Annotated in this window: 109 protein-coding genes and 1 riboswitch (2 of these 110 running past the window's edge); of the genes, 81 read left to right on the top strand and 28 right to left on the bottom strand. The window is 70.6% G+C overall.

Annotated features, from left to right (window positions below; translation table 11 throughout):
* Both ACIQAC_RS13535 and ACIQAC_RS13530 read right to left on the bottom strand, forming a co-directional pair.
* Positions 1 to 1,241: the 5' portion of a hypothetical protein gene (locus ACIQAC_RS13535; protein WP_402190130.1), read on the bottom strand. It extends 73 nt beyond the left edge of the window; only the first 1,241 of its 1,314 coding nucleotides appear in the window; it begins with the start codon at positions 1,239 to 1,241; its stop codon lies off the left edge, out of view.
* 12 nt (positions 1,242 to 1,253) lie between these two features.
* Positions 1,254 to 1,652 (bottom strand): hypothetical protein, encoded by a 399-nt coding sequence (locus tag ACIQAC_RS13530; RefSeq protein ID WP_402190128.1) that lies wholly within the window; start codon positions 1,650 to 1,652, stop codon positions 1,254 to 1,256.
* A gap of 183 nt (positions 1,653 to 1,835) precedes the next feature.
* Here ACIQAC_RS13530 and ACIQAC_RS13525 point away from each other — a divergent pair, with 183 nt between their 5' ends.
* From ACIQAC_RS13525 to ACIQAC_RS13365, 33 genes are all read left to right on the top strand, one after another.
* Positions 1,836 to 2,186 carry a DUF4333 domain-containing protein gene (locus tag ACIQAC_RS13525; RefSeq protein ID WP_402190125.1) on the top strand — a complete coding sequence of 117 codons (351 nt, stop codon included), beginning with the start codon at positions 1,836 to 1,838 and terminating at the stop codon, positions 2,184 to 2,186.
* A gap of 452 nt (positions 2,187 to 2,638) precedes the next feature.
* Positions 2,639 to 2,947, top strand: coding sequence for a 30S ribosomal protein S10 (gene rpsJ, locus ACIQAC_RS13520; RefSeq protein WP_003948644.1), 309 nt, complete (start codon positions 2,639 to 2,641; stop codon positions 2,945 to 2,947).
* Positions 2,948 to 2,964: 17 nt separating this feature from the next.
* Complete coding sequence (gene rplC / locus ACIQAC_RS13515) at positions 2,965 to 3,609, top strand: 50S ribosomal protein L3 (RefSeq protein ID WP_402190123.1); 645 nt, start codon at positions 2,965 to 2,967, stop codon at positions 3,607 to 3,609.
* Positions 3,610 to 3,617: 8 nt separating this feature from the next.
* Positions 3,618 to 4,286, top strand: a complete 669-nt coding sequence (gene rplD, locus ACIQAC_RS13510) for a 50S ribosomal protein L4 (RefSeq protein WP_402190120.1) — start codon at positions 3,618 to 3,620, stop codon at positions 4,284 to 4,286.
* Positions 4,286 to 4,705, top strand: a complete 420-nt coding sequence (gene rplW / locus ACIQAC_RS13505; RefSeq protein WP_402190118.1) for a 50S ribosomal protein L23 — start codon at positions 4,286 to 4,288, stop codon at positions 4,703 to 4,705. The genes rplD and rplW overlap by 1 nt, the downstream gene beginning before the upstream one ends.
* 40 nt (positions 4,706 to 4,745) lie before the next feature.
* A complete protein-coding gene (gene rplB / locus ACIQAC_RS13500) occupies positions 4,746 to 5,582 on the top strand; it encodes a 50S ribosomal protein L2 (RefSeq protein ID WP_030400225.1) in 837 nt (278 codons plus the stop codon).
* 12 nt (positions 5,583 to 5,594) lie between these two features.
* Complete coding sequence (gene rpsS, locus ACIQAC_RS13495; protein ID WP_356692142.1) at positions 5,595 to 5,876, top strand: 30S ribosomal protein S19; 282 nt, start codon at positions 5,595 to 5,597, stop codon at positions 5,874 to 5,876.
* Between the two features lie 44 nt (positions 5,877 to 5,920).
* Positions 5,921 to 6,268, top strand: coding sequence for a 50S ribosomal protein L22 (rplV, locus tag ACIQAC_RS13490; protein ID WP_266401786.1), 348 nt, complete (start codon positions 5,921 to 5,923; stop codon positions 6,266 to 6,268).
* Complete coding sequence (gene rpsC / locus ACIQAC_RS13485; protein WP_402190116.1) at positions 6,268 to 7,104, top strand: 30S ribosomal protein S3; 837 nt, start codon at positions 6,268 to 6,270, stop codon at positions 7,102 to 7,104. Before rplV ends, rpsC begins: the two co-directional genes overlap by 1 nt.
* 5 nt (positions 7,105 to 7,109) lie before the next feature.
* Positions 7,110 to 7,529 (top strand): 50S ribosomal protein L16, encoded by a 420-nt coding sequence (rplP, locus tag ACIQAC_RS13480; RefSeq protein WP_004927269.1) that lies wholly within the window; start codon positions 7,110 to 7,112, stop codon positions 7,527 to 7,529.
* Entirely contained in the window at positions 7,529 to 7,753 is a 225-nt protein-coding gene (gene rpmC, locus ACIQAC_RS13475; RefSeq protein WP_003998824.1) for a 50S ribosomal protein L29, read from the top strand. The genes rplP and rpmC overlap by 1 nt, the downstream gene beginning before the upstream one ends.
* Positions 7,753 to 8,040 (top strand): 30S ribosomal protein S17, encoded by a 288-nt coding sequence (rpsQ, locus tag ACIQAC_RS13470; RefSeq protein ID WP_010354232.1) that lies wholly within the window; start codon positions 7,753 to 7,755, stop codon positions 8,038 to 8,040. Before rpmC ends, rpsQ begins: the two co-directional genes overlap by 1 nt.
* Positions 8,041 to 8,164: 124 nt before the next feature.
* The gene (rplN, locus tag ACIQAC_RS13465) at positions 8,165 to 8,533 is read left to right on the top strand and encodes a 50S ribosomal protein L14 (RefSeq protein WP_003998823.1); all 369 of its coding nucleotides are present in this window, start codon (positions 8,165 to 8,167) and stop codon (positions 8,531 to 8,533) included.
* A gap of 2 nt (positions 8,534 to 8,535) precedes the next feature.
* Positions 8,536 to 8,859, top strand: coding sequence for a 50S ribosomal protein L24 (gene rplX, locus ACIQAC_RS13460; protein ID WP_030967306.1), 324 nt, complete (start codon positions 8,536 to 8,538; stop codon positions 8,857 to 8,859).
* Positions 8,859 to 9,416 carry a 50S ribosomal protein L5 gene (gene rplE, locus ACIQAC_RS13455; RefSeq protein ID WP_053753925.1) on the top strand — a complete coding sequence of 186 codons (558 nt, stop codon included), beginning with the start codon at positions 8,859 to 8,861 and terminating at the stop codon, positions 9,414 to 9,416. Before rplX ends, rplE begins: the two co-directional genes overlap by 1 nt.
* 5 nt (positions 9,417 to 9,421) lie before the next feature.
* Positions 9,422 to 9,607, top strand: a complete 186-nt coding sequence (locus ACIQAC_RS13450; protein ID WP_003948630.1) for a type Z 30S ribosomal protein S14 — start codon at positions 9,422 to 9,424, stop codon at positions 9,605 to 9,607.
* A 212-nt stretch (positions 9,608 to 9,819) separates the two neighbouring features.
* Complete coding sequence (rpsH, locus tag ACIQAC_RS13445; RefSeq protein WP_007384075.1) at positions 9,820 to 10,218, top strand: 30S ribosomal protein S8; 399 nt, start codon at positions 9,820 to 9,822, stop codon at positions 10,216 to 10,218.
* A 24-nt stretch (positions 10,219 to 10,242) separates the two neighbouring features.
* Entirely contained in the window at positions 10,243 to 10,782 is a 540-nt protein-coding gene (gene rplF / locus ACIQAC_RS13440) for a 50S ribosomal protein L6 (protein ID WP_402190113.1), read from the top strand.
* A 3-nt stretch (positions 10,783 to 10,785) separates the two neighbouring features.
* Entirely contained in the window at positions 10,786 to 11,169 is a 384-nt protein-coding gene (rplR, locus tag ACIQAC_RS13435) for a 50S ribosomal protein L18 (protein ID WP_402190110.1), read from the top strand.
* 64 nt (positions 11,170 to 11,233) lie between these two features.
* The gene (rpsE, locus tag ACIQAC_RS13430) at positions 11,234 to 11,842 is read left to right on the top strand and encodes a 30S ribosomal protein S5 (protein ID WP_329327209.1); all 609 of its coding nucleotides are present in this window, start codon (positions 11,234 to 11,236) and stop codon (positions 11,840 to 11,842) included.
* On the top strand, positions 11,842 to 12,024 hold the full coding sequence (gene rpmD, locus ACIQAC_RS13425; protein ID WP_402190107.1) for a 50S ribosomal protein L30: 183 nt from the start codon (positions 11,842 to 11,844) through the stop codon (positions 12,022 to 12,024). The genes rpsE and rpmD overlap by 1 nt, the downstream gene beginning before the upstream one ends.
* Positions 12,025 to 12,026: 2 nt before the next feature.
* Positions 12,027 to 12,482, top strand: a complete 456-nt coding sequence (gene rplO, locus ACIQAC_RS13420) for a 50S ribosomal protein L15 (protein ID WP_402190105.1) — start codon at positions 12,027 to 12,029, stop codon at positions 12,480 to 12,482.
* Positions 12,483 to 12,726: 244 nt separating this feature from the next.
* A complete protein-coding gene (gene secY / locus ACIQAC_RS13415) occupies positions 12,727 to 14,040 on the top strand; it encodes a preprotein translocase subunit SecY (protein ID WP_402190103.1) in 1,314 nt (437 codons plus the stop codon).
* Complete coding sequence (locus ACIQAC_RS13410; protein WP_402190100.1) at positions 14,040 to 14,702, top strand: adenylate kinase; 663 nt, start codon at positions 14,040 to 14,042, stop codon at positions 14,700 to 14,702. The genes secY and ACIQAC_RS13410 overlap by 1 nt, the downstream gene beginning before the upstream one ends.
* Before the next feature lie 221 nt (positions 14,703 to 14,923).
* A complete protein-coding gene (gene map, locus ACIQAC_RS13405) occupies positions 14,924 to 15,760 on the top strand; it encodes a type I methionyl aminopeptidase (RefSeq protein WP_402190098.1) in 837 nt (278 codons plus the stop codon).
* Between the two features lie 169 nt (positions 15,761 to 15,929).
* Positions 15,930 to 16,151: a translation initiation factor IF-1 gene (infA, locus tag ACIQAC_RS13400; protein ID WP_003948620.1), complete on the top strand. Its 222-nt coding sequence runs from the start codon at positions 15,930 to 15,932 to the stop codon at positions 16,149 to 16,151.
* Between the two features lie 29 nt (positions 16,152 to 16,180).
* Entirely contained in the window at positions 16,181 to 16,294 is a 114-nt protein-coding gene (rpmJ, locus tag ACIQAC_RS13395) for a 50S ribosomal protein L36 (protein WP_003998809.1), read from the top strand.
* A gap of 197 nt (positions 16,295 to 16,491) precedes the next feature.
* Entirely contained in the window at positions 16,492 to 16,872 is a 381-nt protein-coding gene (gene rpsM / locus ACIQAC_RS13390) for a 30S ribosomal protein S13 (protein WP_402190096.1), read from the top strand.
* A gap of 70 nt (positions 16,873 to 16,942) precedes the next feature.
* Entirely contained in the window at positions 16,943 to 17,347 is a 405-nt protein-coding gene (rpsK, locus tag ACIQAC_RS13385; RefSeq protein ID WP_003956432.1) for a 30S ribosomal protein S11, read from the top strand.
* Positions 17,348 to 17,460: 113 nt separating this feature from the next.
* Positions 17,461 to 18,483, top strand: coding sequence for a DNA-directed RNA polymerase subunit alpha (locus tag ACIQAC_RS13380; protein ID WP_003966937.1), 1,023 nt, complete (start codon positions 17,461 to 17,463; stop codon positions 18,481 to 18,483).
* A gap of 187 nt (positions 18,484 to 18,670) precedes the next feature.
* A complete protein-coding gene (gene rplQ, locus ACIQAC_RS13375; protein ID WP_402190093.1) occupies positions 18,671 to 19,186 on the top strand; it encodes a 50S ribosomal protein L17 in 516 nt (171 codons plus the stop codon).
* Between the two features lie 140 nt (positions 19,187 to 19,326).
* Positions 19,327 to 20,172, top strand: coding sequence for a tRNA pseudouridine(38-40) synthase TruA (gene truA, locus ACIQAC_RS13370; RefSeq protein WP_402190091.1), 846 nt, complete (start codon positions 19,327 to 19,329; stop codon positions 20,170 to 20,172).
* A 100-nt stretch (positions 20,173 to 20,272) separates the two neighbouring features.
* Positions 20,273 to 21,673: a polysaccharide deacetylase family protein gene (locus ACIQAC_RS13365; RefSeq protein WP_402190090.1), complete on the top strand. Its 1,401-nt coding sequence runs from the start codon at positions 20,273 to 20,275 to the stop codon at positions 21,671 to 21,673.
* A gap of 87 nt (positions 21,674 to 21,760) precedes the next feature.
* On the opposite strand, the gene ACIQAC_RS13360 is transcribed toward ACIQAC_RS13365, so the two are convergent.
* Positions 21,761 to 23,725 (bottom strand): glycosyltransferase, encoded by a 1,965-nt coding sequence (locus ACIQAC_RS13360; RefSeq protein ID WP_402190087.1) that lies wholly within the window; start codon positions 23,723 to 23,725, stop codon positions 21,761 to 21,763.
* A complete protein-coding gene (locus ACIQAC_RS13355; protein WP_402190085.1) occupies positions 23,722 to 24,993 on the bottom strand; it encodes a nucleotide sugar dehydrogenase in 1,272 nt (423 codons plus the stop codon). Before ACIQAC_RS13355 ends, ACIQAC_RS13360 begins: the two co-directional genes overlap by 4 nt.
* A 292-nt stretch (positions 24,994 to 25,285) precedes the next feature.
* On the opposite strand from ACIQAC_RS13355, the gene ACIQAC_RS13350 reads away from it, so the two are divergent.
* Positions 25,286 to 26,710, top strand: a complete 1,425-nt coding sequence (locus tag ACIQAC_RS13350; RefSeq protein WP_402190083.1) for a cellulose binding domain-containing protein — start codon at positions 25,286 to 25,288, stop codon at positions 26,708 to 26,710.
* Between the two features lie 64 nt (positions 26,711 to 26,774).
* On the opposite strand, the gene ACIQAC_RS13345 is transcribed toward ACIQAC_RS13350, so the two are convergent.
* Positions 26,775 to 27,656, bottom strand: coding sequence for a hypothetical protein (locus ACIQAC_RS13345; RefSeq protein ID WP_402190081.1), 882 nt, complete (start codon positions 27,654 to 27,656; stop codon positions 26,775 to 26,777).
* A gap of 452 nt (positions 27,657 to 28,108) precedes the next feature.
* On the opposite strand from ACIQAC_RS13345, the gene rplM reads away from it, so the two are divergent.
* The 3 genes from rplM (at position 28,109) to glmM (ending at position 30,700) form a co-directional block, all read left to right on the top strand.
* Positions 28,109 to 28,552 (top strand): 50S ribosomal protein L13, encoded by a 444-nt coding sequence (gene rplM, locus ACIQAC_RS13340; RefSeq protein WP_351933140.1) that lies wholly within the window; start codon positions 28,109 to 28,111, stop codon positions 28,550 to 28,552.
* Between the two features lie 42 nt (positions 28,553 to 28,594).
* The gene (gene rpsI / locus ACIQAC_RS13335) at positions 28,595 to 29,125 is read left to right on the top strand and encodes a 30S ribosomal protein S9 (RefSeq protein ID WP_402190078.1); all 531 of its coding nucleotides are present in this window, start codon (positions 28,595 to 28,597) and stop codon (positions 29,123 to 29,125) included.
* A gap of 216 nt (positions 29,126 to 29,341) precedes the next feature.
* Positions 29,342 to 30,700, top strand: coding sequence for a phosphoglucosamine mutase (gene glmM, locus ACIQAC_RS13330; protein ID WP_402190076.1), 1,359 nt, complete (start codon positions 29,342 to 29,344; stop codon positions 30,698 to 30,700).
* 146 nt (positions 30,701 to 30,846) lie between these two features.
* Here the strand turns inward: glmM and ACIQAC_RS13325 are convergent, their stop codons facing one another.
* Together ACIQAC_RS13325 and coaA are read right to left on the bottom strand one after the other, a co-directional pair.
* Positions 30,847 to 31,785, bottom strand: a complete 939-nt coding sequence (locus tag ACIQAC_RS13325) for a DUF389 domain-containing protein (RefSeq protein ID WP_402190710.1) — start codon at positions 31,783 to 31,785, stop codon at positions 30,847 to 30,849.
* Between the two features lie 26 nt (positions 31,786 to 31,811).
* Positions 31,812 to 32,780, bottom strand: coding sequence for a type I pantothenate kinase (gene coaA / locus ACIQAC_RS13320; RefSeq protein WP_402190707.1), 969 nt, complete (start codon positions 32,778 to 32,780; stop codon positions 31,812 to 31,814).
* 166 nt (positions 32,781 to 32,946) lie between these two features.
* On the opposite strand from coaA, the gene glmS reads away from it, so the two are divergent.
* The 7 genes from glmS (at position 32,947) to ACIQAC_RS13285 (ending at position 40,264) form a co-directional block, all read left to right on the top strand.
* Positions 32,947 to 34,794: a glutamine--fructose-6-phosphate transaminase (isomerizing) gene (gene glmS / locus ACIQAC_RS13315; protein ID WP_402190073.1), complete on the top strand. Its 1,848-nt coding sequence runs from the start codon at positions 32,947 to 32,949 to the stop codon at positions 34,792 to 34,794.
* A gap of 129 nt (positions 34,795 to 34,923) precedes the next feature.
* Complete coding sequence (locus ACIQAC_RS13310) at positions 34,924 to 35,295, top strand: holo-ACP synthase (RefSeq protein WP_402190070.1); 372 nt, start codon at positions 34,924 to 34,926, stop codon at positions 35,293 to 35,295.
* 22 nt (positions 35,296 to 35,317) lie between these two features.
* The gene (locus ACIQAC_RS13305) at positions 35,318 to 36,748 is read left to right on the top strand and encodes an NAD(P)H-hydrate dehydratase (protein ID WP_402190067.1); all 1,431 of its coding nucleotides are present in this window, start codon (positions 35,318 to 35,320) and stop codon (positions 36,746 to 36,748) included.
* A 186-nt stretch (positions 36,749 to 36,934) separates the two neighbouring features.
* Positions 36,935 to 38,110: an alanine racemase gene (gene alr, locus ACIQAC_RS13300; RefSeq protein ID WP_402190065.1), complete on the top strand. Its 1,176-nt coding sequence runs from the start codon at positions 36,935 to 36,937 to the stop codon at positions 38,108 to 38,110.
* An 88-nt stretch (positions 38,111 to 38,198) separates the two neighbouring features.
* Complete coding sequence (locus ACIQAC_RS13295; RefSeq protein WP_402190063.1) at positions 38,199 to 39,419, top strand: alpha/beta fold hydrolase; 1,221 nt, start codon at positions 38,199 to 38,201, stop codon at positions 39,417 to 39,419.
* Positions 39,391 to 39,921, top strand: coding sequence for a tRNA (adenosine(37)-N6)-threonylcarbamoyltransferase complex ATPase subunit type 1 TsaE (tsaE, locus tag ACIQAC_RS13290; protein WP_402190060.1), 531 nt, complete (start codon positions 39,391 to 39,393; stop codon positions 39,919 to 39,921). Before ACIQAC_RS13295 ends, tsaE begins: the two co-directional genes overlap by 29 nt.
* A 145-nt stretch (positions 39,922 to 40,066) precedes the next feature.
* Positions 40,067 to 40,264, top strand: coding sequence for a hypothetical protein (locus ACIQAC_RS13285; protein ID WP_402190058.1), 198 nt, complete (start codon positions 40,067 to 40,069; stop codon positions 40,262 to 40,264).
* 17 nt (positions 40,265 to 40,281) lie between these two features.
* On the opposite strand, the gene ACIQAC_RS13280 is transcribed toward ACIQAC_RS13285, so the two are convergent.
* Positions 40,282 to 40,818 (bottom strand): DUF4232 domain-containing protein, encoded by a 537-nt coding sequence (locus tag ACIQAC_RS13280; RefSeq protein WP_402190056.1) that lies wholly within the window; start codon positions 40,816 to 40,818, stop codon positions 40,282 to 40,284.
* 147 nt (positions 40,819 to 40,965) lie between these two features.
* Entirely contained in the window at positions 40,966 to 41,508 is a 543-nt protein-coding gene (locus ACIQAC_RS13275) for a hypothetical protein (RefSeq protein ID WP_402190054.1), read from the bottom strand.
* Positions 41,509 to 42,005: 497 nt separating this feature from the next.
* Here ACIQAC_RS13275 and tsaB point away from each other — a divergent pair, with 497 nt between their 5' ends.
* The 10 genes from tsaB (at position 42,006) to ACIQAC_RS13225 (ending at position 49,428) form a co-directional block, all read left to right on the top strand.
* Entirely contained in the window at positions 42,006 to 42,659 is a 654-nt protein-coding gene (tsaB, locus tag ACIQAC_RS13270) for a tRNA (adenosine(37)-N6)-threonylcarbamoyltransferase complex dimerization subunit type 1 TsaB (protein ID WP_402190052.1), read from the top strand.
* A 29-nt stretch (positions 42,660 to 42,688) separates the two neighbouring features.
* Positions 42,689 to 43,174 carry a ribosomal protein S18-alanine N-acetyltransferase gene (gene rimI, locus ACIQAC_RS13265; RefSeq protein ID WP_402190704.1) on the top strand — a complete coding sequence of 162 codons (486 nt, stop codon included), beginning with the start codon at positions 42,689 to 42,691 and terminating at the stop codon, positions 43,172 to 43,174.
* Complete coding sequence (gene tsaD / locus ACIQAC_RS13260) at positions 43,167 to 44,276, top strand: tRNA (adenosine(37)-N6)-threonylcarbamoyltransferase complex transferase subunit TsaD (protein WP_402190050.1); 1,110 nt, start codon at positions 43,167 to 43,169, stop codon at positions 44,274 to 44,276. The genes rimI and tsaD overlap by 8 nt, the downstream gene beginning before the upstream one ends.
* Positions 44,273 to 44,551, top strand: coding sequence for a hypothetical protein (locus ACIQAC_RS13255; RefSeq protein ID WP_402190047.1), 279 nt, complete (start codon positions 44,273 to 44,275; stop codon positions 44,549 to 44,551). The genes tsaD and ACIQAC_RS13255 overlap by 4 nt, the downstream gene beginning before the upstream one ends.
* A 2-nt stretch (positions 44,552 to 44,553) precedes the next feature.
* A complete protein-coding gene (locus tag ACIQAC_RS13250; protein ID WP_402190044.1) occupies positions 44,554 to 45,312 on the top strand; it encodes a YqjF family protein in 759 nt (252 codons plus the stop codon).
* Between the two features lie 72 nt (positions 45,313 to 45,384).
* Positions 45,385 to 46,233: a helix-turn-helix domain-containing protein gene (locus ACIQAC_RS13245; RefSeq protein ID WP_402190041.1), complete on the top strand. Its 849-nt coding sequence runs from the start codon at positions 45,385 to 45,387 to the stop codon at positions 46,231 to 46,233.
* Entirely contained in the window at positions 46,230 to 46,466 is a 237-nt protein-coding gene (locus ACIQAC_RS13240; RefSeq protein WP_402190038.1) for a DUF397 domain-containing protein, read from the top strand. The genes ACIQAC_RS13245 and ACIQAC_RS13240 overlap by 4 nt, the downstream gene beginning before the upstream one ends.
* Positions 46,467 to 46,640: 174 nt before the next feature.
* Entirely contained in the window at positions 46,641 to 47,606 is a 966-nt protein-coding gene (locus ACIQAC_RS13235; RefSeq protein WP_402190701.1) for an LCP family protein, read from the top strand.
* A 149-nt stretch (positions 47,607 to 47,755) separates the two neighbouring features.
* Positions 47,756 to 48,109 carry a YciI family protein gene (locus ACIQAC_RS13230; protein WP_402190036.1) on the top strand — a complete coding sequence of 118 codons (354 nt, stop codon included), beginning with the start codon at positions 47,756 to 47,758 and terminating at the stop codon, positions 48,107 to 48,109.
* Positions 48,110 to 48,168: 59 nt separating this feature from the next.
* Positions 48,169 to 49,428: an RNA polymerase sigma factor gene (locus ACIQAC_RS13225; protein ID WP_402190034.1), complete on the top strand. Its 1,260-nt coding sequence runs from the start codon at positions 48,169 to 48,171 to the stop codon at positions 49,426 to 49,428.
* On the opposite strand, the gene ACIQAC_RS13220 is transcribed toward ACIQAC_RS13225, so the two are convergent.
* Entirely contained in the window at positions 49,425 to 50,588 is a 1,164-nt protein-coding gene (locus tag ACIQAC_RS13220; protein ID WP_402190032.1) for a methyltransferase domain-containing protein, read from the bottom strand. The two genes, ACIQAC_RS13225 and ACIQAC_RS13220, sit on opposite strands and share 4 nt — an antisense overlap.
* A 717-nt stretch (positions 50,589 to 51,305) precedes the next feature.
* On the opposite strand from ACIQAC_RS13220, the gene ACIQAC_RS13215 reads away from it, so the two are divergent.
* From ACIQAC_RS13215 to groL, 4 genes are all read left to right on the top strand, one after another.
* On the top strand, positions 51,306 to 52,160 hold the full coding sequence (locus ACIQAC_RS13215; protein WP_402190030.1) for a polysaccharide deacetylase family protein: 855 nt from the start codon (positions 51,306 to 51,308) through the stop codon (positions 52,158 to 52,160).
* The gene (locus ACIQAC_RS13210; RefSeq protein ID WP_402190027.1) at positions 52,157 to 52,963 is read left to right on the top strand and encodes a polysaccharide deacetylase family protein; all 807 of its coding nucleotides are present in this window, start codon (positions 52,157 to 52,159) and stop codon (positions 52,961 to 52,963) included. Before ACIQAC_RS13215 ends, ACIQAC_RS13210 begins: the two co-directional genes overlap by 4 nt.
* Positions 52,964 to 53,259: 296 nt before the next feature.
* The gene (gene groES, locus ACIQAC_RS13205) at positions 53,260 to 53,568 is read left to right on the top strand and encodes a co-chaperone GroES (RefSeq protein WP_003998759.1); all 309 of its coding nucleotides are present in this window, start codon (positions 53,260 to 53,262) and stop codon (positions 53,566 to 53,568) included.
* Positions 53,569 to 53,683: 115 nt separating this feature from the next.
* On the top strand, positions 53,684 to 55,309 hold the full coding sequence (gene groL, locus ACIQAC_RS13200; protein WP_402190024.1) for a chaperonin GroEL: 1,626 nt from the start codon (positions 53,684 to 53,686) through the stop codon (positions 55,307 to 55,309).
* 99 nt (positions 55,310 to 55,408) lie between these two features.
* On the opposite strand, the gene ACIQAC_RS13195 is transcribed toward groL, so the two are convergent.
* Entirely contained in the window at positions 55,409 to 56,182 is a 774-nt protein-coding gene (locus ACIQAC_RS13195) for an SDR family NAD(P)-dependent oxidoreductase (protein ID WP_402190017.1), read from the bottom strand.
* Between the two features lie 88 nt (positions 56,183 to 56,270).
* Complete coding sequence (locus ACIQAC_RS13190; protein ID WP_402190015.1) at positions 56,271 to 56,939, bottom strand: MOSC domain-containing protein; 669 nt, start codon at positions 56,937 to 56,939, stop codon at positions 56,271 to 56,273.
* 80 nt (positions 56,940 to 57,019) lie between these two features.
* Between ACIQAC_RS13190 and ACIQAC_RS13185 the strand changes: the two genes are divergently transcribed.
* Positions 57,020 to 57,916, top strand: coding sequence for a LysR family transcriptional regulator (locus ACIQAC_RS13185; RefSeq protein ID WP_402190013.1), 897 nt, complete (start codon positions 57,020 to 57,022; stop codon positions 57,914 to 57,916).
* A gap of 30 nt (positions 57,917 to 57,946) precedes the next feature.
* Here the strand turns inward: ACIQAC_RS13185 and ACIQAC_RS13180 are convergent, their stop codons facing one another.
* Positions 57,947 to 58,276, bottom strand: coding sequence for a WhiB family transcriptional regulator (locus tag ACIQAC_RS13180; RefSeq protein ID WP_402190011.1), 330 nt, complete (start codon positions 58,274 to 58,276; stop codon positions 57,947 to 57,949).
* A 380-nt stretch (positions 58,277 to 58,656) separates the two neighbouring features.
* Between ACIQAC_RS13180 and ACIQAC_RS13175 the strand changes: the two genes are divergently transcribed.
* The 4 genes from ACIQAC_RS13175 (at position 58,657) to ACIQAC_RS13160 (ending at position 63,332) form a co-directional block, all read left to right on the top strand.
* Positions 58,657 to 59,268 (top strand): response regulator transcription factor, encoded by a 612-nt coding sequence (locus tag ACIQAC_RS13175; protein WP_003948568.1) that lies wholly within the window; start codon positions 58,657 to 58,659, stop codon positions 59,266 to 59,268.
* 575 nt (positions 59,269 to 59,843) lie between these two features.
* Entirely contained in the window at positions 59,844 to 60,431 is a 588-nt protein-coding gene (locus tag ACIQAC_RS13170) for a sigma-70 family RNA polymerase sigma factor (RefSeq protein WP_402190008.1), read from the top strand.
* Between the two features lie 167 nt (positions 60,432 to 60,598).
* Positions 60,599 to 62,101, top strand: a complete 1,503-nt coding sequence (gene guaB / locus ACIQAC_RS13165; RefSeq protein ID WP_402190005.1) for an IMP dehydrogenase — start codon at positions 60,599 to 60,601, stop codon at positions 62,099 to 62,101.
* A 106-nt stretch (positions 62,102 to 62,207) separates the two neighbouring features.
* A complete protein-coding gene (locus ACIQAC_RS13160) occupies positions 62,208 to 63,332 on the top strand; it encodes a GuaB3 family IMP dehydrogenase-related protein (RefSeq protein WP_402190003.1) in 1,125 nt (374 codons plus the stop codon).
* A 63-nt stretch (positions 63,333 to 63,395) separates the two neighbouring features.
* Here ACIQAC_RS13160 and ACIQAC_RS13155 read toward each other — a convergent pair whose 3' ends face one another.
* Positions 63,396 to 64,604, bottom strand: a complete 1,209-nt coding sequence (locus ACIQAC_RS13155; protein WP_402190000.1) for a nucleotide sugar dehydrogenase — start codon at positions 64,602 to 64,604, stop codon at positions 63,396 to 63,398.
* A 341-nt stretch (positions 64,605 to 64,945) separates the two neighbouring features.
* Here ACIQAC_RS13155 and ACIQAC_RS13150 point away from each other — a divergent pair, with 341 nt between their 5' ends.
* The 9 genes from ACIQAC_RS13150 to ACIQAC_RS13110 all read left to right on the top strand — a co-directional run bounded on the left by ACIQAC_RS13150 (position 64,946) and on the right by ACIQAC_RS13110 (position 82,575).
* Positions 64,946 to 66,652, top strand: coding sequence for a glycerol-3-phosphate dehydrogenase/oxidase (locus ACIQAC_RS13150; RefSeq protein ID WP_402189999.1), 1,707 nt, complete (start codon positions 64,946 to 64,948; stop codon positions 66,650 to 66,652).
* 292 nt (positions 66,653 to 66,944) lie between these two features.
* Positions 66,945 to 69,158 (top strand): serine/threonine-protein kinase, encoded by a 2,214-nt coding sequence (locus ACIQAC_RS13145; protein ID WP_402189996.1) that lies wholly within the window; start codon positions 66,945 to 66,947, stop codon positions 69,156 to 69,158.
* A gap of 153 nt (positions 69,159 to 69,311) precedes the next feature.
* On the top strand, positions 69,312 to 72,089 hold the full coding sequence (locus tag ACIQAC_RS13140; RefSeq protein ID WP_402189993.1) for a protein kinase: 2,778 nt from the start codon (positions 69,312 to 69,314) through the stop codon (positions 72,087 to 72,089).
* Between the two features lie 252 nt (positions 72,090 to 72,341).
* The gene (locus ACIQAC_RS13135) at positions 72,342 to 74,009 is read left to right on the top strand and encodes a serine/threonine-protein kinase (protein ID WP_402189990.1); all 1,668 of its coding nucleotides are present in this window, start codon (positions 72,342 to 72,344) and stop codon (positions 74,007 to 74,009) included.
* A 214-nt stretch (positions 74,010 to 74,223) separates the two neighbouring features.
* Positions 74,224 to 75,264: a serine/threonine-protein kinase gene (locus tag ACIQAC_RS13130; RefSeq protein WP_402189987.1), complete on the top strand. Its 1,041-nt coding sequence runs from the start codon at positions 74,224 to 74,226 to the stop codon at positions 75,262 to 75,264.
* 104 nt (positions 75,265 to 75,368) lie between these two features.
* Positions 75,369 to 77,186: a protein kinase gene (locus tag ACIQAC_RS13125; RefSeq protein WP_402189985.1), complete on the top strand. Its 1,818-nt coding sequence runs from the start codon at positions 75,369 to 75,371 to the stop codon at positions 77,184 to 77,186.
* Between the two features lie 58 nt (positions 77,187 to 77,244).
* On the top strand, positions 77,245 to 78,948 hold the full coding sequence (locus tag ACIQAC_RS13120) for a protein kinase (RefSeq protein WP_402189983.1): 1,704 nt from the start codon (positions 77,245 to 77,247) through the stop codon (positions 78,946 to 78,948).
* A 134-nt stretch (positions 78,949 to 79,082) separates the two neighbouring features.
* The gene (locus ACIQAC_RS13115) at positions 79,083 to 80,702 is read left to right on the top strand and encodes a succinic semialdehyde dehydrogenase (RefSeq protein ID WP_402189980.1); all 1,620 of its coding nucleotides are present in this window, start codon (positions 79,083 to 79,085) and stop codon (positions 80,700 to 80,702) included.
* 85 nt (positions 80,703 to 80,787) lie between these two features.
* On the top strand, positions 80,788 to 82,575 hold the full coding sequence (locus tag ACIQAC_RS13110; RefSeq protein ID WP_402189977.1) for a GMC family oxidoreductase N-terminal domain-containing protein: 1,788 nt from the start codon (positions 80,788 to 80,790) through the stop codon (positions 82,573 to 82,575).
* 133 nt (positions 82,576 to 82,708) lie between these two features.
* Here ACIQAC_RS13110 and ACIQAC_RS13105 read toward each other — a convergent pair whose 3' ends face one another.
* Both ACIQAC_RS13105 and ACIQAC_RS13100 read right to left on the bottom strand, forming a co-directional pair.
* Entirely contained in the window at positions 82,709 to 83,755 is a 1,047-nt protein-coding gene (locus tag ACIQAC_RS13105; protein WP_402189975.1) for an LAETG motif-containing sortase-dependent surface protein, read from the bottom strand.
* A gap of 561 nt (positions 83,756 to 84,316) precedes the next feature.
* The gene (locus tag ACIQAC_RS13100; protein ID WP_402189972.1) at positions 84,317 to 84,661 is read right to left on the bottom strand and encodes a chorismate mutase; all 345 of its coding nucleotides are present in this window, start codon (positions 84,659 to 84,661) and stop codon (positions 84,317 to 84,319) included.
* A 295-nt stretch (positions 84,662 to 84,956) separates the two neighbouring features.
* Here ACIQAC_RS13100 and guaA point away from each other — a divergent pair, with 295 nt between their 5' ends.
* Positions 84,957 to 86,528, top strand: a complete 1,572-nt coding sequence (gene guaA, locus ACIQAC_RS13095; RefSeq protein ID WP_402189970.1) for a glutamine-hydrolyzing GMP synthase — start codon at positions 84,957 to 84,959, stop codon at positions 86,526 to 86,528.
* 30 nt (positions 86,529 to 86,558) lie between these two features.
* Here the strand turns inward: guaA and ACIQAC_RS13090 are convergent, their stop codons facing one another.
* Positions 86,559 to 87,122, bottom strand: coding sequence for a pyridoxamine 5'-phosphate oxidase family protein (locus ACIQAC_RS13090; RefSeq protein ID WP_402189967.1), 564 nt, complete (start codon positions 87,120 to 87,122; stop codon positions 86,559 to 86,561).
* Positions 87,123 to 87,261: 139 nt separating this feature from the next.
* Here ACIQAC_RS13090 and ACIQAC_RS13085 point away from each other — a divergent pair, with 139 nt between their 5' ends.
* Entirely contained in the window at positions 87,262 to 88,056 is a 795-nt protein-coding gene (locus ACIQAC_RS13085; RefSeq protein ID WP_402189965.1) for a class II aldolase/adducin family protein, read from the top strand.
* A gap of 18 nt (positions 88,057 to 88,074) precedes the next feature.
* Here the strand turns inward: ACIQAC_RS13085 and ACIQAC_RS13080 are convergent, their stop codons facing one another.
* Positions 88,075 to 89,001, bottom strand: a complete 927-nt coding sequence (locus ACIQAC_RS13080; RefSeq protein WP_402189963.1) for a DUF4429 domain-containing protein — start codon at positions 88,999 to 89,001, stop codon at positions 88,075 to 88,077.
* Positions 89,002 to 89,234: 233 nt separating this feature from the next.
* Between ACIQAC_RS13080 and ACIQAC_RS13075 the strand changes: the two genes are divergently transcribed.
* Positions 89,235 to 90,512 (top strand): hypothetical protein, encoded by a 1,278-nt coding sequence (locus ACIQAC_RS13075; RefSeq protein ID WP_402189960.1) that lies wholly within the window; start codon positions 89,235 to 89,237, stop codon positions 90,510 to 90,512.
* A 192-nt stretch (positions 90,513 to 90,704) separates the two neighbouring features.
* Positions 90,705 to 91,235, top strand: a complete 531-nt coding sequence (locus ACIQAC_RS13070; RefSeq protein WP_402189958.1) for a DoxX family protein — start codon at positions 90,705 to 90,707, stop codon at positions 91,233 to 91,235.
* A 36-nt stretch (positions 91,236 to 91,271) separates the two neighbouring features.
* Here the strand turns inward: ACIQAC_RS13070 and ACIQAC_RS13065 are convergent, their stop codons facing one another.
* Together ACIQAC_RS13065 and ACIQAC_RS13060 are read right to left on the bottom strand one after the other, a co-directional pair.
* Positions 91,272 to 91,514, bottom strand: coding sequence for a hypothetical protein (locus tag ACIQAC_RS13065; protein ID WP_402189955.1), 243 nt, complete (start codon positions 91,512 to 91,514; stop codon positions 91,272 to 91,274).
* A complete protein-coding gene (locus ACIQAC_RS13060; protein ID WP_402189954.1) occupies positions 91,501 to 92,946 on the bottom strand; it encodes a PspC domain-containing protein in 1,446 nt (481 codons plus the stop codon). Before ACIQAC_RS13060 ends, ACIQAC_RS13065 begins: the two co-directional genes overlap by 14 nt.
* A gap of 179 nt (positions 92,947 to 93,125) precedes the next feature.
* Here ACIQAC_RS13060 and ACIQAC_RS13055 point away from each other — a divergent pair, with 179 nt between their 5' ends.
* Positions 93,126 to 94,418 (top strand): PspC domain-containing protein, encoded by a 1,293-nt coding sequence (locus ACIQAC_RS13055; protein ID WP_402189952.1) that lies wholly within the window; start codon positions 93,126 to 93,128, stop codon positions 94,416 to 94,418.
* Positions 94,415 to 95,158, top strand: coding sequence for a LuxR C-terminal-related transcriptional regulator (locus tag ACIQAC_RS13050; RefSeq protein WP_402189950.1), 744 nt, complete (start codon positions 94,415 to 94,417; stop codon positions 95,156 to 95,158). Before ACIQAC_RS13055 ends, ACIQAC_RS13050 begins: the two co-directional genes overlap by 4 nt.
* A gap of 9 nt (positions 95,159 to 95,167) precedes the next feature.
* On the opposite strand, the gene ACIQAC_RS13045 is transcribed toward ACIQAC_RS13050, so the two are convergent.
* From ACIQAC_RS13045 to ACIQAC_RS13035, 3 genes are all read right to left on the bottom strand, one after another.
* The gene (locus ACIQAC_RS13045; RefSeq protein WP_402189948.1) at positions 95,168 to 97,993 is read right to left on the bottom strand and encodes a KGGVGR-motif variant AAA ATPase; all 2,826 of its coding nucleotides are present in this window, start codon (positions 97,991 to 97,993) and stop codon (positions 95,168 to 95,170) included.
* Positions 97,990 to 99,687 carry a DUF4062 domain-containing protein gene (locus ACIQAC_RS13040; RefSeq protein ID WP_402189947.1) on the bottom strand — a complete coding sequence of 566 codons (1,698 nt, stop codon included), beginning with the start codon at positions 99,685 to 99,687 and terminating at the stop codon, positions 97,990 to 97,992. Before ACIQAC_RS13040 ends, ACIQAC_RS13045 begins: the two co-directional genes overlap by 4 nt.
* A 116-nt stretch (positions 99,688 to 99,803) precedes the next feature.
* Positions 99,804 to 100,859: an NlpC/P60 family protein gene (locus tag ACIQAC_RS13035; protein ID WP_402189945.1), complete on the bottom strand. Its 1,056-nt coding sequence runs from the start codon at positions 100,857 to 100,859 to the stop codon at positions 99,804 to 99,806.
* Positions 100,860 to 101,321: 462 nt separating this feature from the next.
* Here ACIQAC_RS13035 and ACIQAC_RS13030 point away from each other — a divergent pair, with 462 nt between their 5' ends.
* A complete protein-coding gene (locus tag ACIQAC_RS13030; protein ID WP_402189942.1) occupies positions 101,322 to 101,675 on the top strand; it encodes a hypothetical protein in 354 nt (117 codons plus the stop codon).
* 50 nt (positions 101,676 to 101,725) lie between these two features.
* Here ACIQAC_RS13030 and ACIQAC_RS13025 read toward each other — a convergent pair whose 3' ends face one another.
* A complete protein-coding gene (locus ACIQAC_RS13025) occupies positions 101,726 to 102,736 on the bottom strand; it encodes a tellurite resistance/C4-dicarboxylate transporter family protein (protein ID WP_402189940.1) in 1,011 nt (336 codons plus the stop codon).
* A gap of 425 nt (positions 102,737 to 103,161) precedes the next feature.
* Complete coding sequence (locus tag ACIQAC_RS13020) at positions 103,162 to 104,337, bottom strand: NlpC/P60 family protein (protein ID WP_402189937.1); 1,176 nt, start codon at positions 104,335 to 104,337, stop codon at positions 103,162 to 103,164.
* 7 nt (positions 104,338 to 104,344) lie between these two features.
* Positions 104,345 to 104,517, bottom strand: a riboswitch (cyclic di-AMP (ydaO/yuaA leader).
* A 414-nt stretch (positions 104,518 to 104,931) separates the two neighbouring features.
* Between ACIQAC_RS13020 and pcrA the strand changes: the two genes are divergently transcribed.
* Positions 104,932 to 107,424, top strand: coding sequence for a DNA helicase PcrA (pcrA, locus tag ACIQAC_RS13015; RefSeq protein ID WP_402189935.1), 2,493 nt, complete (start codon positions 104,932 to 104,934; stop codon positions 107,422 to 107,424).
* Between the two features lie 108 nt (positions 107,425 to 107,532).
* On the opposite strand, the gene ACIQAC_RS13010 is transcribed toward pcrA, so the two are convergent.
* Both ACIQAC_RS13010 and ACIQAC_RS13005 read right to left on the bottom strand, forming a co-directional pair.
* A complete protein-coding gene (locus tag ACIQAC_RS13010; protein WP_402189933.1) occupies positions 107,533 to 109,203 on the bottom strand; it encodes a M23 family metallopeptidase in 1,671 nt (556 codons plus the stop codon).
* A 414-nt stretch (positions 109,204 to 109,617) separates the two neighbouring features.
* Positions 109,618 to 110,490 (bottom strand): esterase/lipase family protein, encoded by an 873-nt coding sequence (locus tag ACIQAC_RS13005; protein WP_402189930.1) that lies wholly within the window; start codon positions 110,488 to 110,490, stop codon positions 109,618 to 109,620.
* Positions 110,491 to 111,178: 688 nt separating this feature from the next.
* Between ACIQAC_RS13005 and ACIQAC_RS13000 the strand changes: the two genes are divergently transcribed.
* Entirely contained in the window at positions 111,179 to 111,601 is a 423-nt protein-coding gene (locus ACIQAC_RS13000; protein ID WP_402189928.1) for a cobalamin B12-binding domain-containing protein, read from the top strand.
* Positions 111,602 to 111,685: 84 nt separating this feature from the next.
* On the opposite strand, the gene ACIQAC_RS12995 is transcribed toward ACIQAC_RS13000, so the two are convergent.
* Positions 111,686 to 113,183, bottom strand: partial view of a DUF5691 domain-containing protein gene (locus tag ACIQAC_RS12995; protein ID WP_402189926.1) — the 3' portion only. 125 nt of this gene lie beyond the right edge of the window; only the last 1,498 of its 1,623 coding nucleotides appear in the window; the start codon falls outside the window, past its right edge; the stop codon is at positions 111,686 to 111,688.

Genomic DNA, 113,183 nt, shown 5'->3' with positions numbered 1-113,183 from the left:
TCCACGGTGAGTTCGAAGCCCAAGCCCCCGCCGAGGAGCGGCGAGACACCCAACGTAGGCCTGAATTCCCATACGCCGTTGCTGTTCCTGCCGGCGTCGAGTCTTGCCTCCGCGCCCGGACCGGCCCATCCCTCGACCGTGGCGCCCGCCGCGATTCCGCCGATGTCCGCGCCGCCAGTGATGCCGCCCTTCGCGCCGACGAAGGCCTCGCCTCCCGCGTGCACGCCATCGACACCCACCCCGGCATTGGCACCCAGCTCAGCGCCGGCCTTGGCCTCGGCCCGTCCGTAGAAGCCGACAGGACCGGCGTCGGCGCGGCCTTTGGCCGAGGCCTCACCTCCTGCCATGGCGCCGGCCTCGCCCTGGACACCCTCGTTGGTGATGCCGCCCGCGAGGGAGCCTTTGGCGCCCGTGTAGGCCTCGGCTCCGCCGGAGAGCTTGAAAGGGCCGTTGGCGAGCGAGCCCTCGGCGGTCGCGCGGCCGAGGTCCGCATGTGCCTCGGCCTCGGCCAGCTTGCCGGCACCGGTGTCGGGCCCGGTGCTGGACGTTCCGGTGCCGGGGCCGGAGGCCGAGCTCTCCCCCTGGGACACCCATCCGTCGGTCTTCGTGCCGGCGTCGGGGTCTGGTGTGCCCGCCTTCGCCAGGTCACCCTCGGCCCGCGCGTGGAAGCCGCCGATCCCGATTCCGTCCGGCGAACCGTCGGTCGTCGCACGGGCCAGCGCGCGCTTCACACTCTGGTCGGCGATATCCACGGCCTTGATCGCCTTGGCGATGCCGTCGGTCCAGGTCTGCGCCTTCTCGCGGGCTTCGGACAGCATCCGCGGGTGGTCGGGATCGAGCCGGAGGGCGCATCTCTCGTGTTCGGGGAGATTGTCGTACCCGACGTAGGTGGCCTTGCCGGAGCTGTCGACCTTGTAGTCCTTCGCCTCGGCCTCGTGGACCAGGTCCCTGACCGCCTTCTGTAGGCCCGTCAGCTCGGTGTACGCATCCGTGAGGAGGCTGGCGACGGCGAGCGCCTCCGACTTGGCCGCCCCGTACTCGGCAGCGGTGGCCGAAGCCTTCTGCTGCTGCGCGCCGTGGGCCAGTCCCTGCCAGTTCCCGTTGCCCAGCGCGCTCCGCACGTGCTTCTCATAGGCGGACTTCAGCTCACCGAAGCGTTCCCCTATCTTCTTCCACACCTCGGACACGTCCGCCAGCGGAGACAGATCCGCCGTCACCACGTCCTGATAGGTCAGGGCCACGGCTGCTCCCCGTCACATCTCGTCGAAACTGCTGCGGGGCCGTGCCGCGGCTGCCTGCGCGCCGATATCGGCGTCCTGGCTCTGGAAGAGGTTCTTTGCGCTGCGCAGTGCGTTCAACTCCTGCTGGAGACGGCCCAGCAGCTTGTTCGCCTGTCCCTGCCAGGCAGCCAGCGCATCGGACACCCCCTGGTCCGAGGCCCAGACCGAGAGCCCCTTCAGCCCGGTGTCCTGCTTGATCAGGGGGCTCGTGGGGGTCGTAGGAACGAGAAGGGGCGGACGCGCCGCCCCGCCGCCGTTCGCCATGCCGGCGGCCGCACGGGTGTCCGGCAGCAGATCCTCTTCGATGAATCTGGCGGCACGTTGCTTGTCGCTCGGCGTGCTTGCCAGCGTCTGCTCGCCACCGCCTCTCACGGGCGTCCCCTGCCGCAGTCGCGTGTGTTCCGTCTCACTCCCACGACCACGTGTCACGGAGCGCGCGCCGCACACTACCGTCTGTCACGGAGCCCGAGTGCTCCGCAGGACGTCAGGGTCGGGAGCCCGGCCCAGTATTGTTCCGGCGTCCGCTTGTCGTGATCCTCAGGCCGGAGCCCCTTCATGACCGTGACCCGGTTGTCCGCCGCATCGACCTCCTGGGCCCTGGCCGCCGGTGTGCTGCTCGTCGGCTGCTCGGGCTCGGTCCAGGTAGGGACGTCCACGCCGAGAATGTCCTCGGACAAGCTGGCCATCCTGCTCGCCGAGAAGCTCGCCGCCACCACGGGACAGCCGAAGCCCGACATCGCCTGTCCCGAGGATCTCGCCGGGAAGGTGGGCACCACCACGCGGTGCAGGCTCACAGCGGCCGACGGCAGCAGTCTGGGCGTCGACGTCAAGGTGATGGCGGTCGACGGAAAGCAGATCAACTTCGACTTCCAGGCCGACGAGACGGCTTCCCCGGCTCCGGGCTGACGCCGGGGTCCGCCGCGGTCGAGTCGACGGCGTCGCGGGTTTGACCTGCGTCACCCCCGGGGTATTCTCTCCGGCTCGATTGGCGTCGGCGATGCCCCATATGGCAGACTGTCCGAGTTGCTCGGTCGAGTGTTGATGCTGCGCGCCTCCCGCCGGGGGGACCGGAAGCGAGTCCCACAGTACTCGTCGTCCTAACTGCCATTACGGCAGCACTGGGGCGGACGTACGGGAATCTTCCGGGAAGTGACAGTGCAACACCGGCCAGGCGCCCGGTGGGCCGTTCGGTCCTCCGACTGCGGTTCCGGAAGGGCCGTGTTGAATCCCGTAGGGATGTTCGAACAAGGGGCATCTGTGTCAGCGGGACAGCGACACGCCCGACCGCGTGGGTCGGAGACGAAAGCGTGGAACGCCGGGTTCCAGAGCGTTAGAAGAGACAGGACTACTGAGTAGCCATGGCGGGACAGAAGATCCGCATCCGGCTCAAGGCCTACGACCACGAGGTCATCGACTCCTCGGCGAAGAAGATCGTCGAGACGGTGACCCGCACTGGTGCGTCGGTCGCGGGCCCGGTGCCGCTCCCCACCGAGAAGAACGTGTACTGCGTCATCAAGTCGCCGCACAAGTACAAGGACTCGCGCGAGCACTTCGAGATGCGCACGCACAAGCGCCTGATCGACATCCTCGACCCCACCCCCAAGACCGTTGACTCTCTGATGCGACTCGACCTCCCGGCCGGTGTCGACATCGAGATCAAGCTCTAGGGGCCGGTGAGCTGAAGATGGCAAAGCAGATCAAGGGCATCCTGGGCGAGAAGCTCGGCATGACGCAGGTGTGGGACGAGAACAACCGTGTTGTTCCGGTCACCGTCGTCAAGGCCGGACCCAACGTCGTGACCCAGGTGCGTACGAACGACGCCGACGGCTACGAGTCCGTCCAGCTCGCCTTCGGCGAGATCGACCCGCGCAAGGTGAACAAGCCCCTCAAGGGTCACTTCGCGAAGGCCGACGTCACCCCCCGACGCCACCTCGTCGAGATCCGGACCGCTGACGCCGCCGAGTACACGCTCGGGCAGGAAGTCACCGCCGAGGTCTTCGAGGCCGGCGTCAAGGTCGACGTGACCGGCAAGAGCAAGGGCAAGGGCTTCGCCGGTGTCATGAAGCGTCACAACTTCAAGGGCCTCGGTGCCGGTCACGGCACCCAGCGCAAGCACCGCTCGCCCGGTTCCATCGGTGGCTGCGCCACCCCGGGCCGCGTGTTCAAGGGCCTCCGCATGGCGGGTCGTATGGGCAACGAGCGTGTCACCACCCAGAACCTGACCGTCCACGCCGTTGACGCGGAGAAGGGTCTGCTGCTCATCAAGGGCGCGGTTCCCGGTCCGAACGGCGGCCTCGTCCTGGTCCGCACAGCGGCCAAGGGGGCCTGAGGTAACCGATGAGCACTGTTGACATCCTTTCGCCTGCCGGCGAGAAGACCGGTAGCGTCGAGCTCCCCGCGGAGATCTTCGCCGTGGAGAAGATCAGCATTCCGCTGCTTCACCAGGTCGTCGTCGCGCAGAACGCCGCTGCCCGTCAGGGCACGCACAAGACCAAGCGCCGTGGCGAGGTGCGGGGTGGCGGTAAGAAGCCTTACCGCCAGAAGGGCACCGGCCGTGCGCGCCAGGGTTCGACCCGCGCGCCGCAGTTCGCCGGCGGTGGCGTCGTCCACGGCCCGCAGCCGCGTGACTACTCGCAGCGGACCCCGAAGAAGATGAAGGCCGCGGCCCTGCGCCACGCCCTCACCGACCGGGCCCGCCACAACCGCATCCACGTCGTCTCCGGCGTCGTCGAGGGTGAGAGCCCGTCGACGAAGTCCGCTCGGACGCTGTTCGGCAAGATCTCGGAGCGCAAGAACCTGCTCCTGGTCGTCGACCGCGCCGACGAGGCCGCGTGGCTGTCCGCCCGCAACCTGCCCCAGGTGCACATCCTGGAGCCGGGCCAGCTGAACACGTACGACGTTCTCGTCTCGGACGACGTGGTCTTCACCCAGGCCGCCTTCGAGTCCTTCGTGTCCGGCACGCCTTCTGCCGCGCGGAACGACGACACCGAAGGGAGCGAGGCCTGATGGCTATCCGTCACCCCGCCATTGCCTCGAAGGCCGCCAAGGCCGCCAAGGCCGCGCGCGTCGCCAAGGCGCGTCGCCACGCCGCCGAAGGCAAGAACACCGTCGAGACCCCGCTGAGCAAGTCGTTCACGGACCACCGTGACGTGCTGCTCAAGCCGGTCGTCTCCGAGAAGAGCTACGCGCTCCTGGACGAGAACAAGTACACGTTCATCGTCGACCCGCGCTCCAACAAGACCCAGATCAAGCAGGCCGTCGAGGCGGTCTTCGAGGTCAAGGTCACCGGGGTCAACACGATCAACCGCGCCGGCAAGCGCAAGCGGACCCGTACCGGGTTCGGCCAGCGTGCCGCCACCAAGCGCGCGATCGTGACCCTCGCCGAGGGCGACCGTATCGACATCTTCGGCGGTCCGACCTCCTGACGGAGGTCCGGATCGTCCGATATCGGACGAGGACTGAGAAATGGGAATCCGCAAGTACAAGCCGACTACGCCGGGCCGTCGTGGCTCCAGCGTCGCCGACTTCGTCGAGGTCACGCGGTCCACGCCGGAGAAGTCGCTGGTCCGCCCGCTGCACAGCAAGGGCGGCCGTAACAACGCCGGTCGTGTGACCGTTCGCCACCAGGGTGGCGGACACAAGCGCGCCTACCGCGTCATCGACTTCCGTCGGCACGACAAGGACGGCGTGCCGGCGAAGGTCGCGCACATCGAGTACGACCCCAACCGCACCGCGCGCATCGCGCTGCTGCACTACGCGGACGGCGAGAAGCGCTACATCCTCGCCCCGCGCAACCTCCAGCAGGGCGACCGCGTCGAGAACGGTCCCGGGGCCGACATCAAGCCGGGCAACAACCTGGCCCTGCGCAACATCCCGGTCGGTACCACGATCCACGCGATCGAGCTCCGTCCCGGTGGTGGAGCCAAGTTCGCCCGCTCCGCCGGTGCCTCCGTGCAGCTGCTCGCGAAGGAGGGCTCCATGGCCCACCTGCGCATGCCGTCCGGAGAGATCCGCCTGGTCGACCAGCGCTGCCGCGCCACGGTCGGCGAGGTCGGCAACGCCGAGCAGTCGAACATCAACTGGGGCAAGGCGGGCCGTAAGCGGTGGCTGGGCGTTCGCCCGACCGTCCGTGGTGTCGTCATGAACCCGGTCGACCACCCGCACGGTGGTGGTGAGGGCCGGACCTCCGGTGGCCGCCACCCCGTGTCCCCGTGGGGCAAGAAGGAAGGCCGTACTCGTTCGCCCAAGAAGGCGTCGAACAAGTACATCGTCCGCCGCCGCAAGACGAACAAGAAGCGCTAAGGACGGGTTGAGATGCCTCGTAGCTTGAAGAAGGGACCCTTCGTCGACGACCACCTGCTCAAGAAGGTGGACGCCCAGAACGAAGCCGGTACCAAGAACGTCATCAAGACCTGGTCCCGTCGCTCCATGATCGTGCCGGCGATGCTCGGACACACGCTCGCGGTGCACAACGGCAAGACCCACATTCCGGTGTTTGTCACCGAGTCGATGGTCGGCCACAAGCTCGGCGAGTTCTCGCCGACCCGCACCTTCCGGGGTCACGTCAAGGACGACCGGAAGTCGAAGCGCCGCTAGTCGGCGGGGTGGAAACGACCATGACAAACATCGAAGGGACGACCATGGAAGCCAGGGCCCAGGCGCGGTACATCCGCGTCACGCCCATGAAGGCCCGCCGCGTGGTGGACCTCATCCGTGGCATGGATGCCACGGAGGCTCAGGCGGTCCTGCGTTTCACCCCGCAGGCCGCGAGCGTGCCGGTGGGCAAGGTGCTCGACAGCGCCATTGCCAACGCCGCGCACAACTACGACCACACCGACGCCGACAGCCTCTTCATTTCCGAGGCCTACGTCGACGAGGGCCCGACCCTGAAGCGGTTCCGTCCGCGTGCCCAGGGCCGTGCCTACCGGATCCGCAAGCGGACCAGCCACATCACCGTGGTCGTCAGCAGCAAGGAAGGAACCCGGTAATGGGCCAGAAGGTAAACCCGCACGGGTTCCGGCTCGGTATCACCACCGACTTCAAGTCGCGTTGGTACGCCGACAAGCTGTACAAGGACTACGTCAAGGAAGACGTCGCCATCCGTCGGATGCTGACGTCCGGCATGGAGCGCGCCGGTATCTCGAAGGTGGAGATCGAGCGCACCCGTGACCGTGTCCGCGTGGACATCCACACCGCGCGTCCGGGCATCGTCATCGGCCGCCGCGGCGCGGAGGCCGACAAGATCCGCGGTCAGCTGGAGAAGCTGACGGGCAAGCAGGTCCAGCTCAACATCCTTGAGGTGAAGAGCCCGGAGACCGACGCTCAGCTGGTGGCCCAGGCCGTCGCCGAGCAGCTGTCCTCCCGCGTCTCCTTCCGTCGCGCCATGCGCAAGAGCATGCAGGGCACGATGAAGGCCGGCGCCAAGGGCATCAAGATCCAGTGCGGTGGCCGCCTCGGTGGCGCCGAGATGTCCCGCTCGGAGTTCTACCGCGAGGGCCGTGTGCCCCTGCACACGCTCCGCGCGAACGTGGACTACGGCTTCTTCGAGGCCAAGACGACCTTCGGCCGTATCGGTGTGAAGGTCTGGATCTACAAGGGCGATGTCAAGAACATCGCCGAGGTCCGCGCCGAGAACGCCGCCGCCCGTGCGGGCAACCGCCCGGCTCGCGGTGGCGGCGGCTCCGACCGTCCGGCCCGTGGTGGCCGTGGCGGTGGCGAGCGGCGCGGTCGCAAGCCGCAGCAGGCCGGCGGTGCCGAGGCCCCCAAGGCCGAGGCCCCCGCCGCCGCCGCTCCGGCTGCTGAGAGCACCGGAACGGAGGCCTGACCGAAATGCTGATCCCCCGTAGGGTCAAGCACCGCAAGCAGCACCACCCGAAGCGCCGTGGTCAGGCCAAGGGCGGTACGACGGTCGCGTTCGGCGAGTACGGCATTCAGGCCCTCACGCCGGCGTACGTGACCAACCGCCAGATCGAGGCGGCCCGTATCGCGATGACCCGCCACATCAAGCGTGGCGGCAAGGTCTGGATCAACATCTACCCGGACCGCCCGCTCACGAAGAAGCCTGCCGAGACCCGCATGGGTTCCGGTAAGGGTTCTCCCGAGTGGTGGATCGCGAACGTGCACCCGGGCCGGGTCATGTTCGAGCTGTCCTACCCCAACGAGAAGATCGCCCGTGAGGCCCTGACTCGCGCAGCCCACAAGCTGCCGATGAAGTGCCGGATCGTCAAGCGCGAGGCAGGTGAAGCGTGATGTCGGCCGGTACCAAGGCGTCCGAGCTGCGCGAACTGGGTGACGAGGAGCTTCTGGCGAAGCTCCGCGAAGCCAAGGAAGAGCTGTTCAACCTCCGCTTCCAGGCGGCGACGGGTCAGCTCGAAAACCACGGTCGGCTCAAGGCCGTCCGCAAGGACATCGCGCGGATCTACACCCTGATGCGTGAGCGCGAGCTGGGCATCGAGACGGTGGAGAGCGCCTGATGAGTGAGAACAACGTGACTGAGCAGACTGCTGAGGCCCGCGGCTTCCGCAAGACCCGCGAGGGTCTCGTCGTCAGCGACAAGATGGACAAGACCGTCGTCGTCGCCGTCGAGGACCGCGTCAAGCACGCGCTGTACGGCAAGGTCATCCGCCGTACCAACAAGCTCAAGGCGCACGACGAGCAGAACGCGGCCGGCGTCGGCGACCGGGTCCTCCTGATGGAGACCCGTCCGCTGTCGGCGACCAAGCGCTGGCGCATCGTCGAGATCCTCGAGAAGGCCAAGTAGGCAGTTCCCGCAAGGGAATTCCAGTAAGTACGCCTGCGGGCAAACCCGCAGGACAGTTCCGCCAGGCTCCGGGGGCCGTTCCTGAACGGCCCCCGGGGAACCGGCAGACACACAGGAGATAGACGTGATCCAGCAGGAGTCGCGACTGCGCGTCGCCGACAACACTGGTGCGAAGGAAATCCTTTGCATCCGTGTGCTCGGTGGTTCCGGTCGCCGCTACGCGGGCATCGGTGACGTCATCGTCGCCACCGTCAAGGACGCGATCCCGGGCGGCAACGTGAAGAAGGGTGACGTCGTCAAGGCGGTCATCGTTCGCACCGTCAAGGAGCGCCGCCGTCCGGACGGCTCGTACATCCGCTTCGACGAGAACGCCGCCGTCATTCTGAAGAACGACGGCGACCCTCGCGGCACCCGCATCTTCGGCCCGGTGGGCCGGGAGCTGCGCGAGAAGAAGTTCATGAAGATCATCTCGCTCGCGCCGGAGGTGCTGTAAGCATGAAGATCAAGAAGGGCGACCTGGTCCAGGTCATCACCGGTAAGGACAAGGGCAAGCAGGGCAAGGTCATCGCGGCCTACCCCCGCGAGGACCGTGTCCTGGTCGAGGGTGTCAACCGGGTCAAGAAGCACACCAAGGCCGGCCCGACCGCTCGCGGTTCGCAGGCCGGCGGCATCGTCACGACCGAGGCGCCCGTCCACGTCTCCAACGTCCAGCTGGTCGTTGAGAAGGACGGCAACAAGGTCGTCACGCGTGTCGGTTACCGCTTCGACGACGAGGGCAACAAGATCCGCGTTGCCAAGCGGACGGGTGAGGACATCTGATGGCTACCACCACCACTCCGCGTCTCAAGACGAAGTACCGCGAGGAGATCGCGGGCAAGCTGCGTGACGAGTTCAAGTACGAGAACGTCATGCAGATCCCCGGCCTCGTCAAGATCGTGGTCAACATGGGTGTCGGCGACGCTGCCCGTGACTCGAAGCTCATGGACGGTGCCGTCCGTGACCTGACCACCATCACCGGTCAGAAGCCGGCCATCACCAAGGCCCGCAAGTCCATCGCGCAGTTCAAGCTGCGTGAGGGTCAGCCGATCGGTGCCCACGTCACGCTTCGTGGCGACCGCATGTGGGAGTTCCTGGACCGCACCCTGTCGCTCGCGCTGCCGCGTATCCGCGACTTCCGTGGTCTGTCCCCCAAGCAGTTCGACGGCCGTGGCAACTACACCTTCGGTCTCACGGAGCAGGTCATGTTCCACGAGATCGACCAGGACAAGATCGACCGCGTCCGGGGTATGGACATCACCGTGGTCACCACGGCGACCAACGACGCTGAGGGCCGCGCGCTCCTTCGTCACCTCGGCTTCCCCTTCAAGGAGGCATGAGCGAGATGGCGAAGAAGGCTCTTATCGCGAAGGCTGCTCGCAAGCCCAAGTTCGGCGTGCGTGGTTACACGCGCTGCCAGCGCTGCGGCCGTCCGCACTCCGTGTACCGCAAGTTCGGCCTGTGCCGCGTCTGCCTTCGTGAGATGGCTCACCGTGGCGAGCTGCCGGGCGTGACCAAGAGCTCCTGGTAGTCCGTACTTCCGGACTCCCGAAGCTCTCGGTAAGCAAAGGGCTCGGTCAGGTGCCCACCCCTTCATGGCTTAGGCTGGGAGGGTTGGGCGCCTGATTGCCGCCCATACGACTTACTACGCCGTAGGTCCACCGCACCGCACCCGCCTCGTCTCGGATCGAGGAGAGGGATGGGCAACTGGAAACCCCGGCGAGAGAGGCCGAAGGCCAATTCATGACCATGACTGATCCGATCGCAGACATGCTTACGCGTCTGCGGAACGCGAACTCGGCATACCACGACTCCGTGACGATGCCGGCATCGAAGATCAAGTCGCACATCGCGGAGATCCTCCAGCAGGAGGGCTTCATCACGGGCTGGAAGGTCGAGGACGCCGAGGTCGGCAAGAACCTCGTCCTGGAGCTGAAGTTCGGCCCCAACCGTGAGCGCTCCATCGCGGGGATCAAGCGGATCTCCAAGCCCGGTCTCCGGGTTTACGCGAAGTCCACCAACCTGCCCAAGGTGCTGGGCGGTCTGGGCGTGGCGATCATCTCCACGTCGCACGGACTCCTCACCGACAAGCAGGCCGGCAAGAAGGGCGTAGGCGGAGAAGTTCTCGCCTACGTCTGGTAGCGGAAGGGAACGGAGGAAACAGCTATGTCGCGCATCGGCAAGCTCCCCATCGCGGTTCCCGCCGGCGTGGATGTCACCATCGACGGCCGCACGGTGAAGGTCAAGGGCCCCAAGGGCGAGCTGACCCACACCGTCGCCGCGCCGATCGAGATCGTCCGGGCTGAGGATGGCGTTCTGAACGTCACCCGTCCCAACGACGAGCGTCAGAACAAGGCCCTGCACGGCCTGTCCCGCACGCTGGTGGCGAACATGATCACCGGCGTGACCCAGGGTTACGTGAAGAAGCTCGAAATCAGCGGTGTCGGTTACCGCGTCGCGGCCAAGGGCTCGAACCTCGAGTTCGCGCTCGGCTACAGCCACTCGATCACCGTCGAGGCGCCCGAGGGCATCTCGTTCAAGGTCGAGAACCCGACGCACTTCTCGGTCGAGGGCATCGACAAGCAGAAGGTCGGCGAGGTTGCGGCCAACATCCGCAAGCTGCGCAAGCCCGATCCGTACAAGGCCAAGGGCGTCAAGTACGAGGGCGAAGTCATCCGCCGCAAGGTCGGAAAGGCGGGTAAGTAAGCCATGGCATACGGACAGAAGATCCTCAAGGGCGACGCCTACAAGCGCGCCGCGATCAAGCGCCGTCACATCCGGATCCGCAAGCGGATCAACGGTACGGCGGAGCGTCCTCGTCTGGTCGTTACCCGCTCCAACCGCCACATCGTGGCCCAGGTGATCGACGACATCAAGGGTCACACCCTGGCGTCGGCGTCCACCCTGGACACCTCGGTGCGCGGTGGCGAGGGCGACAAGTCCACGCAGGCCAAGCAGGTCGGCGCCCTGGTCGCCGAGCGTGCCAAGGCGGCCGGCGTCGAGGCTGTCGTATTCGACCGTGGTGGCAACCAGTACGCCGGGCGCATCGCCGCTCTGGCGGACGCCGCCCGCGAAGCCGGACTCAAGTTCTGAGTCGCCCGTCGCGCAGTGACTTTCAGTGCTGCGTAGCTAGCGGATAAAGAGAGAGGTAATTCCAATGGCTGGACCCCAGCGCCGCGGTGGCGGTGCCGGTGGCGGCGAGCGGCGGGACCGGAAGGGCCGTGACGGCGGCGCAGCTGCCGCCGAGAAGACCGCGTACGTCGAGCGCGTCGTCGCGATCAACCGCGTCGCCAAGGTTGTGAAGGGTGGTCGTCGCTTCAGCTTCACCGCGCTGGTCGTGGTGGGCGACGGTGACGGCACCGTGGGTGTCGGTTACGGCAAGGCCAAGGAGGTGCCGGCCGCCATCGCCAAGGGTGTTGAGGAGGCCAAGAAGCACTTCTTCAAGGTCCCCCGTATCCAGGGCACCATCCCGCACCCGATCACGGGTGAGAAGGCTGCCGGCGTCGTTCTCCTCAAGCCGGCGTCGCCGGGTACCGGTGTTATCGCCGGTGGTCCCGTGCGTGCCGTCCTGGAGTGCGCCGGTATCCACGACGTGCTGTCGAAGTCGCTCGGTTCGTCGAACGCGATCAACATCGTGCACGCGACCGTGGCGGCCCTGAAGGGTCTTCAGCGTCCCGAGGAGATCGCGGCCCGCCGTGGTCTGCCCCTCGAGGACGTCGCTCCCGCGGCTCTGCTGCGGGCGCGTGCCGGGGCTGGTGCTGCGTAATGGCACAGCTCCGGATCACGCAGACGAAGTCGTACATCGGCAGTAAGCAGAACCACCGTGACACCCTGCGTTCCCTTGGTCTCAAGGGGATCAACACGCAGGTCGTCAAGGAGGACCGCCCCGAGTTCCGCGGCATGGTGCGCCATGTCCGTCACCTCGTGACGGTCGAGGAGGTCGACTGATCATGGCGGAAAACAACCCGCTGAAGATCCACAACCTCCGTCCCGCCCCGGGCGCCAAGACCGCCAAGACCCGTGTGGGTCGTGGTGAGGCGTCGAAGGGTAAGACGGCCGGTCGTGGTACCAAGGGCACCAAGGCCCGTTACCAGGTTCCGGAGCGCTTCGAGGGTGGCCAGATGCCCCTCCACATGCGTCTCCCGAAGCTCAAGGGCTTCAAGAACCCGTTCAAGACCGAGTACCAGGTCGTGAACCTCGACAAGCTGGCCGAGCTGTTCCCCGAGGGTGGCGAGGTCACCGTCGAGGGCCTCGTGGCCAAGGGTGCCGTTCGCAAGAACAGCCTCGTCAAGGTCCTCGGCCAGGGTGAGATCTCCGTGGCGCTCCAGGTGACGGTCGACGCCGTCTCCGGTTCCGCCAAGGAGAAGATCACCGCCGCCGGCGGTACCGTCACCGAGCTCGTCTGAACAGCTCAGGCGCCTCGATGACTTGAGCGATCCCGACCGGGGATACCCCACAAATGGGGTATCCCCGGTTGGTCGTTCCTAGGGTGGCAGTCTCGCCGGTAAGGTGGCTTGCGCTGCCCACTTTCACTGGGTGTCGCACCACGGGCACCTTCAGCGGCAGTTGGCCGTTACCTATGTCGTTGTTGTATTGGACCCTCAAGACCGTCACCCTTGACGCAGATGCGCGGGGGTCGCAGGAGGCACCGTGCTCACCGCGTTCGCCCGGGCGTTCAAGACGCCCGACCTGCGCAAGAAGCTGCTGTTCACGCTCGGCATCATTGTGATCTATCGGATCGGGACGCATATCCCGATCCCGGGTGTCGACTACAGGAACGTCCAGACCTGTCTCGACCAGGCCTCCGCAAATCAGGGGCTGTTCGGGCTGGTCAACATGTTCAGCGGCGGTGCGCTGCTGCAGATCACGATCTTCGCGCTCGGCATCATGCCGTACATCACAGCGAGCATCATCCTGCAGCTGCTGACGGTGGTGATCCCCCGTCTTGAGGCCCTCAAGAAGGAGGGTCAGGCCGGTACAGCGAAGATCACGCAGTACACCCGCTACCTGACCGTGGCGCTCGCCGTCCTCCAGGGCACCGGCCTGGTGGCCACCGCCCGCAGCGGCGCGCTCTTCAGCGGCTGCACCGTCGCCGGTCAGATCGTCCCCGACCAGTCCATCTTCGTGACCATCACCATGGTCATCACCATGACGGCCGGTACGGCCGTCGTGATGTGGCTCGGTGAGCTCGTCACCGACCGCGGCATCGGCAACGGCATGTCGATCCTGATGTTCATCTCGATCGCCGCCACCTTCCCGTCCGCGCTGTGGGCCATCAAGCAGCAGGGCTCCCTGGCCGACGGCTGGATCGAGTTCGGCACGGTCATCCTCGTCGGCCTGTTCATGGTCGGCCTGGTGGTCTTCGTCGAGCAGGCCCAGCGCCGTATTCCGGTGCAGTACGCGAAGCGCATGATCGGCCGCCGGTCCTACGGCGGCACCTCGACGTACATCCCCCTCAAGGTGAACCAGGCGGGTGTGATCCCCGTCATCTTCGCCTCGTCGCTGCTCTACATCCCGGCGTTGATCGCGCAGTTCTCCAGCGGAACGTCGGGCTGGAAGAGCTGGATCGAAGCCCACCTCGTCAAGGGTGACCATCCGTACTACATCGCGTCCTACTTCTTGCTGATCGTTTTCTTCGCGTTCTTCTACGTGGCGATCACCTTCAACCCCGAAGAAGTAGCCGACAACATGAAGAAGTATGGTGGCTTCATCCCGGGCATCCGGGCTGGCCGACCGACCGCTGAGTATCTGAGTTACGTGCTCAACCGGATCACCTGGCCGGGTTCGCTGTATCTGGGTCTGATCGCTCTCGTCCCGACAATGGCGTTGGCTGGTTTCGGGGCAAACCAGAACTTCCCCTTCGGCGGCACCAGCATCCTGATCATCGTGGGTGTGGGTCTGGAGACGGTGAAGCAGATCGAGAGCCAGCTCCAGCAGCGCAATTACGAAGGGTTCCTCCGCTGATGCGAATCGTCCTCGTCGGGCCGCCGGGCGCCGGTAAGGGTACGCAGGCCACACGGCTTGCCGAGACGCTGCGTGTTCCGCACATCTCGACCGGTGACCTGTTCCGCGCCAACATCAGCAAGCAGACCGAGCTCGGGAAACTCGCGAAGTCCTACATGGACGCCGGCAACCTCGTCCCCGACGAGGTCACCATCGCGATGGCCAAGGACCGCATGGAGCAGCCGGACGCCGTGAACGGCTTCCTGCTCGACGGATTCCCGCGCAATGTCTCGCAGGCCGAGGCGCTGGACGAGCTGCTCACGACCGAGGGCATCAAGCTGGACGCGGTGCTGGATCTCGAGGCACCGGAGGAGGAGGTCGTGAAGCGGATCGCCGGCCGGCGTATCTGCCGCAACGACTCCTCGCACGTCTTCCACGTGACGTACAACAAGCCCGCCGAGGAAGGCGTCTGTGACGTCTGCGGCGGTGAGCTGTACCAGCGGGACGACGACTCCGAGGAGACCGTACGCAAGCGGCTGGAGGTCTACCACACGCAGACCGAGCCGATCATCGACTACTACAAGACGCAGGGTCTTGTGGTGACGATCGAGGCGATGGGTGCGGTGGGTGAGGTCACCGGGCGGGCGCTTGAGGCGCTGAAGCGCGAGGACGCCGGCCGCTAGTTGTTCGTACGTAGCTTTGGCCGCGGTTCCCTGATGCAGGGGGCCGCGGCCTGCTGTGTGGGGGCGGGGTCTTCCTGGGCGGCGTTCGCCGGTGCCGCTGCGCCCACCCTCCCCCCATCGCCCTGCGGCACGATCGCCCGCAGCTACGCGGCCGGCGGCCGTAGGGGCCACGTATCGTTGAGGTTGTCCGTTTGTTTCGGTGCAGGAGAGGCCGTCGTTCTATGGTGCAGATCAAGAACCCCGAGCAGATCGCCAAGATGCGCGAGGCGGGGCTGGTCGTTGCCGCCATTCACGCGGCCACCCGCGAGGCGGCCGTGCCGGGGTCCACCACCAGGGATCTGGACGAGGTGGCGCGCAAGGTGCTCGCGGAGCACAACGCCAAGTCGAACTTCCTCGGGTACGGCGGTTTCCCCGCGACGATCTGCACGTCCGCGAACGACGTCGTCGTCCACGGCATCCCGTCCGACGAGGTCGTCCTCAAGGACGGCGACATCATCTCCATCGACTGCGGCGCGATCGTCGACGGCTGGCACGGTGACGCGGCCTACACGGCCTTCGTGGGCTCCGGTCACGCTCCGGAGCTCATCGAGCTCTCCCGGGTGACGGAGGAGTCGATGTGGGCCGGCATCGCGGCCATGAAGCAGGGCGCCCGGCTCGTCGACGTCTCCCGCGCGATCGAGACGTACATCCGCCGCCAGCCCAAGCCCGGCGGCGGCCGGTACGGGATCATCGAGGACTACGGCGGCCACGGCATCGGCACCGAGATGCACATGGACCCGCACCTGCTGAACTACGTCGACCGGCGGCGGGGGAAGGGGCCGAAGCTGGTCCCCGGGTTCTGCCTGGCCATCGAGCCGATGGTGTCGCTCGGCACCGCGAAGACGAAGGTCCTGGCGGACGACTGGACGGTCATCACGACCGACGGGACCTGGTCGTCGCACTGGGAGCACTCGGTCGCGCTGACCGAGGAGGGGCCGATCGTGCTGACGGCCCCCGATGGCGGGAAGGCGAAGCTCGCCGAGCACGGGGTCGTGGCCGCGCCGGATCCCCTGGGATGACGCCCCGCGTGGTTAAAGATCTCCTTCTTCGGGCATCCTTCGGCGATTCGTCTTTCCGGGTGTGCTGACGTAGACTGACTCGTCGGCTCTGGTGCACCCGCATGTCTGCATGCGCCCGCAAGGGAATGCGCTGGAGTCGATCAAGGTAGTCGATTCCGAAGGGCGAAGCGTGGCCAAGAAGCAAGGTGCCATCGAGATCGAGGGCACTGTCGTCGAGTCTCTGCCGAACGCCATGTTCAAGGTCGAGCTCCAGAACGGCCACCAGGTCCTGGCACACATCAGCGGCAAGATGCGTATGCACTACATCCGCATCCTCCCTGACGACCGGGTCGTGGTGGAGTTGTCTCCGTACGACCTGACCCGTGGCCGGATCGTCTACCGCTACAAGTAGATCCCTCTGACTCGGAGAACCTCAATCCCATGAAGGTCAAGCCGAGCGTCAAGAAGATCTGCGACAAGTGCAGGGTGATCCGCCGTCACGGTCGGGTCATGGTCATCTGCGAGAACCCGCGCCACAAGCAGCGCCAGGGCTGACGCACGATCGACCGATCCCTCTGCATCGAGATCGCAGAGATTCGCGCGACGCGAGCTGAATAACGTTCATACGCAGAATCCGGGCGAGCGATCGTCCGACACCCCCGGTTCGGAGGCCGGGGACTCAGTTCGTACCTGACACGGCGGCTGGGAATCGGTTCTGTGGAAGACCTCCGACGATCACCAGGAGCCATTGAATGGCACGCGTTTCCGGTGTTGACATCCCGCGCGAAAAGCGCGTGGAGGTCGCCCTCACCTACGTGTTCGGCATCGGCCGAACCCTTTCGCAGCAGACGCTGGCCGCCACCGGCGTCGACCCGAACACCCGCGTTCGCGACCTCTCCGAGGAGCAGCTCGTCGCGATCCGTGAGTTCGTGGACAACAACATCAAGACCGAGGGTGACCTCCGTCGCGAGGTTCAGGCCGACATCCGCCGCAAGGTCGAGATCGGCTGCTACCAGGGTCTGCGCCACCGTCGTGGCCTGCCCGTCCGCGGTCAGCGCACCAGCACGAACGCTCGTACCCGCAAGGGCCCGCGTCGCGCCATCGCCGGCAAGAAGAAGCCGGGCAAGAAGTAGTCCTCAGCGGACAACGCTTCACCAGCGGTCTTCGCTGTAGGACCGACCACCTCCCCGTAGGAGTTTGTAGATGCCCCCCAAGGGACGTCAGGGCGCTGCCAAGAAGGTGCGCCGCAAGGAAAAGAAGAACGTCGCTCACGGCCACGCGCACATCAAGAGCACGTTCAACAACACCATCGTTTCCATCACGGACCCGTCCGGCAACGTGATCTCCTGGGCCTCCGCCGGCCACGTCGGCTTCAAGGGCTCCCGGAAGTCCACGCCGTTCGCCGCGCAGATGGCCGCCGAGTCGGCTGCCCGCCGCGCTCAGGAGCACGGCATGCGCAAGGTCGACGTGTTCGTGAAGGGCCCGGGTTCCGGTCGTGAGACCGCCATCCGTTCGCTCCAGGCGACGGGTCTCGAGGTCGGCTCCATCCAGGACGTCACCCCGACCCCGCACAACGGCTGCCGTCCGCCCAAGCGCCGCCGCGTCTGACGCACGGTTGTCTCAGGTTTCGGGCGGTACGGCACCTCGGTGCGGTGCCGCCCGTACCCTTGCAGTACTCAAGGACATCAAATAGTGGGTGTCCATGACTGAAGGATCGCAACATGCTGATTGCTCAGCGTCCCTCGTTGACCGAAGAGGTCGTCGACGAATTCCGCTCCCGGTTCGTGATCGAGCCGCTGGAGCCGGGCTTCGGCTACACCCTCGGCAACTCCCTCCGTCGTACGCTCCTGTCGTCGATCCCCGGTGCGGCTGTCACCAGCATCCGGATCGACGGTGTCCTGCACGAGTTCACCACCGTGCCGGGCGTCAAGGAGGACGTCACCGACCTGATCCTCAACATCAAGCAGCTGGTCGTCTCCTCGGAGCACGATGAGCCGGTCGTGATGTACCTGCGCAAGCAGGGCCCGGGTCTGGTCACCGCCGCCGACATCGCGCCCCCGGCCGGTGTCGAGGTGCACAACCCCGACCTCGTCCTCGCCACGCTCAACGGCAAGGGCAAGCTGGAGATGGAGCTCACGGTCGAGCGTGGCCGTGGTTACGTCTCCGCCGTGCAGAACAAGCAGGTCGGTCAGGAGATCGGGCGCATCCCGGTCGACTCGATCTACTCGCCGGTTCTCAAGGTCACGTACAAGGTCGAGGCCACGCGTGTCGAGCAGCGCACCGACTTCGACAAGCTGATCGTCGACGTCGAGACCAAGCAGGCGATGCGTCCGCGTGACGCCATGGCCTCCGCCGGTAAGACGCTGGTCGAGCTGTTCGGTCTCGCCCGCGAGCTGAACATCGACGCCGAGGGCATCGACATGGGCCCGTCGCCCACGGACGCCGCCCTCGCCGCTGATCTCGCCCTGCCGATCGAGGAGCTGGAGCTCACCGTTCGGTCGTACAACTGCCTCAAGCGTGAGGGCATCCACTCCGTGGGTGAGCTCGTGGCTCGTTCCGAGGCGGATCTGCTGGACATCCGTAACTTCGGTGCGAAGTCCATTGACGAGGTCAAGGCCAAGCTCGCGGGCATGGGGCTTGCGCTCAAGGACTCGCCTCCCGGGTTCGACCCGACCGCCGCGGCGGATGCCTTCGGGGCGGACGACGACGCGGATGCGGGCTTTGTGGAGACCGAGCAGTACTAAGCGCTCCGCGGGAAGGCCGTACTGCGGCTGCGGGCCGATTGTGGCTGGTCGCGCAGTTCCCCGCGCCCCTGGGGCGCTGCCCTTCCGGGCGTCTGAAAGGGCGCTCGGATCTCCGACAGGCGGCCGCCTGCTCGGATACTGACCCCGGTACCTGATACGGCCGGGGCAGACACACAGGAGAAGAGAAATGCCGAAGCCCACCAAGGGTGCCCGTCTCGGCGGCGGTGCCGCGCACGAGAAGCTGCTTCTCGCGAACCTCGCGAAGTCGCTGTTCGAGCACGGCCGCATCACCACCACCGAGGCGAAGGCCCGTCGTCTGCGGCCCTACGCCGAGCGTCTGGTCACCAAGGCGAAGAAGGGCGACCTTCACAACCGCCGTCAGGTGCTTCAGGTCATCACGGACAAGAGCATCGTGCACACGCTCTTCACCGAGATCGGCCCGCGCTACGAGAACCGTCCCGGTGGTTACACCCGTATCACCAAGATCGGTAACCGTCGTGGCGACAACGCGCCCATGGCCGTCATCGAGCTGGTCGAGGCGCTGACCGTCGCGCAGCAGGCGACGGGTGAGGCCGAGGCCGCCACCAAGCGTGCGGTCAAGGAAGACACCCTGAAGAAGGACGAGGCCGTCGAGGCCAAGTCCGACGAGGTTGTCGAGGACGCCAAGCCGGCCGAGGCCGACGAGGAGTCCAAGGACGCGTAAGCGTTCTGCCGGGGGCTGTGTTCCGGCGGCTGCGGCTTCGTCGTGGTTGCTCGCGCAGTTCCCCGCGCCCCTTCAGGGCGTTGCGGGTCCGCTCCTTTTCAGGGAGCGGGCCCGCTTTCCTGTTGCTGAGAGGATCTCTGGTGAGTGACGACGTACAGCCCGGCTTCGTGCGGGTGCGGCTCGACCTGTCGTACGACGGGACCGAGTTCTCCGGGTGGGCCAAGCAGGCCGGGGGGCGGCGGACCGTGCAGGGGGAGATCGAGGATGCCCTGCGGACCGTGACGCGGTCGGGGGACGTGTCGTACGAGCTGACGGTGGCCGGGCGGACCGATGCCGGGGTGCATGCGCGGGGGCAGGTGGCGCACGTCGATCTGCCGGAGGGGCTGTGGGCCGAGCACCGGGAGAAGCTGCTGAAGCGGCTCGCCGGGCGGCTGTCCCGGGATGTGCGGGTGTGGCGGATCGGTGAGGCGCCGGCGGGGTTCAACGCGCGGTTCGCGGCCCTGTGGCGGCGTTACGTCTACCGGGTCGGCGACCGGCCCGGCGGTGTGGACCCGCTGCTGCGCAACCATGTGCTGTGGCACGACTGGGAGTTGGACGCCGAGGCCATGGACGCGGCCGCCGGGTCGCTGGTCGGAGAGCACGACTTCGCGGCGTACGCGAAGAAGCGTGAGGGGGCCTCGACGGTCCGGGAGATCTTCGACTTCGGGGTGCGGCGGACGGCCGACGGGGTGGTGGAGATCGAGGTGCGTGCCGACGCCTTCTGCCACAACCAGGTGCGGTCCATGGTGGGTGCGCTGCTGTTCGTGGGCGACGGGCACCGGGGCGTGGAGTGGCCGCGGAAGGTGCTGGACGCCGGGGTGCGGGACAGCGCCGTGCATGTGGTGCGGCCGCACGGGCTGACCCTGGAGGAGGTCGCCTACCCGGCCGACGACCAACTCGCGGAGCGGCAGCGGCAGGCCCGGCGGGTGCGGGGCCAAGTGCACTGAGGGGCCCCCGGAATGGGTGGGTTTCCTGCTACTACAGTCGGGTGAACGGCATTTCGACCGAGGAGTCACGTTGGGAAGACGCGCTAAGGATTCCGCCGCGATGGGCAGACGCTCCGCCCTGCGGACCCTCGGTGTGGGGGGACTGGCCACGGCCGGGGTCGGCGGGCTGAGTCTGCTGGCCACCGCGGACGCCGCGCCGGCGGACGGTCTGCTGGCGCCGCCGTACGCCCCTACCGGGGTGCGGCCGCGCTTTCGCCGGGCGACCTGGAGCCAGCAGTTCCAGTCGGGACACGGCTGGTCGGCCGGTGGCGCGGGCACGGCCTCGTCCAACCCGGCCGACACCGAGGTGTTCACGCGGGGCACCAGCTCGGTCCGGGTGACCACCGCGGGCAGCGGTGTCCAGTCGTACGTACGCAAGACCGGTCTGAGCGCGATGGACCTCAGCGGCAAGATGATCCGGCTCGTCTTCCGGGTCACCGATGTCGCCCGGCTCAGCCGGATCGTCTTCTACGTCGGCAAGGGCGGGCTCAAGGACGCGTTCAGCTGGCGGGTGCACACCCACTCCGGCACCGGGACCAACTTCGTCCAGTCCGGGGAGTGGGTCACCGTCCATCTCCAGTGGGCCGACGTCACCTCCGCGTCCGGCGCGTACACGCTCTCCGCGAAGGGTGAGCCGTCGGTGCGGTCGGGGTTCACCGACATGTCGTTCGCGGTGTACGACGATGCCGCGGGCGCGGTCACGTACCACCTCCAGGCTGTCGAGCTGGTGCCCGACACCGCGACCGCCTTCCCCAAGGGCGTGGTCTCGGTCACCTTCGACGACTCGCACAAGTCCGTCCACGACCTGGCGCGTCCGGTCATGGACCCGTACGGGATGCCGGGCACGCTCTACAACATCGCCGACGCGATAGGCACCGGCTCGTTCGTGGGTGTGGGGCAGATGCGGTCCCTCCAGGACTCCTCCGGGTGGGAGATGGCCGGGCACTCGTACGCCAACGCCGTGCACACGGCGAGCTATCCCAAGCTGACCGCGAAGGAGGTCGACGACGACTTCCGCAAGCTCCGGGAGTGGCTTGTCGGGAACGGCTTCACCAGCGAGCACTTCGCCTATCCGCACGGGGCGTTCCAGAAGACCACGGACGGGGTGCCCGTCGATCAGCTCGCGGCGCGTCACTTCACCACGGCGCGGTCGATCGTCTCCGAGACCATCGAGAGTTTTGCGCCGGCCATGCCGTATCGGCTGAAGGCGCTGACCGGTATCACGGACGGGGCGGGTGTCGGGGGGACCGCGCTGTCCAAGGTGGTGGGTGCGGGGGGTGCGCTGGATCGGTGTGCGGGGAGTGGTAGTTGGCTGATTCTGTGTCTGCACAAGGTTGTTGCGGGGACGCCTGCCGCGAGCACCGAGATCAGTCAGGGTGGGTTGCGGACGCTGATGGCGGAGATCGAGAAGCGGGACATCGAGGTGGTCACCGTGCAGGAGGCCATGGGGTACTTCCGGTGACGCCGGGCGGCTGAGTGGGGGCGGGGGCGGGTGCGGGTGCGTGGGGGCTTGTCGCGCAGTTCCCCGCGCCCCTGGGGTGGGCTGGGGCTAGCGGTCTCGGTTGAACCAGTCGTCGGTCTGCTGGACCTGGGCGTAGCTCTCGTCCTCCTGCGTCCACTGCGGCTGCTGCGGGATGTGGGGGATGTACGGCTGCTGCTCCTGGACGTCACCCTGCGCCTGGCCCTGCCACTGCTCGTATGCCTGGGCGGGATGCTGCTGGTAGGGGTCCTGGGGCTGCTGTACGTGTCCGTACCCCTGTGCCGGCTGGCCGTATGCCTGGGTCGCGGGGTCGTAGGTGTGCGCCGCCGGGCCGTACGACTGCTGCTGCTGTCCGTATCCCTGCTGGGGGTACGGGTGCGGCATCTGTTGGCCGGGGTGCGGCATCTGCTGCTGGGCCGGGCCCGGCCGGGTCACGCCGTTCCAGGCCACCGGCTGCTGGGGGGTGTCGCGGCCCATGTCGTGCAGCTCGCCCTGGCTGTGGGTGGCGTAGGCCGGGGTCCGGTCCCTGGCGGCACCCGAGGAGACGTGTGGTGCCGTGCGGGCCAGGGCGATGCCCTCCAGGCGCATCATCTCGATCGTCGAGGAGACCTGCTGGGACGAGTACTCGTCCTCCTCCTCGTAGACCGCCGAGACATCCTGTTCGTGGTCGCCGGCGACCGAGACCTCGACACCGCCCTGCCGGGTGCCCCAGCTGCCCTTGTGCAGGGTGAGCAGGGCGTAGAAGCGCAGCGGCGTCAGCAGGAGCAGCTGGATCACGCCGTAGAGCGGGGCCAGCAGGAACATGCCGAAGCGCTTGATGAAGCCCATGCCGCGGCGCGGGAAGTCGAGGTAGCGGACGTTGCGCAGGTACCCCATGAGGACCATGAAGACCAGGTAGTCGCCGATGTGGTTGACGAACTGCTCCGGGCGCATGATCGGCAGGATGACCATGGAGTAGAACATCGCCGAGCCGAAGATCAGCCACAGCGCGAGTTCCATGCAGGTGAGCCAGAAGGCCGGCCGGTACTTCTTCTGGTGGGTGAAGGCCCAGAGGGACTCACGGAAGAAGGACTTGTTCCAGCGGACCTGCTGGCGCAGGAAGTGCGGCAGCTTCTCGGGGACGGCGGTGTAGCCGACGGCCGTCTCCTGGAAGACGACCTGGCCCTCCATCAGGCAGTAGTTGGTCATCCGGCGGTCGTCGCCGAAGACGGCGGGCTTGCCGAGGAACTTCTGGTTGAGGAAGTCCGGCAGGTACTTGCGCACCAGCGAGCCGCGGTACACGGACAGTGCGCCGCAGCAGCACAGCACCGACTTCAGGCGGGAGTACGCGGCCCGTTCGAAGAGGAACGAGTTGCCGTACCGCAGGTCCTGGAGGCGGGTGAAGATGTTGCTGTCGTGGTTGAGGGCGAGCACCATGCCCGTCGACGCCATGATCTTCGGGTTGGCCATGGGGAGCAGCAGCTCACGGACCGTGTCCCGGGACAGGATGGTGTCGGAGTCCACACACAGGAACAGGTCGGAGTAGGGCGCCGCCTGGAAGCCGAGGGCGAGCGCCTCGCGCTTGCCCTTGTTCACTGGCTGCACGCTCACCGTGTACTTGACGCCCTTGGCCTCGAACTCGCGGCGCAGCTTCTTCGCCGCCTTGATGCCGGAGTCGTTGGCGCTGCAATCGTCGATGATGTGGATCTCGTTGGGGAGCCGGCTCTGCGCGAGGAGGCTGCGCATGCCCTGCTCGAACATCACCGGGTCCTCGTTGTAGATCGGGATGACCGCGGTGACCCAGGACTCGTCGAGGAGCAGCAGCTCTTCGCGGTCGCCCTTGGCCGGGCGGTAGAAGAGCGCCCCGAACATCTTCAGGGCCAGCAGGCCCAGCGCGCCGAACGAGTAGTAGTGGAGCGAGTCCGGGTCCAGCTTGGTGACGATCACGCCCGCGATGACGAGGAAGAAGACGTACGAGACCTTCAGATGCCGTCTGCGGCGGTGACGCCGGCGGCTGTCGCCGTCGACGGCGTCGGGTATGTGGGTGTCGGTCACAGCTTGACCACCTGAGGATGATCCGCCGACTTGCCGCGGGTGTCGAAGAGCAGCCGGCAGTGGTCGGCCAGCCGGTCCAGATCGATCTCGCTGTGCTGCTGGAGAAGGATGGTGAGGTCCGCCTCGGCGGCGCCCGCGAGGTAGTCCTCGGCGCGGGTGACCGCGGTGTCCCCGACGGTCCAGTCCGCGACGCGCGGGTCGTAGTAGGAGAGCTCGGCGCCGCGTTCGAGCAGCAGCTCGGCCACGTCCACGGCCGGGCTCTCGCGCTGGTCGGAGATGTCCGGCTTGTAGGTCACGCCGAGGAGCAGGACGCGTGAGCCGCGGATCGGCCTGCCCTGCTGGTTGAGCAGGTCGGCCGCGCGCGAGACGACATGGGCGGGCATCCGCTGGTTGATCTCCTGGGCCAGCTCCACGAACCGGAACGGGATGCCCAGCGAACGCACCTTGTACGACAGGTAGTTGGGGTCGATCGGAATGCAGTGACCGCCGACTCCGGGCCCCGGGTAGAACGGCGCGAAGCCGAACGGCTTGCTGGAGGCGCAGCGGATCGCGTCCCACAGGTCGACGTCGATCTCCCGGCAGAACATGGCCATCTCGTTGACGAGGGCGATGTTCACATGCCGGTAGGTGTTCTCCAGGAGCTTGGCCATCTCGGCCTCCCGGGTGCCCTTGGCCTCCACCACGGTGCCCACGAACCGCTCGTACAGGGCGCGGGCCGCCTTGGTGCAGTCGGGGGTGGTGCCGCCGACGACCTTGGGGGTGTTCTCCAGGCCGAAGTGCGGGTTGCCCGGGTCGATGCGCTCGGGGGAGAAGGCGAGGAAGAAGTCGGTGCCGGCCTTCAGGCCCGAGGCCTCCAGGCGGGGGCGGACGACCTCGTCCGTGGTGCCGGGGTACGTCGTGGACTCCAGGACGACGAGCGTGCCCGGCCTGAGGTGCGCCGCGATGTCGTCGACGGCGGCGTGGACCGCCTTGAGGTTGGGCGCGCCGTGGTCGGTCAGCGGAGTCGGTACGCAGATGACGACCGCCGCCGCCTCGGCGATGACCTCGGGCGAGTCGACCGCCCGGAAACCCTGGTCCAGCATGGCGCGTACGTCGGCGTCGCTGATGTCGTCGACGTGGGACGAACCCGAGGCCAGCCCCTCGACCACTGCCCGGCTGCGGTCGAGGCCGACGACCTTCAGGCCGGAGGCGCTCGCGGCCCTGGCCAGGGGCAGCCCGACGTAGCCGAGTCCGATGATCACGACGTCGACAGTGCAGTTTCGGTTCACGGCAATGCTTCCCACCCCGACGCCAAACCCCCCAAAGCTCCGATGGCCAGGCGCACAGTCACTATTCGAATACAGGAGCGGGAATCGTAACAACGCTCCCATAGTTCCTCCACGCCTCACCCACAGTCGCGTTTCTCACTTCTTCACTCGTACAACCCTTGGCCGTGACTGTGAGTCGCCCCGTGTGTCGCGGGATTCCGCCTCGTATCCACGGTGGCGTCGGCCGCGACGACGGTTAATCTGTGCCGATCCATCCGCCGGGCACCTGCCCCGTGCCCCTGAAGGAGTTCCCGTGGCGTCCTCTCGCAGACAGCCCCGCCGTCGCGGTGGCGGGGCCCGGGTGTTCAAGGTCCTGCTCGCGGTGGCCGTGGTGGCCGGCGCCGCCCTGGGCGCCGGGCCCGCCTGGCGCCACTTCAACCCGGAGGAGCCGGAGCTCACCGTCCGGTACCGGACGGCCACCGACGCCGACGCCGATGCCGCCCGGCCCTGGCTGGAGGTCTTCAACACCTCCGAGAAGCCGGTGCCGCTGAGCGAGGTCTCGCTGCGCTACTACTTCACGGCCGACGCGGACACGTCGTACGCCTTCAACTGTGTGGAGGCGGCCATGGGGTGCTCGAACCTGACCGGCACGGTCGTCGCCATGGACGACCCCCAGGACGACGCCGACCACTATCTGGAGATCGGGTTCACGGACAAGGCGGGTGTGCTGGAACCCGGCGCGAACAGCCGGGGAGTGGAGCTCCAGCTCTTCCGGACCGACCACAAACGCGTCAGCCAGGACGGCGACTGGTCCTACGACGGCTCCAAGCGCACCTACCAGAAGTCGGACCGGATACCCGCCTACCGGGCCGGCGCCCGGGTGTGGGGCGAGGAGCCCGGCGGCGGCAAGAGCTCCTCCGCGACCCCGGGGGCCGCCAGGGCCGTTCCCGAGCTGCCCGCGGGCGGCTTCTTCGACGACTTCAACTACCGCGGCCCGAAGGACACCGCGCTGTTCAAGCACGGCTGGCTCGTGCGGACCAGCGAGGGCGGGCCCGGCATCGAGGACACCTGGACCGCCGAGGGCGTCTCCTTCCCGGCCGCCGACAAGGGCGAGGACGGGCAGGTCCTCCAGCTGCGCGCCGCCACCGACGGCACCGAGGCCGGCACCGGACAGGCGGCGCTCGGCACGAAGAAGGCGGAGTTCCGCACCGGCACCTACGCGGCCCGGATCCACTTCACCGACGAGCCGACGACCGGCGAGAACGGCGACCACGTCAACCAGACGTTCTTCACCATCGGCGGCTCCGGCGACAAGTACAGCGAGCTGGACAACGAGTACATGCCGAACGGCGGCTGGGGCGCGCCCGGACCCAAGCTGGACACCACGACCTGGCGGAACGCCGACGAGGGCGACCGGGTGACCAGCAAGACGGAGAAGAGCCTGGCGGGCTGGCACACCATGGTGATCACGGTCGAGAAGGACTCGGTCACCTACAGCCTCGACGACAAGGTGCTGTACCGCAGCGGCGCGGACTACGTGCCGCGCGCCGACATGACGGTCAACTTCAACACCTGGTTCGTGGATCTGCCGTTCACCGGCGACCGGGCCTGGGACATGAAGGTCGACTGGATCTACTACCGGTCCGGGAAGTCACTCCCGGCGAAGGACGCCGAGCGGGCCGCCGAGGAGTTCCGGGGCGACGGGGTGGGCTACTTCGACACGATGGCCGGTTCCTGAGCCTGGCCGTTCTCTGAGCGGACACCGGCCGGGTGACGCGGCCGCGGCTGCTCGCGGGCCGCGGCTATTCGCTCGCCGCGGCCGACGCCTGGGCCTCGCCGCGCCTGCGGATCTGGCGGAAGGTGAACTCCGCGAGATCGTCGCCGGTGGAGAAGACGGCCGTGTCCTTGGTCGTGACGTCCTTGCCGTTGGTGAAGCCGGCGACCGTGAAGTAGGCGTAGCGGCCGTAGGAGTTGGTCGTCGAGCGGCAGATCGCGGCGTTGCAGAAGTCCTTGACGCCGCCGCCCTTGAGCGCGCTGACGACGCTCTTCTTGTCCGCCTGGAGCTTGGCCCTGGTCGCCTGTGCCTCGTTGTCGAAGACGGCCACACCGACCGTGACCGAGACGCCGTCCTTGGTGTAGGAGACGCGCAGCAGCCGGGTGCAGTCGTTGTCGTCGAGGACCTTGGGGAGGGTGCCCTGGGCGGCCGAGGCGCACTTGCTGGTGTCGGCCGTCGGACCCTTCTTGTACACGGTCTCGCCCATGGTCAGCTGGGTGCCCGGGAACAGGCCCTCCGCGCTCAGCGGGGCCTTGTCCTTGGCCTTGCTGTCGACGAAGTCCTTCGGGTCGAGCGGCGGCGGCGCGCTGGTCGGCGCGAACGACGGCGCCGGCCCCGATCCGCTGGGGATGTCGGCGGTCGAGGGCAGCTGGGAGTTCGGCTGGTTGGAGGCCTGGCTGTCGCCGTTGGCGGACACCACGGCGACCGCGACGGCGGTGCCGATCGCGACCGTCGCGAGTGCGCCGCCGCCGATGAAGAGCAGCCGACGACGCTTGTTGCGCGCCTCGGAGGCCTCGGCGAGCGCCGCCCAGTCGGGCGTTCCGTCGTTGCCGCTGTTCCAGGACTGCTGCTGCGACTGTGGTTTCCAGGGATCCCACTGGGACTGGGGTCCCCCCTGCCCAAAGCTCATGGGCCGCATCTTAGACGGGGGAAGCGGCGTACTGGTCCGCCTCAACAAGCCCTGCGGACCCTGCGGTTCGCGCGCCGGTGCCGGCTCCGGGGGTGTGCGCGCAGCTCAGGCGGTACGTGAGGTTCCGGGGGCGTACCGTGAAGGAGCCGGGGCATATGACGAGGAGCACTGTCCGGGGCCGCCGGGGTTCGCGCTGTGCGCTCAGGTGCTCACCCAAGGTGTCCGTCGCGAGGGCCGCCGACCCCGTTTTGACCCGGCCGCGGCAGCGCGGGTATTCTGCTCTTTCGTTGTGTATAGGCTTGCTCACTCTCACGGGACGGGCCCTTACACCGGTCCGCCGGGCCGATGACCAGCGACCAGCACGCGGTATGCGTCACCGCAGTGCGGTCAGGGCTGTCGATCGTTTCGGTGACCTGTTCAGGACCATTCACTCGAAGCGAAGGCTACGAACCGTGCGTACGTACAGCCCCAAGCCCGGCGATGTGACGCGCCAGTGGCACGTCATCGACGCTCAGGACATCGTCCTGGGTCGTCTCGCCACCACCGCCGCGTCCCTTCTGCGGGGCAAGCACAAGCCGATCTACGCGCCCCACGTCGACACCGGTGACTTCGTCGTCATCATCAACGCCGACAAGGTGCACCTCTCCGGCAACAAGCGGACCCAGAAGATGGCGTACCGCCACTCCGGCTACCCGGGTGGTCTGCGCTCCGTCCGCTACGACGAGCTGCTGGACAAGAACCCCGAGAAGGCCATCGAGAAGGCCGTCAAGGGCATGCTCCCCAAGAACACCCTGGGCCGTCAGATGCTCTCGAAGCTGAAGGTCTACCGCGGCGAGAACCACCCGCACGCTGCTCAGCAGCCGGTTCCGTTCGAGATCACCCAGGTCGCGCAGTAAGTCCGGCCACCCCCTAAGACCGAAAAGAATCTGAGGAGCATCGTGGCCGAGACCACTGCCGAGCAGCCGATCGAAGAGATCGACAACGACACCGAGATCGACACCGAGAGCTACACCACCGAGTCCGAGGTCCCGGTGGAGGGTGAGTACACCACCGAGTCCCTCGCCTCGCGCTTCGGTGAGCCCCAGCCCGCCGCGGGCCTGGGCCGTCGCAAGAACGCCATCGCCCGCGTCCGGATCGTCCCGGGCACCGGCAAGTGGAAGATCAACGGTCGCACCCTTGAGGACTACTTCCCCAACAAGGTGCACCAGCAGGAAGTCAACGAGCCCTTCAAGGTGCTCGAGCTCGAGGGCCGCTACGACGTCATCGCCCGCATCGCGGGTGGCGGTGTCTCCGGCCAGGCCGGTGCCCTGCGCCTCGGCGTGGCCCGCGCCCTGAACGAGGCCGACGTGGACAACAACCGCGGCGCCCTCAAGAAGGCCGGCTTCCTCCGCCGCGACGACCGTGCGGTCGAGCGCAAGAAGGCCGGTCTCAAGAAGGCCCGCAAGGCCCCGCAGTACAGCAAGCGCTGATCTCCACGGCGTCTGCTCGTACTCCGAACGCCCCGGCGGCACGCCAGTGTGCCGCCGGGGCGTTCGTTTATCACAGACACAGGCGTATAACGGCACAAGACGCTCAGAGTCTTGTGTGATCGGATGGCCAGGCATCCTTGCCTGGGTCGCAGGAGCCAGGCGCGCGGGACCGGACCGGCAGGGCTCCCGAGTAGTGATGCTTCCTCAGGAGGACAAGTGGGACGACTCTTCGGCACGGACGGCGTGCGCGGCGTCGCCAACGCGGATCTGACGGCCGAGATGGTGCTCGGACTGTCCGTCGCGGCGGCCCACGTACTGGCCGAAGCGGGCACCTTCGCGGGCCACCGGCCGACGGCGGTGGTCGGACGGGATCCGCGCGCGTCCGGGGAGTTCCTGGAGGCCGCCGTGGTCGCCGGCCTCGCCAGCGCCGGCGTCGACGTACTGCGCGTCGGTGTGCTGCCGACCCCGGCCGTGGCGTATCTCACGGGCGCGCTGGGGGCCGACCTCGGAGTTATGCTCTCCGCCAGCCACAACGCCATGCCGGACAACGGCATCAAGTTCTTCGCCCGCGGTGGGCACAAACTCCCCGACGACCTTGAGGACCGTATCGAGTCCGTCTACGAGGAGCACCGCACCGGCGCGCCCTGGGACCGCCCGACCGGCGGCGGCGTGGGCCGCGTACGGGAGTACGTCGAGGGGTTCGACCAGTACGTCGCCCATCTCATCGGCGTACTGCCGAACCGCCTCGACGGGCTGAGGATCGTCCTCGACGAGGCGCACGGCGCCGCGGCGCGGGTCTCGCCCGAGGCGTTCTCGCGGGCCGGTGCCGAGGTGATCACCATCGGCGCCGAGCCGGACGGGCTGAACATCAACGACGGCTGCGGCTCGACCCACATGGACCTGCTGAAGGCCGCCGTCGTCGAGCACGGGGCCGACCTCGGTATCGCGCACGACGGTGACGCGGACCGGTGCCTGGCCGTGGACCACGAGGGTACGGAGGTGGACGGCGACCAGATCCTCGCCGTGCTCGCCGTGGCCATGCGGGAGCGGGGGGCGCTGCGGTCCGACACCGTGGTCGCCACCGTGATGTCGAATCTGGGCTTCAAGCTGGCCATGGAGCGCGAGGGCATCCACGTGGTGCAGACCGCGGTCGGTGACCGGTACGTGCTGGAGGAGATGAAGGAGAACGGGTTCGCGCTCGGCGGCGAGCAGTCCGGGCACGTGATCATCCTCGACCACGCGACGACCGGTGACGGCACGCTGACCGGGCTGATGCTGGCCGCGCGTGTGATGGCGAGCGGGGTCGCGCTGCGGGAGCTGGCGGCCGTGATGGAGCGCTTGCCGCAGGTGCTGATCAATGTGCCGGACGTGGACCGGTCGCGGGTGTCGTCGTCCGCGGATCTCGCCGCTGCGGTTGCCGAGGCGGAGCGGGAGTTGGGGGAGACGGGGCGGGTGTTGCTGCGGCCTTCCGGGACCGAGCCGTTGGTCCGGGTGATGGTGGAGGCGGCGGACATTGATCAGGCTCGGTCTGTGGCGGGGCGGTTGGCTGACGCCGTGAAGTCCGCGCTCGGGTAGTTTGCGGTGCCGGGTTCGGGGTGCCGGGTTCTGTTGTCGGCGGGCTGCCGGTGGTTCGTGGCTTGTCGCGCAGTTCCCCGCGCCCCTTCCCGGTGTGGGTGCTTCCGGAGTTGAAGCGTTGCCCCGCGCCCCTGCTCGGCATCGGTCTAACCGGCGTTGGATTTCTGGCGTTGGGTTTTCCAGGCCCACTTTTGCAGGAGGAGGGTCAGGGTGCCGGCTACTACGATTCCTACGAGGTTCAGTAGGAGTTGTTCCGTGGAGCCCCAGGTCTGTTGTGTGTCGCCGTAGCTGAGGGCCACGGCCGCGTTGGCGGCGGCCGGGACCGTGGTGACCGAGATGGCGACGCCGACCAGGGCGCCGGACTTGGCCGAGGTGAGGGAGAGGGTGCCCGCGATGCCGGCCAGGACCGCCACGACGAACGAGAACCAGTCGGGGGCGTAGACGAAGCCCGTCTGCGGTCGCTCGCCCTCCAGTTGGGCCTCGGTGAACAGGCCGACGGCGTCCATGAAGAGGCTGAAGCCCACCGTCACCGCCATCGCCACCGCGAAGCCGGCCAGCAGGGCGATCAGTGAGCGGGCGGCCAGCCGTGGCCGCCGCTGCACCATCGAGGTGGCGATCCCGGCGAGGGGCCCGAACTCCGGGCCGACCGCCATCGCGCCCACGATCAGGATCGCGTTGTCCAGGACCACACCGCAGGCCGCGATCATCGTGGCGAGCGTGATGAACGCGAGATAGGTGACCGAGAGGGTGGACTCCTCGTGGGTGGCGTCGGTGAGGTGCTCCCACAGGACGGCGTCCGCGGCTTCGCCGGGGGCGTCCGCCTCGGCCTTGTCGGCCCGTTTCGACAGGGACAGATCGATGCTCTCGACGGCGATCGAGCCGCTGTCCTCGATGCCCAACTCCTTCAGCCCGCCCAGGAGTTCGTCCCCGGCCTCGCGGGCGACGTCACACATGACGACGTCCCCCACCGGGTTGCGGGCGGCACCCTGCATCACCACCAGGTGCGTGGTGCCGACGGTGTTCTCGATCAGACGGACCGCGTCGTCGGTCTTGTCGGCCGGGGTGATCAGGCGCAGGTGCAGCAGCATGACGCCTTTCTAACAGGCCGCGCTCAGAGCTTCCGCAGGCTCAGCCGCTGCACCTTGTGGTCCGGGCCCTTGCGGATGATGAGGGTGGCGCGGCCGCGGGTGGGGGCCACGTTCTCCATCAGGTTGACCTTGTTGATAGTGCGCCAGGTGGTGCGGGCGTAGTCGAGGGCCTCCTCCTCGGAGACCTGGGTGTACCTGCGGAAGTACGACGACGGGTTCTGGAACGCGGTCGCGCGCAGCTTCTTGAAGCGGTTGAGGTACCAGCGCTCGATGTCCTCGGGGCGCGCGTCGACGTACACACTGAAGTCGAAGTAGTCGGCGAGACCGACGCGGGTGCGGCCGTCCTTGCCGGGCAGGGCGGGCTGGAGGACGTTGAGGCCCTCGACGATCAGGATGTCCGGGCGGCGCACGACGAGCTGCTCGCCGGGGACGATGTCGTAGATGAGGTGGGAGTAGACGGGGGCGCTGACCTCGCCCTTGCCGGCCTTGATGTCGGCGACGAACCGGGTGAGGGCGCGTCGGTCGTACGACTCGGGGAAGCCCTTCCTGGACATCAGACCGCGGTCCTGGAGCTCCTTGGTGGGCAGCAGGAACCCGTCCGTCGTGACCAGCTCCACGCGCGGATGCTCGGGCCAGCGGGAGAGCAGCGCCTGGAGGAGCCGGGCGACGGTCGACTTGCCGACGGCGACGGAGCCGGCGACGCCTATGACGAACGGGGTGCCGGACTGGGAGCCCTGTTCGCCGAGGAAGGTGTTGAGGGCGCCGCGCAGGCCGTCGGTGGCGCCGACGTAGAGATTGAGCAGTCGGGAGAGCGGGAGGTAGATGTCCCGCACCTCGTCGAGGTCGATGACATCGCCCAGACCGCGCAGCTTCTCGACCTCCTCGGCGGTGAGGGGGAGCGGCGTCTTCTCACGCAGCGCACTCCACTCCGAGCGGGTGAGGTCGACGTAGGGAGTCGCCTCCGGCCTGGGCCGGTGGGCGCTCCGGGGCATCGAGGAGACCGGAGAGATCACAGTCCATTGTTACGGCTGTACGAACAACGCGCGGCGTGGGATCCGTCACGGGGATCCCGCGGGGCGTTCGTGCCGTCGTGGGAATTTCCGAAATCGGGCAGGATGTGCGTCTTTGGCCGGGTGCTTGGATCGTAGGCTGCGGGCCATGTGCGGAATCGTGGGATACGTGGGGTCGCAGTCGGCACTTGATGTGGTGATGGCCGGGCTGAAGCGGCTGGAGTACCGGGGTTACGACTCGGCCGGTGTCGCCGTGCTCGCGGACGGCGGGCTGGCGGCGGCCAAGCGGGCCGGGAAGCTGGTCAACCTGGAGAAGGAGCTCGCCGAGCGGCCCCTGCCGGCCGGGGTGACGGCGATCGGGCACACCCGCTGGGCCACCCACGGCGGCCCCACCGACGCCAACGCGCATCCGCATCTCGACAACGCCGGACGTGTCGCCGTCGTGCACAACGGGATCATCGAGAACTTCGCCCGGCTGCGGGCCGAGCTGGCCGGACGCGGGCACGAGCTGGCGTCCGAGACCGACACCGAGGTCGTCGCGCATCTGCTCGCCGAGGAGTTCTCGTCCTGCGCCGATCTCGCCGAGGCGATGCGGCTGGTGTGCCGGCGGCTGGAGGGGGCGTTCACGCTGGTCGCGGTACACGCGGACGAGCCGGACGTGGTGGTGGGGGCCCGCCGGAACTCCCCCCTCGTGGTCGGTGTGGGCGAAGGGGAGGCCTTCCTCGCCTCCGACGTCGCCGCCTTCATCGCGCACACCCGGTCCGCGGTCGAGCTGGGACAGGACCAGGTCGTCGAGCTGCGGCGGGACGGCGTGACGGTGACCGGTTTCGACGGGCGGCCCGCCGAGGTGCGGTCGTACCACGTCGACTGGGACGCCTCCGCCGCCGAGAAGGGCGGCTACGACTACTTCATGCTCAAGGAGATCGCCGAGCAGCCGAAGGCCGTCGCCGACACGCTTCTCGGGCGGATCGACGCCGAGGGTTCGCTGACGCTGGACGAGGTGCGGATCCCGGCGGGCGAACTCCGGGAGATCGACAAGGTCGTCATCGTCGCGTGCGGTACGGCCTTCCACGCCGGGCTCATCGCCAAGTACGCCATCGAGCACTGGACGCGGATCCCCTGCGAGGTCGAGCTGGCGAGCGAGTTCCGCTACCGGGATCCGATCCTCGACTCCCGGTCGCTGGTGATCGCGATCTCGCAGTCCGGCGAGACCATGGACACGCTGATGGCCCTGCGGCACGCGCGCGAGCAGGGCTCCAAGGTGCTCGCCATCTGCAACACCAACGGCTCGACGATTCCGCGCGAGTCCGACGCCGTGCTCTACACCCACGCCGGGCCCGAGGTCGCCGTCGCCTCGACCAAGGCGTTCCTCACCCAGCTCGTCGCCTGCTACCTCGTCGCCCTCTATCTCGGGCAGGTGCGCGGCACCAAGTGGGGCGACGAGATCCGTGACGTGATCCGGGACCTGTCGGAGATCTCCGGCGCGGTCGAGCGGGTGCTGGAGACGATGGAGCCGGTACGGGAACTCGCGCGCACCCTCGCCGCGAAGAACACCGTGCTCTTCCTCGGCCGGCACGTCGGCCACCCCGTCGCCCTCGAAGGCGCCCTCAAGCTCAAGGAACTCGCCTACATGCACGCCGAGGGCTTCGCCGCCGGTGAGCTGAAGCACGGGCCGATCGCCCTGATCGAGGACGACCTGCCGGTGGTCGTGGTGGTGCCCTCGCCGCGCGGGCGGTCCGTCCTGCACGACAAGATCGTGTCCAACATCCAGGAGATCCGGGCGCGCGGTGCGCGGACCATCGTGATCGCCGAGGAGGGCGACGAGGCGGTGGTGCCGTACGCCGACCATCTGATCCGGATCCCGGCCACCCCCGTGCTGTTGCAGCCCCTGGTGGCCACGGTGCCGCTCCAGGTCTTCGCGTGCGAGCTGGCGACGGCCCGCGGCAACGAGGTGGACCAGCCGCGCAACCTGGCGAAGTCGGTGACGGTGGAGTAGCGCCCGGCGCGGGCGGCAGGAGACCGCCGCGTGCTGCTTCGAGTTCCTGGACATCACCCTGGGGGACGCTTCGGCGAGGGGCCAGAGGGATCTGGGGCCGGGAGTGCTGCCGGATCGTAGAGTTCCGGCGTGAGCATTATCGGGGTTGGTATCGATGTCGCCGAGATCGGGCGGTTCGAGGCTTCGCTGACGCGGACGCCCGGGCTGGCCGAGCGGCTGTTCCTGGAGAGCGAGTTGCTGCTGCCCAGCGGGGAGCGGCGGGGGGTCGCCTCGCTGGCCGCCCGGTTCGCGGCCAAGGAGGCGCTGGCCAAGGCGCTCGGGGCGCCGGCCGGGCTGCACTGGACCGACGCCGAGGTGTACGTCGAGGACACCGGGCAGCCGCGGCTGCGGGTGACGGGGACGGTCGCCGCGCGGGCCGCCGCACTGGGGGTCAAGTCCTGGCACGTGTCCCTCAGCCATGACGCCGGGGTGGCTTCGGCCGTCGTGGTGGCCGAGGGGTAGGTCCCGGGAGAGACTCGGTCCCATGCGTACTGCCTACAGCGTTCAGACCGTCAGGGACGCCGAGCGCCGGCTCATGGACCGGGTGCCCGAGGGGGCGCTCATGCAGCGCGCCGCCGCCGGGCTCGCCACCGCCTGTGCCGAGTTGCTCGGGCGGGTCTACGGCAGCCGGGTCGTGCTGCTCGTCGGGAGCGGGGACAACGGGGGCGACGCCCTCTACGCCGGGGCGCGGCTCGCGCGGCGCGGGGCGGGGGTGAGCGCCGTGCTGCTGTCGCCGGAGCGGGTCCATGCCGGGGGGCTTGCCGCGTTGCGGAGAGCCGGCGGTTCCGTTCTTGGGGCGGAGTCCGCCGAGGCGCTCGTCGAGCGGGCCGATCTGGTGGTCGACGGGATCGTCGGGATCGGTGGGAAGGGCGGGCTGCGGGCCGAGGCGGTGCCGCTGGCCGAGGCCGCCGCGCGGTCCTACGGGACCGTCGTCGCCGTGGATCTGCCCAGTGGCGTCGACGCGGACACCGGGCAGGTGCGCGGGGCGGCCGTACGGGCCGATCTGACCGTCACGTTCGGGACGCACAAGCCGGGGCTGCTGGTGGATCCCGCGCGGGAGTACGCCGGGTCCGTGCGGCTCATCGACATCGGGCTCGGGGCCGAACTGCCGGACGAGGCCGACCTGGAGGCGCTTCAGCACGCGGACGTCGCCGCGCTGCTGCCGGTGCCCGGGGCCGAGAGTGACAAGTACCGGCGGGGGGTTGTGGGGATCGCGGCCGGGTCGGCGCGGTATCCGGGGGCGGCCGTGCTGGCTGTCGCGGGGGCGCTGAGGGGTGGGGCCGGGGCCGTGCGGTATGTGGGGCCGGCGGGCGACGCCGTGCTCGCGCGGTTCCCCGAGACGCTGGTGTCCGACAAGGGGCCCCGGCAGGCCGGGCGGGTGCAGGCGTGGGTGGTCGGACCGGGGGCCGGGGAGGACGCGGCGGTCGTGGGCGAGGTCGTCGAGGCCGACGTACCTGTCCTGATCGACGCGGACGGACTGCGGCTCGCCGATGCCGGCGCCGTGCGGGGACGTCGGGCGCCGACGCTGATGACTCCGCATGCCGGGGAGGCCGCCGCGTTGCTCGGGGTCTCGCGGGAGGAGGTCGAGGGGGCTCGGCTGGAGTCCGTACGGGAGTTGGCGGGGCGGTACGGGGCGGCGGTGCTGCTGAAGGGGTCGACGACGGTGGTTGCGGGGGGTGGGGCGGTACGGGTGAACGCCACCGGGACGTCCTGGCTGGCCACGGCCGGGAGTGGGGACGTGCTGTCCGGGCTCGCGGGGTCGCTGCTCGCGGCGGGGCTGTCGGCGGTGGACGCGGGGAGCGTGGGGGCGTATCTGCACGGGCTGGCGGGGAGGTTCGCGGCGGATGGGGCGCCGGTGGGGGCGCATGATGTGGCCGACGCGATTCCCGCCGCCTGGCGTGACGTACGTTCCTGACGCCGTACGGGCGTGAGGTCGACGGCGTTTCCCGGCGCCCCAGCGGCACGACTGCCCGCGGCTGCGCGGGGCGGGGTTTTAGTTTTCAGGGGCGCGGGGAACTGCGCGATCAGCCCCCACCGGGCCGCGCATGTGTCATCTTCCGTAGCCCGCTGCCCTCCGTCGCTCTGAGACACTTGATGGGTCATGACTGAAACCGTTCCCCTTTCGACCGCCCCCCTCCGGGCGCGGGCCGCCGTGGATCTCGCCGCCCTGCGCGACAACGTCCGCGCCCTCCGAGCAGCCGCCCCCCACGCGGAGCTCATGGCCGTGGTGAAGTCCGACGCCTACGGCCACGGCGCCGTACCCTGCGCCCGCGCCGCCGTGGAGGCAGGCGCCACCTGGCTGGGAACCGCCACCCCCGAAGAGGCACTGGCGCTGCGCGCAGCCGGCCTCGACGGCCGCATCATGTGCTGGCTCTGGACCCCCGGAGGGCCGTGGCGGGAGGCGATCGAGGCCGGCCTCGACGTATCGGTCAGCGGCATGTGGGCTCTCGACGAGGTGACCGCGGCCGCCCGCCTCGCCGGCCCGTCCGCCCCCGCCCGCATCCAGCTGAAGGCCGACACCGGCCTCGGCCGCAACGGCTGTCAGCCCGGCGAGGACTGGGACCGCCTCGTCACCGCCGCCCTGGAGGCGCAGTCGGCGGGGCTGGTGCGCGTCACCGGCCTCTGGTCCCACTTCGCCTGCGCCGACGAACCCGGCCACCCCTCCATCGCCGCCCAGCTCACCCGCTTCCGCGAGATGACGGCGTACGCCGAGGCCCGGGGCGTGCGCCCCGAGGTGCGGCACATCGCCAACTCCCCGGCCACCCTCACCGTCCCCGACAGCCACTTCGACCTCGTGCGCAGCGGAATCGCCGTCTACGGCATCTCGCCCAGCCCGGAGATCGGCGCCCCCGCCGACTTCGGCCTGCGCCCCGTGATGACACTGTCCGCCTCGGTCGCGCTGGTGAAGCAGGTCCCGGGTGGACACGGCGTCAGTTACGGGCACCACTACACCACCGCTGGCACCACGACCCTCGGCCTGATCCCCGTCGGCTACGCGGACGGCATCCCGCGGCACGCCTCCGGCACCGGCCCGGTGCTGGTCGGCGGCAAGTGGCGGACCGTGGCCGGGCGGATCGCGATGGACCAGTTCGTGGTCGACCTGGGCGGTGACGAGCCGGAAACCGGCACCGAAGCCCTGCTGTTCGGGCCCGGTGACCGTGGCGAGCCCACCGCCGAGGACTGGGCGCAGGCCGCCGGCACCATCGCGTACGAGATCGTCACACGCATCGGAACCCGCGTTCCCCGCGTCTATCTCAATGAGCAAGTCGCTGACTGACTCGATGAGTAATCGGGCGCTCAGCAGGCATAAACGAACATAAGCGATCAGTCAGGGAAGTCGGCGCTACGGCGAAGAGGAGCAGCACGTGAGCGAGAGCGGTGCGGCGGCCGTGGCCTCCGCCGCGGGGGCGGCCTCGAACTGGCGCCGGGCCACCGGGATCGCCGGTGCCGCCATAGGCGTCATCGCGGCCGGAGCGGCGGCCGGGGTCGCCATAGAGCGGATGACCGTCGGCCGCGGCATGCGGCAGAAGGCGCGGCTCGCGCTGGACTCGACCGGACCGTACGGATCACTGCGCGGCACCCCCGGCAAGGCGTACGCCGACGACGGCACCGAGCTGTACTACGAGGTGGACGACGCCGAGACCGAGGAGGCGCTGAACCCGCGCCGGCGCCGCCTCTTCGGCCGCAAGGCGCCCGCCCCGGTCACCGTCGTCTTCAGCCACGGCTACTGCCTCAACCAGGACTCCTGGCACTTCCAGCGGGCGGCGCTGCGCGGCGTCGTACGGACCGTGCACTGGGACCAGCGCAGCCACGGCCGTTCGGCACGCGGGGTCGCGCAGATCGAGCAGGACGTGCCGGTCACCATCGACCAGCTCGGACGGGATCTGAAGGCCGTCCTCGACGCCGCCGTGCCGGAGGGGCCGATCGTGCTGGTCGGGCACTCCATGGGCGGGATGACCGTGATGGCCCTGGCCGACCAGTACCCCGAGCTGATCCGGGACCGGGTGGTCGCCGTCGCGCTCGTCGGTACGTCCTCCGGGGGACTCGCCGACGTCAGCTTCGGACTGCCGGTCGCGGGCGTCAACGCGGTACGGCGGGTGCTGCCGGGGGTGCTCAAGGCGCTCGGGCAGCAGGCCGAACTGGTGGAGCGGGGGCGGCGCGCGACCGCCGATCTCTTCGCCGGGGTCATCAAGCGGTACTCGTTCGCGAGCCGTGACGTCGACCCGGCCGTGGCGCGGTTCGCGGAGCGGATGATCGAGGCCACCCCGATCGACGTGGTCGCCGAGTTCTACCCGGCGTTCACCGACCACGACAAGGCCGCCGCGCTGGAGTCGTTCAGGGAGCTGCCGGTGCTGGTGCTGGCCGGGGTCAAGGACCTCGTCACCCCCAGTGAGCACAGCGAGGCCATCGCCGACCTGCTGCCCGACGCCGAACTGGTGCTCGTCCCGGACGCCGGGCACCTGGTGATGCTGGAGCACCCGGAAGTGGTCACCGACCGGCTGGCGGACCTGCTCAACCGTGCGGGTGCCGTACCGGCAGGGGCTACCGTAAGCGGCTATGGAAGCAGTACCGCACAACCCGGCTGAGGCGCCGCAGCACGCGGCCGGTGGCACCGAGCTGATCGTCCGGTCCCCCGAGCGGATGGGGGATCTGGGACGCAGACTGGCCCAACTGCTGCGCGCCGGCGACCTCGTGATGCTGACCGGAGAACTCGGCGCGGGCAAGACGACACTGACCCGGGGGCTCGGGGCGGGCCTCGACGTACGGGGTGCGGTCACCTCGCCGACGTTCGTGATCGCCCGGGTGCATCCGCCGCTCGGTGACGGCCCGCCACTGGTCCACGTCGACGCGTACCGCCTCGGCGGCGGGCTCGACGAGATGGAGGACCTGGACCTCGACGTCTCACTGCCGGACTCGGTGGTCGTGGTGGAGTGGGGAGAGGGCAAGGTCGAGGAGCTGACCGACGACCGGCTGCACATCCTGATCCACCGGGCGGTCGGCGACACGACCGACGAGGTGCGCCACGTGACCCTGACCGGGATCGGGGAGCGGTGGTCGACGGTGGACCTGGGCGCGCTGTCCGTGTGACCCGGACCCCGGCTCCGGTCGTATGAACGTTCCGACAAGTCGTCGGCAAGATATTGCGTACGGCGACTTCGGCGTGGTCACATGGTACCCCGTACGTAGTTAGGTTTACCTAACCACGCCCGCCCCCGAACTTCAGGAGGCACCCATGTCGGCCACCGAGAACCAGCCGGAGCCGCGGCAGGGCGTGTCCGCGGGTGTTGCCGCCGGGGTGTCCATGAGCGACCTCCTCGCGGCCTGCGCCGCGGCGGAACTGATCTCCACCCCGCCGCGCGCCCCCCTGCCGACGGCCCCCCGGCGCCCCGCGGACCACACCCGCGGACACGGTCACCGGGAAGCCGCCTAGGAACGAGCGACGCCGGGTCAGTACTTCGGTCCGGTCCCCTTGGCCAGCGGTGTGATGTCGATACGGCCCTTCTGGAGGACCTCGCCCAGCTTCCACGCCGTCGTCAGGTGGTGGCGCGAGTCGGGCGGCGTGACCTCGATCTTCGTGGGGTTCTTCTCGGCCTTCGTGGGTTCGCCGTTGCCCGGTACGACCGTCCAGTGCAGCCGCGTGTAGACGCTCTGCCCCGGCTTCAGGGTGAGCTGGGCGGCGTGGCCGCGGTCGCGTACGACGTGTGTGGTGACGTCCTTGCCGTGCGCGCCGAGCAGCTGCAATCCGACGTAGCCCTGTGTCCGTACGGTCTTGTGGGTCTTGTTGGTGAGCACCAGCGCGGCGTAGTGCTGGCCCGCGCCCGGGTTGAGGGGGCGGATGCGGACGGAGAGGGAGCTGGTGTCCGCCCAGCCCGGCCGGGTCGCGGCCTGCGAGGTGCCGGCCGTGAGGCCGACCACGGCGACGGCGGTGACCGCGGTGAGCGCGAGGGGGGTGGCGAGGCGTCGGGTGCGCTTGTTGGCGAGCATGTTCGTTCCCTTCTGGATGCCCTGTTCGGGCGTCTCTGAGGGGTATGAGCACCGTGGGGGTGGGGATGGTTTCCGGGGTTTCGCGACCTTTACCGTGCGGGACGGGGTGTTGACCTGCCGTTGGCCGGGGCCAGAAGGTCCGGTGGCTCAGCGGATGACGACGACCCGTGCGCCGATCGTCGCGAAGTCCCACATCGCCTCGCCGTCCGCGCGGGACTCGCGGATGCCGCCGGTCCTGACCGTGCGGACGGGGGCGGCGGTCGAGCCGTCGACGGCGGCGCTGAAGCCGATGGCCACGCCGTCGACGGAGGTGAAGCGGACGACGTGTTCGACGGGGGTGCCGTCGGAGCCGGTGACGGTGTTCGAACGGGAGGTGACCGCGTAGGTGCCGGGGGAGGGGTCCACCGTGCTGGGGGTGACGCGGAAGGTACGGCCGACCTTGTTGCCGGTGGCGACGAGCCAGACTCGGTCGTCGTCCAGGGAGTACACGACGCGTTCGCCCTTGCCGGAGCCGGAGGGGAGGGCGGTGGGGTGCTTCTTGTCGCGGGGCGCCTTGGGGGCGGCGGAGGCCTTGGCCTGGGGGGCGGCGATGGTGCCGGGCACGGTGGCGGAGGCCTGGTAGGCGAGTACGCCGACGGTGACGAGGGCGGTGGTGGTGAGCCCGACGACGATTCCGCTGCTGCTGCCCACCGTGCGTCCACCTCACGCGCTTGTCCTTGGCCCCCGTGCCGACGGTAGCAGCGAGTAACGCTCCGCTGACACGCCCCACGCCGCGGGCAGCCACACCCGCGCAGCTGCGGCCCGCTGTACTCGCGTAGCCGCGGGCAGCTGTGCCGCGGAGGCCGTTCCCGCTCACCCACCGCCGCTGCGGGCAGCTGTGCCGCTGGGGCGGCACGGGTGGGCGCAGCGGCACCCCGTCGCGCCGGGTTGCGCAACGCCCCGCGCCCCGGCCCCCACGCCGGGTGGTGTTGTCGGGTGCGGCACCGTCGTGGCCGTTCGCGCAGTTCCCCGCGCCCCTTGGGGGGTGGTCGTTGTTGTGCCGGTGCGGGCCGGTGCGGGCCGGTGCGGGCCGGTGGGGGCTGGGTGCGCAGTTCCCCGCGCCCCTTGGGGGGGTGATGGTTGTTGTGTCGGCGCTGGAGGGGGTGGGACTTGGCTTCGTACTCTCGGCGGAGCCGTAGGCTGAATGCGTGCTTCTGCTTGCTTTGGATACTGCCACCCCCGCCGTGACCGTCGCCCTCCACAACGGTTCGGACGTCATCGCCGAGTCCACCCAGGTCGACGCCCGCCGGCACGGCGAGCTCCTGCTCCCCGCGGTCGACCGCGCCCTGCACACCGCAGGGCTCAAGCTCGACGCCGTCACCGACATCGTCGTAGGCATCGGCCCGGGCCCGTACACCGGCCTCCGCGTCGGCCTGATGACCGCGGACACCTTCGGCCTCGCCCTCGGCGTCCCCGTGCACGGCGTCTGCACGCTCGACGGACTGGCCTACGCGGCCGACCTCCCCGGCCCCTTCGTCGTCGCGACGGACGCCCGCCGCAAGGAGGTCTACTGGGCCCGCTACGACGACCCCCGCACCCGCGTCACCGACCCCGCCGTCGACCGCCCGGCGGACATCGCGGCGCAGGTCGAGGGTCTGCCGGCGGTCGGCGCGGGCGCGCTGCTGTACCCGGAGACCTTCCCGCAGGCGCACGGGCCCGAGCACGTGACCGCCGCCGCGCTGGCCGCCCTCGCGGCGGAGCGGCTGGCGAAGGGCGAGAAGCTGCCCGACCCCCGCCCCCTCTACCTGCGCCGCCCCGACGCCCAGGTCCCCAAGAACTACAAGGTGGTCACCCCGAAGTGACCACCACCGTGACTCCCCGGCTGCGTGAGATGCGCTGGTGGGACATCGACCCCGTGCTGGAGCTCGAACGCGCGCTCTTCCCGGAGGACGCCTGGTCACGCGGCATGTTCTGGTCCGAGCTGGCGCACGCCCGCGGCGCCGACGCGACCCGGCTGTATGTCGTGGCGGAAGAGGCGGACGGGCGGATCGTCGGTTACGCCGGACTCGTCGCCGCCGGTGAGCAGGCCGACGTCCAGACCATCGCCGTCGAACACAAGCTCTGGGGCAGCGGCCTCGGCGCCCGGCTGCTGACCGAGCTGCTGCGCGCGGCGACCGCGTTCGAGTGCGCCGAGGTGATGCTCGAATGCCGGGTCGACAACGTCCGGGCACAGAAGCTCTACGAGCGTTTCGGCTTCGAACCCATCGGCTTCCGCCGCGGCTACTACCAGCCGGGCAACGTGGACGCGCTGGTCATGCGCCTCAGCGACCCCTCCACCTCCCTGAACGGCGCACGAGGAACCGAGAGCAATGGCTGACGAACCCCTGGTCCTGGGGATTGAGACCTCCTGCGACGAGACCGGCGTCGGGATCGTGCGCGGCACCACCCTGCTGGCCGACGCCATCGCCTCCAGCGTCGACGAGCACGCCCGTTTCGGCGGTGTGGTGCCCGAGGTCGCCTCACGGGCCCATCTGGAGGCGATGGTCCCCACCATCGACCGCGCCCTGAAGCAGGCGGGCGTGAGCGCGCGGGACCTCGACGGCATCGCCGTCACCGCGGGCCCCGGCCTCGCGGGCGCGCTCCTGGTCGGCGTCTCGGCGGCGAAGGCGTACGCGTACGCGCTCGGCAAGCCGCTCTACGGCGTCAACCACCTCGCCTCGCACATCTGCGTCGACCAGCTGGAACACGGCGCCCTGCCCGAGCCGACGATGGCCCTCCTCGTCAGCGGCGGCCACTCCTCGCTCCTCCTCTCCTCGGACATCACCTCCGACGTCCGCCCCCTGGGCGCCACCATCGACGACGCGGCCGGCGAGGCCTTCGACAAGATCGCCCGCGTGCTCAACCTCGGTTTCCCCGGCGGCCCGGTCATCGACCGCTACGCCAAGGAGGGCGACCCCAAGGCCATCGCCTTCCCGCGCGGACTCACCGGCCCGCGCGATCCCGCCTACGACTTCTCCTTCTCCGGTCTCAAGACCGCCGTGGCCCGCTGGATCGAGGCCAAGCGGGCGGCGGGCGAGGAGGTGCCGGTGCGGGACGTGGCCGCCTCCTTCCAGGAGGCCGTCGTCGACGTACTGACCCGCAAGGCCGTGCGCGCCTGCAAGGACGAGGGTGTCGGCCACCTGATGATCGGCGGCGGTGTGGCCGCCAACACCCGGCTGCGCGCCCTCGCCCAGGAACGCTGCGAGGCGGCGGGCATCCGACTCCGGGTCCCGCGGCCCAAGTTGTGCACGGACAACGGCGCGATGGTCGCCGCGCTGGGCGCGGAGATGGTCGCCCGCAACCGTGCCGCGTCCGACTGGGACCTCTCCGCCGACTCCTCACTCCCGGTGACGGACCCCCATGTCCCCGGCCGCGGCCACGGTCACGACCACTCGCACGACCATGTGCACGAGGTCAGCAAGGAGAACCTGTACTCGTGACCGTCGCGTTGATGTGGGAGGCACGGGCCGTACCCGGCCGCGGTGCCGAACTGCTCGCCTGGGCACGGGCCCACCGCCTTCCGCGCGAACCCCTGCGCCGGGAGAACTTCCGCGGCCCCCAGGACCGGGTCCTCGTCATCACGTGGTGGGACGCGCCCTACGACGCCGACCTGCCCGAACTCCCGGAACCCGAGGGTGACTTGGTGACCCGGGCCGTCCACCGGTGGCGGTTCGAGACGGTGGACGTCGAGGAGCCGGGCACGGGGGCCGGCTGACCGTGCGGCCCGACCCGGACAGTGTCAGCCCCGACGCCCCCGCCACCGTACGGCTGCCCCTGCTCACCCAGCAGTGGCTGGATCTCGCCTTCGTCCACTGGGCGGTCCAACCGGACGTGGTGGCACCGCTGTTGCCGCGCGGAACCGCGCCCGACACCACCCACGACGGGCTCACCTACGTCGGTCTGGTCGCGTTCCGGATGCACCGGGTCGGCTGGTTCAAGCTGCCCGGCGTCCCGTACCTCGGCAGCTTCCCGGAGACCAACGTCCGCCTCTACTCCGTCGACGCGCACGGCCGGCGCGGGGTCGTCTTCCGCTCGATGGACGCGTCCCGGCTCATCCCCGTCGTGATGGGCCGGGCCGGCTTCCGGCTGCCGTACCTGTGGTCCCGGATGACCGTCCGGGCCGACGGCGACACCGTCTCGTACGCGAGTTCACGCCGGTGGCCCGGCCCGCGCGGGGCGTACAGCCGGATCGTCGTCCGCAAGGGCGAACGGATCCAGGAGCCCACGGCACTTGAGCATTTCCTCACCGCCCGGTGGGGGATGCACAACGCCTTCTTCAACGGCGCCGGGTATCTGCCGAACGACCATCCGCGCTGGCCCCTGTACCGGGCCGAGTTGCTGCGCTGCGAGGAGAACCTCGTGGCCGCCGCGGGACTCCCGGCGCCGGCCGGCCCGCCGGTGAGCGTGCTGTACTCGCCGGGCGTTCCGGTCCGGCTCGGGCCGCCCGCGCGCCCGGCCGGGATCCCGACGCCCTGAAGCGCGTACTCGGGGACGGAGTACACGCCTGTGGTGTGGACAGTACGCAGGGGGCTCCGTGACTCTGGGTGAATGGAGCACAGCGCTGAGTGGGCGTCACAGGGGCAGGGCGGTGAGCCGGAGTCGTCGGACAGCATGCGTACGTTCGGCGGCTTCGTCCAGGGGTTGCGGGAGCATGTGGGGCTGAGCCGGGAGCAGTTCGGCGAACGGGTCCACATGTCCAAGCATTCGGTGGCGTCGATCGAGTTGGGTCGCCGGTTGGCGGACGAACGGTTCGTGGAGCTGGCGGAGGCGGCCCTGGGCAACACGGGTGCGTTGCGTCGGGCTTTCGGGAAGGTGGCACGACAGCCGGGGTTCGCGTCTTGGTTCCGGTTGTGGGCGAGGCTGGAGAAGGAGGCGGTACGACTCGACACCTACGAGTGCCGCATCCTGCCGGGGCTGTTGCAGTCGGAGGCGTACGCGCGCGCCGCCTTCTCGAACAACATCCCGTTGCTCAACGACGACGAGATGGAGGCGCAGGTCCAAGCCCGCATGGAGCGACAGCGGCTGCTGACCGAGCTGCCGCACACCTCGTTCAGCTTCATCATCGACGAGGCGGTGCTGCGCAGCCGGCTGGGCGGCGACGACGTGATGAGGGGCGCCCTCGACCACGTTCTGCAATGCGGCGCGAAGCGCAACGTCGACGTGCAGATCATGCCGATGAACTACCAGGCACACGCGTGTCTTTCGGGCCCGCTCCAGTTGCTGGAGACGCAGGAGGGGAAGCGGTACGCGTATGCCGAAGGGCAGCAGCACGGGCGGCTGGTCGCGGACGTAAAAGAGGTGGTCATCCTCGGACGGCGCTATGCGACACTGCGCTCGCAGGCCGTCAGCCCCGAGGACTCCGTGAGCCTGCTGGAGCGAATGCGAGGAGCGCTATGAGCACCGCCGGACTCGCCTGGTTCAAGTCGAGCTACAGCAGCCCGCAGGGCGACAGTTGCGTCGAAGTGGCCCTGGATTGGCGGAAGTCCACGTACAGCAGCCCGCAGGGCGACGACTGCATAGAGGTCGCCGCCACCCCCACCGTCATCCACATCCGCGACTCCAAGGACCCCTCCCGCCCCCACCTCACCGTCAGCCCCGCGACCTGGTCGGCGTTCCTGAGTGGCAGTTGAGCGGACCTCGGGAATATGAGAAATTCCGAAGAAAAGCCATACAGGAGGCGGTCCCCGTAATAATTCGGACTTAAGTTCGTCCGTGTGACCTCAGACGACGCGCACGGGCCCGACTCCGCCGACGCGGCACACATACGTCGGCGCAGACGTCTCCTCAAGGGCCTCGGCATCACGATGGCCGGCGTGTTCGTGCTCGGCCTCGCCGCAGGCGGCTGGCTGTACTGGAAGCTGAACGACAACATCACGAGCGTCGACATCAACAACGCGCTCGGCGACAACCGGCCGGCGAAGCCGGTGACGACACCGTCCGCGGGGGCCACGGAACCGTTGCCGAGCGAGGCGATGAACATCCTGGTGCTCGGTTCGGACTCGCGCAGCGGCGAGGAGAACCAGCGCCTGGGCGGCGGCAACAGCACCGGCGCGCGTTCGGACACGGCGATGGTGTTCCACATCGACGCGGTCGGCAGGACGGCGAAGGTCGTGAGCATCCCGCGGGACACGCTGGTCACGCGGCCCTCCTGCCCGCTGCCGGACGGCGGCGAGACCGAGGAGCGGTACGGGGTGATGTTCAACACCGCGTACGCGCTGGGCGGTCCGGTGTGCGCGGTCAAGACGGTGGAGTCGATGACGGGGGTCCGTATGGACCACTACCTGGAGATCGACTTCGCGGGGTTCGCGGGGCTGGTCGACGCGGTCGGCGGGGTCACCGTGACGATCGACGAGGACATCAACGACGAGAAGTCGCATCTCCAGCTGGACGCGGGCACGCACACGCTGGACGGTGAGCAGGCGCTGGGGCTGGCCCGTACACGCTACGGCCTGGACGGCGGCAGCGACCTGGCGCGGATAGAGCTCCAGCAGCAGCTGGTGAAGGCGCTGCTGACGCAGATCTCGGCGACGTCCCTGCTCACGAATCCGGCGGAGCTGTACAACGTGGCCGACGCGGTGACCGACAGCCTGACGACGGACACCGGTCTGGACTCGCTGACCGAACTGGTCGGCTTCGGGCAGAGCCTGCGGGCGCTGTCGGCGGACGCGACGGACACGGTGACGATGCCGGTGGTGCCGGCGCCCTCGGACCCCAACCGGGTGGTGGCGGACGAGCCGGAGGCGGGCGAGCTGTGGGAGTCACTGCGCTGACCCGTTCGTAGGCCCGATCCATCGTGGGGCTGGCCCATTCGTAGGCCGCGGGAAAAAACTTCGGCGTGGGTGTCGATCCGTCGTCGTCCCGATCGACGCACTGGTGAGAGGCGGGAAAGGACCCGCCCCGAACCCGATTGGGGAACACCATGCCGCGTTACCTGTCCATGATCCGTGTGGATGAGAACGGCTCCGCCGACGGGCCGAGCCCCGAGCTGATGGAGCGGATGGGCAAGCTGCTCGACGAGATGACCAAGGCCGGGGTGATGCTCGACAACGCCGGTCTCGCGCCGACCGCCGACAGCAACCGGGTGCACTGGGAGGGCGGGAAGATCTCCGTCACGGACGGGCCGTTCACCGAGACCAAGGAGGTCGTGGGCGGTTTCCTGCTGTTGCAGTGCAAGGACCAGGCGGAGGCGATCGAGTGGAGCACACGCTTCCTGAAGGTCCATGAGGACTTCTGGACGGTGACCTGCGAGGTCCGCGAGGTCATGGGGGGCTGAGCGGAGCCTGGGACGGGGTTCCTTGGCTCGCGGCCCAGCGCGGTGTTCGATGGGGGACTGTGAACGCACAGTCCCCGGTCGACCCGCGCGGCTCCGTCGAGACCGTCTTCCGGCTGGAGTCCCCGCGCGTCATCGCCGCCGTCACCCGGATCGTGCGGGACGTGGGCATCGCGGAGGAGCTGGCCCAGGACGCGCTGGTCGCGGCCCTTGAGCAGTGGCCGCGCGAGGGCGTGCCGGACAACCCGGGCGCCTGGCTGATGACGACCGCCCGCCGCCGTGCCGTGGACCTGGTGCGCCGCCGGGAGAACTACGCCCGCAAGCTCGCCGAGATCGGCCGCGAGCTGCCGGACACGGCCCCGCCGGAGGAGCCCGCCGACCCGGAGGACATCGACGACGACCTGCTGAGGCTGGTCTTCACGGCGTGCCACCCGGTCCTCGCGCCGGAGGCCCGCACGGCCCTCACCCTGCGGCTCCTCGGTGGCCTGACCACACCCGAGATCGCCCGCGCGTTCCTGGTCCCGGAGGCGACGGTCGCCCAGCGCATCGTCCGCGCCAAACGCACCCTCGCCACGCGGAACGTCGCCTTCGAGGTGCCGTACGGCCCCGACCGCGAGGCCCGCCTCGGCTCGGTCCTGGACGTCATCTACCTGATCTTCAACGAGGGGTACGCGGCCACGGCCGGCGACGACTGGCTGCGCCCGGCGCTCTGCGAGGACGCGCTGCGGCTGGCCCGGCAGCTGGCGGCGCTGATGCCGAAGGAGCCGGAGGTGCACGGGCTGGCGGCGCTGCTGGAGTTCCAGTCCTCGCGTGCGGCGGCCCGTACCGGCCCCGACGGGACGCCGGTCCTCCTCAGGGACCAGAACCGCCGCCGCTGGAACCGCATGCTCGTCGCCCGCGGCGTGCACGCCCTGACCCGCGCCGACGCGACGGCGACCGGCGCGCCGGGCCCGTACGCCCTCCAGGCGGCGATCGCCGCGTGCCACGCGCACGCCTACACCTACGAGGAGACCGACTGGCGCGCGATCGCCACCCTGTACGCCCTCCTTGCGGCGCGCGCCCCCTCGCCGGTGGTGGAACTGAACCGCGCGGTGGCGGTGTCGATGGCGGACGGCCCGGAGGCGGCGCTGGACCTGGTGGACGCGCTGGTGCGGGGAGGCGACCTGCGGGACTACCACCTCCTGCCCAGTGTCCGGGGCGACCTGCTGCTGCGCCTGGGGCGTACGGCGGAGGCGCGGGCGGAGTTCGAGCGGGCGGCGGGGCTCACCCGTAACGAGAAGGAACGCGAACTGCTCCTCCGCAGAGCGGAAGGGGCCCTCTAGGCCGGGTGCCCGACGAGCATGGTCGGGGCGCCGGCGACCCGGGTCATGAACACGGTCGCGGAGTTCGGTCCCTCGGGCTTCACCTTCTTCCGCAGCTCCTCGGGCTCGACGGCGGACCCCCGCTTCTTGACGGTGAGGATCCCGACCCGGCGCTCCCGCAACAGCGCCTTCAACTTCTTCACGTTGAAGGGGAGTTGGTCGGTGATCTCGTAGCGGGAGGCGAAGGGGGTCTCGGTGGCCGTGTCGGCCGTGACGTAGGCGATGGTGGGGTCGATCAGCCCACCGCCGAGTTCGTCGGCGACCTCGGCGACCAGGTGGGCCCGGATGACGGCCCCGTCGGGCTCGTACAGATACCGCCCGACCCTCCGCACGGCCGGATCCGGCAGCCCACGCGACAGCAGGCTGTACGGCCCCGGCAGCAGCGTCGCCCGCACGGCACCCGGAGCGCCGGTCCCGAACCACAGCACCGCCTCCTTCACGTCCCCGCCGTCCGAGATCCACTCGGCCTCGGCCGCGTCGGGGACGGCGTCGTGCGGGATGCCGGGGGCGACCTTGAGGGCGGCGCGCGGCGCTTCGAGGGCTGTGCGGACGGCCCACGACAGGGGCGGTGAGTACGCCTCGGGATCAAAGATCCGCCCGCGTCCGCCCCGCCGCGCGGGGTCGACGAACACGGCGTCGTACGCCGACACGTCGACCTCCGTCACATCCGCCTCGCGCACCTCGATCAGGCCGTCGAGGCCGAGCGCCTCGGCGTTGGCGCGGGCGGCGGCGACGGCGAGGGGGTCGCGGTCCACCGCGAGTACGTGGATGCCGGCGCGGGCGAGGGCGATGGCGTCGCCGCCGATGCCGCAGCACAGGTCGGCGACGGAGCGGACGCCGTGCTCCTGGAACCTCCGTGCCCGGTACGTGGCCACGGTCGCCCGGGTCGACTGCTCGACGCCGTTCGGCGTGAAGAACATCCGGCTCGCGTCCTCGGCCCCGAACTTCACCGCGGCCCGCTGCCGCAGCCGCGCCTGTCCGAGCGCGGCGGACACCAGTTCGGCGGGGTGCTCGCGGCGCAGCCGTGTGGCGACGGCGAGTTCCTGCGCGGGGTCGGTGTCGCGCACCTCGTCGAGCAGTGCGCGGCCTTCGGGACTGAGGAGGGGGGCGAGGTCGTTCACCGCCTCATTGTGGGCCAGTCGGAGGACGGAACGCCGCCGGTGGCGGTGTCGGCGGGGGAGTGGGCGGGGGGCCTGCGAGGATCCAGGGCCATGCGAGAAGTAGGACAAAACGATAAAAACGGGTCCGATTCTGCGTGTTCTGACGCCGGGCCGGGTGCGCCTGGGCGGGCGGCCCCGGGGGGCGTTGCGCAGCCCGGCGCGACGGGGTCCCGCCTGCTGGGGGACGGGTGCCGCCCTGCGGCGCACCTGCCCGCGGCTGCGGCGAGTGGGGAGACCGGACGGGCTCGGGCGGACTCGGAGACCAGGGCGGCGGTCGCGGATGCACGGGCGCGGGCGGCTGCGGGTAGGCGGGGCCGGGAAGGCCGGGCGGTGGCGAATTCGGGGACTCCCGTGACGGCGAACCCGGGGGAGCGGGCGGCAAGGAACGCGCAGGGCAGGGCCGTTGCGAATGCGCAGGCCCGCCCTGTGCGGGCGGGCGCGCTGGGCCCGAAGCCGGCAACCTCGCACGATCCCGCGGCGGCGACGCCCCCCAGCCCCGCACCGGCGACGCCCCTCGGCCCCGCGGCGACACCCCCCAGCCCCGCGGCAGCGGGGGCGCGGGGGCGGGCCGTGGCCGGTTCGGTGGGCTCCGGAGTGCCGGTTCAGCCGCCCCGGCCCCGCGCATGGGCCGATTCCCGTGCGCGTGGCGGCGCTGCCGTGCGGGTCGGGGCCGTGGGGATGGCCGTAGCCGCTGTCGTGTCCGGGTGTGGGGTCGGGGGGTCCGGGGTGGAACCCGCCGCCGGGCAGCAGAAGCTGCACGCGCCGCCCGCCCGCGCGCTCGACGCCTACGCGGGGCGGCTCCAGGCCGAGTTCCGGGCCCGTGCGGCCACCGCAAAGAAGTGGGGGCTGAAGACACCCCCGCTCCAGGCGCCGCCCGCCCCCGCGAAGAAGCCGCGGATCAAGACGCGCGACGGCTTCGAGGTGGACGGGCACGAGGAGGCGAACCTGCCGCCCGTCTTCACCACGATCCCGACCAAACAGAAGATCGTCTTCCTGACCATCGACGACGGGGCCGAGAAGGACCCGGAGTTCCTGCGGATGATGACCGAGCTGAAGATCCCGTACACCGCGTTCCTCAGCGACTACCTGGTCAAGGAGGACTACGGCCACTTCAGGCAGATGCAGGCCAGGGGCGTCACCCTCAACAACCACACCCTGGACCACCCGTACATGCCGGGCCTCTCCTACGCCCGCCAGAAGCACCAGATCTGCGGCATGCAAAACGTGATCGAGAAGCACTACGGCAAACGCCCCACGCTCTTCCGCCCGCCCTTCGGCAACTACAACGAGGACACCCTGCGCGCCGCCAAGGCCTGCGGCATCAAGTACGCGCCGCTGTGGAGCGAGGAGGTCTTCGTCGACCGCTGGGAGTACCGCGAGTGGGACCGCGACCTGCACCCCGGCGACATCGTCCTCAGCCACTTCCGCGGCACCGACGACTGGAAGGGCACCATGCCCGACATGATCCGTCTCTTCCTGCGCAAGGTGACGGAGAAGGGGTACGCCGTGGCCCGCCTGGAGGACTACCTGTGAGGCCCCGGCTGCTCCTCACCGCGCTGCTGCTGCTCACCGTGTCGGCGGGCTGCGGCCGTACCGGCGGCCCGGCCGGCTGGGTGCGGACGGACGACGGGCCCGGCGCCGCCCACGGCGCCGGCTCCGGCACCCCCACCCCCGACAACGGCCCCCCGCACCGCCGCTGGGGCCTGCCCGCCCCCCTCTCCGCACCCCCGGCCGGCCCGGCCCGCCCGACCTCCCTGCCCCGGGTCGTCGACCACATCCCCACCCGCGACAAGGTCGTCTTCCTCACCTACGACGACGGCGCCGAACGCGACCCGAGATTCGTCGACCTGGTCCGCGAACTCCGCCTCCCGGTCAGCCTGTTCCTCACCGACAGCGTCGCGGGCCCCGGCTACGGCCACTTCGCCCGGCTGCGCTCGGTCGGCGCGAGCATCCAGAACCACACCCTCGACCACGCGGCCCTGCGCGGCCTGCCCTACGCCGGCCAGCGCGCCGAGATCTGCGGCCAGCAGAACAAACTCCGCTCCCGCTTCGGCATCCGCCCCCACCTGCTCCGCCCGCCCTACGGCATGTACGACGACACCACCCTGCGCGCGGCGGCCGACTGCGGCACCCCCACCCTCACCCTCTGGCGCGCCACGGCCACCGACACGGACACCCACTACACCCGCCCCCCACACCGCCTGACCCCGGGCGACATCATCTCGGTCACCCCGGACGAGACGACGGGCCCGACCCTGGTCACCCGCACCACCCGCCTCCTGAGAGAAATCCAGCAGGCAGGCCTGACGGTGGCAAACCTGGACGACTACCTGTAGCCCCCACCACCAGCCCGTCCGGCGTTTGAGGACAAGGGGGTCTGGGGGCACAGCCCCCAGGAAGAAAAACGCCGCCTCACAGGCAACGGACGTACACAGGAATCCGAACCCGCGCCGCAGGCACTGGCACTCCGCTTGACCGAGTGCTAATCGCGGTCATAGTCTCGGGTCTGGCACTCCCCCCTGGAGAGTGCCAACAAAGCGACGGGCAGGTCCGGCACCCGCGACGACGGATCGACCTGGTCGCCACCTCAGACAGTTAACCCCGTGAGATCTCCGAAGGGGGAGGTCGGATCGTGACGACCACCAGCTCCAAGGTTGCCATCAAGCCGCTCGAGGACCGCATTGTGGTCCAGCCGCTCGACGCCGAGCAGACCACGGCCTCGGGCCTGGTCATTCCGGACACCGCCAAGGAGAAGCCCCAGGAGGGCGTCGTCCTGGCCGTGGGTCCCGGCCGTTTCGAGAACGGCGAGCGTCTTCCGCTCGACGTCAAGACCGGCGACATCGTGCTGTACAGCAAGTACGGCGGCACCGAGGTGAAGTACAACGGCGAGGAGTACCTCGTCCTCTCGGCTCGCGACGTGCTCGCGATCATCGAGAAGTAATTCACCGCACAGTAATTCTTTGAGCTGCGCCCCAGGCCCCCGCGACCACTAATCACCCCGGGCGCCCGGGGCGCAGTGTCATTTCACCCAGAACTCCGAGAGGGCTCACGCTGTCATGGCGAAGATCCTGAAGTTCGACGAGGACGCCCGTCGCGCCCTTGAGCGCGGCGTCAACAAGCTTGCCGACACCGTCAAGGTGACGATCGGCCCCAGGGGTCGCAACGTCGTCATCGACAAGAAGTTCGGCGCTCCGACCATCACCAACGACGGCGTCACCATCGCCCGCGAGGTCGAGCTCGACGACCCGTACGAGAACCTTGGTGCCCAGCTCGTGAAGGAGGTGGCGACCAAGACCAACGACATCGCGGGTGACGGCACCACCACCGCCACCGTGCTGGCCCAGGCGCTCGTCCGCGAGGGCCTGAAGAACGTCGCCGCCGGCGCCTCCCCGGCCGCCCTGAAGAAGGGCATCGACGCGGCCGTCGCGGCGATCTCCGAGGACCTCCTCGCGACCGCCCGGCCGATCGAGGAGAAGTCCGACATCGCCGCCGTCGCCGCGCTGTCCGCCCAGGACCAGCAGGTCGGCGAGCTCATCGCCGAGGCGATGGACAAGGTCGGCAAGGACGGTGTCATCACCGTCGAGGAGTCCAACACCTTCGGTCTGGAGCTGGACTTCACCGAGGGCATGGCCTTCGACAAGGGCTACCTGTCGCCGTACTTCGTGACGGACCAGGAGCGCATGGAAGCCGTCCTGGAAGACCCGTACATCCTCATCCACCAGGGCAAGATCTCCTCCATCGCGGACATGCTGCCGCTGCTGGAGAAGATCATCCAGTCCAACGCCTCGAAGCAGCTGCTGATCATCGCCGAGGACGTCGAGGGCGAAGCGCTCTCCACCCTCGTGGTGAACAAGATCCGCGGCACCTTCAACGCCACCGCGGTGAAGGCCCCCGGCTTCGGCGACCGCCGCAAGGCGATGCTCCAGGACATGGCCACCCTCACCGGTGCCACCGTCATCTCCGAGGAGGTCGGCCTCAAGCTCGACCAGGTCGGTCTGGACATCCTCGGCTCCGCCCGCCGGATCACCGTCACCAAGGACGACACCACCATCGTCGACGGCGCCGGTGACAAGTCCGAGGTCGAGGGCCGTATCGCCCAGATCAAGGCCGAGATCGAGAACACCGACTCCGACTGGGACCGCGAGAAGCTCCAGGAGCGCCTCGCGAAGCTGGCCGGCGGCGTGTGCGTGATCAAGGTCGGCGCCGCCACCGAGGTGGAGCTGAAGGAGAAGAAGCACCGTCTGGAGGACGCCATCTCCGCGACCCGCGCCGCGGTCGAGGAGGGCATCGTCTCCGGTGGTGGCTCCGCTCTGGTGCACGCCGCCAAGATCCTGGAGGGCAACCTCGACAAGACCGGCGACGAGGCCACCGGTGTCGCCGTGGTCCGCCGCGCGGTCGTCGAGCCGCTGCGCTGGATCGCCGAGAACGCCGGCCTGGAGGGTTACGTCATCACCTCCAAGGTCGCCGAGCTCGAAAAGGGCCAGGGCTTCAACGCCGCCACCGGCGAGTACGGCGACCTGGTCAAGGCCGGCGTCATCGACCCGGTGAAGGTCACCCGCTCCGCCCTGGAGAACGCCGCCTCCATCGCCTCCCTCCTCCTCACGACCGAGACCCTGGTCGTCGAGAAGAAGGAAGAGGAGGAGCCGGCCGCCGGGGGTCACTCCCACGGCCACTCGCACTGACGCACCGAGGTACTGAACGCCGTACCGACGTACCGACGTCACTGAGGCCCGGCGCCCCCGAGGGGGTGCCGGGCCTCAGCGCTGTCCGCCTCCGTGCCGCTACTGCGGGCCGTACTTCCGGCCCGTCCGCGACGAGATCCCGCCGAGCATGCCCCGCGGCACCACCTTCACCACCCCCATCAGCGCCTTGTAGCGCGGGTCCGGGATGGACAGGGACTTGCCGCGGGCGAGATCGGTGAGCGCCTCGGTCACCACCTTGTCGGCGTCGAGCCACATCCAGCCGGGGATGTTGTCGGTCCCCATACCCGCCCGGTCGTGGAACTCCGTCCGCACGAACCCGGGGCACACCACCATCAGCCGCACCCCGCTGCCCGCCAGATCACGCGCCGCGCCCTGCGTGAACTGCACGACCCACGACTTCGAGGCGCCGTACGTGCCGCGCGGCACGAAGGCCGCCACCGACGCCACGTTCACCACCCCGCCGCGGCCCCGCTCCCGCATCGCCTCCGCCGCGGCCGACGTCAGCCGCAGCACCGCCTCGCAGTGCACCTTGATCATGCGCAGCTCGTCGGCGAGCGGTACGTCGAGATAGCGGCCCTTGTTGCCGAAGCCGGCGTTGTTCACCAGCAGGTCGACGGGGTTCTTCCGGTCGGCGAGCCGGGTGGCGACCGCCTCGATGCCGGTGTCCTCGGCGAGGTCGGCACGGAGCACCTCCGCCTCGATGCCGTGCCGGTCGTGCAGCTCGGTCGCCTGCTCCCGCAGCCGCTGGGCGTCCCGCGCCACCAGCACGAGGTTGTGCCCGTCGGCGGCCAGGCGTCGTGCGAACGCGGCACCGATGCCCGCCGTGGATCCCGTAATCAGAGCCGTTGTCATGGCGCAAGGTTAGTGACCCACGCCACGCCCCCGGACCTCAGGAGTCCGTACCGCAACCTGCTTCTTCGCGCGCGTGGGCGACGCCTCGTCAGTTCCCCTGCGCCGCCACGTACTTGTCCGCCGTCCGGACCGTCTCCGGGTGCAGGGCCTCCCGCGCGGCGAGCAGCCGGGGCAGCAGGTCCCGCCGGGTCGTCACGGCCCTGAACTGGAGGGCGACGGTCACGTCGTGGTCCGGGCGGTGCACGATCTCGACCGTGTCGCCCGCGCGGATCTCACCCGGCTCGATCACCCGCAGATACGCGCCGGGCGCCCCGCGCTCGGTGAACCGCTTCACCCAGCCGCTCTCACCCAGATGGCCCTGGAAGGTGCGGCACGGAATCCGGCCGCTGGTCACTTCGAGGACCACGTCGGGGCCGATCCGCCAGCGCTCGCCGATCAGCGCGCCGGACACGTCGACGCCCTGCGTGGTGAGGTTCTCGCCGAAGACGCCGTCGGGCAGGTCCCGCCCCAGCACGCCCTGCCACTCGTCGAGATCCTCGCGGGCCATCGCGTACACGGCCTGGTCGTCGCCCCCGTGGTGGCGCAGCGATCCGATGGCGTCCCCGGCCAGCCCGCTGCCGCCGACCCCCTTCGGCCCGGGCGCCGCCACCCCCACCGGTCCGTCCACCGGCCGCTTGTCGATACCGGTCACCCCCTCGGGGTGGTCCGTGTACGGGACGGGGCACGCGCGGCCCAGATTCACCGACAGAAGCTTCATGACGGAACGATAATCCGCCCCCGGTCAAAGCCGCGGCGCATTAATGGGTGCCCGATCCAAGGTTCGCTTATGCTCGAAGGGTGATCGAGGCCCGTCATCTCCGTGTCCTGCGTGCCGTAGCCACCACCGGTTCCTTCTCGGCGGCGGGGCGCGAACTGGGCTGCACCCAGCCCGCCGTGAGCCAGCAGATGAAGGCCCTGGAGGCGTCCGTCGGCACCCCGCTGCTGATCCGCACCGGCCGTGAGATGCGGCTGACGCAGGCCGGCGAGGCCCTCGTCCGGCACGCCTCGGGCATCCTCGCCGGGCTCACCGCCGCCGAGGAGGAGGTCGCCGCGATCGCCGGCCTGCGCGCGGGCCGGGTCCGCCTCGTCTCGTTCCCCAGCGGCAGCTCCACCCTCGTACCGACCGCCCTGGCCGCACTGCGCGCCGCGCACCCCGGCACCCGGGTCTCCCTGGAGGAGGCCGAGTCGCCGCGCTCCGTCGAGCTGCTGCGCGAGGGCGACTGCGACGTGGCCCTGGCCTTCCGCTACGAGGGCGCGGCGGGCGCGGAGGAGTGGGACGACCTGGTGGTGCGGCCGCTGCTGACCGACCGGCTCGTGGGCCTCGTACCGGAGAGGCACCGCCTCGCGCGTGCCGAGTCCCTCGCCATCGGGGAGCTCGCCGACGAGCCGTGGATCGCGGGCTGTCCGCGCTGCCGGGGCCAGTTGATCGAGGTCTGCGAGGGCGCGGGCTTCACCCCCCGCATCGACTTCGCCACCGACGACTACCCGGCCGTGGTCGGCCTGGTGGGCGCCGGTCTGGGTGTCGCCGTGCTGCCCCAGCTGGCCGTCGAGTCCGTACGGCCCCGGGGAGTGCGGGCGGTGACGCTGGAGCCGGCGGTGCGGCGCGAGATCGTCGCCCTGACCCTGCCCGACCTGGCGCAGGTGCCGGCGGTCGCGGCGACGCTCGACCGGCTGGCGGGGGCCGCGGGGAAGTAGCGGGACCGGTCCCTCCGCAGAAACGTTACTTCAATGGTGTGAAGCGGCTCCGCCACTCGTGGTGGACGCCGTCACCAGGCGGTTGCGCGCCCGGCCCATCAGCTCTTCGCGCTCGTCCTCGGTGAGGCCGCCCCACACGCCGTACGGTTCACGGACCGCCAGCGCGTGCGCCGCGCACTCCGCGCGGACCGGGCACCTCATGCAGACCTCCTTGGCCGAGTTCTCACGAGCGCTCCGAGCCGCACCGCGCTCGCCCTCCGGATGGAAGAAGAGCGAACTGTCGACCCCGCGACAGGCGGCCAGAAGCTGCCAGTCCCACAGGTCCGCGTTCGGTCCGGGAAGGCGGGAGAAATCTGCCATTACGTGACCCCTTGTAGCCGTGCTGAGCGGATACGGTGCCCACGACCGTACAACTACGATCTAAGGAGATGAAAATATGACCACTTGCGAATCTAGCCTCAGACACCAGCAAAAGGGAAGAAAATGGGCTGAATGGGGCATGGGTTGTGACGAAACATTGAGGGTCCGTCGCGCATGAATGCACTGTGTCCGCCCCCTCACGTACAGTGCCGAAGACGGCGTACGGCCCCGTAACTCTTTCGAGTGACCGTCGTTGAGAGTGCGGAGGCGGTTGAGAACACAAGCGCTCGGGCAGGCGTCCGAGACGGTCGACCGCACAGGTGACGATTCGTACCAGCCTGGAGGCTCAAGGTGACGCGCATCAGCTGCGGAGGGCGGCCATGACTTCCGTCCTCGTCTGCGACGACTCCCCGCTTGCCCGAGAGGCGCTCCGCCGCGCGGTCGCGACCGTGCCCGGTGTCGAGCGCGTGACGACGGCGGCCAACGGCGAGGAAGTCCTCCGCCGCTGGGGTGCCGACCGTTCGGACCTGATTCTGATGGACGTACGCATGCCCGGACTGGGCGGCGTCGAGACTGTTCGGCGGCTGCTGTCCGCCGACCCCGGTGCGCGCATCATCATGCTCACCGTCGCCGAGGACCTGGACGGTGTGGCCCTCGCGGTCGCCGCCGGGGCACGCGGCTATCTGCACAAGGACGCCTCCCGCGCGGAGTTGCGGGCCACGGTGACGCAGGCGCTCGCCGACCCCACCTGGCGGCTGGCCCCGCGCCGGCTGCGGTCCGCCGAGATGGGCGCCGCGCCGACGCTCACCGCGCGGGAGATCCAGGTGCTGGAGGGCATGAGTCACGGCCGTTCCAATGCCGAGATCGGGCGTGAGCTGTTCCTCTCCGAGGACACGGTCAAGACGCACGCGCGGCGGCTGTTCAAGAAGCTGGGTGCCTCGGACCGGGCCCACGCGGTGGCGCTCGGATTCCGCTGGGGTCTGGTCCGTTAGGACGGTCCCCGGAGCCGGTTCGCCGGGCAGGCCGTCCGGCCTGCCTTTCGAACGGCGGAACTTCTCACGGTTCTCACCGAACGGGCGCGTGACGGCGCCCGTACTGGTGTCGGCGGGGGAGCGCGGTGCGGATGCCGAAGGGCGAAGTGCCGTACGGGCACGGGCGGGCGAACCGGCCGGGCGCGAGGCGGAGGAGGGAGCCGACGCGATGGGGACGACCACCTGCGTGGGCCCGCGCCGAGCTGCGGTTTCCTCCCCAAGCGGCGTGCCGGACCGGGCGGTTTGCGGACGGCGCCCGGCGCGCGGCGAAGTGGTGGCACACGGGGCCGGTCAGGGCGCGGCGACCTCCGACTGCCATGCGGCGGACGGGGTTGGCAAGTCGGCCCACCGGACGCGCGCTGCTCGTTTCGCCGCGGATGCCGCATCCTTGAGGTGTGGAGTTCCTCGCGAACGAGTCGGTCGAGCGGAAGGGGAGGGCGCAGGGGATGAGTTCCGGCGCACCTGCTCATAACGCTTCGGTGCACAACCACGGAGGCGGTGCCACGGACGCCACGGCGCCGAGGCACCATGGTCCGATGCGTGAGGACGAGGCGGCCAGTGCCCACGGGGCGATCGGTTCGCTCGTCCATCGCGCCGTCGACGGTGACGAGCAGGCCACACACGATCTGCTCGCCCACGTCCACCCCCTCGCGCTGCGCTACTGCCGCACGCGGCTGTCCCGGCTCCCGGGCGACGCGCGCCACTTCGTCGAGGACCTGGCGCAGGAGGTGTGTGTCGCCGTCCTGCTCGCGCTGCCGCGCTACCGGGACACCGGCCGGCCCTTCGAGGCCTTTGTCTTCGCCATCGCCGCCCACAAGGTCGCCGACCTGCAACGCGCGGCGATGCGGCACCCCGGGTCCACGGCCGTCCCCTCCGACGAGATGCCGGAGCGCCCCGACGACTCGCTGGGCCCCGAGGAGCGCGCGCTGCTCAGCAGCGACGCCGAGTGGGCGAAGAAGCTCCTGGCCAACCTGCCCGAGAACCAGCGGGAGCTGCTGCTGCTGCGCATCGCGGTGGGGCTGACGGCCGAGGAGACCGGCCAGATGTTGGGAATGTCACCCGGAGCGGTACGGGTGGCACAGCACCGGGCGCTCAGCCGGCTGCGGGCGCTGGCCGAGCAGTAGGCCGCTCGCGCGGGCCGGGTGGGTGTCCGCGGGCGGGTGAACACACCCCTCGCCGGTTCCGTACGAACATACGAAGCTGCCGGTCGGCCGGAACCGTGGAATGAGAGCCCCATGCTTCCCGTTAGCATGGACATCCGCACCGATCAAGGCCATTTGGGGAAGGTGTCATGACTGCCAACGTCGACGGAGTGCCCGGGAAATTCGCGACACTCGGGCTGACCTACGACGACGTGCTGCTGCTGCCGGGCGCCTCCGAGGTGCTCCCGGGTGCGGTCGACACCTCGTCCCGCATCTCCCGCAACGTCCGGGTCAACATCCCGCTGCTCTCCGCGGCGATGGACAAGGTGACCGAGTCCCGCATGGCGATCGCGATGGCCCGCCTCGGCGGCGTCGGTGTCCTGCACCGCAACCTCTCGGTCGAGGACCAGGTCAACCAGGTCGACCTGGTCAAGCGGTCCGAGTCCGGCATGGTCACCGACCCGATCACCGTGCATCCGGAGGCGACCCTCGGCGAGGCGGACGCGCTGTGCGCCAAGTTCCGCATCAGCGGGGTGCCCGTCACCGACCCGGCCGGCAAGCTGCTCGGCATCGTCACCAACCGTGACATGGCCTTCGAGAGCGACCGCAGCCGCCAGGTGCGCGAGGTCATGACACCGATGCCGCTGGTCACCGGCAAGGTCGGCATCTCCGGTGTGGACGCCATGGAGCTGCTGCGCCGCCACAAGATCGAGAAACTGCCGCTGGTCGACGACGCCGGTGTCCTCAAGGGCCTCATCACGGTCAAGGACTTCGTCAAGGCCGAGAAGTACCCGAACGCGGCGAAGGACGCCGAGGGCCGCCTCCTCGTCGGTGCCGCCGTCGGCGCCAGCCCCGAGGCCCTGGAGCGGGCCCAGGCGCTGGCCGAGGCCGGGGTGGACTTCCTGGTCGTCGACACCTCGCACGGCCACAACAGCAACGCCCTCAGCTGGATGTCGAAGATCAAGTCGAGCGTCCCCGTCGATGTGATCGGCGGCAACGTCGCCACCCGCGACGGCGCCCAGGCCCTCATCGACGCCGGGGTCGACGGCATCAAGGTGGGCGTGGGCCCCGGCTCGATCTGTACGACCCGTGTGGTCGCCGGTATCGGCGTTCCGCAGGTCACAGCCATCTACGAGGCCTCGCTCGCCGCCCGCGCGGCCGGCATCCCGCTGATCGGTGACGGCGGCCTCCAGTACTCCGGCGACATCGGCAAGGCGCTCGCCGCCGGCGCCGACACGGTGATGCTCGGTTCGCTGCTCGCGGGCTGCGAGGAGTCGCCCGGCGAGCTGCTCTTCATCAACGGCAAGCAGTTCAAGTCGTACCGCGGCATGGGCTCGCTCGGTGCCATGCAGTCCCGCGGCCAGGCGAAGTCGTACTCCAAGGACCGCTACTTCCAGGCCGAGGTCTCCTCCGACGACAAGCTCGTGCCCGAGGGCGTCGAGGGCCAGGTGCCCTACCGCGGCCCGCTGGCCAACGTGCTGCACCAGCTCGTCGGCGGCCTGCGCCAGACCATGGGCTATGTGGGCGCGGCGACCATCGACGAGATGGAGTCCAAGGGGCGCTTTGTGCGGATCACCTCCGCCGGCCTCAAGGAGAGCCACCCGCACGACATCCAGATGACGGTCGAGGCGCCGAACTACAGCGGCATGTAGTCACCGCACTCCTCCAAGGGCGGCTCCGGAGCGACCGGGGCCGCCCTTGTCGTACCCGTCGGGGATACTGGGAGACGCTGTAACGCATCAGGGAAAGGCCACACACGTGACTGAGATCGAGATCGGGCGCGGCAAGCGCGGCCGCCGGGCGTACGCCTTCGACGACATCGCCGTCGTCCCCAGCCGTCGTACGCGCGACCCGAAGGAGGTCTCGATCACCTGGCAGATCGACGCCTACCGCTTCGACCTGCCGTTCCTGGCCGCCCCCATGGACTCGGTCGTGTCGCCGGCCACGGCGATCCGGATCGGCGAGCTCGGCGGCCTCGGCGTGCTGAACCTCGAAGGCCTGTGGACGCGCCACGAGGACCCGCAGCCGCTGCTCGACGAGATCACCGCGCTGCCCGTGGAGTCCGCCACGCGCCGCCTCCAGGAGATCTACGCCGCGCCGATCAAGGAGGAGCTGATCGGCCGGCGCATCAAGGAGGTGCGCGACTCGGGTGTGGTCACCGCGGCCGCGCTCTCCCCGCAGCGCACGGCACAGTTCTCCAAGGCCGTGGTCGACGCGGGTGTCGACATCTTCGTCATCCGCGGTACGACGGTCTCGGCGGAGCACGTCTCGTCCTCGCACGAGCCGCTGAACCTGAAGCAGTTCATCTACGAGCTCGACGTCCCGGTGATCGTCGGCGGCTGCGCCACCTACACGGCCGCACTGCACCTGATGCGCACGGGCGCGGCGGGTGTGCTGGTCGGCTTCGGCGGCGGCGCCGCGCACACCACGCGCAATGTGCTGGGCATCCAGGTCCCGATGGCCACGGCGGTCGCGGACGTGGCGGCGGCCCGCCGGGACTACATGGACGAGTCCGGCGGCCGGTACGTGCATGTGATCGCCGACGGTGGTGTCGGCTGGTCCGGCGACCTCCCGAAGGCCGTGGCCTGCGGTGCCGACGCGGTGATGATGGGCTCCCCGCTCGCCCGCGCGACGGACGCGCCGGGCCGGGGCCACCACTGGGGCATGGAGGCGGTCAACGAGGAGCTGCCCCGCGGCAAGAAGGTCGACCTCGGCACGGTCGGCACCCTGGAGGAGGTCCTCACCGGCCCCTCCTACCTGTCCGACGGCTCCATGAACTTCTTCGGCGCCCTGCGCCGCGCGATGGCCACGACCGGCTACAGCGAACTGAAGGAGTTCCAGCGCGTCGAGGTCACGGTGGCGGACTCGCAGCACAAGCGGTAGGTCGCGGGAAACGTGAGGGGGCCGGTCGCCCGTAGTGGCGACCGGCCCCCTTCGCGTGCGCCCTCACAGCCGGTGGGCCGCCCCCGTCGGGGTGGCGCCCCGGGTGTCCAGCAGGAGCTGGGCCTTCACCGACAGGCCCTGGAGGTCGTACGTGCGGTGCTGCTGGAGAAGGATCGTCAGATCGGCGTCGGCCGCGGCCTCGTAGAGCGAGTCGGCCCGCGGGACCGGGCGGTCCAGGACGTTCCAGGACGGGATGTGCGGGTCGTGGTAGCTGATCGCGGCGCCGAGTTCCATCAGCCGGATCGCGATCTCCTGGGCCGGGGTGCCCTGCTGGTCGGCGAGGTCGGGCTTGTAGGTGACGCCGAGCAGGAGGACGCGGGCGCCGCGGGCGGACTTGCCGTGCTCGTTGAGGAGGGTGGCGGCGCGCTGGACGACGTAGCGCGGCATCTGTTCGTTGACCTGGCGGGCCAGTTCGACCATGCGCAGGCCGCGGCCCGCGCGGCCGGTGAGGTCCTGGGGGGCGGTGTGGCCGCCGACGCCGGGGCCGGGGCGGAACGCCTGGAAGCCGAACGGCTTGGTCTCGGCGCACCGGATGACGTCCCACAGGTCGACGTCCAGGTCGTCGCAGAGGACGGCCATCTCGTTGACGAGCGCGATGTTGACGTGCCGGAAGTTGGTCTCCAGGAGCTGCACGGTCTCCGCCTCGCGGGGGCCACGCGCGCGTACCACCTTGTCGGTGAGACGGCCGTAGAAGGCGGCGGCCGACTCGGTGCAGGCGGGGGTGAGACCGCCGATGACCTTGGGGGTGTTGGCCGGGGTGAAGTCGCGGTTTCCGGGGTCGACGCGGCTCGGGGAGTACGCGAGGTGGAAGTCGCGTCCCGCGCGCAGGCCCGATCCCCGCTCCAGGAGGGGGCGCAGCACCTCCTCGGTCGTGCCGGGGTGGACGGGCGACTCCAGGATGACCGTGGTGTGCGGGCGCAGCTGTGCGGCGAGGGTGCGCGCGGCGGCCTCCACCTGGCTCAGATCGGGCCCGCCGTCGGCACCGCGCGGGGTGGGCGCGCAGATGACGGCGGTGCGGACCCGGCCCAGCTCGGCGGGGGCGGTGGGCTGCCGGAAGCCCTCCGCGTGCATCCGGCGCAGTTCGGCGGGGCTCAGGGAGCCGGCCTCGGGCCCGGTCTTGTAGCCGACGGTGGGGATGCCGGCGGCGACTGCGGCCTGGGCCAGCGGCAGGCCGAGCGCTCCGAGTCCGATGACGGCGAGATCTGCGGGCATTGCGTGGGCCGTCCTTCCCAATAGCCGAAGCGGGACAGGTGCGCAAGCCCTGTGGACAGGACGGGCCAGCGCAATGTCAGACTAGGAGTAAATATGACCGAAATACGGCATTGCCTCCCTGTGTCGCCCGGACGGCCTTTCCTGTCCCGTCCTGCGGGTTTGCCCCAGGACCGTGGGGGCGTGTGTTCCCGCGGCCTTGCGAGGGCGTGAAGGTTGTCCACAGGCTGGGGGTGAGTGGTGGCTGAAGTCGGGCATGACGGTCAGAATCTGGGCAGGGGGAAACGGAACGTGGTCCTGCCGGACAGGTTCGGCCGGGCGCGACCGACAAGCGGGAGGCAGCGGTGAGGACAGCGACACTGGGGCCGGCGCAACGCGCCGAGTCACTGGCATCAATGGCCGAGCGTGAACTGGACGTGCTCGTTGTGGGCGCCGGGGTGGTCGGCGCGGGCACCGCCCTGGACGCCGTCACCCGCGGTCTGTCCACCGGCCTGGTGGAGGCGCGCGACTGGGCGTCGGGCACCTCCAGCCGGTCCAGCAAACTGATCCACGGCGGCCTGCGCTATCTGGAGATGCTCGACTTCGCCCTGGTCCGCGAGGCCCTCAAGGAGCGCGGGCTGCTGCTGGAGCGGCTCGCCCCGCACCTGGTCAAGCCCGTGCCGTTCCTGTACCCGCTCCAGCACAAGGGCTGGGAGCGGCTGTACGCCGGATCGGGCGTCGCGCTCTACGACGCGATGTCGATGGCCCGCGGCCACGGCCGGGGCCTCCCGGTCCACCGCCACCTGACCCGCCGGCACGCCCTGCGCGTGGCCCCCTGTCTGAAGAAGGACGCCCTGGTCGGGGCGTTGCAGTACTACGACGCACAGATGGACGACGCGCGGTACGTGGCGACGCTGGTGCGCACGGCGGCGGCCTACGGCGCCCGGGTGGCAAACCGCGCGCGCGTCACCGGGTTCCTGCGCGAGGGCGAGCGGGTCGTGGGAGCGCGCGTGCAGGACGTCGAGGCCGGCGGGGAGTACGAGATCCACGCCAAGCAGGTCGTCAACGCCACCGGTGTCTGGACCGACGACACCCAGGCGATGGTCGGCGAGCGGGGCCAGTTCCACGTCCGCGCCTCCAAGGGCATCCACCTCGTGGTGCCCAAGGACCGCGTCAGCTCCTCCTCCGGACTGATCCTGCGCACCGAGAAGTCCGTGCTGTTCGTCATCCCCTGGGGCCGGCACTGGATCATCGGCACCACCGACACCGACTGGGACCTCGACAAGGCCCACCCCGCCGCGTCCAGCGCCGACATCGACTACCTCCTGGAGCACGTCAACTCCGTGCTCGCCGTCCCGCTGACCCGCGACGACGTGGAGGGTGTCTACGCCGGGCTGCGGCCCCTGCTGGCCGGCGAGTCCGACGCCACCAGCAAGCTGTCGCGCGAGCACACCGTGGCCCACCCGGCGCCGGGCCTGGTCGTGGTGGCGGGCGGCAAGTACACGACGTACCGGGTGATGGCGAAGGACGCCGTCGACGAGGCGGCCCGCGCGCTGGACACCCGGGTCGCCGAGTGCGTCACCGAGGACATCCCGCTGCTGGGCGCCGAGGGCTACCGCGCGCTGTGGAACGCGCGGGCGCGGATCGCCGCCCGCACCGGCATCCATGTGGTCCGCGTGGAGCACCTGTTGAACCGGTACGGCTCGCTGGCCGACGAGGTCCTCGACCTCATCGCCGGGGACGCCACGCTCGGGGAGCCGCTCCAGTTCGCCGACGACTATCTGCGCGCCGAGATCGTGTACGCCGCCTCGCACGAGGGCGCGCGCCACCTCGACGACGTACTGACCCGGCGGACCCGGATCTCCATCGAGACCTTCGACCGGGGCACCCGCAGCGCGCGCGAGGCCGCCGAGCTGATGGCGCCGGTGCTCGGCTGGGACAAGGACCAGATCGAACGCGAGGTCCAGCACTACGAGAAGCGGGTGGAGGCCGAGCGGGAGTCCCAGCGCCAGCCGGACGACCTGACGGCGGACGCGGCGCGGTTGGGGGCGCCGGACATCGTGCCGCTGTGACGCCGGAGGCCGCGGTGACGGGGGAGATGTGCCGGGCCGCCGGGCGCGGTGACGTGCCCTGGCGGGTGTGTGCCGGGGGCGTTGGCGGGCAGACGAAGGGTTCACTCGAACGGGTGTAGTGGCCCGGGATCTTCGTTCGGATCCGGTTCGTTGACGAGGTGTCGGGCGGGATGAGGTCGACGGCGGAGCGACCGATTCCCGCGGTGGCCGACGAAGGGCACCCGGGGCGTCGAGCACTTGTCGGGTGAGAGACAATGGAGGCTCTGTCAGGGCGGGTTGCATGAGGGGACGCATGTCGGAGGCGGAGCGGGCGGGGACATCCCGTCAGGACAAGAGCGCACGTCTCCTCGCCGGGCGGTACCGGCTGGGAGATGTACTCGGCCGCGGCGGCATGGGTACGGTGTGGCGGGCCGAGGACGAGACGCTCGGGCGGACGGTCGCCGTCAAGGAACTGCGGTTCCCGTCGAACATCGACGAGGAGGAGAAACGACGGCTCATCACGCGAACCCTGCGTGAGGCAAAGGCCATTGCACGGATCCGGAACAACAGCGCGGTCACCGTCTTCGACGTCGTCGAGGAGGACGACCGGCCCTGGATCGTGATGGAGCTCGTCGAGGGCAAGTCCCTCGCCGAGGTCATCCGCGAGGACGGACTGCTGGAGCCGAAGCGGGCCGCCGAGGTCGGCCTCGCCGTCCTGGACGTGCTGCGCTCGGCGCACCGCCAGGGCATCCTGCACCGGGACGTGAAGCCGTCCAACGTGCTGATCGCCGAGGACGGCCGGGTCGTGCTCACCGACTTCGGCATCGCCCAGGTCGAGGGCGACCCGTCCATCACCTCGACCGGCATGCTCGTCGGCGCCCCCTCCTACATCTCGCCGGAGCGCGCCCGCGGCCACAAGCCCGGCCCCGCGGCCGACCTCTGGTCCCTCGGCGGCCTGCTCTACGCGGCGGTGGAGGGCGCCCCGCCCTACGACAAGGGTTCCGCCATCGCCACGCTCACCGCGGTGATGACCGAGCCGCTGGAGGAGCCGAAGAACGCCGGGCCGCTGGCCGAGGTCATCCGCGGACTGCTCACCAAGGATCCGCTGAAGCGACTCGACGACGTCGGCGCGCGCGCCAAGCTCAACGCCATCATCCACGCCCCCGCGGCGGGCCACGGTCTGCCCGAGCCGGTGGACGCGACGAAGGTCGTACCGCTGCCCCCGCAGCCCGAACGCCGGTCGGACCGGGGGAGTTCGGCGGACTCCGGCACCAAGCAGGGCAGTGAGGCCGGCGAGCGGCTGCGCGGCGCGCTGCGGTCGGTGCGCAAGGGGGCCGCGGCCTCCGGGGCGGCAGCCTCGGCCGCGGCGACCCGCGCCAAGTCGGGGAACGGCAGGTCGGGGTCGGCGAGTGACGCCGGTGCGGGTGCCGGTGCCGGGACGGCGGACGGCGGCGCTTCGGGTGGCCGGTCGGCGGGTGGTCGTACGGATACGGCGGGGGCGCGGAGTTCTACGGGTGTTGGGGCGGGGCCGCGTTCGGATTCCGGCTCCGGATCGGGATCGGGATCGCGCTCAGGTTCAGGTTCGGGTGAGGGTGTCGCGTCCGTGACGGCGGGGATGCCCTCGGTCGGCGCGTCCCGTACCGGCTCCGGAGCGGGCTCGCAGGGTACGAGCGGCGGCTCCGCCAACCGGAGTTCCGGGTGGCCCGTGGTGCCGCCGCCGGATCTGCCGCCGCGGCCCGTGCCCAGGGCCTCGATCACCGACGTGGTGCCCCGGCGGACGCTGGTCGTCATCGCCGTGGTCGTGGCGCTCGCCGTGCTCGGTGTGGTGCTGGCCGTTGTGCTCAGCGGCGACGACTCGGGCTCGCAGGCCGAGGGCGACCCCGGGACCAAGGCGTCCGCGGGTGAGACGCCGGGTGCCGACACCAAGGAGGACACCGGCGGCGGTGCCGCTCCGGACGGACAGGCCTCCGACGCCGCGACCCAGGGCGGGGCGCCGGGCTCCGGCCAGAGCGACGACGAGAAGTCGGACGACTCCTCCGACGACGAGGGCGAGTCCTCCGGCGGCTCGGGCTCGGGCTCGTCGAAGGGCGACAGCGGCGCGGCGTCCACGTACGAGGGCGACCAGGGGTACTCGATCGGGCTGCCCACGGGCTGGAAGTACCAGTCCTCGGACAGCGCGGGCGACCGCTTCACCGGTCCCGACGGGCAGAAGCTGCTCGTCGCCTGGACGTCCACGCCCAAGGACGACCCGGTCGCGGACTGGGAGAACCAGGAGCGCTCCATGCAGCGCGCGGAGTACGACCGGATCCGAATAGAGAAGGTGGACTACCGCGGCTGGAACACGGCCGACTGGGAGTTCACCTACGTGGAGAGCGGGACGGAGTTCCGGACGATCGACCGGGGCTTTGTGGTCGACGACGATCAGGGATACGCGCTGATGTACACGGCAAAGGCCGCGAAGTGGGGCGATGCCGAACGCAGTGCCGCCTGGGGGACGTTGACGGAGTCCTTCGAACCCAGAGCGTGAGCGGGGCGGGGTACGGGTTTGAGACATGAGATGTCCCATCCCTTCGATGCAATTTGCCTCCGGCACGTATCGTGAGTGCTTGCGAACCGTACGCATCCGGAACGGGACGCCACACGAACGGAATTGACCACCCGGACGGCCGGGGGAGGCGACGTGGACGACTACGCGGGACGGGTCCTCGCGGACCGCTACCGCCTGCCGCTGCCACCCTCCGACGAGTACGAGCTCACCGAGAGCCGGGCCTTCGACACCTACAGCGGGCAGGAAGTCCTGGTCAGGCAGGTGCCGTTGCCCGAGGTCGTCGAGGCCGAGGTGCTCGACGCGGAGGGTCTGCCCGACGGGTTCACCGCGCGCAACGGCGCCTCGCGCCGGCCGGCCCCGCGAGGTGGCAGCACCCGCACGCCTGCCGATCCGGCCGTGCGCCGGGCCGTCGAGGCGGCGCAGGCCGCCGCGCAGATTCCCGACCATCCGCGCCTTGACCAGGTCTTCGACGTGTTCGCCGAGGGTGGCTCGCTCTGGATCGTCAGCGAGCTGGTGGCGGCACGGCCGCTGTCGGCGCTGCTCGCCGAACGGCCGCTGACGCCCTACCGCGCGGCCGAGGTCGCCGCCGACGTCCTGATGGCGGTGCGGGTGCTGCACGCCCATGGCTGGGTGCACCGCAACATCACCGCGCGCACGGTACTGGTCTGCGACGACGGCCGGATCATGCTGACCGGGCTGGCGGTCGGGGCGGCGGAAGAGGCGCTCTGCGGGTACGACCCGGTGCCGGCACCGGACGGGGACGAGGGCGGTCCCGGAACGCCGGGTGGGCCCGGTGGCCCCGGCACAGGTCTCGGTTCTGGCTCCGGTGGCGCGGGTGGCCGTGGGCTTACGCCGGTCGGCGGCCCGGGGATTCCCGGGCAAGGGGGATCCGGCGGGCCGGGCGGGCCTGGTGGGGCCGGTGGCTTCGGGGCGCCCGGCGGTTACGGGGGTCACGGCGGACCGGGTGGTTCAGGCGGGCCTGGTGATCCGGGAGGGCGTGGCGGCTACGCGGGTCCGGGTGGGCCTGGTGGCCCGGGAGCCCCAGGCGGTCCCGGTGGGCCTGTTGGTCATCACGGCGGCCACGGCGGCCACGGAGGTCAGGGAGGTCAGGGTGGCCCCGGAACCCCCGGCGCTCCCCTCGGCCCCGTCGCCCCCGTCGCCCCCGTCGCCCCCGCCGGGTTCGCCGCTGCCGACTCCGATCCCGAGGCCGCTCGGCGGGCCGCCATCGAGGCGCGGGCTGCCGGTGGGCTGCCGGCACCCGGTGTGGAGGCGGCGCCCGGTGTGAGTGGTTCGGCGGCGCTTGCCCGGCGGGCGCCGGAGAGCGGCGGGGACGTGCGTGCGGCCCGCGCCGGAGCGATCGCCGCGTACCGCGCGGGCGCACGCGCCGCGGCCCGCGTCCAGGAACAGCAGAACGGCCGGGCGGCCCTGCCCGGCGCCCGTTCCGCGCCGGAGAGCGCCTCGGGAGCACCGGGGCAGATCGCGGACCCGTACGGAGTGCGCGGCGCCAACGGCCAGGCGGAGCACGGACGTACGGCACTCACACCCGCGGCGCCGCAGGGCACATCCGGCACACCCGGCACGGCACGCTGGGACGAGGTCGCCGCCGGCGGCCCGGCCCGGCGCGGACCCGCCACCGCGCTCGCCGCCGAGCGCGCCCGGCAGGCCCGGATGGCCGTCGTCGGCCCGGTGACCGAGCGCTGGGCGCCCGAGCAGGCCGGACCGGTGCACGAGAACTGGCAGTTGGCGGCACCCATCGGCCCCGCGACCGACCTGTGGGCACTGGGCGCGCTGCTCTTCCGCTCCGTGCAGGGACACGCGCCCTACCCGGAGGAGTCCACCGCCGAGCTGGTGCAGCTGGTGTGCGCGGAGCCGCCCGCCTTCGCCGAGGAGTGCGGACCGCTCAGGCCGGTCGTCGAGTCGCTGCTGCGTCAGGACCCGACCGAGCGCATCGACTTCGAGGAGCTGCGCGGCTGGCTGCGTTCGCTGGTGCGGTCGGCGCCCGAGCCGGAGGCCGGGGTGCATGTGGTGGCCGCGCCGCCCGCCGACGCCCGGCGGCTGCCGGTGGTGCGCCGCCGCGGTGAGCTGGTGCGCAGGCGGCGGGCCGGGCTGCCCGCGACCCACGGACGGCACAAGCGGGCGCGGGAGGAGCGCCGTTCGCCGCGCAGCCTCGGCCGCACCCTGATCGTGCTGATACTGCTGGCGCTGGCCGCGGCGGTCGCGTACGCCGTGCTGTTCCTGCCGAAGGCCGGCGAGGACGGGGCGACCGGCAGTGGCTCCGACCGGACCGGGGCGGTCGGCGAGGCGAGCGACGCGCCCTCGGAGCCGGACGCGAGCAGCGAACCCCGGCCCGACCAGACGGCACCCGGCGGTGGCGCGAGCGAGGGCGGTGACGAGAGCGACGGCGGGTCGGACGGGTCGACGGGGTCAGACGAGACCCAGACCGCGGGCCCGGACGTGGCCGACGGCTTCGGGGTGCGCAGCGACGCGGAGGGGTTCCGGGTCGCCGTCGCCAACGGCTGGGACCGCACCCCGCGCAACGGCCGGGGACAGGTGGTCTACTCGCAGGGCTCCTTCGAGCTGATCCTGGTGCCGGGCCGGGACTCGGCCGACGAGTACGGCAGCGATCCGATGGAGTACCAGCGCGAGCGCGAACCGGAGTTGCAGCCCTACCGGGACTCCAGCTGGGCCACGTCCACCGGCCTGAAGTCCATCGAGGTGGGCGGACGGACGATGGCCGAGGGGCAGTTCACCTGGACCGGGGCCGACGGACGGGAGCTTTTCGTCCGCAACCTGGCCATTCTGATCGACGGCGAGTACCACGTGGTGCAGGTGCGCGGCCCGGAGGCCGAGCGCGACGAGGTGACCCGGCTGTACGAGCAGGCGGCGGCGACGTACCAGGTCACGGGCTGATCCGGCGTACGAAACGGCGGCCGGGGGCCGAGGGGCGGGGCGTCGTTCCGGTCCCCGTGCCAGCCCCCGCGCCGGTCCCCGTGCCGGTCCGGGCCGGGAGGACGGATCGGACTTCCGTCCCGCTGGTTCATTTCTGCCACGCAAAGCGACAACCGTCACAGTGGCGTCTCCTTGACCCCAGACAGGTTCCCCGAAGGGGGAGCGGTCCCTACGCTGACCCTGTCAAGAACATTGTGGGGAAACGTGAATCACATGCAGGGCCTGCTCCTGGGGGACCGCTACCGGCTCACCGACACCATCGGCAGCGGCGGTATGGGCCGGGTGTGGCGTGCCCACGATGAGGTGCTGCACCGCGCCGTCGCCATCAAGGAGCTCACCGCCGCGCTGTACGCGTCCGGCAGCGACCAGGCCGTCCTGCTCGCGCGCACCCGGGCCGAGGCACGCGCGGCCGCGCGGATCAACCACTCGGCCGTCGTCACCGTCCACGACGTGCTCGAACACGACGGCCGGCCCTGGATCGTCATGGAGCTGGTCGAGGGCCGTTCCCTCGCCGACGCCGTGAAGGACGACGGCCGGGTCGAGCCGGCCGAGGCCGCCCGGATCGGGCTGTGGGTGCTGCGGGCCCTGCGTGCCGCGCACACCGCCGGTGTGCTGCACCGCGATGTGAAGCCCGGCAATGTGCTGCTCGCGAGCGACGGCCGGGTCCTGCTCACGGACTTCGGGATCGCGCAGATCGAGGGCGACAGCACGATCACCCGGACCGGCGAGGTCGTCGGCTCCGTCGACTTCCTGGCCCCGGAGCGGGTCCGCGGCCACGACCCGGGTCCGGCCGCCGACCTCTGGGCGCTCGGCGCGACGCTGTACGCGGCGGTCGAGGGGCTCTCGCCGTTCCGCCGCACCTCGCCGCTGAGCACCATGCGGGCCGTGGTCGAGGACGAGCCGCAGGTGCCGCGGTACGCCGGTCCGCTCGAACCCGTCATCACCGGGCTGCTGCGCAAGGACCCGGCGACCCGCCCCAGCACGTCCGAGGCCGAGCAGATGCTCGCGGAGGCGGCGGAGGGACGACGGCCCAGATCGGCCCAGGCGTACGTGCCGACGACGTCCCACTCGGACTCGGGGACGATGTCGGCGGCCGTCCCACCGGGCCCCGAGGCGCCGACCCCGTACCGGCCCACGACCGGCCCGACCGCCTACGTCCCGCAGCCCGCGCCCATGTCCGCGCCCCCGCCCATGTCCGCGTCGGCGTCCGCACCACGGCGTCGGCGGCTGCTCGTCGTCGCGCTGGTGGTCGTGGTCGCCGCGCTGATCGGCGGCGGTACGGCCGTACTGCTCCAGCAGCGCGACAACGGCAGCGACAACTCCGTGTCCCCCGGTCCGACCTCCCAGGGCCCCACCTCGCAGGGCCCCTCGCCCTCGCCGACCGGCGAGAAGGAGAACACCCCGGGCGCCGTCCCCGACGGCTGGACCACCGTCACCGATCCGCTCGGCTTCGGGCTGGCCCTGCCCGAGGGCTGGGAGCGGCAGGAGCCGACCAACGAAGGCCCCTTCCAGCAGGTCGACTACACACCGGACGGCGGCAGGACCTTGATCCGGATCGCCGTCGACACGGATCCCGACTTCGCCGACCCCTACGAGCATCTGACCGACCTCGACCAGCAGGTCAGCGCCCGGCTCGTGGACTACCGGCAACTGGCCCTGGAGCGGAGCGACTACCGCGACCGGCCCGGCGGCCGCTGGGAGTACACCTGGACCGCGCTCGCCAAGGACACCGCGTTCCCCGGGCCGTACCGCGCGGTCGACCAGATGTACATCTCCCGGGACGGCGTCGAGTACGCGATCTACATGGCCTCGCCCGCGGACGACTGGGCCACGACGAGCGAGCGGTTCGAGACCGTGCTGAGGAGCTGGCGGGAGGGCTGACGCCCTCAGCACGCCGCCGGTGAGCCGTCCGTGGGCGGGATCGTGAGGGTCGGGATTCGGTCGGATCGGCGGCGCGGGTCCGCGGCCCGGCCCCCGGTGTTTCCCGGGAGTGGTCCGTCACAGGGCGTGTGGGGCGTTGGCCATCGTCGGTTGTCGGCCACCTGCTCCGCCGCCGTCCGGAGCGTGCGCCTCCGGGTCGGGCATGATGGGGCGTATGGGGACCGAGCGCGCGGATGGTCGGGTCATCGCGGGCCGTTACCGGCTGGAGACGGTGCTCGGACGCGGCGGTATGGGCGTGGTGTGGCAGGCCACCGACGAGCTGCTCGGCCGGCGGGTGGCGGTCAAGGAACTCGAGGTCGACAGCTCCCTCTCGCCGGACCGGGCCCGGGTGCAGCGCGAGCGGATCCTGCGCGAGGCCCGTACGGTCGCCCGGCTGCACCACCCGCACCTCATCGTCGTCCACGACGTCGTCGAGCACGCGGAACGCCCTTATCTCGTCATGGAGTTGATCGACGGCGGCTCCCTCGCCGACCGGATCGCCGCGGACGGGCCCGTGGACGCCCGGGAGGCCGCGCGGATCGGCGTCGCGCTGCTCGACGCGCTGCGTACGGCGCACGCGGAGGGCGTACTGCACCGCGACATCAAGCCCGCCAACGTCCTGATGGAGTCCGGCACCGGCCGGGTCGTCCTCACCGACTTCGGGGTGGCCCAGGTGGCGGGGGCGTCGACGCTCACCGAGAGCGGGACGTTCGTGGGCTCGCCCGAGTACACCTCGCCGGAGCGGATGTCGGGCGCGGGCACCGGTCCCGCCTCCGACCTGTGGTCGCTGGGCGCGCTGCTGTGTGCCGCGGTGAGCGGCGAATCGCCGTTCCAGCGCGCGTCGGTGGGCGGCACGCTCAACGCGGTGGTGTCCGGCGACATTCGGATGCCGGAGCAACTGGGCCCGTTGCTGCCCGTCGTACGGCGGCTGCTGGAGCGCGATCCGGCCAGGAGGCTGGACGCCGCCGACGCCGAACGCCTGCTGCGCGCGTACCTGGACACGGGCCGTACCCAACGGCGGCGCAGGGACCGGGCGTTGTCCCGCAAGGGGCTGCTGGTGGCCGCGTTGCTGGTGGCCGCGCTGACCGGCGCGGGTGTGTCGGCGGCGCTGCTCGCGGCCGGCGACAGCACCCCCGACCGGCCGCCGAGCACACCGTCCCCCACCTTGAGCGCGTCCGGCGGCCCGACCGTGACAGGCTCGGGAAATATCCCCTGAACCGGCCCGATAAATAGGAGATAAGCGACGCCTGAGTCACGGGTGTGTGACCGCGGTGCTCCCGAGGTGGATGCGGGAGCGTCCGCCGCGATATGCATGGACTCATGAGCAGCAACGGGGGAGCCCGCCACGGGGCCGACGAGCCAACGAGTTTCGGTCTGCAACCGCCGAACCCGCACGCACCGGTGCCGAACCCGCCGGCATCCGGGCCGAACCCGCACGCACCCGTCCCGCACCCCAACAACCCCTACGCGACGCCCACCCAGGCCGTGCCGCCGCAGTCCCACTCGGACCGGTCCGAGTCGCCGCACGCCCAGTCGGCGCAGCAGCACCCGGCCCAGCCGCACCCGGCGGAGCAGTACCCCGCGCCACGTCAGCCCGCGCAACAGCCGCCGCAGCAGCAGCAGTCGGCGTCGGCCGGTGCCGCGCCCGATCCCGGCGCCGGGCGGCTGATCGCCGGGCGCTACCGGCTGCTCTCCAAGCTCGGGGCCGGCGGCATGGGCACCGTATGGCGGGCCAAGGACGAGACGGTGGACCGTGAGGTCGCGGTGAAGGAGCCGCGTGTCCCGGACCATCTTCCCGACCGTGAACGGTCCAACGCGTACGAGCGGATGCGCCGCGAGGCCCGCGCCGCCGCCAGGCTCGACCACCCGGCCGTGGTCAACGTCCACGATGTCGCCGTCGTCGACGGCCGGCCCTGGATCGTCATGGAGCTGGTGCAGGGACGTTCCCTCGGCAACGCCCTCCAAGAGGGCACCCTGAGCGCCCGCGAGGCGGCCAGGGTGGGCCTGGAGATGCTCGGCGCGCTGGAGGCCGCGCACGCGGCCGGCATCCTGCACCGGGACGTGAAGCCGGACAACGTCCTGCTCGGCCGGCACGACCGGGTCGTCCTCACCGACTTCGGCATCGCGCAGATCGAGGGCGAGACGAACCTGACCGACACCGGCGGCTTCGTCGGCTCGCCCGAGTACATCGCGCCGGAGCGGGTCCTCGGCCAGCGCCCCGGACCGGCGAGCGACCTGTGGTCGCTGGGTGTGGTGCTGTACGCGGCGACGGAGGGCGTCTCGCCGTTCCGCCGCAGCAACACGCCGGCCACCCTCCAGTCCGTCCTCAACGCGACGCCCGCCTCGCCCGCCTCGGCGTCCGGCCCGCTCGCCGAGGTCATCAACGGCCTGCTGCACAAGGACCCGGCCCGCCGCCCGAACGCCGCGCAGGTCCGCTCCCTGCTGGAGGCCGCCGCCAACCCGCCCGCGCCGCCCGCGCCGACCCGGGTCGTGACGGTGACGGGCCCGGCCGGCGGGGGCCGCCGGTTCGGCCGCAAGTCCTGGACCGCGCTCGGGGCCGTGGTGGTCGCCGCCGCGGCGGTGGCGTACGTCCTGGTCGCGGACCCGTTCGCGGGCCCGCTGCCGGACGGCTGGACGACCAGGCCGGAGAAGGCGCTCGGCGCGACGCTCACCGTGCCCGAGAGTTATGTGCGGAGCGTGCCGGAGAAGACCGACGAGACGCACTGGGTGACGTACACCGACAAGAGCGGCGCCATCTGGATCGGCCTGACCCTGGAGAAGAAGGCCGAGGACACCACCGGCGAGATCGCGGACTCCGCGTCGGCCGAGATGTACGACGACAACGCCACCTTCAAGGAGAGCGGTTCCTACGCGCTCGCCATGCCGGAGGGCCCGAAGACCGCGCCCAGGCCCGACGTGGCGTACGAGGGAAAAAAGGCCGCCGAGAACACGGTCACGTACGTCACGGACGACAGTGACAACCCGCTGCCCCGCGCGCTGCGGATCTTCTACTACAAGAACTCCGCCGGGAACATGTTCAAGCTCAGCGTCAGCTACCCGGGCGAGGGCGACTTCACCGCGCGTGGGGAGGAAGTGGCGCAGACCGCCATCGACAACCTGGACATCAACAGGCTCTGAGCCCAAGGCGCTTGTGCCCGCGTCGACAACGGGGCGCTCCGCAGGGTAGGCATGGGGCATGAGCGACGGCGGCGAACATCAGCGCGACGGACGGCTGATCGGAGGGCGCTACCGACTGGTCGAGCGCATCGGCTCCGGGGGCATGGGCACGGTGTGGCGGGCCCATGACGAACTCGTCGACCGCGAAGTCGCCGTCAAGCAGCCGCGCCTGCCCGGCGCCCCCGAGGACGAGGTCCATCAGCGGGCCGCGCACCGGCTGCACCGGGAGGCCCGCGCGGCGGCCCGCGTCGAGCATCCGTGCGCGGTCACCATCCACGATGTGGTCGTCGAGGACGGACTCCCTTGGATCGTCATGGAGTTGGTCCGCGGCGAGTCCCTGCACGAACGGCTCCGCCGGGGCGCCCTGCCCGTCGCCGAGGCCGCCCGCGTCGGGCACGCCGTGCTCGGCGCCCTGCGTGCCGCGCACGCCGTCGGGATCGTCCACCGTGATGTGAAACCGGCCAATGTGCTGCTGGGCCGGCACGGCCGGGTGGTCCTCACCGACTTCGGCATCGCGCACGTCCAGGGCGAGGAATCGCTCACGGTCAGCGGGGAGTTCGTCGGCTCGCTGGAGTTCGTCGCGCCGGAGCGGATGTCGGGCCGCATCGCCGGACCACCCTCCGACCTGTGGTCGCTGGGCGTCCTGCTGCACGCGGCCGTCGAGGGCGGCTCCCCGTTCCGCCGTACGACGGTGGAGTCCACGCTCGCCGCGATCCTCGGCGACGACCTGCCCGAGCCCCAGCAGGCGGGCCCGCTGGGGCCGTTGATCGTACGGCTGCTGGCGAAGGCCCCCGAGGAGCGGCCGGACCCGGCGGAGGCGACGGCGACCCTGGATGCGGTGGCGGAGGGACGGCCCGTACCGGTCGCGGAGGGAAAGTCCATACCGGTGGCGGAGGGACGGTCCACAGCGGGGGCGGACGCGGGGCGGGCGGAGGCCGAGGCGGACGGGGGCCGGACGATGCCCGAGGCGGACGTAGGGGAAGCCGAATCCGAGCCCGGGGCCGAATCCGAGACCGGTGTACAGGAGCCCGGCTCCGAACCCGGGCCCTCCTCCACGGAACCCGCCGTCCCCCCGCCACCCCGCGGGCGCCGCCTCGCCCTGCGTCACCCCGTCGCCTACGGGCTCGTGGGGGCGCTGCTCGCCGGTGTCCTCTGGTTCGGCGTCTCGGTGTTCGGCGGGCAGGACGACGACACGTCCGCCGCCGAACTCGGTCCCATGGTCTCGGACGCCGGTTCCGTGGGCCCGAGCACGGGCTCGACGCCCGCGGAGCAGGACGGCTGGACCGTCCACCGCGAGCCGGAACTGGACGCGTCCCTCGCCCTCCCGTCCGACTACGAGGAGCAGGCCCGCGAGGGCGACCTGCCGCGGATCGTGGTCTACGGGTACGGCCCGGTCTCCGTCCGCCTCACCCAGTGGGACAAGGCGCCGCGGGACGCGATGGGCCAGGCACAGGAGGCGCACACCACCTGGTCGCTGTACGACCCGGACGCGAGCACCCAGTACACGAGGACGAGTTTCCAGGGCGGCGAGGCGGTGATCGCCGACACCACCTACACCTCCGAGGGCAGCTCGACCCGGGTCATGGAGCTGATGATCCTGACCGCGGACTCCCGTATGTACGAGCTGCGGGTGGACATGCCCAAGGGCACACCGGACGAGCGGCGGGGCACCTCGGTGTTCAAGGGCGCCCGCGACCGGCTGGAGCTCGGCCGCGTCGGGTGAACGGCCGATCAGCGTCGTACAACGGCCTGATCAGTACGTTTGTTGCCAGTGAACACTGGCGGAGTGTGAGTACTCGGTGAATGCCGATTACCGACGGGTACACAAAGGCTCCGGGGCGGCATACCCTGCGCCTCATGACCGACGCGCAGGCGCCCGAGAAGGCGACCACCGGCACGAACCCCCTCGCCCCCACCCCGGCGGGCGTCCGCACCGCCGCCGACGTGGTCACCCCGGAGCTGATCGCCCAGCTCACCAAGGGTGTGGCGGGTTCGGGGCGGACCGCCAACCACACGCCGTTCACCGGCGACAAGCTGGCCGACCTCCCCGAGTCGACGCCCGAGGACGTGGCCGGCGCCTTCGAGGCGGCCCGCGCCGCGCAGTACGTGTGGGCGCGGACTCCGGTCCGGCAGCGCGCGGCGGTACTGCTGCGCTTCCACGACCTCATGCTGGAGCGGCAGGCCGAGGTCCTCGACCTCATCCAGCTGGAGACCGGCAAGGCCCGGCTGCACGCCCACGAGGAGGTGCAGGGCGTCGCCGTCGCCGCCCGCCACTACGGCCGCCGGGCCGCCGCCTATCTGAAGCCCAGGCGGCACACGGGCGCGATCCCCGTGCTCACCCATGTCACCGAACTGCGCCACCCGCGCGGTGTGGTGGGCCAGATCGCCCCCTGGAACTACCCCCTCGAACTCTCCGTCGGCGACGCGCTCCCCGCGTTCGTCGCGGGCAACGCCGTGGTGATGAAGCCGGACACGGAGACCTGCCTGACCGCGCTCTGGGCCCGTGACCTGCTGATCGAGGCCGGTCTGCCGGCCGAGGTGTTCCAGGTCGTCCTCGGCGCGGGCCCGGTCGTCGGACCGGAGATCGTCAAGCGCGCCGACTACGTCTCCTTCACCGGCTCCACCCGCACCGGCCGCGAGGTCGCCCAGGGCGCCGCCGCCCGGCTGGTCGGCGTCTCCCTCGAACTCGGCGGCAAGAACGCGATGCTGGTCCTGGCGGACGCCGACGTGGAGAAGGCCGCGGCCGGCGCCGTCCGCGCCTGCTTTGCCTCCGCGGGCCAACTGTGCATCTCCATCGAGCGGCTGTACGTCCACGAGTCGATCGCCGACGCCTTCCTGGAGCGCTTCGTCGCCCGTACGAAGGCCCTGCGCCTGGGCACGTTCCTCGCGTACGGCGCCGACCTGGGCTCCCTCGTCGGCGCCCGCCAGCTGGAGACGGTCACCCGGCACGTGGAGGAGGCCGTCGCCAAGGGCGCCACCGTCCTCGCCGGCGGTGTGGCCCGCCCGGACGTGGGCCCGTACTTCTACGAGCCGACCATCCTCGACGGCGTCGCCGAACCCATGGCCGTCTGCGCCGAGGAGACCTTCGGCCCGGTCGTCTCCGTCTACCGCTTCTCCGACGAGGACGAGGCGATCGAGCGCGCCAACTCCACGGCGTACGGCCTCAACTCCTCGGTCTGGACGAAGGACGGCCGGCGCGGCCGCGAGGTCGCCGCCCGGCTGCGCACCGGCACGGTCAACGTCAACGAGGGTTACGCCCCCGCCTACGGCAGCGTGCAGTCCCCGATGGGCGGCATGAAGGACTCCGGCCTCGGCCGCCGCCACGGCTCCGAGGGCATCCTCAAGTACACGGAGGCCCAGACGGTCGCCCAGCAGCGGGTCCTGCCGATGGCCCCGTCCCTGGGAATGAACGACGAGAAGCACGCCGAATTCATGAGCCGCAGCCTGCGCCTGATGAAGGCACTCCGGCTGCGCTGACAACTCCGCCGACCGGCCGAGGGGCGCGGGGAACTGCGCGACAAGCCACATCCGACCCGCACGCGCATCTCGACGAGGAGACCCCGTGCCTCAGGACACGCAGGACACCTACGACTACGACGTCATAGTCATCGGCTCCGGCTTCGGCGGATCCGTCTCCGCCCTCCGCCTCACCGAGAAGGGCTACCGCGTCGCCGTACTGGAGGCCGGCCGCCGCTTCACCCGCGAGACCCTCCCGAAGAACTCCTGGGACCTCAGGAACTACCTCTGGGCTCCCAGGCTCGGCATGTACGGCATCCAGCGCATCCATCTGCTGGGCAACGTCATGGTGCTCGCGGGTGCGGGCGTCGGCGGCGGCTCCCTCAACTACGCCAACACCCTCTACGTACCGCCGCAGCCGTTCTTCGACGACCCGCAGTGGCGTGGCATCACGGACTGGCACGCGGAGCTGAAGCCGTACTACGACCAGGCGCAGCGCATGCTCGGTGTGCGGGTCAACCCGACGACGACACCGTCCGACGTGCATCTCAAGGCGGCCGCGCAGCGGATGGGCGTCGGCGACACCTTCCACATGGCGCCGGTCGGGGTCTTCTTCGGCGACGGCGAGGACGCCGACGGAAAGGCGCGGACCCGGCCCGGCGCACGGGCCGCGGACCCGTACTTCGGCGGCGCGGGCCCCGACCGCACGGCCTGCACCGAGTGCGGCGAGTGCATGACGGGCTGCCGCCACGGCGCGAAGAACACCCTCAACGAGAACTACCTCTACCTCGCCGAGCGGGCGGGCGCGGCCGTGCACCCGCTGACCACCGTCGTCGCCGTCACCGACGACTCGCGCGGCGGCTACGCGGTGACGACCGTGCCCACCGACGGCCGCAGGAAGACCAGGGGCCGGGTGCTCACGGCCCGCCGGGTGGTGCTCGCCGCCGGCACCTACGGCACCCAGACCCTGCTGCACCGGATGAAGGCGAGCGGCCGGCTGCCGTACGTCTCCGGCCGGCTCGGCGAACTCACCCGCACCAACTCCGAGGCCCTGGTGGGCGCCCAGACCGCCAACCGCCGCTACCGCAAGGTCACCGGCGAGGCCAGGCCCGACTTCACCCGCGGAGTCGCCATCACCTCGTCGATCCACCCCGACGACCACACCCACATCGAACCGGTCCGCTACGGCAAGGGCTCCAACTCGATGGGCGGCCTGTCGATCCTCCAGGTCCCGTACGCCGAGGGCTCCTCGCGCGCGGCGGCCTGGCTGCGCAACGCCGCCCGCCACCCGCTCCTCGTGCTGCGCTCGCTGTCCAAGCGCCGCTGGTCGGAGCGGACCATCATCGCCCTGGTCATGCAGTCGCTGGACAACTCCCTGACGACGTACCTGAAACCGGACGGGGTCGGCAAGGGTCTGCTCACCGCCCGCCAGGGCCACGGAGTGCCCAACCCGAAGCAGATCAGGTCCGCGGTGGAGGGAGCGACGGCACTGGCGGCCGAGATCAACGGCTTCGCCGGTTCCAACGTCGGCGAGCTGATGGGCACCCCGCTCACCGCGCACTTCCTCGGCGGCTGCCCCATCGGCGACTCCCGCGAGACCGGTGTCATCGACCCTTACCACCGGCTCTACGGCCATCCGGGGATCTCCGTCGTCGACGGGGCCGCCGTCTCGGCGAACCTCGGCGTGAACCCGTCCCTGACCATCACCGCCCAGGCCGAGCGCGCGATGTCCTACTGGCCGAACAAGGGCGACGCCGACCCACGCCCCGAGCAGGGGACCGCGTACGAGCGGCTGGAGCCGGTGGAGCCGCGCGACCCCGCGGTGCCGGCGGACGCGTTCGGCGCGCTGAGGCTGCCGTTCCTGGGGATGCCGACGGTGCCGAAGAAGGCGTAGGGCACGGCGGGGCCCGCCTCTCGGCGAGGGCAAGAAGAAGGACCTGCACCCCCCTCCGAGCGCAGGTCCTTCTCCTCCTTGCGTGAGGTTCTCGCGTCACATGCCGTCGACGCTCACGCGTGCTTGCCGGCCGTTACGCGTCGGCACCGGCCTTCCGCCGCTTCACGGCGAACACCGCACCCGCACCGGCGACGACGGCGATACCGCCGACCAGACCGATCACGGGCAAGGCGGAACTGGAGCCGGTCTCGGCGAGGTTGCCGGTCGGCAGGGCCGAGACGTCACCCTGCGGCTTCTTCACCGAGCCCGAGCCCTTGTCGTCGTCGCTCGGGTCGGCCGTACCCGGGTCCGGGTTCTGCGCGCCGGCGTCGAGGACCTGGAAGTCGTACTGGACCCAGCCCTCGGCGATGCAGTCCTGCTCCTCGATGTTGTCGAGGTAGGCGCCCGAGCCGAAGGAGTAGGCGTCACCGGCGGGCGCCTTGGCGTCGATGGAGACGCGCAGGTCGACCGACTGGCTCGCGTTCGACTTCAGCGCGTCCACGAAGAAGAAGTAGTCACCGGACCAGGACTCGTCGCCGATCCGCTCCCACTTGCCGTTCTCCGGGTTCTTGAACTGGAGGTCGACGTACGGGCTGAGGAACTTCGCCTCGTCGAGCTCGTAGTTCTCGACCTCGGCGTAGAAGGCGACGTTCTTGACGTCGGCCGCGGAGTCGTTGGTGACGGTCAGCTCGAAGGCGTGGAAGCCGTCGCCGGCCACGATCTTGCCGGGCAGGCCCTTGATGCCCGCGGAGACCTTCGCCTGGTCGTAGTCCTCGTCGAGGTCCTCGCAGAACGGCACGTTCGGGTCGCCGGGCTCCTCGCTGGGTCCGGCCGGCTCCGAGGGCTCGTCGTCGCCGGGCTCCGACGCGGTGGCCGAGGGCGAGCCCGTCGCGCTGCTGGAGGTGTTGCTCTCCGGCAGCGAGGTGTCGCTCGGCGGCGGGGCCGGCTCGGTGCTCTCCGACTCCGTGTCCGAGGGGGGCGGCGTGACCGTGTCCGTGGCGGTGTCCGTCGGCGACGGGCCGGTGGAGGACGTGTCCGACGTCTCCCCGTCGGCGAACGCGGCGGGCGCGACGGTGAGCAGCGCGAGCGGCGCGATGACGGCCGTCGCGGCGGCCGTTGCCAAGGCACGGCGAAGCTTCATTGATGTGACCTCGAAAATCCGGTGCCCCGCCGGGGGAGCGGGTGTGTCCGTTGATTCAGGAGGTTGGATCAGTGAAGCCTGTGAATGGTTGTCCCTTGTTCACATCATTCTTATGTGGCCTGGGTCACATATTTGCAAACGGAAGGGCCCCGCGGGAGTCGGCCGCGGGGCCCTTCCTTCGTCAGCACCGGCGTCAGGGCAGCGCCGGTGCCGGGGAGCGGCGCCGGGGGGTTGCGCCGCTGGCTTTGCGCGTCTTCGGCAGTGTGCCGGTGTCGGAACTGGGCGGGTTCCGTCGGTCGGCCCCGGGCGTCCCCGGAGCCGACCGTTCCTGAGTGACCGGGCTGCTGTCCCCTGCCGTCCGGTCACAACCCTGGAGCGAGGTCCCACGACGCACAGCACGATCCGTACGTCTCATCGCCCCAGCGAGCCACGCGTGGTTCTTTCGGGCCCGCGCCTGGCTGACACGGACATCGGGACCAACGAAGCCTCTCGCGGGCCGGTCACGCGCCGTACGGGTGAGAGGCCATGCGTACGTACGTGCACGGAACGCCGATTCACCCCTCAGACCTTGCCGCGGCACAGTTCGAGCAGCGTCATCGCGAGCGCGGTGCCCGGCCTGCCGAGCGCCTCCCGGTAGTGGCCGAGGATCTCCATCTCGCGGGAGAGGTTCACCCGGCGGCCGCCGGACGCGATCCGGGCCTCCTGGATCACGGTCGAGACGGCCATCCGTTCCTGGATCAGGCCGATGATCCGGTCGTCGAGCGCGTCGATGCGTTCGCGCGCGCCGGTGATCACGTCGCCGGCCTCGGCGGTACGGGCACCGGTGCGCTCCGCGGTCCGCTGCGTGGCGGTGGCGGTGGCGGTGGCGGTGGTGGGGGTGGGGGTGGGGGTGGGGGTAGGGGTCATGTCGGGTCTCCTCGTGGCGGGTGGTGGCCCGGACGGACAGGACCCGGAAACGCCAGACGCCCCGGGCCTTGTCGGCCCGGGGCGCCTGGGAAGTCGCTTGTCAGTGGCTCAAGCAGCACAACCATGGCAGCCGGCGGGCCGGTTGCCATAGGTAAAGCGGAAGGTCGGGTGCGTGAGCATGCCGCAAGTATGCCACGGCTGCCCCGGTGGCCGGTCCCCGGCAGGCGGGAGGCACACCCGGCCCTCGGTAGAATCGGGAGGCACAGGTACCCCGCCCCACCGCCGGAAGGCAGCCGTGTCATCAGCGACCCCCGCCCCCGAGACCGTTCTGGTCGTCGACTTCGGCGCGCAGTACGCCCAGCTCATCGCCCGCCGGGTCCGTGAGGCCCGGGTCTACAGCGAGATCGTGCCCAGCACCATGCCGGTCGCCGACATGCTCGCGAAGAACCCGGCGGCGATCATCCTCTCCGGCGGCCCGTCGTCGGTCTACGCCGACGAGGCCCCCCGCCTCGACCGCGCGCTCTTCGAGGCCGGCGTCCCCGTCTTCGGTATGTGCTACGGCTTCCAGCTGATGGCCCAGACCCTCGGCGGCACGGTCGACAACACCGGCGCCCGCGAGTACGGCCGTACGCCGCTGCACGTCTCCAAGTCGTCGTCCACGCTCTTCGAGGGCACCCCGGCCGAGCAGTCGGTGTGGATGTCGCACGGCGACGCCTGCTCCGCCGCCCCCGAGGGCTTCACCGTCTCGGCGTCCACGGACGTCGTCCCGGTCGCCGCGTTCGAGAACGACGAGAAGAAGCTCTACGGCGTCCAGTACCACCCCGAGGTCATGCACTCCACGCACGGCCAGCAGGTCCTGGAGCACTTCCTCTACCGGGGCGCGGGCCTGAGCCCGACCTGGACCACGGGCAACGTGATCGAGGAGCAGGTCGCCGCGATCCGCGAGCAGGTCGGCGACCGGCGGGCCATCTGCGGACTCTCCGGCGGTGTGGACTCCGCGGTCGCCGCGGCCCTGGTCCAGAAGGCCATCGGCACCCAGCTGACCTGCGTCTACGTCGACCACGGTCTGATGCGCAAGGGCGAGACCGAGCAGGTCGAGAAGGACTTCGTGGCCGCAACCGGCGTCCAGCTGAAGGTCGTGGACGCGGAGGAGCGGTTCCTCAAGGCGCTCGCCGGGGTCTCGGACCCCGAGGAGAAGCGGAAGATCATCGGGCGCGAGTTCATCCGCGTCTTCGAGCAGGCGCAGGCCGAGATCATCGCCGACGCGGGCCCGGCCGTGGAGTTCCTCGTCCAGGGCACCCTCTACCCGGACGTCGTCGAGTCCGGCGGCGGCACCGGCACCGCGAACATCAAGTCCCACCACAACGTCGGCGGGCTGCCCGAGGACCTCGAGTTCCAGCTGATCGAGCCGCTGCGCCAGCTGTTCAAGGACGAGGTCCGGATGGTCGGCCAGGAGCTGGGCCTGCCGGACGAGATCGTCCAGCGCCAGCCCTTCCCGGGCCCCGGCCTGGGCATCCGGATCGTCGGCGAGGTGACGAAGGAGCGGCTCGACCTGCTGCGCGACGCCGACGCCATCGCCCGCGAGGAGCTGACCGCGGCCGGCCTCGACCGGGAGATCTGGCAGTGCCCGGTGGTGCTGCTCGCCGACGTCCGCAGCGTCGGCGTCCAGGGCGACGGCCGCACCTACGGCCACCCGATCGTGCTGCGCCCGGTGTCCAGCGAGGACGCCATGACCGCCGACTGGTCGCGACTGCCGTACGACGTCCTCGCGAGGATCTCGACGCGGATCACCAACGAGGTGCGTGACGTCAACCGGGTCGTCCTCGACGTCACCTCGAAGCCGCCGGGCACCATCGAGTGGGAGTAGGCCCTTCCGGGCCGGCCCGGTCCGCCCGCGTCAGGTCCGCCTGACCGTACGTACCGGCGCTCCGGGCTTCCACACCTGCACGGCCAGATACGTGTTGTCCTCGATCGAGGTCCGTACGACCTCCGTCAGCTCGGTGCGGAAGAGGTGGAACGGCTCCGGCGGTCCCACCTCTTCGGTGTACCGGCTCTTCCCCGCCGGATCCGTGACCTCCACCGCCCGCCCGCTGATCCGTACATCGCCGCCGCCCATCGACTGCCCCTCACCCGGATTCGCCTGGAGCGCGAACCGCGGGTCGCGGCGCAGATCGAGCGCCTTGACCGAGTCCGGCATCATGCCCAGCCACAACTCGCCGTCGAGGAAACGCACCTCCAGCCCGGTCGTCCGCGGCGAACCGTCCTTGCGGAGCGTCGCGAGCGTGTGATGGGTGAAGGCGCCGAACCGCTCCTCGGCGATCCGGGCCAGCTCCGGCTCGGCGGCGGCGAAATCCGCCCAGCCCGCGGTGGAGGTTTCCGGGGAAGGCGTGATGCCGGCGCCCCCGGGGGTACTGGTTTCAGCCGTGGTGCCGGTCGCGGTCCGGTCGGTCGCTCGGGTCATACGGTGAGTCTGTCCCCGAAACCCGACATCCGCTGTCCGGTATCAGCCAGAGACATCGTCTTTCCGGCTGAGCACTGTCATCTTGGCCTGACCGACGGTAACTTCCCGCCCGTAAAGCACCCCCAGTGCCGGAGGATCCATGCTCGGCCCCACTCCGCCCCCTCCCGTCCCCACGGATCGGCTCCGGTTCGCCATGCCACCGATGCACGAGTCGATGGAGGACGAGCGCCGGCATCGCAAGGAACGGCTCGCGGGCGCACTGCGGATCTTCGGCCGCCAGGGCTTCGAGGACGGCGTCTCCGGCCACATCACGGCCCGCGACCCGGAGCACTCGGACTGCTTCTGGGTGAACCCGTTCGGCATGCCGTTCAGACATGTCACCGTCTCCGATCTCGTCCTCGCCAACCAGGACGGCCAGGTCATCGAGGGCCGCTACCACGTCAACCAGGCCGCCTTCACCGTGCACGCCCAGGTCCACGCCGCCCGCCCGGACGTCGTCGCCGTCGCGCACTGCCACTCCGTGCACGGCCGCGCCGTCGCCGCCCTCGGCGACCTGCTCGACCCGATCACCCAGGAGAGCTGCGCCTTCTACGAGGACCACGCGCTCTACGACGGCTACACCGGCGTGGTCGTCGACACCGACGAGGGCCGCCGCATCGCCGACGCGCTCGGCACCCGCAAGGCGCTGATCCTGCGCAACCACGGCCTGCTCACCGTCGGCGACTCCGTGGACGCCGCCGCCTGGTGGTTCCTCTCCATGGAACGCTCCTCCCAGGTCCAGCTCACCGCCCGCGCCGCCGGCCGCCCGGTCCTCATCGACCACAAGCCCGCCGTCGCGACCCGCGAACAGCTCGGCGGCGACCTCGTGGCCTGGATCAACTACCAGCCCCTGTGGCAGGAGATCAGCCGCGGCGAACCGGACCTGCTGAGCTGACGCCCGTAGGCCGTTGTCCTAGAAGTCCGGTGCGAAACCGCGCAGCACCACGGTCTTGGTCATCGCGAACTCCTCGTCCGTGAGCACCCCGTCCCGATGCAGTTCCCCCAGCTCCCGCAACCGCCGCAGCAGCACGTCGTGATGGCCGTCCGGCACGGGCGCCGGTTCGGGCCCCGGCAGTGGCGTCGGGCGGTCCACGGCCCTGCCGGTCACCCGCTCGACGGCGGCGCCCCGGACGGTGGACGGATGCGGCAGCCGGGCGGTCACGGCCGTCGCCACCAGCGCGGTGAGCAGATCCCGCCGCACACTGCCCCACAGATCCAGCGCGTACGGGTCCTTCTCCGCCGGCAGCTTCGAGAACACCGCCTCCCGGGTCACGAACCTCAGGAAACCGTCCTCGTAGCCGGAGTTGGGCAGCCACTCCACCTGCACCAGATCGGCCACGTCGATGATCCGCGGCCCCGTCGCCCGCTTGACCCGGTCCGAGGTGTCGCTCCAGTCGATCCGCACCCGCGTCCCGTCGAACGACACCGTGCCGTCGCTCGACCGCACCGACACCGGAACCGGCGGCCCCGGCAGCAGATAACCCCCGGTCGGCTCCTTGGGGATCTGGTCGAGCAGCAGGCCCTGCCGGATCTCCTCCGCCACGTACTCCGCGACCCCGGAACGGTCCATGTCCACCGTCAGCCGGTACGGATCCGCCGCCTCCGGCAGCCGCCCGCCGGTCGCCTGGAGCAGCGGGTCCGCGCCCTCGCGCAGCCGCAACCGCAGCCGCCCGCGCTTGCGTTCGGGTTCGTAGACCACACCCGCGACCGCTTCGAGCGGCACCGCGACCTCTCCGTACGTCTGCCGGAACAGCGGCACCGACCGGTGGAGTCCCGGCGTGATCCGGACCGTTGTGCCGTCGAAGGCCCAGGTCCCGTCCCGCTGGATGATCTCGGCCATAAGGGAATTCTCGCAGCCGGGTCAACACGGCGATCCGCTCTTCACCCGCGCTCCGTCCGCATTGCCGGACCTGCCGGGCGCACGCCGGGCGGAGTAGGGCACAATTCGCTGTCGTCGCACCGCGGTTGTGCGCCGCCGGAACGGACCCGCGACCGGGCCGGGCCGGCACGGGATCGGCCGGCCACCAGCCGTCGGCCGGTCGATTCGCTTCACGGGGAAGGCGGTCGTCGGGCGTGGCGGTGCAGGAAGCGGGAGCGGGCGTCCCAACGGGCGGACACGGAGGCGGCTGCACCTGCGGGGACTGCCCCCACGGAGCACGCGCCGGCCATCGCAACGCGGTCGCCGCGTTCCTCCGGCTGCGGGACGACTTCGCCGCCGGCAAGGGACTCCCGGCCGCCGTCGCGCACTCGGCGTCGGCCTCCCGCCAGTGGGTCTCCGAGGAACTCACCCAGTCCGCCGAAGCCGTCGCCGAACGCAGCCGCGTCGAGGGCGACGCCCGGCTCACCCGCCTGTGGATCCGCACGGCCGGCGCCGTGTGGGGCGCCGTCGTGGTCCTCCTGCTCGTCCAGGCGCTCACCGCCATCGGCGCGGGCTGGACGGACGCCCGCACCGCCGGCCTGCTCGCCGCGCTGCTCCTGGCCGCGGTGCTCACCGCCGCCTCCTGGTACCACCGGGCGCGCGGCGGCGCACTGGCCCCCCTCATCGGCGAGGACAACCGCCTGTCGACCTCCCGCGCGGTCGCCGTCGCCTGGGTGCTGTTCGTCGTGTACGCCGTCCTGGTCCTGGCCGGGCAGCTCGCCGCCGCCTCCGCACCCCGTGAACGCGACGCCCTGATCGACGGACTCGACCTCGCCCGCGGCGCCGGCGCAGTCACCGTGCTCGCCGTGGTGTGCGCCATCGCCGTGCTGGTGCGGCGCGTGGTCGGGGTGCGGGTGCTGGGCCAGCGGCTCCAGAAGGTCCGCGCCGACCGGCCCCGCGCCGCCGACCTGCTGACCGACGACGCCGGCCGCGGCACCTTCGCCGACATCCAGTACGTCGCCATCAGCACGGTCGCCCTGATCTTCGCCGCCGTACGCCTCGCCCGCCGCCCCGACCAGCTGCCCGACCTCCCCTGGGGGCTCGCCGTACTGGTGCTGGTCTCCGCGGCCACGTACTTCGCCGGCAAGTACGCCGAGGGCGGCCGGCCGGTGATCCTCTCCGTCGTCCGCGCCCGCGAGGCCGGTGACCTGGACGGGCCCATCCGCACCGGCGACGACATCGAGATCCGGGGCGCCGGATTCGTCCCGCCCGGCGCGCAGACCGCCGACCGGCTGGCCCGCATGGTCGTGCGCATCGGCCCGGTCCACGTCCATGTCCCGCTGATCCCCGTGACCGGCGGCTTCAGCAACCCCTCCGACACCCGCCTCACCGTCCCCGTCCCCGTGGAGGTCGAGCCCGGCCGGGTCGCCGTCCAGGTCGTGACCGCCGCCGGAGCGGAGACCACCCGGTACGAGATCGACGTGACGGACTGAGCGAGGCGTCCGGACCGGGCCGCCGTTTCTCCGCCGGGTCCGCCCGCGCTCCGGTCCCGTGGCCGCCGGACCCTGGTGCGGAAGGTCAACGCCCGGGAAAACTGTGCCGACGGCATTGAGCGGCTCCTTCCATTCGTACGTATGGTCAATTGAGGGGTCTCGGCACTGCGCGGTGAGAGGCGGCTAGCAGCGATGACTCACAGTTATCACACGGATACGCACACCCCCTACGTCGACGGCGGACGGAACTGGCGGGACAACGCCACCCGGTACGCCCTGCTCCCGTTGCGCGTCTTCCTGGGCGTCACCTTCATCTATGCCGGTCTGGACAAACTCACCGACAGCGCCTTCCTGAAGGACTCGGGCGCCGGATCCATCGGCGACATGATGCGAGGCGTCAAGGACTCCTCCGCCATCCCCGCCCTGGTCGACCTGGCCCTGAACAACCCGGTCGGCTTCGGATACGCCATCGCCTTCGGTGAACTGGCCGTAGGGCTCGGCACGCTGTTCGGACTGCTCTCGCGGCTTGCCGCGCTCGGCGGCGCACTGATCTCGCTCAGCCTGTGGCTGACCGTCAGCTGGGCGTCCGACCCCTACTACTACGGCAACGACCTGGCCTACCTGATGGCCTGGCTGCCCCTCGTCCTCGCGGGCGCCCCCGTCCTCTCCCTCGACGCGGCCCTGAGGGCACGGCGACGAGCGAGGACAGGAAGCTTCCGCTGATCCGAGGTGCTGGAGGCCGGCCCGTACGAGGTCCGGTCAGCGCCGGGACTCGGCCGACGTGCCCGCACGGGTGTCGCCGGCCGCGCCCCGGCGCTTTCGTATGGAACGGCCCAGGATGCCGACGGAACCTGCCAGACACAGCCCGCCGATCATGATGGGGATGATTGCGAACCAGGGGGTGTCCCAGGCGTCGCCCGCGTCTCCCACGTAGATCACGCCCGCGAGGGTGACGAAGAAGCCGGCCACCAGCTTTCCGGGCTGGAACTCATGACGCAGCACGGAGCACCTCCGCCTGTCCGACGCCGACCTGGAGATCCAGACTCAGCGTGCCGGCGTTCGCCGCGTCCTTCGTCGGCTTCAGCGTGACCTCCTGGTACTGACCGGGCTGCACGTCCACGTCCTGGTTCTGCTCGCCCGGCAGCTGGATGTCGCCGAGCCCCACGTCGATGTTCATCCGCACCGACACGTCCGGGGGCACGATCACCCGCAGCCGGCCCACGCCCACATCGGCCTCCATGCTCACCGTCTGTCCCTTCCTGACGTCCAGCCGGGAGAGGTCGAGCGTGCCCTCGCCGGTGCCGAGGTCGTACTTGTGCTGGACCTGCGCCACCGACGCCGGCTGCCAGGCCGTGCGTATCCAGTGCGTGCCGATGTCCTTGGGCACCGCGGCCGTGGCCGCCAGCAGACCTGCCGTGATCACCGCCATGAAGACCGACCCCGCGCCCGTCCGCCCGAGGAACGCGCTGACGGCCATACCCACACCGAAGACCACGAGCGCGCCCGCGAGACCGGTCTGAAGACTGGTGCCGAGCGGGTGGTCGTCCCACGTCAGTTGGGTACCGAGGACACCCGCGGCGAGGGCGAGCAGGAAGATCCAGCCGCCGATCCAGCGGGGCCCGCGCGGCTTGGGCACGGCCGCACGTGGCGCCCGGTCGGGCCAGGAACCGGCCGCGCGGGCGGCCAGGCCGATGTTCACCGCGGCCGCGATGTCCCGTACCCGCGAGTCCTGCGGCCCCCACAGATATCCCGTCCCGCCGACGTGCCGGCCGTCCTTGACGATCGGGTCCCGCCACCAGGACTGGTAGGCGACGGGAACCGGCGGTGCCTGGGGCTCCGGCGGGGCGTCGGCCGCGGCCTGGGCGGCCAGCGGATCGGGGTCGGGGGCCCCGCGCCGCTGCGACCAGTACCCCGCGCCCGCCAGAAGCACGGAGAGGACGACGGCGAACGCCAGCACCCCGCCGTTGTTCATCATGGTCAGGAAGACTCCGCAGCCGACCAGCGCGAACAGCACGGCGGCGAGCGCCTGCCCGTCCACCCGGCCGGTGAGGAGCTTGCGGACCTCGTTCTCCTCGTCGTCGGCGTACGGCACGAAGAGCCATGCGAAGCCGTAGAAGATCAGGCCTATGCCGCCGGTCGCGGAGAGCACCGCGAGCGTGATCCGGAAGATCACCGGATCGATGTCGCACTGCCGCCCCAGCCCGGCGCACACCCCGGCCAGCATCTTGTGCTGCCGGTCCCGCCGGAACCGGTGCGGTGCTCCGGGGCCACCGGGCTCCTCGGTCACGGCCCCCAGCTCCGTGTGCGCGCCCGCCCGTCCCTGCGCGGTCGCGCCCCCGTGCGCACGCGGTTCCTCCACCGCGGCGGCCGGGTCGGTCGCCGCGGACGCGGCCGGGTCGGGCCCGGGGTCTGCGGCGTGCTGGTGATCTGTCATGTGTCCATGGTGACGGCCGAGCAGCGTCAGCGGCAGTCGGAACAACCCTGGCCGGACCCTGATATCGCCCCCGAGCCGCAGCGGGGGAAGCGTTCGACGGGACACCCCGGTGAAGATCAGGGGAGTCTCGGGGGCCAACCCTGATGCTCCGCTCCACCGCCCGTGTGACCATCAATGGCATGCCGGACGCCGCAACCGCACCCCTCGTCGAACCGCGGCCGCCGCGCAAGCTCTACCGCAGCAGCGACGGTCGCTGGCTCGGTGGCGTGGCGCGGGGGCTCGCCGGGCATCTCGGGCTGCCCGTGATCTGGGTGCGGCTCGTCTTCGTCGGCCTGTTCACCGCGGACGGCCTCGGCGCCCTGCTCTACGCCGCGTTCTGGTTCTTCGTGCCGCTCGGCGTCGGCGGGGTCGAGACGCAGAAGCCGCCCGCCTTCGTCAGCACCGAGATGTCGGCCGACGGCCGCCGCAGAATTGTCGCCCGCAGACCCGACAAGGGCCAGATCCTCGCCCTGGTCCTCATGGTCATCGTGGCCATGGTCTTCGTGGGCAATGTGAACCTGGGCGGCGGTGCCACCGCCTATCTGTGGCCGACCCTCTTCGTCGGCGCCGGTGTCGCCCTCGTCTGGCGCCAGGCGGACAACGCCCGCCGGGCCCGCTGGGTGGAGGTCGGCCGCCGCAAGCGCACCCTCAACCTGCTGCGGGCCGTCGCCGGCGTCCTGCTGGTCACCGCCGGCGTCACCGGCATCTTCGTGCTCCAGGGCTCCGCCGCACACCTCGGTTCGGTCCTTCAGGCGGCCCTCGCCGTCCTCGTCGGGATAACGCTCCTCGCCGGGCCGTATCTGGTCCGTATGACCCAGGACCTCTCCGAGGAGCGGCTGATGCGCATCCGCGCCCAGGAGCGCGCGGAAGTCGCCGCCCACGTCCACGACTCGGTGCTGCACACCCTGACCCTGATCCAGCGCAACGCGGAGAACGCGAACGAGGTGCGCCGCCTGGCCCGAGCCCAGGAGCGTGACCTGCGCACCTGGCTCTACAAGCCCGAGGGCACCGGCAAGGACGAGGCCGACGAGCCCACCACACTCGCCGACGCGGTCCGGCGCAACGCCGCCGAGATCGAGGACAAGCACGGCGTCCCCATAGAGGTGGTCGTCGTCGGCGACTGCCCCCTCGACGAGAGAATCGCGGCACAGATGCAGGCAGCGCGCGAAGCAATGGTGAACGCCGCCAAGTACGGTGGCGAGGGCGGCGCGGTGCAGGTCTACGCCGAGGTCGAGGGCAGGACGGTGTTCGTCTCCGTCCGCGACCGCGGCCCCGGCTTCGATCTCGACTCGATACCCGCCGACCGCATGGGCGTCAGAGAATCGATCATCGGCCGCATGGAGCGCAACGGCGGCACGGCGCGGCTGCGCGCGGTGCCGGGCGGCGGCACGGAGGTCGAGCTGGAGATGGAGAGGGCGGAGAACACGTCATGAGCGATCCGACCGAGGCGAACGGCACGACGGAACCGGGCGAGCCGGCAGAGGCGGGCCGTCCCGTCGGCGGCGCGAGCGAGCGGCATGTGCGTGTGGTCCTCGTCGACGACCACCGTATGTTCCGTACGGGCGTGCAGGCAGAGATCGGCCAGACCGCGCAGACCGGCGTCGAGGTGGTCGGCGAGGCCGCCGACGTCGACCAGGCGGTCACCGTGATCACGGCGACCCGGCCCGAGGTGGTCCTGCTCGACGTGCATCTGCCCGGCGGCGGCGGGGTCGAAGTGCTGCGCCGCAGCGCCGCGTTGATGGCCGACGCCGAGCAGCCGGTGCGCTTCCTCGCCCTGTCCGTGTCGGACGCGGCGGAGGACGTGATCGGCGTGATCCGCGGCGGCGCCCGCGGATACGTCACCAAGACCATCACGGGCACGGATCTGGTGAACTCCATCTTCCGTGTCCAGGAGGGCGACGCGGTGTTCTCGCCGCGCCTCGCCGGCTTCGTCCTCGACGCCTTCGCCTCCACCGACGCCCCGCCGGTCGACGAGGACCTCGACCGGCTCACCCAGCGCGAGCGCGAGGTGCTCCGCCTGATCGCCCGGGGCTACGCCTACAAGGAGATCGCCAAGCAGCTGTTCATCTCGGTGAAGACGGTCGAGTCCCATGTCTCGGCGGTACTGAGAAAACTCCAGCTGTCGAACCGGCACGAGCTGACTCGGTGGGCTACGGCACGACGGCTGGTCTGATCGGGGCGGTCAGAGGGTGAGTGAGCGGCGCTCCTGCTCCCGGGTGAGGAGGGTGGTTCCGCCGGTCACGAGCAGGCCGCAGGCGCCGAGCGCGGCGGAGATCGCCTGGGGCACTGTCCACGTGTCCGAGTTCAGCGAGAACGCCGCCACGACTGCAACGACGCCCGCCCCCAGAGCGGCACTCAGTACGGCGAAGAATCGGTTTCGGAGTTGGCGTCGTGCCTTCGCGTCGGCCTGCGATGCGTCCAGGTAGGCCGACTCGTGCGGTGCGAAGGTGATCGGTGTCGTTGACACGGCAGTCGTGACGGCGGAGAGGGACTGCTCACCCAGCAGTCCTGCTGTGGCGCGGCCGGAGCGTTCCCACTCCTCGGCCGCGACGGACAGCTGCCGGTGCAGTTGGAGGGCCGAACTGGATTCACTGATCCAGTTCCGCAGCCGTGGCCAGGCTTCGACGAGGGCGTTGTGGGCGAGCAGCACACACGGTTCGTCGTGGGCGGTGGAAGCGATCGTGAGCACCCGGTGCTGGACCATCCGCTCACACACGTCTGTGACGCCGATGACCTCCAGCGATTCCTTGGAGACCGCTCGTCCCACGGGCAATCCGTCGGAATCGACCGAGACGAGGTGCAGGAAGAGGCTGTGGGTGAGGGCCTTGTCCTCAGTTGAGAAAGACTCGAAGAGTTCCTCGGCGGCGCGGGTCAGTTGTCCACTGATGCCGCCCAGCTGCCCGTACTCCTGGTGGGTGAGGTAGCCGTCTTCCCGCGCCTGCCACAGAGTGCGGAGCGTGGACTGGAGCAGGGGCAGGGAGCCGGGGGCGCGTGCCATGTCCTGCACCAGCCGGTCGGTGAGGCCGGGCTCCACTTCAAGACCGCGTGTCCTGGCCGGCATCTCCACCGCCTGCCGGAGTTCGGAGCCGGTCAAGGGCGGGACCCTGACCGTGTGTTCCGCGAGGAACGGTGCGTGCATGTGCGTCGCGACGAGGTAGTCCGTGCGTACAACGATGACCGGCAGAATCGCAGGGTCCTCCGCGACCCTCCGTAGCGCCACGATGATGCGCTCCCGCTCGTCTGCTTTCAAGGAGGTCAGCAACTCCTCGAACTGGTCGATGACGACCACGGTGTGGTCCGCGGTGCCGCGGTCCGGCAATGACCGCAGTTTCTTCAGGAGTCCTTTGGCGCCCCGGCCGACCGTGATGGGCCACAGATGGCTCCCCGGCAGGCCCTCCGCGCGCAGAGCCGGCAGCACGCCGGCGTTCACCAGGCTCGTCTTGCCGCTGCCGGCGCCGCCGGTGATCGTGCACATCCGGTGCTGGTCCAGGGTGGCGAGCACCAGGTCCACCAACTCGTCCCGCCCGAAGAACACATCGGCCTCGGCCTCCGAGAAGGGCGCGAGTCCGGGGTAGGGGCTGCGTGCGGGGGGAACCGGAACCAGCGGAGGCGGCTCGAGCGATCTCAGCCCCGCCCGCACGACCTCCAACAGCCGTGGAGCGTTGAAGCCTTCCCTGAAGTCGAGAAACTGGTAGTTCCGCAGCAGGTCGGGGGCCCGCTGCACTCCGGGCATGAGCACGGGCAGCAGAAACGAGTCCTCACGGTTCGCGAGAGCCAGGACTTCCTGGCTCTGATAGTGGCCCAGCTCTCCGGGTGGGCTGACGAGAACCAGACCGACCTTGGCTCGGACGCCTACCTGCCAAGGCTGCCCGGTCCGTGGTTCGGGGACGCTGGACAGGCCCTCGCGGGCGAGTAGTTCACGGATCGTCTCCGCCGTTTCCCGGTCGTCGAGGTCGTACGAAAGAAAAACATCCGGCGCCGCGAACCGTGTTGTCGGGTCGTACCGCGTCTCCAGCGGTTCCGTTCTGCTCCCGGGCAGGCCGTCTTCGGTGGTGGTCGGGCGGAGGGCTGTCAGCGGGCTGTCGTCGGGGGCGAGGAGGGTGATCGCGTCGCGCAGACTGCCGTAGGCGCGGGCGAGGCCGCGGCGCTCCTCGACACGCCGCGGATCGGTGACGACCTGTTCCTCGAAGGCGTACGCCGATTCGTAGGGGATCTGGAGTTCCCAGAAGGCGAGGCCCGCTCGTGTCAGGGAGGGCGGGACGTACGGGTCGAAGGTGTGGCGGAAGCGGTCGGCGAAGGCGTCGAGGAGTTCGGTGTTGTTCTGGTCGACGCGGGCGGGGACGACCAGGACGTCGAGCGGCCGGTCGCCACGTACCGAGCGGACCTCGGGAGAGAGGAAGTGGCGGACCATCCAGGCGGTGCCCTCGACGTTCTGAAGGTTGGGTGCGCACAACGTGACGATGGTGTCGGCCAGTTGGTAAGCGCAGACACCGCCCAGTTCGGTGACGCCGGTGCGGCTGTCGACGAGGACGATGTCGTAGCGGGCGGCGCAGGTCCGCCGGAACCACTCGAAGAACAGTTCGCCCGACCAGACGAAGTAGAAGTCCTGCCAGTCGAAGCGCCGCAGTTCGGCGCCGTAGTGACTGATCTGTTCGTCCGTCAGGCGCAGGCCTGCCGGGAGCAGGTCGAGGCAGCCGCCGTCCGAACGCCTCGGGTAGACGGTCGCGAGGTAGCGGTCGAGGTCGCGGAAGGCGTCGTCCTCGGGGCCGGCCGTCTCGGAAGCGGCCACGGACATCGCGTACTTGAAGGCGAGCAGCAGATCGAGCATGCCCTCGCGGCCGCGGATGCGTTCGTGGTCGATCGGGAAGAAGTGTTCCAGGCCGGGTGCCTCCAGGTCGAAGTCGACCATCAGCACCCGCATCCCGCTGCGGGCCAGCTGGTCCGCGATGTTGGCGAGTGCCATGGAGCGGCCGACGCCGCCCTTGTAGGAGTAGAAGGTGACGATCACGTCGCTCCGCCTTCGGTGACGAGCCGTGCCAAGGGAACGTTGGGCCGGATGCCCAGTTCGGATTCGAGGAGCCGGGCCTTGGCGGGGCTGGGCCGGGCGGAGCGGTGGGCGTCCAGGGTCTGCGGCAGGCTGGCGCGCAGCCACCTGTCGAGGTGGCGTCTGTTGGTGACGTTCATCTCGCACAACGGGTCGAGTTCTCCGCCGAAGCGATGGTCGGTGTGGGAGAACCGCCGGGCCAGTTCGCGTCGTATGAGTTCGTGCGGGGTGCCGGTGGCCGGGTCGTCGGGGGAGACGGTGATCAGCGACACCTGGGGTCCCTGGTAGAGCGGGGAGGCGACGAAGGCGGACTCCAGTTCCGGATGGAGGAGGGACAGTTCGTCGGCCAGGACCAGGCAGCCGTTGCGGGCGATGTCCCGGAAGACGAGGGAGTGGGCGGGGTCGTGGCTCAGCAGATCGTCGAAGCCGTAGTGCTGCACCCTGATCTTTCTGCCGCGCAGCAGCAGGTCGGGGTCGTTGACCCTGGCCACGGCGTCCGTCAGGACCTCGTCGACGCTACGGCCCTCGGCGCCGAAGGGCTGCCAGTCCCTCCGGGAGGGGCCATATCGGGTGGGCGCCCACCGCGGTGGCAGTTTCAGGCCTCGGACCATGTCCGCGACGGGCAGGGCCGCTGTGTCGACGAGGCCGGTCGCTTCCGTGTCGGTCATGGCCACCACGACGACGGGCAGACCGATCTCGTGGTGGTGGCCGATCTGTGTGACGGTCTTCGAGAGTGCCGCGTTCAGCTGGTTCGGCAGTGGCTGGGCCGCTGCCCCGGCGGCGTCGGTGATGCGCCAGCGTGCGAGATCGTCGGGTGTCCAGGCGTCGTGGCCGGGTGGCGTGACGCCGAGGAGCGGACCGCGGACGCGGTCACGGGCCAGGCTCAGGATGCGGTGGGACCGCTCCGGGTTCTCGCCGAGGATCGTCAGCAGCGCCGGGGTGAGCAGGAAGGCGACCGCGCGGGCCGTCGTCACCGCCCGGTCGAGTTCCAGCACCTCCTCGGGTGCGGACGCCAGCAGGTCGGCGCTGGACGTGGTGATCCTCCACAGCCTGTGCAGGTCGCTCACCAGCAGGTCGGCGGTGTCCCGGTCCCTGGGCGCGTGCAGCAGGTGCAGATCGCCGGTCAGTAGCCGGGGGTGCGGCGGTTCGGCGACCTGCGAGGGCGGGGCGCCGCCCGTCGGGGGAAGGTGCATATGGTTGACCACGGCCGACATCACTTCCGTGACCAGTTGGTGGGGGTTGCCGAACCAGCCGACGCCGTGGTCGTGCATCAGCTGCGTCCGCAGCCGCTTGATGCTGTCGCCGGAGCCGGTCGCGCCGTCGACGGTGTCGACCGGCCACAAGGCGTCCTCCTTGACCAGGAAGATCAGCCGTTCGCGCCCCGCCTCGCCCGCCCTGCGGTACTCCAGTTCCGTGATCGACCGTCCGTCGGGGTTGAGCGGGCCGATGTCGGGGACGAATCCGTAACGGAACGCGAAGATCCCGATGTAGAGGTCGCAACTCGCCACGTCGTCCAGGCACTTCTGTACGGGCCGCTCGTCGTAGGCGGCGTAGTCCTCCATGGCGACGACGTCCAGCGGAAGGCGGCGCAGCGCACTCAGCACGGCCTCCCTGTAGTCCTTCAGGTCGGACACCGTGGACGACAGATAGACCCTCACTGTACGTACCTCGCTCCTCACGCGGTGCAGAACAAGGTACAGGCGGAGCAGGGGAGTTGGGGCTCCTACCCGGGCTCCCGGGCTCCGGGCTCCCGGGCCTCGGGCTCCCGGGGTGCTCACACCACCCGCGTCGCCCCCGCGAACGGCATCTGGTCGATCGGGGCCGTGCGGACCGGGGACGACGGGTTCGGGGCGTGGATCATCTGGCCGTTGCCGATGTAGAGGCCGACGTGGCTGATGCCGGAGTAGAAGAAGACCAGGTCGCCGGGGAGGAGTTCGGAGCGGGAGACGCGGCGGCCGGCGTCGATCTGCGCGTAGGTGGTGCGGGGCAGGGCCACACCGGCGGAGCGGTAGGCGGCCTGGATGAGGCCCGAGCAGTCGAAGGCGTTCGGACCCGTCGCGCCCCACACGTAGGGGCTGCCGAGCTTCTGCCGGGCGTACGACACGGCTGCCGCGGCACGGGAGTTGGGGGCGGTGCTCGGTGCCGAGAGGTCGGCGCGGGGGCCGGCGGCGGCGCGTGAGGCGCGGTCCGCGGAGGTGTCGTCCGACAACTGGGCGCGTTCCTCGGCGGTGAGCCGGGCGAGCAGCCGGCGGGCCGAGTCCAGCTTGCCGGTCACCGTCGACTTGTGGCGTTTGAGTTCCGCCTGCCGCGAGGTGATCGAGGCGAGTTCGACCCGCGCGGCGCCGCGCAACCGCTCGATCTCGCCCAGCTGTTTGCGTACCCGGGTGACGGCGGCGGACTGCCGGTCGCTCGCCCGCTCGGCGAACGCGGCACCGTCGAGATAGCCGTCGGGGTCCTCGGAGAGCGCGAGCCGCAGGGCCGGGTCGATACCGCCGTCGCGGTACTGGGCGGCGGCTGCCGAACCCAGCGCCTCCCGCTCGGAGTTGAGCCGGTCCTCCTTGCGGGCGGCCTCGTCCTGGAGTTCCGTGATCCGCCGCTGCGCCTTCTCGGTCTTCTCCTTCGCGCCGTTGTACTTCTCGGTGGCCGCCTCGGCCTCCTGGTACAGCTTGTCCACCTTGGCCCTGACCTGCGCCGGCGTCAGCTCGGGAGCGGCGTGGCCGGTCCCGTCGAAGGCCGTCGCGGTCGCCGCCCCGGCGAGGGCCAGCGTGGCCGCCGTACGGACCCGGCCGGCGCCGGCCGAAGGATGTCGAGGCTTGCGATGCGCTGCCACGTGGACTGCACGTCCTTTCGTACGACCGCCGTACCGGCCGCGCGGAACGGGTCGCCGCCACGGGGAGCGGACGTACGACCGGCTGCTCGGGGTGCGCGTCCGGCGGCGCCCCGCACAGGGGGAGCGGGCCGCCGCCGGACCTTTCTCGGCGGTGGTGGCCGACTGCCGTCCCTGGCCCGGACGGCGGTGGGGAGCCGGTCACCTGGGGGAGGACGCTAATCCCGGAGGTGACGGCCGGGTAACGCGATGTGCGGAACTGGCGTCAGGGGACCGGCAGGTGACCGTATGCGACCGTGATCCGGTTTCGGGGCCGTCGTCTTCCCGCGGTGTGATGACCGATGTGGCGGTTCAGGACCCGTGTGAGTGACGGGGTGCTATGGGGCGCATATATGCATGCCCGGCGAGGGGGAGGGGTGGGCCGGTGTCGGGCGGCCCCAAGGGCCCTGATTAGGCTCCGGCCCCATGGACGTACTCATCCATCTCTTCGTCGGCCTGCACATCATCGGCATCGCCTCGCTGCTCGGCGGCTTCCTCACCCAGATGAAGGCGATGGGTCGGGGCACGGCCCGCTTCGTCCCCGCGATGCTGCACGGCGCGCTGACGATGCTGGTCACCGGCGTGATCCTGGTCGGCCTCAACCAGGCCGACGACCAGCCGGTCGACAACATCAAGATCGGCGTGAAGCTGGCCCTCCTGGTCGTGATCCTCGGGCTCGTCTACGTCAAGCGCGACGACGAGAAGGTGGACAAGGGGCTGTTCGGGCTGGTGGGGCTGCTGACCACGGCCAACATCTTCATCGCGGTCCTGTGGACGTGACGTCTGTCGCGGGGGCGGCTGTGCCGGGGCCCGCGGCCCGCTGACAAGGCCTACGGTGCCCCGCCGTCCCGGGGTCGATCGGGCCGCCGAGGCCGGCCCACGGTGTTCCATGCGGTCAGTGCGGCGCCCGCGGCGCCCGCCGCGAGCCCCAGCCACGCCGCCACCGCGATCCACAGCAAGGCCTCGCCGGGGCCCTCGATCCATGAGGCGTCCAGGGCGGTCGCGGCGGAGAGCAGTGCCGCCGCGGTCATGCCCATGGGGAACACGGTCGCCCAGCGCCGCATGTCGTGGCGCAGCCGCGGGCGGGCCACCTCGGCGGCGAGCAGGACGACGTACCAGCACACGGCGAGCACCAGCAGTGCGGCGGTGACGGCGCGCAGGACGCCGCGGTCGTCGGTGTTCCACAGGTAGAGCGCCGGGCTGTCGGCGACAATCAGTCGCGAACCGGCGAGCGCCGAGATGGCGAGCGCGCCGCCCGCGACCCAGTGGTCGCCGGCCCCCTCCCACACCTGGCGGAAGTCGAAGCGGGTCAGGGCCAGGGCGTACAGGACGAGGCCGAGCCAGAACAGCACCAGCGCCGCGTGCGCGAGCCAGGCGCTCCGTTCCGCTTCCGCCAGGGTCGCGCCGAGCAGTGCGAGCCCCTGCGTGGCGACACAGCTCAGGAACACCCCGCCCGGCATCGACCGCCGCCAGTGGCTCACGACCGACGCGATCAGCAGCGGCCAGAGCAGGGCGGCCGGCGCCAGCAGGGCCTCGGCGAGGAGTTGCCGGTCGAGCGCCGAAAGGCGGGTGCCGAGGACGGTGGTCGCGGCCACGGCGGTGAGCGCCGCGGGCGTACCGGCCTCCGCCATCCATCGCGGGCGGTCCCGCAGCAGCCGCGCGACGAAGTCCGCCGCGAGTGCCAGCCAGGTCACCGCGGCCACCGCCAGCAGGATCCTGGACAGGACCTCGTACCCGGTCAGATGGAGGCCGACCGACAGGATGCCGGTCGCCATCACGGCGGCCCCGGCCGCCGGCGGACGCTGCGCCCACCAGGCGCGGGGGGAAGGGGTGCCGGGCATGGGCCGATGCTAAGGAGCGTGCCCGGGGAGAGGGGTGGGGCGCGCACACGCGCGGACGGAAATCCACGCGGGCGCATGCCACCGGACGCGGCGGCCCACCGGACGTGGAGGCCCACTGGACGCGGAGGCTCACCGGACGTGCGGGCCCACTGGACGCGGAGGCTCACTGTCGTGGAGGCCCACTGGACGCGGCGGCCCACCGGACGTGGAAGCCCACCGGACGTGCAGGCTTACCGGACGTGCGGGACCACTGGACGCGGCGGCCAACCGGACATGGAAGCCCACCGGACGCGGCGGCCCGCCGGGACGGCGGAGTGCCGCCGGGACACCGGACGGTCTGCAACGACAAAGGGCGCGTGTCCTCAGACACGCGCCCCCGGCGCACGGTGACTCCTAGGCGGGCCGCACTACCGCGCGCCCCCGTCTCAGGCCGGCCTCACCACGCTGTGGATCGCCGACTCGCCGTCGTAGTAGATCGACTCCTCGCGCACGTACGTGCCCGGCTTCGGGGCGTGGATCATCATGCCGTTGCCGATGTAGATGCCGACGTGGGTGACGTCGTCGTAGAAGAAGACGAGGTCACCGGGTTGGGCGGCGGCGACGGACACCGTGGTGCCGGCGTTCACCTGGTCGTAGGTGGTGCGCGGGATGTCGACCCCGGCGGCCTTCCACGCGGCCTGGGTGAGGCCGGAGCAGTCGTAGGAGCCGGGGCCGGTGGCGCCCCAGACGTACGGCTTGCCGGCCTGCGCGCGGGCGAACGCCAGCACCTTCTCCGCCTTGGCGGTGTACGAGCCGTCGGTCGGCGTGGACTCCGAGCCGGTCGAGCCCGACGAGGAGCCCGTGGAGTCGCTCTCCTGCTGTTGCTGCTGGGCCGTCTCTTCCTGGCGGCGCTGGTCCTCAGCCTGCTGCTGGGCGAGCTCCGCCGCCTTGCGGTCGGCCTCTGCCTGCTTCTGCTTCTCGATCGCCGCGAGACGCGCCTTCTCCTCGGCGGTCAGTTCCGACAGCAGCTGCCGGGCGTCGGCGAGTTTCCTCTGGACGGTCGCCTTGGCCGTCTTGAGGTCGCCCTGCGTCTCGGTGAGCGTCTCCAGGCCTTCACTGGCCGCCTGACGCTTCTCCATCGTCTCGGACTGCTGGGTGAAGTACTCGTCGACCGCGTCCTGCTGGCGGCCGGTCAGCCGGTCCATGAGCTGGGTCTGGTCGAAGTAGTCCTGCGGCGAGTCCGCGAGCATGAAGGTCGCGGTGTCGGGGACGGAGGCCCCGCTGCGGTACTGGGCCGCGGCGTACGAGCCCAGCTCCTCGCGCGCGTCGTTCAGTTTCTGGGTCCGCTGGGCCACGTCGTCGAGGAGCGTGTCGACCTGCTTGCGCTGTTTCGACGTCTTCTCTTTGGCGGAGTTGTACTTCTCCGTCGCCGACTCGGCCTGGCGGTAGAGGTCGTCGACCTTCTTCTCGACTTCCTCAAGGCTCGGCTTGTCGTCCTCGGGCGCGGCGTTGGCCGTCTGGGAGAGCAGGGCGACGGAGGTCAGGGCAGCCGTGGCGAGGGCGGGGGTGCGTATGCCTGCCACGCGCGCGCCCGTGGGGCGCGACTTGCGGTGCGACGCCAAAGGAGGCGACTCCTTCCATGGGCCGCCTACCGGGTTAGCTGTCGGGTTCGGGCGGGTGGTTCGGAAGGGTTGCCCTACGGTCCGCTCCCCAGTGGGAGTTCGGACCGATTCACCCCGGAGTTCGGTGGGTCCCCGGCTCCGGCTGCCACGTGGGCGCACCGGACTCGGCGGAGGCGGGACGGCCCGGCGACGTTCGCCGGTGGGGGTCGTTCGGCCTGAGCGAACGGTAGCCAACTCGTGTGCCGCCTGTGAAGGTTGGTGGGCGATATGCCCGATACATTTTCGTGACCTTTCTGTTCGAGTGTCGCGCTGCGTGGTCAATGCGGACTGTTGTGCGGTGAGTTGTCCGAAGTGTGCGTTGTTTAGTGATCTTCGTGTACGACGCCTCCTGCTGCGGGTTTCCGGACCGACGCGCCGCGCGACGCTCCGGCCAGCCACAACGGGGATCCGTCGATCGCTACGGAACGTGACCGCGTGAGTGTCCGCGGTGAAGCCCGGCCACAGGCCGGAACCGTACGGTCCCCCACCCGCCGACGGGGGATGTTCCCGGGGTGGCCGCGGGCTGTCAGTGGGGCGCCCTAGACTCGGAGAGCGATGAGCAGCCTCTTTGACGACAGCTTCCTGGCGGACCTCCAGGCCCCGCGGGCCCATGCGGAGGAGCCCCCGCCGCCCCCCGAGGACGATCATGCACCGGAGCAGGTTCCGGACGATCTGTTCGGCGGGAAGTTCGACGCGCCACCGGACCGGGAGGCGTACTACCGCGACGGTGCCCCGCGCCCGGCCCTCGACGCGGCAGCCCTCCTGGACGGGCTGAACGACAACCAGCGGGCCGCCGTCGTCCACTCCGGCTCCCCGCTGCTCATCGTGGCCGGCGCCGGTTCCGGCAAGACGCGTGTGCTCACCCACCGCATCGCGTACCTGCTCGCCGAGCGGAGCGTCCACCCCGGCCAGATCCTCGCGATCACCTTCACCAACAAGGCCGCCGGTGAGATGAAGGAGCGCGTCGAGCACCTCGTCGGCCCGCGCGCGAACGCGATGTGGGTGATGACCTTCCACAGCGCCTGTGTGCGCATCCTGCGGCGGGAGTCCAAGAGGCTCGGCTTCACGTCGTCGTTCTCGATCTACGACGCCGCCGACTCCAAGCGTCTGATGGCCCTGGTCTGCCGCGACCTGGACCTCGACCCCAAGCGCTACCCGCCCAAGTCCTTCAGCGCCAAGATCAGCAACCTGAAGAACGAGCTGATCGACGAGGAGGACTTCGCCGCACAGGCCACGGACGGTTTTGAGAAGACCCTCGCCCAGGCGTACGCGCTCTACCAGTCGCGCCTGCGCGAGGCCAACGCCCTCGACTTCGACGACCTGATCATGACGACGGTCAACCTCCTGCGCGCGTTCCCGGACGTCGCCGAGCACTACCGCCGCCGCTTCCGGCACGTCCTCGTCGACGAGTACCAGGACACCAACCACGCCCAGTACACGCTGGTGCGCGAGCTGGTCGGCACGGGCGAGCGGGCCGCCGAGGACCTCGACGTACCGCCGCGCGAGGACGACCTCCAGCCCGCCGAGCTCTGCGTGGTCGGTGACGCCGACCAGTCGATCTACGCCTTCCGCGGCGCGACGATCCGCAACATCCTCCAGTTCGAGGAGGACTACCCGAACGCGACGACGATCCTCCTGGAGCAGAACTACCGCTCCACCCAGACGATCCTCACCGCCGCCAACGCGGTCATCGAGCGCAACGAGTCCCGCCGCCCCAAGAACCTGTGGACCAACGCGGGCGCGGGCGCGCGCATCACCGGCTATGTCGCGGACACCGAGCACGACGAGGCACAGTTCGTCGCCGAGGAGATAGACCACCTCACGGACGCGGGCGACGCCAAGGCGGGCGATGTGGCGGTCTTCTACCGTACGAACGCCCAGTCCCGTGTCTTCGAGGAGATCTTCATCCGCGTCGGCCTGCCCTACAAGGTCGTCGGCGGCGTCCGCTTCTACGAGCGCAAGGAGGTCCGGGACGTCCTGGCCTACCTGCGGGTGCTCGCCAACCCCGAGGACTCGGTGCCGCTGCGCCGGATCCTGAACGTCCCCAAGCGCGGTATCGGCGACCGCGCGGAGGCCATGATCGACGCGCTCTCCCAGCGCGAGAGGATCAGCTTCCCGCAGGCGCTGAAGCGGGTCGACGAGGCGTACGGCATGGCCGCGCGGTCGACGAACGCCGTGAAGCGGTTCAACACGCTGATGGAGGACCTCCGTACGATCGTCGAGTCCGGCGCCGGACCGGCGACGATCCTGGAGGCCGTCCTCGAACGCACGGGCTATCTGGCCGAGTTGCAGGCCTCCACCGACCCGCAGGACGAGACCCGGATCGAGAACCTCCAGGAACTCGCCGCCGTCGCCCTGGAGTTCGAGCAGGAGGCCGGCGAGGGCGAGACCGCGGGCAGCCTCTCCGAGTTCCTGGAGCGGGTCGCGCTCGTCGCCGACTCCGACCAGATCCCCGACGAGGAGGACGGCGACGGCGTCATCACCCTGATGACCCTGCACACCGCCAAGGGCCTCGAGTTCCCGGTCGTGTTCCTCACCGGCATGGAGGACGGCGTGTTCCCGCACATGCGCGCCCTCGGCCAGACCAAGGAGCTGGAGGAGGAGCGCCGCCTCGCCTACGTCGGCATCACGCGCGCGCGGGAGCGGCTCTACCTCACGCGGTCCGCGATGCGCAGCGCCTGGGGGCAGCCGTCGTACAACCCGCCCTCCCGGTTCCTGGAAGAGATTCCGCCGGTGCACGTGGACTGGAAGCGCACGGGTGCCACCGCTCCCGTCTCCTCCGGCCCGGTCTCGGGCGTGGCGGCCTCGCTGTCCTCGTCCCGCTCGCGCTCCTCGGCCTCCGGCGCCTCGGGCTTCGCCACCCGCAGGACGGCGGAGAAGCCGGTGGTCTCACTGACCGTCGGGGACCGTGTGACACACGACCAGTTCGGCCTCGGCACGGTGGTCGCCGTGAAGGGCGACGGGGGCAACGCCGAGGCGACGATCGACTTCGGGGACACCAAGCCGAAGCGGCTGCTGCTGCGGTACGCGCCGGTGGAGAAGCTGTAGCGGAAGCGGAAGCGGAAGCGGAAGTCGACGAGGGAGGAGTCCGTCCGGGGATGACAGTCTCCGGGCGGCGCGTCGTACGGCGAACCGCAAGCCGCGCGGTCCGTCCGGTTACGTCGGGTCGAGTCCGTGGCTGCGCAGCCAGCTCAGCGGGTCGATGGCCGAGCCGCCGCCGGGCCGTACCTCGAAGTGCAGGTGCGGGCCGGTCGAGTTGCCGGAGTTGCCGGAGTAGGCGATCGGATCGCCGGCCTTGACGGTCGTACCGGAGGCCACCTGGTACGTGGAGAGGTGGCAGTACCAGGTCTCCGTGCCGTCCATCGCCGTCACGATCATCATGTTGCCGTAGGCGGAGTTCCACTGGGTGCGGACGGTGCCGTCGGTCGCGGCCATCACCGTGGTGCCGTAGGAGACCGGGAAGTCGACACCGCTGTGCACGGACATCCAGTTGATGCCGGCCTGGCCGTAGTACGCGCTGAGGCCGTGCTGCGCGACCGGAAGCGCGAACTTCGGGCGCAGCCGCTCCTTGCGGGCCGCCTCCTCCGCCGCGCGCTTCTTCTCGGCCGCCTGCTCCGCCTTGAGGTCGATGCGCTCCTGCGTCCGGCTGGCCCGGTCGGCGAAGTCGCCGGCCTCCGCGGTGAGGCTGGCGAGCTGGGTGTCGAGCTTGTTGTTGGCGGCGGACGGTTTCACCGGCTGCGCGTCGGCCGCGGTGGTCGTGGCCTCCTTGGTGTCGTCGGTGATCGAACCGACGGAGGCGGCGGCGATGCCGGCCACTCCCATGACACAGGCCGAGGGAACCGCGACCGTCAGCAGGGCCGAACGCTTGGCGGGGGCGCGGCGGCGGGAACGGGACGCGTTGCGCGCCGCGGTACGGGAGCCCGGGACCGGGCCGACCTCCTCCTGGTCGTCCAGGAGGGAGAGGGCGGGCAGCTCACCGGTGCTCGCCAACTCGCCCTCGGCGGAGGCGGTCCGGTCGTGCTCCCCGTGGGCGTCGTCGTGGCCGACCTGCTCGAAGGTGGCCGTCGCCTGTTCATGGAACGGTACGTCGCGCAGGTGGTGGTCGTCCTGCTGGTGGAAGCCGGCGTCGTCGCCGTAGCTTCCGTCCTGGTCGCCGTACCCGCGGTCCTGCTCGCCGTAGCCGCCGTCCTGCTGAGCGTGGCCGTCGGGCTGGTGGCCGTGACCGTGGCCGTCGGGCTGGTGGTACTCGGACGGCTGCTGCTGGTACTCGTCGCCGGCCGGACTCTGGTCCGTGGCACCGGAGTTCCACTGCGTGGCGTCGTAGGCGCCGGTGTCGAAGGCCTGTGTGCCCCACTCCCAGTGCTGGGTCGCGTCGGCGGGGGCGGCGGTCTGGTCGGACTGGAGCCAGGCGTTCGCGTCCCACTGGCCGCTGCCGTCGGCGGGCGCGGCCTGCGGGGGAACCGCGGCGAGCTGCTGGTAGCCGTCGGACCAGGCGGTCGAGTCGTAGCCACCGGTGTCGTAGCCGGTCATGTGCTGGGCCGCGTACGGGTCCTGATGCAGCGTCTGGTGGCTGCCGGTGGACCACTGGGCCGCGTCGTACGAGCCGGTGCCGTGGCCGTTCGCGGGCATGTCGCCGAAGAGGGGGTCCGTGGCGAAGCTGGCGGTGGGAGCCGCGGCGGTGTCAAAACCGTTGGCCTGGTGGCCGTCATATGTGGTGAAGTCGCCGTACGGGGCTCCCTGTGTGCCATATGACGCGTATTGCGTCGAAGCGGCTTCGGAAGCCGGGGCCGGGGTGGTCATGGTCCCCGACGGGTGACGGTCGTTCACCAACTTCTCTTTCGCCTCGACAACAGGGGCTGGCAGAGCAGTGCGGTGACTGTACCCGGCAGTACGCGGGCACGACAATCTTCCGCAGGTTTCCCGTGCGCGGGAAACGGGCATTCGGCCGTGTTTCGGGGGAGCACGGACGCGAGTTTGGCTTTGTGTTCGAAGATTGTTCGATATTGGGCCGTCCATTACGGCGTCACAAGTCGGCCGCGCGGGCCGGATGTTGTGACTTTCCGCTGGTCACGCGGCCGAGTCGGCGGATCACGCTGGGTCAGGACGGGGCCGGGTTCCCGGGTGCGCCGGGCGGGCGGGGGTGCCCGGAGGCGCTCGGAGCGGGCGCCGGGCGCGCTCGGACGGGGCGCCGGAGGTCTCTCGCGCGGCTTTTGGGTCGGTCGGGCGGCGGTGGAGTCGCCCTCAGGCCACGGTGAGTCCGCCGCCGGCGCGGGCCGGGGTGGCGGCCGACTCGGATGCGTTCTCGGGCGTGTTGTCGAGGGCCTGGCGTATCCCGTTCGCGACGGCCGGGTGCACGGGCAGCGCGAGATGGCCGATGCCGCTCACCCGTACGTTCTGCGCGAGCAGATCGGGGTGGTCGACGCACGCCGTCTCCAGCGGATCCATCACGTGGTCCAGGTCGCTCCAGAAACTGACGAACTGCGTACGGCAGCCGGGTGCCGGACGCGTCAGCTCCTCGATCACCTCGGAACCGGGGCGCATCTGGCGCACGATCGGGTGCGCGTCGGCCAGCGGGGCCACGCGGGTGCCGGAGTGCGGTGTGCCGAGGGTGACCAGCGTGCGCACCCGCAGGTCGCCGCCGAGGCGCTGGACGTAGTACCGCGCGATCAGTCCGCCCAGGCTGTGTCCGACGATGTCGACCCGCCGGCTGCCCGTCCGCTCGCAGATGTCCTCGATGTGCCGGCCCAGCAGCTCGGCCGCGCTGCGGATGTCGCAGGTGAGCGGCGAGTAGTTGAGCGACACCACCTGCTGCCCGCCGTGCTGGGCGAGGGACCGGCGCAGCAGTACAAAGACGGAACGGTTGTCGATGAAGCCGTGCACCAGGACCACCGGCGGTTTCGCCCCGGTCGGCAGCTGTGCGGCGCCTTCCGGCAGGGCCGGGGCGGGGGAGCGGCGCTCCTGGACGATGCCGGACGGATAGAGGAGGAGATGGCCCGCGAGGATCGCGAGGTCGAGCGCCGTCGCCTTCAGCAGGGTCATGGAGAGTCCGGCCAGACTGCTGGGGAGCAGCCGGCACAGCGGTTGAAAGGGCAGCAGCACGTCGGTGATCTTCATGGCCGACCTCCCGTCGGCACACCGGAGGACGGCTCTGTCCCCCGTGTGCCCTCATGGGCAGCCGCGCGGAGGGTCATCGACGGTGTGCGCGAAGGGGCGCGGGGGTGGGTACGGCCGGTGGCACGTACGGCGCCGGTACGGCGCCGGTGCTGCGACGAGGCTCCCCTGCCGGTGTGGCGACGAAGCTCCCCGCTGTCGTGCCCTGCCTGCCCTGCGTGCCTTTCGCGCCTACGTCGATGCCGTCGCACCACCACGTCGCGCGGCCTGCGGCGCGGTGGTGCGACGACCTCGGTGCGGCTCCCGCTGCGTGCCGTCCCGCCACGGTCCCTGAACCGCGGACGCCTGCGGCCGACAGGCCGCGGAGCGCTGGAACGACGCACTGTGAATGTGTCCCATGTGTGATTTCCCCCTCGGTCGCGACCGCGAAACTGCCGGTTGCGGGATGCTGGAGATAACGTTCGTTCACTTCCCCCCGTCCAGCGGGCCGGAATGCGCGCGGAACAGTTGTGTGGTACCGGACGGATGTGCGGCATATCTGTTGTGTGCGGTACTTGTCGGGACCGGGACCGGGAACGGGGCCGGGACCGGTCCCGGGAACGGATCTGGTGCCGGGTTCGGTGCCGGTGCCGGTACGGATGCCGGTATCGATGTCGGTACGGATGGATGACTTCGCTTCATGGAGGCAGTGATGGGTGTGGCAGCCGGTCCGATCCGCGTGGTGGTGGCCAAGCCGGGGCTCGACGGCCACGACCGGGGCGCCAAGGTGATCGCGCGGGCGCTGCGCGACGCCGGTATGGAGGTCATCTACACCGGGCTGCACCAGACGCCCGAGCAGATCGTCGCCACCGCGATCCAGGAGGACGCCGACGCGATCGGGCTCTCGATCCTCTCCGGCGCCCACAACACGCTCTTCTCGGCAGTGATCGAACTGCTCAAGGAGCGCGACGCGGCGGACATCAAGGTCTTCGGCGGTGGGATCATCCCCGAGGAGGACATCCCCGAGCTGAAGTCGAAGGGGGTCGCGGCGATCTTCACCCCCGGGGCGACGACGACGGCGATCGTGGACTGGGTGAAGGCGAACGTCCGACAGCCGGCGGCTTCCGGAGGCTGAGCGCCGGGCGCTGCCCGCTGTACCGAGGGCCGCTGTACCGAGGCTCGTAGTCCCGAGGCCCGTTGTCCGGAGGCAGGCTCCCGCCTATGCCCTGGCCAGCTCCTCCGCCATCGCCGCGCGCAACCGCAGTGTGGTGACCAGGCGTTGGAACGCCTCCGCCCAGTAGCCGCCCGCGCCCGGTGACGCGTCCTCCGCCTCCTCCGGCACGGCCATCAGCCCGTCGAGGCGGCTTGCCTCCGCCGGATCGAGACAGCGCTCGGCCAGCCCCATCACCCCACTGAAGCTCCACGGATAACTCCCCGCGTCCCGCGCGATGTTGAGGGCGTCCACCACCGCCCGGCCCAGCGGGCCCGACCACGGCACCGCACAGACGCCGAGCAGCTGAAACGCCTCCGACAGTCCGTGCGTCGCGATGAACCCCGCCACCCACTCCGCCCGCGCGTCCGCCTCCAGCGTGCCGAGCAGCCGGGCCCGCTCGGCCAGCGACACCGCGCCCGGCCCACCCGCCTCGGGCGCGGACGGCACGCCGAGCAGCGCCCGCGACCACACCGCGTCCCGCTGCCGTACGGCCGCCCGGCACCACGCGGCGTGCAGTTCGCCCCGCCAGTCGTCGGTCACCGGCAGTGCCAGGATCTCCCGCGGTGTACGACCGCCCAGCCGGCCCGCCCAGGTCGCGAGGGGCGCGGCCTCCACCAACTGCCCGAACCACCAAGACCGTTCCCCCCGGCCTGCCGGCGCCTTGGGCACCACACCGTCCCGCTCCATACCCGCGTCGCACTCGTGCGGCGCCTCGACCACGATCGTCGGCGCCTGGCGCGTACGGTCGATGGCCACGCACGCCCCCGCCCGGACCGCCATCCGCGCGGCGAGTGCCGAGCCGGGCAGCGCCGACAGCAACTCCGCCGCCGTAGAGCGCACATTGCGGCTCCGGTCGGACAGCGCCTGCTCCAGGAACGGCTCGTCCTCGTCGCCCAGCTCCACCCGCAGCGAGTCCAGGAACATCAGCCGGTCCTCGGCCCGCTCGGTGGGCCAGGTCGCCGCGAGCAGCTCCCGCGCGGCGGCAGGTCTGCGGGACCGTATGGACGCCAGAAGAGCGACCCGCTCGGCGAACAGGCCCTCCTGCCAGAGCAGTCGGATGCGCTCCTCGTCGTCGAGGTCCGGCAACGCCGTGCCGCCGCCCGGCGTGGAGCGCAGCGCGAACCGCCAGTCCGCGTTGAGCCGCGCCAGCCACAGCGCCCGCTTCCCCGCGAACGCCAGCGCTGCCGGCCGCAGATCCGTACGTCCCCTGGCCGCGTCCAGCAGGGCGGGCAGCGCCTCCGGGGGCGCCGCGTAGCCGTGCTCGTTCGCCGCCGCGAGCCACTGGGGCAGCAGCTCCATCAGATCGGGGGCGGTGCCTCTGCGACTCCCGCCACCCGTGCCGGGGCGGTCGGCCAGCAGGAGGCCCAGGCGCCGGGCCGCGCGTGGCGGAAGCGGGGGGCGTGGGTCCTCCGGAGCGGGCTCCGGGCGCCGCGCCGCCCGCGCGGGTCGCAGCCCGGCCCGCCGTCTTACGGTCTCCAGGGCTGCCGCGTCCAGCAGGGCGGCC

The sequence above is a fragment of the Streptomyces sp. NPDC088387 genome (assembly GCF_044753385.1).
Taxonomy (GTDB): Bacteria; Actinomycetota; Actinomycetes; order Streptomycetales; family Streptomycetaceae; genus Streptomyces.
Note: the sequence above shows the minus strand (reverse complement) of the source record. Positions and strands in the feature narration are given on the sequence as shown.

Coding starts and splice junctions, on each gene's coding strand:
- ACIQAC_RS13000 (WP_402189928.1), top strand. CDS start 111,179: ATGGGTGTGGCAGCCGGTCCGATCCGCGTGGTGGTGGCCAAGCCGGGG.
- tsaD (WP_402190050.1), top strand. CDS start 43,167: ATGGCTGACGAACCCCTGGTCCTGGGGATTGAGACCTCCTGCGACGAG.
- rpsC (WP_402190116.1), top strand. CDS start 6,268: ATGGGCCAGAAGGTAAACCCGCACGGGTTCCGGCTCGGTATCACCACC.
- ACIQAC_RS13055 (WP_402189952.1), top strand. CDS start 93,126: ATGCCGGACGCCGCAACCGCACCCCTCGTCGAACCGCGGCCGCCGCGC.
- rplW (WP_402190118.1), top strand. CDS start 4,286: ATGGCTATCCGTCACCCCGCCATTGCCTCGAAGGCCGCCAAGGCCGCC.
- ACIQAC_RS13005 (WP_402189930.1), bottom strand. CDS start 110,490: ATGAAGATCACCGACGTGCTGCTGCCCTTTCAACCGCTGTGCCGGCTG.
- glmS (WP_402190073.1), top strand. CDS start 32,947: ATGTGCGGAATCGTGGGATACGTGGGGTCGCAGTCGGCACTTGATGTG.
- ACIQAC_RS13180 (WP_402190011.1), bottom strand. CDS start 58,276: ATGGCAGATTTCTCCCGCCTTCCCGGACCGAACGCGGACCTGTGGGAC.
- ACIQAC_RS13050 (WP_402189950.1), top strand. CDS start 94,415: ATGAGCGATCCGACCGAGGCGAACGGCACGACGGAACCGGGCGAGCCG.
- ACIQAC_RS13305 (WP_402190067.1), top strand. CDS start 35,318: ATGCGTACTGCCTACAGCGTTCAGACCGTCAGGGACGCCGAGCGCCGG.
- ACIQAC_RS13285 (WP_402190058.1), top strand. CDS start 40,067: ATGTCGGCCACCGAGAACCAGCCGGAGCCGCGGCAGGGCGTGTCCGCG.
- ACIQAC_RS13120 (WP_402189983.1), top strand. CDS start 77,245: ATGAGCGACGGCGGCGAACATCAGCGCGACGGACGGCTGATCGGAGGG.
- rplC (WP_402190123.1), top strand. CDS start 2,965: ATGGCAAAGCAGATCAAGGGCATCCTGGGCGAGAAGCTCGGCATGACG.
- ACIQAC_RS13280 (WP_402190056.1), bottom strand. CDS start 40,818: ATGCTCGCCAACAAGCGCACCCGACGCCTCGCCACCCCCCTCGCGCTC.
- ACIQAC_RS13100 (WP_402189972.1), bottom strand. CDS start 84,661: ATGACCCCTACCCCCACCCCCACCCCCACCCCCACCACCGCCACCGCC.
- ACIQAC_RS13230 (WP_402190036.1), top strand. CDS start 47,756: ATGCCGCGTTACCTGTCCATGATCCGTGTGGATGAGAACGGCTCCGCC.
- rpmD (WP_402190107.1), top strand. CDS start 11,842: ATGGCACAGCTCCGGATCACGCAGACGAAGTCGTACATCGGCAGTAAG.
- rpsE (WP_329327209.1), top strand. CDS start 11,234: ATGGCTGGACCCCAGCGCCGCGGTGGCGGTGCCGGTGGCGGCGAGCGG.
- ACIQAC_RS13060 (WP_402189954.1), bottom strand. CDS start 92,946: ATGACAGATCACCAGCACGCCGCAGACCCCGGGCCCGACCCGGCCGCG.
- ACIQAC_RS13155 (WP_402190000.1), bottom strand. CDS start 64,604: ATGCCCGCAGATCTCGCCGTCATCGGACTCGGAGCGCTCGGCCTGCCG.
- rpmC (WP_003998824.1), top strand. CDS start 7,529: ATGTCGGCCGGTACCAAGGCGTCCGAGCTGCGCGAACTGGGTGACGAG.
- ACIQAC_RS13030 (WP_402189942.1), top strand. CDS start 101,322: ATGGACGTACTCATCCATCTCTTCGTCGGCCTGCACATCATCGGCATC.
- ACIQAC_RS13240 (WP_402190038.1), top strand. CDS start 46,230: ATGAGCACCGCCGGACTCGCCTGGTTCAAGTCGAGCTACAGCAGCCCG.
- rplF (WP_402190113.1), top strand. CDS start 10,243: ATGTCGCGCATCGGCAAGCTCCCCATCGCGGTTCCCGCCGGCGTGGAT.
- rimI (WP_402190704.1), top strand. CDS start 42,689: ATGCGCTGGTGGGACATCGACCCCGTGCTGGAGCTCGAACGCGCGCTC.
- rplD (WP_402190120.1), top strand. CDS start 3,618: ATGAGCACTGTTGACATCCTTTCGCCTGCCGGCGAGAAGACCGGTAGC.
- guaB (WP_402190005.1), top strand. CDS start 60,599: ATGACTGCCAACGTCGACGGAGTGCCCGGGAAATTCGCGACACTCGGG.
- rpsQ (WP_010354232.1), top strand. CDS start 7,753: ATGAGTGAGAACAACGTGACTGAGCAGACTGCTGAGGCCCGCGGCTTC.
- ACIQAC_RS13130 (WP_402189987.1), top strand. CDS start 74,224: ATGGGGACCGAGCGCGCGGATGGTCGGGTCATCGCGGGCCGTTACCGG.
- ACIQAC_RS13080 (WP_402189963.1), bottom strand. CDS start 89,001: ATGGCCGAGATCATCCAGCGGGACGGGACCTGGGCCTTCGACGGCACA.
- rpmJ (WP_003998809.1), top strand. CDS start 16,181: ATGAAGGTCAAGCCGAGCGTCAAGAAGATCTGCGACAAGTGCAGGGTG.
- ACIQAC_RS13525 (WP_402190125.1), top strand. CDS start 1,836: ATGACCGTGACCCGGTTGTCCGCCGCATCGACCTCCTGGGCCCTGGCC.
- rpsH (WP_007384075.1), top strand. CDS start 9,820: ATGACCATGACTGATCCGATCGCAGACATGCTTACGCGTCTGCGGAAC.
- tsaE (WP_402190060.1), top strand. CDS start 39,391: ATGGAAGCAGTACCGCACAACCCGGCTGAGGCGCCGCAGCACGCGGCC.
- ACIQAC_RS13235 (WP_402190701.1), top strand. CDS start 46,641: ATGGCCGGCGTGTTCGTGCTCGGCCTCGCCGCAGGCGGCTGGCTGTAC.
- groL (WP_402190024.1), top strand. CDS start 53,684: ATGGCGAAGATCCTGAAGTTCGACGAGGACGCCCGTCGCGCCCTTGAG.
- ACIQAC_RS13125 (WP_402189985.1), top strand. CDS start 75,369: ATGAGCAGCAACGGGGGAGCCCGCCACGGGGCCGACGAGCCAACGAGT.
- rplR (WP_402190110.1), top strand. CDS start 10,786: ATGGCATACGGACAGAAGATCCTCAAGGGCGACGCCTACAAGCGCGCC.
- rpsS (WP_356692142.1), top strand. CDS start 5,595: ATGCCTCGTAGCTTGAAGAAGGGACCCTTCGTCGACGACCACCTGCTC.
- rpsK (WP_003956432.1), top strand. CDS start 16,943: ATGCCCCCCAAGGGACGTCAGGGCGCTGCCAAGAAGGTGCGCCGCAAG.
- ACIQAC_RS13190 (WP_402190015.1), bottom strand. CDS start 56,939: ATGAAGCTTCTGTCGGTGAATCTGGGCCGCGCGTGCCCCGTCCCGTAC.
- ACIQAC_RS13365 (WP_402190090.1), top strand. CDS start 20,273: ATGGGCAGACGCTCCGCCCTGCGGACCCTCGGTGTGGGGGGACTGGCC.
- ACIQAC_RS13145 (WP_402189996.1), top strand. CDS start 66,945: ATGTCGGAGGCGGAGCGGGCGGGGACATCCCGTCAGGACAAGAGCGCA.
- rplV (WP_266401786.1), top strand. CDS start 5,921: ATGGAAGCCAGGGCCCAGGCGCGGTACATCCGCGTCACGCCCATGAAG.
- ACIQAC_RS13345 (WP_402190081.1), bottom strand. CDS start 27,656: ATGAGCTTTGGGCAGGGGGGACCCCAGTCCCAGTGGGATCCCTGGAAA.
- ACIQAC_RS13175 (WP_003948568.1), top strand. CDS start 58,657: ATGACTTCCGTCCTCGTCTGCGACGACTCCCCGCTTGCCCGAGAGGCG.
- ACIQAC_RS13170 (WP_402190008.1), top strand. CDS start 59,844: ATGCGTGAGGACGAGGCGGCCAGTGCCCACGGGGCGATCGGTTCGCTC.
- ACIQAC_RS13115 (WP_402189980.1), top strand. CDS start 79,083: ATGACCGACGCGCAGGCGCCCGAGAAGGCGACCACCGGCACGAACCCC.
- alr (WP_402190065.1), top strand. CDS start 36,935: ATGACTGAAACCGTTCCCCTTTCGACCGCCCCCCTCCGGGCGCGGGCC.
- rplQ (WP_402190093.1), top strand. CDS start 18,671: ATGCCGAAGCCCACCAAGGGTGCCCGTCTCGGCGGCGGTGCCGCGCAC.
- rplO (WP_402190105.1), top strand. CDS start 12,027: ATGGCGGAAAACAACCCGCTGAAGATCCACAACCTCCGTCCCGCCCCG.
- rplP (WP_004927269.1), top strand. CDS start 7,110: ATGCTGATCCCCCGTAGGGTCAAGCACCGCAAGCAGCACCACCCGAAG.
- ACIQAC_RS13135 (WP_402189990.1), top strand. CDS start 72,342: ATGCAGGGCCTGCTCCTGGGGGACCGCTACCGGCTCACCGACACCATC.
- ACIQAC_RS13450 (WP_003948630.1), top strand. CDS start 9,422: ATGGCGAAGAAGGCTCTTATCGCGAAGGCTGCTCGCAAGCCCAAGTTC.
- rplB (WP_030400225.1), top strand. CDS start 4,746: ATGGGAATCCGCAAGTACAAGCCGACTACGCCGGGCCGTCGTGGCTCC.
- rpsM (WP_402190096.1), top strand. CDS start 16,492: ATGGCACGCGTTTCCGGTGTTGACATCCCGCGCGAAAAGCGCGTGGAG.
- ACIQAC_RS13070 (WP_402189958.1), top strand. CDS start 90,705: ATGACTCACAGTTATCACACGGATACGCACACCCCCTACGTCGACGGC.
- rplX (WP_030967306.1), top strand. CDS start 8,536: ATGAAGATCAAGAAGGGCGACCTGGTCCAGGTCATCACCGGTAAGGAC.
- coaA (WP_402190707.1), bottom strand. CDS start 32,780: ATGCCCCGGAGCGCCCACCGGCCCAGGCCGGAGGCGACTCCCTACGTC.
- pcrA (WP_402189935.1), top strand. CDS start 104,932: ATGAGCAGCCTCTTTGACGACAGCTTCCTGGCGGACCTCCAGGCCCCG.
- ACIQAC_RS13245 (WP_402190041.1), top strand. CDS start 45,385: ATGGAGCACAGCGCTGAGTGGGCGTCACAGGGGCAGGGCGGTGAGCCG.
- ACIQAC_RS13105 (WP_402189975.1), bottom strand. CDS start 83,755: ATGAAGCTTCGCCGTGCCTTGGCAACGGCCGCCGCGACGGCCGTCATC.
- ACIQAC_RS13085 (WP_402189965.1), top strand. CDS start 87,262: ATGCTCGGCCCCACTCCGCCCCCTCCCGTCCCCACGGATCGGCTCCGG.
- ACIQAC_RS13410 (WP_402190100.1), top strand. CDS start 14,040: ATGCGAATCGTCCTCGTCGGGCCGCCGGGCGCCGGTAAGGGTACGCAG.
- map (WP_402190098.1), top strand. CDS start 14,924: ATGGTGCAGATCAAGAACCCCGAGCAGATCGCCAAGATGCGCGAGGCG.
- ACIQAC_RS13380 (WP_003966937.1), top strand. CDS start 17,461: ATGCTGATTGCTCAGCGTCCCTCGTTGACCGAAGAGGTCGTCGACGAA.
- ACIQAC_RS13215 (WP_402190030.1), top strand. CDS start 51,306: ATGGCCGTAGCCGCTGTCGTGTCCGGGTGTGGGGTCGGGGGGTCCGGG.
- rpsJ (WP_003948644.1), top strand. CDS start 2,639: ATGGCGGGACAGAAGATCCGCATCCGGCTCAAGGCCTACGACCACGAG.
- rplE (WP_053753925.1), top strand. CDS start 8,859: ATGGCTACCACCACCACTCCGCGTCTCAAGACGAAGTACCGCGAGGAG.
- ACIQAC_RS13090 (WP_402189967.1), bottom strand. CDS start 87,122: ATGACCCGAGCGACCGACCGGACCGCGACCGGCACCACGGCTGAAACC.
- ACIQAC_RS13025 (WP_402189940.1), bottom strand. CDS start 102,736: ATGCCCGGCACCCCTTCCCCCCGCGCCTGGTGGGCGCAGCGTCCGCCG.
- ACIQAC_RS13195 (WP_402190017.1), bottom strand. CDS start 56,182: ATGACAACGGCTCTGATTACGGGATCCACGGCGGGCATCGGTGCCGCG.